102 protein-coding genes and 1 tRNA gene (2 of these 103 cut by a window edge) are annotated in these 113,622 nt (G+C 71.3%); 43 read left to right on the plus strand and 60 right to left on the minus strand.

Annotated features, from left to right (window positions below):
- Nucleotides 1-293: the 5' portion of a uracil-DNA glycosylase gene (locus ACIRC0_RS12960; protein ID WP_403615120.1), read on the minus strand. It extends 409 nt beyond the left edge of the window; the window shows 293 of its 702 coding nt (coding positions 1-293); it begins with the start codon at nucleotides 291-293; the stop codon falls past the left edge of the window.
- A gap of 111 nt (nucleotides 294-404) precedes the next feature.
- Between ACIRC0_RS12960 and ACIRC0_RS12965 the strand changes: the two genes are divergently transcribed.
- Nucleotides 405-1,097, plus strand: a complete 693-nt coding sequence (locus tag ACIRC0_RS12965) for an RNA-binding S4 domain-containing protein (protein WP_403615122.1) — start codon at nucleotides 405-407, stop codon at nucleotides 1,095-1,097.
- 1 nt (nucleotide 1,098) lies between these two features.
- Here the strand turns inward: ACIRC0_RS12965 and ACIRC0_RS12970 are convergent, their stop codons facing one another.
- Together ACIRC0_RS12970 and ACIRC0_RS12975 are read right to left on the minus strand one after the other, a co-directional pair.
- Nucleotides 1,099-1,779 (minus strand): class I SAM-dependent methyltransferase, encoded by a 681-nt coding sequence (locus ACIRC0_RS12970; protein ID WP_403615125.1) that lies wholly within the window; start codon nucleotides 1,777-1,779, stop codon nucleotides 1,099-1,101.
- Nucleotides 1,780-1,874: 95 nt separating this feature from the next.
- Nucleotides 1,875-2,861, minus strand: a complete 987-nt coding sequence (locus ACIRC0_RS12975) for an acyltransferase domain-containing protein (protein WP_403615128.1) — start codon at nucleotides 2,859-2,861, stop codon at nucleotides 1,875-1,877.
- Nucleotides 2,862-2,980: 119 nt separating this feature from the next.
- Between ACIRC0_RS12975 and ACIRC0_RS12980 the strand changes: the two genes are divergently transcribed.
- Nucleotides 2,981-3,247, plus strand: coding sequence for a DUF6343 family protein (locus tag ACIRC0_RS12980; RefSeq protein WP_403615131.1), 267 nt, complete (start codon nucleotides 2,981-2,983; stop codon nucleotides 3,245-3,247).
- A gap of 85 nt (nucleotides 3,248-3,332) precedes the next feature.
- Here the strand turns inward: ACIRC0_RS12980 and ACIRC0_RS12985 are convergent, their stop codons facing one another.
- From ACIRC0_RS12985 to rpsA, 4 genes are all read right to left on the minus strand, one after another.
- On the minus strand, nucleotides 3,333-3,713 hold the full coding sequence (locus tag ACIRC0_RS12985; RefSeq protein ID WP_366027749.1) for a tetratricopeptide repeat protein: 381 nt from the start codon (nucleotides 3,711-3,713) through the stop codon (nucleotides 3,333-3,335).
- Between the two features lie 50 nt (nucleotides 3,714-3,763).
- Complete coding sequence (gene coaE, locus ACIRC0_RS12990; protein ID WP_403615135.1) at nucleotides 3,764-4,372, minus strand: dephospho-CoA kinase; 609 nt, start codon at nucleotides 4,370-4,372, stop codon at nucleotides 3,764-3,766.
- A 70-nt stretch (nucleotides 4,373-4,442) separates the two neighbouring features.
- Entirely contained in the window at nucleotides 4,443-5,381 is a 939-nt protein-coding gene (locus ACIRC0_RS12995) for a PAC2 family protein (protein ID WP_403615138.1), read from the minus strand.
- A 181-nt stretch (nucleotides 5,382-5,562) separates the two neighbouring features.
- The gene (gene rpsA, locus ACIRC0_RS13000; RefSeq protein WP_403615140.1) at nucleotides 5,563-7,053 is read right to left on the minus strand and encodes a 30S ribosomal protein S1; all 1,491 of its coding nucleotides are present in this window, start codon (nucleotides 7,051-7,053) and stop codon (nucleotides 5,563-5,565) included.
- A 344-nt stretch (nucleotides 7,054-7,397) separates the two neighbouring features.
- On the opposite strand from rpsA, the gene ACIRC0_RS13005 reads away from it, so the two are divergent.
- The 3 genes from ACIRC0_RS13005 (at nucleotide 7,398) to hrpB (ending at nucleotide 11,254) form a co-directional block, all read left to right on the plus strand.
- Entirely contained in the window at nucleotides 7,398-8,258 is an 861-nt protein-coding gene (locus tag ACIRC0_RS13005) for a class I SAM-dependent methyltransferase (RefSeq protein ID WP_403615143.1), read from the plus strand.
- Nucleotides 8,259-8,400: 142 nt separating this feature from the next.
- Nucleotides 8,401-8,727: a hypothetical protein gene (locus tag ACIRC0_RS13010; protein ID WP_403615145.1), complete on the plus strand. Its 327-nt coding sequence runs from the start codon at nucleotides 8,401-8,403 to the stop codon at nucleotides 8,725-8,727.
- Nucleotides 8,728-8,752: 25 nt separating this feature from the next.
- Complete coding sequence (gene hrpB, locus ACIRC0_RS13015) at nucleotides 8,753-11,254, plus strand: ATP-dependent helicase HrpB (protein WP_403615147.1); 2,502 nt, start codon at nucleotides 8,753-8,755, stop codon at nucleotides 11,252-11,254.
- Here the strand turns inward: hrpB and ACIRC0_RS13020 are convergent.
- The 3 genes from ACIRC0_RS13020 to ACIRC0_RS13030 all read right to left on the minus strand — a co-directional run bounded on the left by ACIRC0_RS13020 (nucleotide 11,244) and on the right by ACIRC0_RS13030 (nucleotide 14,285).
- Entirely contained in the window at nucleotides 11,244-12,236 is a 993-nt protein-coding gene (locus ACIRC0_RS13020) for a DUF3068 domain-containing protein (protein WP_403615149.1), read from the minus strand. The genes hrpB and ACIRC0_RS13020 overlap by 11 nt on opposite strands.
- A gap of 21 nt (nucleotides 12,237-12,257) precedes the next feature.
- Nucleotides 12,258-12,392, minus strand: coding sequence for an SPW_0924 family protein (locus ACIRC0_RS13025; RefSeq protein WP_403615151.1), 135 nt, complete (start codon nucleotides 12,390-12,392; stop codon nucleotides 12,258-12,260).
- 159 nt (nucleotides 12,393-12,551) lie between these two features.
- A complete protein-coding gene (locus ACIRC0_RS13030; RefSeq protein WP_403615153.1) occupies nucleotides 12,552-14,285 on the minus strand; it encodes a lytic transglycosylase domain-containing protein in 1,734 nt (577 codons plus the stop codon).
- Nucleotides 14,286-14,558: 273 nt separating this feature from the next.
- Between ACIRC0_RS13030 and ACIRC0_RS13035 the strand changes: the two genes are divergently transcribed.
- Nucleotides 14,559-15,413: a DUF4184 family protein gene (locus ACIRC0_RS13035; protein WP_403615155.1), complete on the plus strand. Its 855-nt coding sequence runs from the start codon at nucleotides 14,559-14,561 to the stop codon at nucleotides 15,411-15,413.
- Nucleotides 15,414-15,697: 284 nt separating this feature from the next.
- Here ACIRC0_RS13035 and polA read toward each other — a convergent pair whose 3' ends face one another.
- The gene (gene polA / locus ACIRC0_RS13040) at nucleotides 15,698-18,424 is read right to left on the minus strand and encodes a DNA polymerase I (RefSeq protein ID WP_403615157.1); all 2,727 of its coding nucleotides are present in this window, start codon (nucleotides 18,422-18,424) and stop codon (nucleotides 15,698-15,700) included.
- A 314-nt stretch (nucleotides 18,425-18,738) separates the two neighbouring features.
- Here polA and ACIRC0_RS13045 point away from each other — a divergent pair, with 314 nt between their 5' ends.
- The 7 genes from ACIRC0_RS13045 (at nucleotide 18,739) to ACIRC0_RS13075 (ending at nucleotide 28,553) form a co-directional block, all read left to right on the plus strand.
- On the plus strand, nucleotides 18,739-21,018 hold the full coding sequence (locus ACIRC0_RS13045; protein ID WP_403615159.1) for an FdhF/YdeP family oxidoreductase: 2,280 nt from the start codon (nucleotides 18,739-18,741) through the stop codon (nucleotides 21,016-21,018).
- Between the two features lie 54 nt (nucleotides 21,019-21,072).
- Complete coding sequence (locus ACIRC0_RS13050) at nucleotides 21,073-21,561, plus strand: PaaI family thioesterase (RefSeq protein ID WP_103839648.1); 489 nt, start codon at nucleotides 21,073-21,075, stop codon at nucleotides 21,559-21,561.
- Nucleotides 21,562-22,904: 1,343 nt separating this feature from the next.
- Nucleotides 22,905-24,134 (plus strand): branched-chain amino acid ABC transporter substrate-binding protein, encoded by a 1,230-nt coding sequence (locus ACIRC0_RS13055; RefSeq protein WP_403615162.1) that lies wholly within the window; start codon nucleotides 22,905-22,907, stop codon nucleotides 24,132-24,134.
- Nucleotides 24,135-24,238: 104 nt separating this feature from the next.
- Nucleotides 24,239-25,177, plus strand: a complete 939-nt coding sequence (locus ACIRC0_RS13060) for a branched-chain amino acid ABC transporter permease (protein WP_403615165.1) — start codon at nucleotides 24,239-24,241, stop codon at nucleotides 25,175-25,177.
- A gap of 5 nt (nucleotides 25,178-25,182) precedes the next feature.
- On the plus strand, nucleotides 25,183-26,964 hold the full coding sequence (locus tag ACIRC0_RS13065) for a branched-chain amino acid ABC transporter permease (RefSeq protein WP_403615168.1): 1,782 nt from the start codon (nucleotides 25,183-25,185) through the stop codon (nucleotides 26,962-26,964).
- A 6-nt stretch (nucleotides 26,965-26,970) separates the two neighbouring features.
- Nucleotides 26,971-27,840, plus strand: a complete 870-nt coding sequence (locus ACIRC0_RS13070; protein WP_403615171.1) for an ABC transporter ATP-binding protein — start codon at nucleotides 26,971-26,973, stop codon at nucleotides 27,838-27,840.
- On the plus strand, nucleotides 27,837-28,553 hold the full coding sequence (locus ACIRC0_RS13075) for an ABC transporter ATP-binding protein (RefSeq protein ID WP_403615174.1): 717 nt from the start codon (nucleotides 27,837-27,839) through the stop codon (nucleotides 28,551-28,553). Before ACIRC0_RS13070 ends, ACIRC0_RS13075 begins: the two co-directional genes overlap by 4 nt.
- Before the next feature lie 80 nt (nucleotides 28,554-28,633).
- Here ACIRC0_RS13075 and ACIRC0_RS13080 read toward each other — a convergent pair whose 3' ends face one another.
- Entirely contained in the window at nucleotides 28,634-29,284 is a 651-nt protein-coding gene (locus tag ACIRC0_RS13080; RefSeq protein WP_403615176.1) for an ANTAR domain-containing response regulator, read from the minus strand.
- A gap of 104 nt (nucleotides 29,285-29,388) precedes the next feature.
- Between ACIRC0_RS13080 and ACIRC0_RS13085 the strand changes: the two genes are divergently transcribed.
- Nucleotides 29,389-29,461, plus strand: a tRNA-Leu gene (locus ACIRC0_RS13085).
- A gap of 107 nt (nucleotides 29,462-29,568) precedes the next feature.
- Nucleotides 29,569-30,339 carry a transcriptional regulator gene (locus tag ACIRC0_RS13090; RefSeq protein WP_403615179.1) on the plus strand — a complete coding sequence of 257 codons (771 nt, stop codon included), beginning with the start codon at nucleotides 29,569-29,571 and terminating at the stop codon, nucleotides 30,337-30,339.
- A 4-nt stretch (nucleotides 30,340-30,343) separates the two neighbouring features.
- Here the strand turns inward: ACIRC0_RS13090 and pyk are convergent, their stop codons facing one another.
- Nucleotides 30,344-31,780, minus strand: a complete 1,437-nt coding sequence (gene pyk, locus ACIRC0_RS13095; protein ID WP_403615181.1) for a pyruvate kinase — start codon at nucleotides 31,778-31,780, stop codon at nucleotides 30,344-30,346.
- A 309-nt stretch (nucleotides 31,781-32,089) separates the two neighbouring features.
- Here pyk and ACIRC0_RS13100 point away from each other — a divergent pair, with 309 nt between their 5' ends.
- Nucleotides 32,090-33,886 (plus strand): bifunctional metallophosphatase/5'-nucleotidase, encoded by a 1,797-nt coding sequence (locus ACIRC0_RS13100; RefSeq protein WP_403615183.1) that lies wholly within the window; start codon nucleotides 32,090-32,092, stop codon nucleotides 33,884-33,886.
- Nucleotides 33,887-33,966: 80 nt separating this feature from the next.
- Here ACIRC0_RS13100 and ACIRC0_RS13105 read toward each other — a convergent pair whose 3' ends face one another.
- From ACIRC0_RS13105 to ACIRC0_RS13125, 5 genes are all read right to left on the minus strand, one after another.
- Complete coding sequence (locus tag ACIRC0_RS13105) at nucleotides 33,967-35,376, minus strand: lysine N(6)-hydroxylase/L-ornithine N(5)-oxygenase family protein (RefSeq protein ID WP_403615186.1); 1,410 nt, start codon at nucleotides 35,374-35,376, stop codon at nucleotides 33,967-33,969.
- Nucleotides 35,373-36,764, minus strand: coding sequence for a pyridoxal phosphate-dependent decarboxylase family protein (locus ACIRC0_RS13110; RefSeq protein ID WP_403615188.1), 1,392 nt, complete (start codon nucleotides 36,762-36,764; stop codon nucleotides 35,373-35,375). The genes ACIRC0_RS13105 and ACIRC0_RS13110 overlap by 4 nt, the downstream gene beginning before the upstream one ends.
- 208 nt (nucleotides 36,765-36,972) lie before the next feature.
- The gene (pepN, locus tag ACIRC0_RS13115) at nucleotides 36,973-39,465 is read right to left on the minus strand and encodes an aminopeptidase N (protein ID WP_403615191.1); all 2,493 of its coding nucleotides are present in this window, start codon (nucleotides 39,463-39,465) and stop codon (nucleotides 36,973-36,975) included.
- 56 nt (nucleotides 39,466-39,521) lie between these two features.
- Nucleotides 39,522-40,079: a two-component system response regulator gene (locus ACIRC0_RS13120; protein WP_200416861.1), complete on the minus strand. Its 558-nt coding sequence runs from the start codon at nucleotides 40,077-40,079 to the stop codon at nucleotides 39,522-39,524.
- A gap of 372 nt (nucleotides 40,080-40,451) precedes the next feature.
- Entirely contained in the window at nucleotides 40,452-40,802 is a 351-nt protein-coding gene (locus tag ACIRC0_RS13125; RefSeq protein ID WP_263229385.1) for a chorismate mutase, read from the minus strand.
- 198 nt (nucleotides 40,803-41,000) lie between these two features.
- Here ACIRC0_RS13125 and ACIRC0_RS13130 point away from each other — a divergent pair, with 198 nt between their 5' ends.
- A complete protein-coding gene (locus tag ACIRC0_RS13130; protein WP_403615194.1) occupies nucleotides 41,001-41,897 on the plus strand; it encodes a hypothetical protein in 897 nt (298 codons plus the stop codon).
- A gap of 196 nt (nucleotides 41,898-42,093) precedes the next feature.
- Nucleotides 42,094-42,837 (plus strand): ankyrin repeat domain-containing protein, encoded by a 744-nt coding sequence (locus ACIRC0_RS13135; protein WP_403615196.1) that lies wholly within the window; start codon nucleotides 42,094-42,096, stop codon nucleotides 42,835-42,837.
- 56 nt (nucleotides 42,838-42,893) lie between these two features.
- Here the strand turns inward: ACIRC0_RS13135 and ACIRC0_RS13140 are convergent, their stop codons facing one another.
- Complete coding sequence (locus ACIRC0_RS13140; protein ID WP_403615198.1) at nucleotides 42,894-44,333, minus strand: MFS transporter; 1,440 nt, start codon at nucleotides 44,331-44,333, stop codon at nucleotides 42,894-42,896.
- A 135-nt stretch (nucleotides 44,334-44,468) separates the two neighbouring features.
- Between ACIRC0_RS13140 and ACIRC0_RS13145 the strand changes: the two genes are divergently transcribed.
- Nucleotides 44,469-44,981, plus strand: coding sequence for a MarR family winged helix-turn-helix transcriptional regulator (locus ACIRC0_RS13145; protein ID WP_403615200.1), 513 nt, complete (start codon nucleotides 44,469-44,471; stop codon nucleotides 44,979-44,981).
- Nucleotides 44,982-45,225: 244 nt separating this feature from the next.
- On the opposite strand, the gene ACIRC0_RS13150 is transcribed toward ACIRC0_RS13145, so the two are convergent.
- Nucleotides 45,226-46,140: an SDR family oxidoreductase gene (locus ACIRC0_RS13150; RefSeq protein ID WP_403615203.1), complete on the minus strand. Its 915-nt coding sequence runs from the start codon at nucleotides 46,138-46,140 to the stop codon at nucleotides 45,226-45,228.
- Nucleotides 46,137-46,907 (minus strand): SDR family oxidoreductase, encoded by a 771-nt coding sequence (locus tag ACIRC0_RS13155; RefSeq protein ID WP_403616473.1) that lies wholly within the window; start codon nucleotides 46,905-46,907, stop codon nucleotides 46,137-46,139. The genes ACIRC0_RS13150 and ACIRC0_RS13155 overlap by 4 nt, the downstream gene beginning before the upstream one ends.
- A 92-nt stretch (nucleotides 46,908-46,999) precedes the next feature.
- Here ACIRC0_RS13155 and ACIRC0_RS13160 point away from each other — a divergent pair, with 92 nt between their 5' ends.
- From ACIRC0_RS13160 to ACIRC0_RS13175, 4 genes are read left to right on the plus strand one after another with little or no spacing between them, the layout of a single operon-like run.
- Entirely contained in the window at nucleotides 47,000-47,743 is a 744-nt protein-coding gene (locus tag ACIRC0_RS13160) for an enoyl-CoA hydratase family protein (RefSeq protein WP_403615205.1), read from the plus strand.
- Nucleotides 47,744-48,637 (plus strand): CoA transferase subunit A, encoded by an 894-nt coding sequence (locus ACIRC0_RS13165; protein WP_403615208.1) that lies wholly within the window; start codon nucleotides 47,744-47,746, stop codon nucleotides 48,635-48,637.
- The gene (locus tag ACIRC0_RS13170) at nucleotides 48,634-49,389 is read left to right on the plus strand and encodes a CoA-transferase subunit beta (protein WP_403615210.1); all 756 of its coding nucleotides are present in this window, start codon (nucleotides 48,634-48,636) and stop codon (nucleotides 49,387-49,389) included. The genes ACIRC0_RS13165 and ACIRC0_RS13170 overlap by 4 nt, the downstream gene beginning before the upstream one ends.
- Nucleotides 49,389-50,447 (plus strand): NAD(P)H-dependent flavin oxidoreductase, encoded by a 1,059-nt coding sequence (locus tag ACIRC0_RS13175; protein ID WP_403615213.1) that lies wholly within the window; start codon nucleotides 49,389-49,391, stop codon nucleotides 50,445-50,447. The genes ACIRC0_RS13170 and ACIRC0_RS13175 overlap by 1 nt, the downstream gene beginning before the upstream one ends.
- Here the strand turns inward: ACIRC0_RS13175 and ACIRC0_RS13180 are convergent.
- Genes ACIRC0_RS13180 through ACIRC0_RS13190 form a run of 3 tightly spaced genes read right to left on the minus strand, consistent with a single transcriptional unit; the run spans nucleotide 50,431 to nucleotide 53,102 of the window.
- Nucleotides 50,431-51,588, minus strand: coding sequence for an acetyl-CoA C-acetyltransferase (locus ACIRC0_RS13180; RefSeq protein WP_403615216.1), 1,158 nt, complete (start codon nucleotides 51,586-51,588; stop codon nucleotides 50,431-50,433). The genes ACIRC0_RS13175 and ACIRC0_RS13180 overlap by 17 nt on opposite strands.
- A 42-nt stretch (nucleotides 51,589-51,630) precedes the next feature.
- Nucleotides 51,631-52,275: a TetR/AcrR family transcriptional regulator gene (locus tag ACIRC0_RS13185; protein WP_403615218.1), complete on the minus strand. Its 645-nt coding sequence runs from the start codon at nucleotides 52,273-52,275 to the stop codon at nucleotides 51,631-51,633.
- 41 nt (nucleotides 52,276-52,316) lie between these two features.
- The gene (locus tag ACIRC0_RS13190; RefSeq protein ID WP_403615221.1) at nucleotides 52,317-53,102 is read right to left on the minus strand and encodes an SDR family oxidoreductase; all 786 of its coding nucleotides are present in this window, start codon (nucleotides 53,100-53,102) and stop codon (nucleotides 52,317-52,319) included.
- 68 nt (nucleotides 53,103-53,170) lie between these two features.
- Here ACIRC0_RS13190 and ACIRC0_RS13195 point away from each other — a divergent pair, with 68 nt between their 5' ends.
- A complete protein-coding gene (locus ACIRC0_RS13195; protein ID WP_403615223.1) occupies nucleotides 53,171-54,307 on the plus strand; it encodes an acyl-CoA dehydrogenase family protein in 1,137 nt (378 codons plus the stop codon).
- A gap of 28 nt (nucleotides 54,308-54,335) precedes the next feature.
- Complete coding sequence (locus tag ACIRC0_RS13200; protein ID WP_403615225.1) at nucleotides 54,336-55,280, plus strand: acyl-CoA dehydrogenase family protein; 945 nt, start codon at nucleotides 54,336-54,338, stop codon at nucleotides 55,278-55,280.
- A gap of 7 nt (nucleotides 55,281-55,287) precedes the next feature.
- Here ACIRC0_RS13200 and ACIRC0_RS13205 read toward each other — a convergent pair whose 3' ends face one another.
- From ACIRC0_RS13205 to ACIRC0_RS13220, 4 genes are all read right to left on the minus strand, one after another.
- Nucleotides 55,288-56,010, minus strand: coding sequence for a vWA domain-containing protein (locus ACIRC0_RS13205; protein WP_403615228.1), 723 nt, complete (start codon nucleotides 56,008-56,010; stop codon nucleotides 55,288-55,290).
- Between the two features lie 204 nt (nucleotides 56,011-56,214).
- Nucleotides 56,215-57,678 carry a glutamate synthase subunit beta gene (locus ACIRC0_RS13210; RefSeq protein ID WP_403615231.1) on the minus strand — a complete coding sequence of 488 codons (1,464 nt, stop codon included), beginning with the start codon at nucleotides 57,676-57,678 and terminating at the stop codon, nucleotides 56,215-56,217.
- Nucleotides 57,671-62,266, minus strand: coding sequence for a glutamate synthase large subunit (gene gltB / locus ACIRC0_RS13215; protein ID WP_403616476.1), 4,596 nt, complete (start codon nucleotides 62,264-62,266; stop codon nucleotides 57,671-57,673). Before gltB ends, ACIRC0_RS13210 begins: the two co-directional genes overlap by 8 nt.
- 368 nt (nucleotides 62,267-62,634) lie before the next feature.
- Entirely contained in the window at nucleotides 62,635-63,366 is a 732-nt protein-coding gene (locus ACIRC0_RS13220; protein WP_403615234.1) for a VIT1/CCC1 transporter family protein, read from the minus strand.
- Between the two features lie 254 nt (nucleotides 63,367-63,620).
- Between ACIRC0_RS13220 and ACIRC0_RS13225 the strand changes: the two genes are divergently transcribed.
- The 6 genes from ACIRC0_RS13225 to ACIRC0_RS13250 are packed head-to-tail and all read left to right on the plus strand — an operon-like array spanning nucleotide 63,621 to nucleotide 70,690.
- Nucleotides 63,621-64,907, plus strand: coding sequence for an ADP-ribosylglycohydrolase family protein (locus tag ACIRC0_RS13225; protein ID WP_403615236.1), 1,287 nt, complete (start codon nucleotides 63,621-63,623; stop codon nucleotides 64,905-64,907).
- Nucleotides 64,904-66,025 (plus strand): ADP-ribosylglycohydrolase family protein, encoded by a 1,122-nt coding sequence (locus ACIRC0_RS13230; RefSeq protein ID WP_403615239.1) that lies wholly within the window; start codon nucleotides 64,904-64,906, stop codon nucleotides 66,023-66,025. The genes ACIRC0_RS13225 and ACIRC0_RS13230 overlap by 4 nt, the downstream gene beginning before the upstream one ends.
- Nucleotides 66,026-66,032: 7 nt before the next feature.
- Entirely contained in the window at nucleotides 66,033-67,187 is a 1,155-nt protein-coding gene (locus tag ACIRC0_RS13235) for an ADP-ribosylglycohydrolase family protein (protein ID WP_403615242.1), read from the plus strand.
- A gap of 1 nt (nucleotide 67,188) precedes the next feature.
- The gene (locus tag ACIRC0_RS13240; RefSeq protein ID WP_403615245.1) at nucleotides 67,189-68,679 is read left to right on the plus strand and encodes an ADP-ribosylglycohydrolase family protein; all 1,491 of its coding nucleotides are present in this window, start codon (nucleotides 67,189-67,191) and stop codon (nucleotides 68,677-68,679) included.
- Entirely contained in the window at nucleotides 68,676-69,866 is a 1,191-nt protein-coding gene (locus tag ACIRC0_RS13245; protein WP_403615247.1) for a CaiB/BaiF CoA transferase family protein, read from the plus strand. Before ACIRC0_RS13240 ends, ACIRC0_RS13245 begins: the two co-directional genes overlap by 4 nt.
- The gene (locus ACIRC0_RS13250; protein ID WP_403615250.1) at nucleotides 69,863-70,690 is read left to right on the plus strand and encodes an HpcH/HpaI aldolase/citrate lyase family protein; all 828 of its coding nucleotides are present in this window, start codon (nucleotides 69,863-69,865) and stop codon (nucleotides 70,688-70,690) included. Before ACIRC0_RS13245 ends, ACIRC0_RS13250 begins: the two co-directional genes overlap by 4 nt.
- Before the next feature lie 67 nt (nucleotides 70,691-70,757).
- On the opposite strand, the gene lgt is transcribed toward ACIRC0_RS13250, so the two are convergent.
- From lgt to ACIRC0_RS13295, 9 genes are all read right to left on the minus strand, one after another.
- Nucleotides 70,758-71,741 (minus strand): prolipoprotein diacylglyceryl transferase, encoded by a 984-nt coding sequence (lgt, locus tag ACIRC0_RS13255; protein WP_403615252.1) that lies wholly within the window; start codon nucleotides 71,739-71,741, stop codon nucleotides 70,758-70,760.
- Nucleotides 71,742-71,859: 118 nt separating this feature from the next.
- Nucleotides 71,860-72,636: a DsbA family protein gene (locus ACIRC0_RS13260; protein WP_403615255.1), complete on the minus strand. Its 777-nt coding sequence runs from the start codon at nucleotides 72,634-72,636 to the stop codon at nucleotides 71,860-71,862.
- 84 nt (nucleotides 72,637-72,720) lie between these two features.
- Nucleotides 72,721-73,536, minus strand: a complete 816-nt coding sequence (trpA, locus tag ACIRC0_RS13265) for a tryptophan synthase subunit alpha (RefSeq protein ID WP_403615258.1) — start codon at nucleotides 73,534-73,536, stop codon at nucleotides 72,721-72,723.
- The gene (gene trpB / locus ACIRC0_RS13270) at nucleotides 73,533-74,819 is read right to left on the minus strand and encodes a tryptophan synthase subunit beta (protein ID WP_403615261.1); all 1,287 of its coding nucleotides are present in this window, start codon (nucleotides 74,817-74,819) and stop codon (nucleotides 73,533-73,535) included. The genes trpA and trpB overlap by 4 nt, the downstream gene beginning before the upstream one ends.
- 82 nt (nucleotides 74,820-74,901) lie before the next feature.
- The gene (gene trpM, locus ACIRC0_RS13275) at nucleotides 74,902-75,150 is read right to left on the minus strand and encodes a tryptophan biosynthesis modulator TrpM (RefSeq protein WP_403615264.1); all 249 of its coding nucleotides are present in this window, start codon (nucleotides 75,148-75,150) and stop codon (nucleotides 74,902-74,904) included.
- Between the two features lie 22 nt (nucleotides 75,151-75,172).
- Nucleotides 75,173-75,982 carry an indole-3-glycerol phosphate synthase TrpC gene (gene trpC / locus ACIRC0_RS13280; protein WP_403615266.1) on the minus strand — a complete coding sequence of 270 codons (810 nt, stop codon included), beginning with the start codon at nucleotides 75,980-75,982 and terminating at the stop codon, nucleotides 75,173-75,175.
- 178 nt (nucleotides 75,983-76,160) lie between these two features.
- Entirely contained in the window at nucleotides 76,161-76,619 is a 459-nt protein-coding gene (locus ACIRC0_RS13285) for a DUF2752 domain-containing protein (protein ID WP_403615269.1), read from the minus strand.
- Between the two features lie 94 nt (nucleotides 76,620-76,713).
- Entirely contained in the window at nucleotides 76,714-76,953 is a 240-nt protein-coding gene (locus tag ACIRC0_RS13290; protein ID WP_263229415.1) for an HGxxPAAW family protein, read from the minus strand.
- A gap of 165 nt (nucleotides 76,954-77,118) precedes the next feature.
- Entirely contained in the window at nucleotides 77,119-77,757 is a 639-nt protein-coding gene (locus tag ACIRC0_RS13295) for a TIGR02234 family membrane protein (RefSeq protein WP_403615272.1), read from the minus strand.
- Between the two features lie 259 nt (nucleotides 77,758-78,016).
- Here ACIRC0_RS13295 and ACIRC0_RS13300 point away from each other — a divergent pair, with 259 nt between their 5' ends.
- The gene (locus ACIRC0_RS13300) at nucleotides 78,017-79,234 is read left to right on the plus strand and encodes a peptidase S8 (protein WP_403615275.1); all 1,218 of its coding nucleotides are present in this window, start codon (nucleotides 78,017-78,019) and stop codon (nucleotides 79,232-79,234) included.
- A gap of 3 nt (nucleotides 79,235-79,237) precedes the next feature.
- Here ACIRC0_RS13300 and ACIRC0_RS13305 read toward each other — a convergent pair whose 3' ends face one another.
- Complete coding sequence (locus ACIRC0_RS13305) at nucleotides 79,238-80,755, minus strand: anthranilate synthase component I (protein WP_403615278.1); 1,518 nt, start codon at nucleotides 80,753-80,755, stop codon at nucleotides 79,238-79,240.
- An 11-nt stretch (nucleotides 80,756-80,766) separates the two neighbouring features.
- A complete protein-coding gene (gene hisI, locus ACIRC0_RS13310) occupies nucleotides 80,767-81,168 on the minus strand; it encodes a phosphoribosyl-AMP cyclohydrolase (RefSeq protein WP_403615281.1) in 402 nt (133 codons plus the stop codon).
- Between the two features lie 82 nt (nucleotides 81,169-81,250).
- On the opposite strand from hisI, the gene ACIRC0_RS13315 reads away from it, so the two are divergent.
- Nucleotides 81,251-81,886 (plus strand): TIGR03085 family metal-binding protein, encoded by a 636-nt coding sequence (locus ACIRC0_RS13315; protein ID WP_403615283.1) that lies wholly within the window; start codon nucleotides 81,251-81,253, stop codon nucleotides 81,884-81,886.
- A gap of 9 nt (nucleotides 81,887-81,895) precedes the next feature.
- Here ACIRC0_RS13315 and ACIRC0_RS13320 read toward each other — a convergent pair whose 3' ends face one another.
- The 10 genes from ACIRC0_RS13320 to hisD all read right to left on the minus strand — a co-directional run bounded on the left by ACIRC0_RS13320 (nucleotide 81,896) and on the right by hisD (nucleotide 89,726).
- Nucleotides 81,896-83,152, minus strand: coding sequence for an MFS transporter (locus tag ACIRC0_RS13320; RefSeq protein ID WP_403615286.1), 1,257 nt, complete (start codon nucleotides 83,150-83,152; stop codon nucleotides 81,896-81,898).
- A gap of 14 nt (nucleotides 83,153-83,166) precedes the next feature.
- A complete protein-coding gene (locus ACIRC0_RS13325; protein ID WP_403615289.1) occupies nucleotides 83,167-83,754 on the minus strand; it encodes an ArsR/SmtB family transcription factor in 588 nt (195 codons plus the stop codon).
- Between the two features lie 122 nt (nucleotides 83,755-83,876).
- Nucleotides 83,877-84,647: an imidazole glycerol phosphate synthase subunit HisF gene (gene hisF, locus ACIRC0_RS13330; RefSeq protein ID WP_403615292.1), complete on the minus strand. Its 771-nt coding sequence runs from the start codon at nucleotides 84,645-84,647 to the stop codon at nucleotides 83,877-83,879.
- Nucleotides 84,648-84,672: 25 nt separating this feature from the next.
- A complete protein-coding gene (locus tag ACIRC0_RS13335; protein WP_403615295.1) occupies nucleotides 84,673-85,065 on the minus strand; it encodes a RidA family protein in 393 nt (130 codons plus the stop codon).
- Between the two features lie 16 nt (nucleotides 85,066-85,081).
- Nucleotides 85,082-85,804 (minus strand): bifunctional 1-(5-phosphoribosyl)-5-((5-phosphoribosylamino)methylideneamino)imidazole-4-carboxamide isomerase/phosphoribosylanthranilate isomerase PriA, encoded by a 723-nt coding sequence (gene priA, locus ACIRC0_RS13340; protein ID WP_403615298.1) that lies wholly within the window; start codon nucleotides 85,802-85,804, stop codon nucleotides 85,082-85,084.
- Nucleotides 85,805-85,808: 4 nt separating this feature from the next.
- Nucleotides 85,809-86,480 carry an imidazole glycerol phosphate synthase subunit HisH gene (gene hisH, locus ACIRC0_RS13345; RefSeq protein ID WP_403615301.1) on the minus strand — a complete coding sequence of 224 codons (672 nt, stop codon included), beginning with the start codon at nucleotides 86,478-86,480 and terminating at the stop codon, nucleotides 85,809-85,811.
- A complete protein-coding gene (locus tag ACIRC0_RS13350; RefSeq protein ID WP_366028408.1) occupies nucleotides 86,477-86,641 on the minus strand; it encodes a hypothetical protein in 165 nt (54 codons plus the stop codon). Before ACIRC0_RS13350 ends, hisH begins: the two co-directional genes overlap by 4 nt.
- A 3-nt stretch (nucleotides 86,642-86,644) precedes the next feature.
- Entirely contained in the window at nucleotides 86,645-87,238 is a 594-nt protein-coding gene (hisB, locus tag ACIRC0_RS13355; protein ID WP_100825690.1) for an imidazoleglycerol-phosphate dehydratase HisB, read from the minus strand.
- Nucleotides 87,235-88,404, minus strand: coding sequence for a histidinol-phosphate transaminase (locus ACIRC0_RS13360; protein WP_403615305.1), 1,170 nt, complete (start codon nucleotides 88,402-88,404; stop codon nucleotides 87,235-87,237). The genes hisB and ACIRC0_RS13360 overlap by 4 nt, the downstream gene beginning before the upstream one ends.
- Nucleotides 88,401-89,726: a histidinol dehydrogenase gene (gene hisD / locus ACIRC0_RS13365; RefSeq protein WP_403615307.1), complete on the minus strand. Its 1,326-nt coding sequence runs from the start codon at nucleotides 89,724-89,726 to the stop codon at nucleotides 88,401-88,403. The genes ACIRC0_RS13360 and hisD overlap by 4 nt, the downstream gene beginning before the upstream one ends.
- Nucleotides 89,727-90,035: 309 nt before the next feature.
- Between hisD and ACIRC0_RS13370 the strand changes: the two genes are divergently transcribed.
- The 4 genes from ACIRC0_RS13370 to ybaK all read left to right on the plus strand — a co-directional run bounded on the left by ACIRC0_RS13370 (nucleotide 90,036) and on the right by ybaK (nucleotide 94,166).
- Complete coding sequence (locus ACIRC0_RS13370; RefSeq protein WP_403615309.1) at nucleotides 90,036-91,616, plus strand: oxidoreductase; 1,581 nt, start codon at nucleotides 90,036-90,038, stop codon at nucleotides 91,614-91,616.
- Between the two features lie 153 nt (nucleotides 91,617-91,769).
- Entirely contained in the window at nucleotides 91,770-92,876 is a 1,107-nt protein-coding gene (locus tag ACIRC0_RS13375; protein WP_403615312.1) for a hypothetical protein, read from the plus strand.
- Between the two features lie 11 nt (nucleotides 92,877-92,887).
- On the plus strand, nucleotides 92,888-93,628 hold the full coding sequence (locus ACIRC0_RS13380) for an LON peptidase substrate-binding domain-containing protein (RefSeq protein WP_403615315.1): 741 nt from the start codon (nucleotides 92,888-92,890) through the stop codon (nucleotides 93,626-93,628).
- A 34-nt stretch (nucleotides 93,629-93,662) separates the two neighbouring features.
- Nucleotides 93,663-94,166 (plus strand): Cys-tRNA(Pro) deacylase, encoded by a 504-nt coding sequence (gene ybaK, locus ACIRC0_RS13385; protein WP_403615318.1) that lies wholly within the window; start codon nucleotides 93,663-93,665, stop codon nucleotides 94,164-94,166.
- 273 nt (nucleotides 94,167-94,439) lie between these two features.
- On the opposite strand, the gene ACIRC0_RS13390 is transcribed toward ybaK, so the two are convergent.
- The 4 genes from ACIRC0_RS13390 to ACIRC0_RS13405 all read right to left on the minus strand — a co-directional run bounded on the left by ACIRC0_RS13390 (nucleotide 94,440) and on the right by ACIRC0_RS13405 (nucleotide 98,350).
- On the minus strand, nucleotides 94,440-95,114 hold the full coding sequence (locus tag ACIRC0_RS13390) for an AAA family ATPase (protein ID WP_403615321.1): 675 nt from the start codon (nucleotides 95,112-95,114) through the stop codon (nucleotides 94,440-94,442).
- A 34-nt stretch (nucleotides 95,115-95,148) separates the two neighbouring features.
- Complete coding sequence (locus tag ACIRC0_RS13395) at nucleotides 95,149-95,970, minus strand: ABC transporter permease (protein ID WP_388987613.1); 822 nt, start codon at nucleotides 95,968-95,970, stop codon at nucleotides 95,149-95,151.
- A gap of 82 nt (nucleotides 95,971-96,052) precedes the next feature.
- Nucleotides 96,053-97,024, minus strand: a complete 972-nt coding sequence (locus ACIRC0_RS13400; protein WP_403616479.1) for an ABC transporter ATP-binding protein — start codon at nucleotides 97,022-97,024, stop codon at nucleotides 96,053-96,055.
- 120 nt (nucleotides 97,025-97,144) lie between these two features.
- Complete coding sequence (locus tag ACIRC0_RS13405) at nucleotides 97,145-98,350, minus strand: NYN domain-containing protein (protein ID WP_403615323.1); 1,206 nt, start codon at nucleotides 98,348-98,350, stop codon at nucleotides 97,145-97,147.
- Nucleotides 98,351-98,571: 221 nt separating this feature from the next.
- Here ACIRC0_RS13405 and ACIRC0_RS13410 point away from each other — a divergent pair, with 221 nt between their 5' ends.
- Nucleotides 98,572-98,751, plus strand: a complete 180-nt coding sequence (locus ACIRC0_RS13410; RefSeq protein WP_403615326.1) for a hypothetical protein — start codon at nucleotides 98,572-98,574, stop codon at nucleotides 98,749-98,751.
- A gap of 108 nt (nucleotides 98,752-98,859) precedes the next feature.
- Here the strand turns inward: ACIRC0_RS13410 and dnaE are convergent, their stop codons facing one another.
- A complete protein-coding gene (gene dnaE, locus ACIRC0_RS13415; RefSeq protein ID WP_403615328.1) occupies nucleotides 98,860-102,396 on the minus strand; it encodes a DNA polymerase III subunit alpha in 3,537 nt (1,178 codons plus the stop codon).
- Nucleotides 102,397-102,630: 234 nt separating this feature from the next.
- Here dnaE and ACIRC0_RS13420 point away from each other — a divergent pair, with 234 nt between their 5' ends.
- From ACIRC0_RS13420 to ACIRC0_RS13435, 4 genes are all read left to right on the plus strand, one after another.
- Nucleotides 102,631-103,956, plus strand: coding sequence for a DUF2252 domain-containing protein (locus ACIRC0_RS13420; RefSeq protein ID WP_403615331.1), 1,326 nt, complete (start codon nucleotides 102,631-102,633; stop codon nucleotides 103,954-103,956).
- A gap of 68 nt (nucleotides 103,957-104,024) precedes the next feature.
- Complete coding sequence (locus ACIRC0_RS13425) at nucleotides 104,025-104,711, plus strand: hypothetical protein (RefSeq protein ID WP_403615333.1); 687 nt, start codon at nucleotides 104,025-104,027, stop codon at nucleotides 104,709-104,711.
- Between the two features lie 72 nt (nucleotides 104,712-104,783).
- The gene (locus tag ACIRC0_RS13430) at nucleotides 104,784-105,596 is read left to right on the plus strand and encodes a DsbA family protein (RefSeq protein WP_403615336.1); all 813 of its coding nucleotides are present in this window, start codon (nucleotides 104,784-104,786) and stop codon (nucleotides 105,594-105,596) included.
- Between the two features lie 102 nt (nucleotides 105,597-105,698).
- Nucleotides 105,699-107,360, plus strand: coding sequence for an alkaline phosphatase D family protein (locus ACIRC0_RS13435; RefSeq protein ID WP_403615338.1), 1,662 nt, complete (start codon nucleotides 105,699-105,701; stop codon nucleotides 107,358-107,360).
- 15 nt (nucleotides 107,361-107,375) lie between these two features.
- Here ACIRC0_RS13435 and ACIRC0_RS13440 read toward each other — a convergent pair whose 3' ends face one another.
- On the minus strand, nucleotides 107,376-107,945 hold the full coding sequence (locus ACIRC0_RS13440) for a dienelactone hydrolase family protein (protein WP_366028427.1): 570 nt from the start codon (nucleotides 107,943-107,945) through the stop codon (nucleotides 107,376-107,378).
- 102 nt (nucleotides 107,946-108,047) lie between these two features.
- On the opposite strand from ACIRC0_RS13440, the gene ACIRC0_RS13445 reads away from it, so the two are divergent.
- A complete protein-coding gene (locus tag ACIRC0_RS13445; RefSeq protein ID WP_403615341.1) occupies nucleotides 108,048-109,157 on the plus strand; it encodes a mechanosensitive ion channel family protein in 1,110 nt (369 codons plus the stop codon).
- 12 nt (nucleotides 109,158-109,169) lie between these two features.
- Here ACIRC0_RS13445 and ACIRC0_RS13450 read toward each other — a convergent pair whose 3' ends face one another.
- From ACIRC0_RS13450 to lspA, 5 genes are all read right to left on the minus strand, one after another.
- Complete coding sequence (locus ACIRC0_RS13450; protein WP_403615344.1) at nucleotides 109,170-109,910, minus strand: SDR family NAD(P)-dependent oxidoreductase; 741 nt, start codon at nucleotides 109,908-109,910, stop codon at nucleotides 109,170-109,172.
- A gap of 78 nt (nucleotides 109,911-109,988) precedes the next feature.
- Nucleotides 109,989-111,575 carry a Na+/H+ antiporter gene (locus tag ACIRC0_RS13455; protein WP_403616481.1) on the minus strand — a complete coding sequence of 529 codons (1,587 nt, stop codon included), beginning with the start codon at nucleotides 111,573-111,575 and terminating at the stop codon, nucleotides 109,989-109,991.
- 84 nt (nucleotides 111,576-111,659) lie between these two features.
- Nucleotides 111,660-112,136: a GNAT family N-acetyltransferase gene (locus ACIRC0_RS13460; RefSeq protein WP_403615346.1), complete on the minus strand. Its 477-nt coding sequence runs from the start codon at nucleotides 112,134-112,136 to the stop codon at nucleotides 111,660-111,662.
- The gene (locus ACIRC0_RS13465; RefSeq protein WP_200416922.1) at nucleotides 112,133-113,077 is read right to left on the minus strand and encodes an RluA family pseudouridine synthase; all 945 of its coding nucleotides are present in this window, start codon (nucleotides 113,075-113,077) and stop codon (nucleotides 112,133-112,135) included. Before ACIRC0_RS13465 ends, ACIRC0_RS13460 begins: the two co-directional genes overlap by 4 nt.
- Before the next feature lie 84 nt (nucleotides 113,078-113,161).
- On the minus strand, nucleotides 113,162-113,622 hold the 3' portion of the coding sequence (lspA, locus tag ACIRC0_RS13470; protein ID WP_403615350.1) for a signal peptidase II. It continues 160 nt past the right edge of the window; only the last 461 of its 621 coding nucleotides appear in the window; the start codon falls outside the window, past its right edge; it ends in the stop codon at nucleotides 113,162-113,164.

The raw sequence follows: 113,622 nt of genomic DNA on the forward strand, positions 1-113,622 counted from the left end.
GGCTGCGACGCCAGACCCACGTCGTGCAGCGCCGCGTACAGCACGTCCCCGGACCGGTCTCCGGTGAACATGCGGCCGGTCCGGTTTCCGCCGTGGGCCGCGGGGGCGAGACCGATGACGAGCAGCCGGGCGTCCGGTGGCCCGAAGCCCGGCACCGGCCGCCCCCAGTACGTCCAGTCGGCGAACGCGGCCCGCTTGGTGGCGGCCACCTCCTCGCGCCATGCGACCAGGCGCGGGCAGGCACGGCATCCCGTGATCCGCTCGTCCAGCCGGGCGAGGCTGCTGCTGTCCATACCTCCACGGTAGGGCCGGGCGACGGAGCCCCGGAGCGGCACCCCGCTGCCTGGCTTTCACCGCGGAAACGGCGTCCGGTCCACGGGGCTCGGCGAGCTAAGGTCGGGAGCATGGCTTCTGAAGGTGCGGACCACGAGACGACGGGCGGGACCGAGGGGACCCGCGCGGCTGCGACAGGCCGGAACTCCGGGGTGCGCCCCGGTGACGAGGCGGACCGGCGGGACTCCGGCACGGACGCGGACGTCCGAGCCGCCGACGCCCAGCCCTCCCCGCAGCCGGCGGACGCCGAACCGACCGCCGTGGACCCGAAGACCGCCGCCGCGGTGGCCGCCGCCGAGGCGGCCGGCCCGGGGAACGGCGAGAGCGTCCGCATCGACAGCTGGATCTGGTCCGTACGGCTCGTCAAGACCCGCTCGATCGGCGCCGCCGCCTGCAAGGGCGGGCACGTGCGGGTGAACGGCGAGCGCGTGAAGCCCGCGTACAACGTGCGCATCGGCGACGAGGTGCGCCTCAGGCACGAGGGCCGGGAGCGGGTCGTCGTCGTCAAGCGTCTGATCCGCAAGCGCGTCGGCGCCCAGGTGGCCGTGCAGTGCTACATCGACAACAGCCCGCCCCCGCCGCCCCGCGAGGCGATCGCCCCGGCAGGTGTCCGCGACCGTGGCACGGGCCGGCCCACCAAGCGCGACCGCCGCGAGATCGAACGCCTCCGCGGCCTGGCCTCGGCCGCGGGCGGCGGCTTCGCGAGCGGCCTGGGCACCCAGGGCCGGCCCGGTGGCCGGAGCCGGCCCAAAGGTGGGAGCTGAGCTACCCCGCCCGCACCGCCCTCACCCATATCCGGTCGTCCGTCAGATACCTGTCCACGCGCAGTCCCGCCTCCGCCAGCGCCTCCTCGAACTGCTGTCTGCTCAAGGGCCGGGAGAGGAACGTCTGAGTCCAGGTCGCGTCCGGGAATTCGTACTCCGCGCGCACCGAGTTGACCCCGTCCCCCACCGGCTCCGCGGACACGATCCGTACCGTGAAGCCGCTCGGGTCGACCCGTTCACGTGGCAGGTTCGTGTGGTAGTCCTCGCCCTCCCTCTGGATCAGCACGCACCCGCCGTCGGCCACGTGCCGGGCGCAGGTCCGCAGCAATCGTCTGCGCACCCCGACGTCGCCGGCGTGCACGAGGAACGACGCGAGCAGCACCACGTCGAACGTCTCGCCCAGGTCCAGGACCTCGATCGGGCTGCATATCGTGCGTGCGCCGCGCACCCGCTCGAGCATCTGCGGTGACTCGTCCACCGCGGTGACCGTGAGACCGCGCTCCAGCAGCGGATGGGTCATCCTCCCCACCCCGCTGCCCAGTTCCAGGATGTGCGCCCCCGCCGGTACGGCCGCGGCGACGATGTCCGGCTCGTCCCCGGGCGGTAATCGTGAGTACAGCTCGACGGCACAGCCGTCGGGTGTGATCACGCCGGGGCCCGTGCCCCTGTAACCGGTCCGCATCCTCTGCTCCATGCCCGTCCAACGGGCCGCCGCGAGTGTCCCGTTCCCGGTCCGCCGTCACCCGATGGGGTGAAACGTTCGAAGGTCGAACGGCGTCACAGCGCGAACCAGCCGTGGCCCCCGTACCAGTGCCCGCCCGACCGCAGATGATCCCCCACCGCCCGCTCCACGCTGCTCCGCCGGGGCAGCTCACCGACCGGCAGCTCCGGGTCGCCGAAGACGAAGCCGACCGGTAGACCGTCGTCCGGTGTCGTGTCCTGGTAGGCGAGTTCGAATCGGTTCTGGAAGCGGACGATGTTGGAGTCCGCCGGAAGATACCGCTTGAGCTGGGGATCGAGCAGCCAGGAGTGGCACACGGCGATCTCATGCCGCTCGTCGGGGTAGTGCCGTGCGAAGAATGCCCGCGCCAGCGTCAGGGACCGCTCGCAGGCGGACGGCGACAGCGGGCCGCTGAAGTCGGGTATGTGCAGGCTCAGACAGAGGTCGCCGGGCCCGTGCGCCCGGCCCGCCGCCGCGACGGCCCGACCCGTGCGCTGTCCCAGCCGCGCCCGCTGGAACTGCAGCCGCCCCAGTTGGAACAGCTCCCCATGAAAGTGGAGCGCGATCCACCAGGGGAACAGCAACCCGCCCGTGCCACGGCGTCGGCGGTGCACCGCCATGTGCCGGCCGAGGTCGGCGAGCGTGCGCCGGGACACCTCCTCCGGGATGCCGCGCTCGCGGTGGTACGCCCGCACGTACGGCAGCGCCGCGACGAAGACGTACACGGGGAAGAGCCGTCCGAGCGGCCCCGCCGACGCGGGGAACTGCGGTGGCTCCCAGCCCTTGCCGATCTCCCCCATGTCCCGTACCAGGCGGGCGACGCACCGCTCCAGCAGCGTCGTCGCCTCCGGGTCCTGGCCGAGCCGGGCGCGCTGGGCGACGAGTTCGTTGATGTCCTCGTGGGGCACGGACAGGTCGAGCAGCACGTCGGGCAGCTCGTCCGCGTCGGGCAGGGTGGCCTGGACGCGTGTGTCACCGTCGCTGTCGAGGTGCCTCAGCCACTCGGCGAGCCGCGCGTCCGCCCGCAGCGTTTCCAGCAGCACCGTCGCCTCCCCGCACGGACCCGGTCCCGCTGCTGTTCGCGGACGCCCGGACCCGGTCGCCGTCCCATGGTGAACGTGCACCACGAAGGGTACTGGTGGCTTGAGGAGCAGTGAGAGCGATGCGTACGGGCAGTGAACCGACGACGGCGCGCAGTGCGCTGCGGGCCCGCTTCTGGCTGAGCCTGTGGGGCCTGGTGTGGGCCACCTTCGGCACGGTCGTGTTCGTGCTCCTCGGCCGGCTGGGCTGGGCGGCCGCGTGCGGTGCGCTGTGGCTGGTCGTGGCCGCGGACATGACCGTGATCGTGCGGCACATCCGTCAGGGCCCGCACTGGCAGCCCGGCCGTGATGTCCCGCCGTACCCGCCGCCTGAGCGCCGCGGCCGGTAGCCACTGAGAGGATCCTCTCGGCGGTGCGGTCCGCAGATGCGCGTGCCGGGTCCCGCGAGGCCGAGCTGATCCGGAAGGCAGGCCTTTAGGAGTCGAAGCGTGCCGCCTTCAGGTACTGAGGGTTCGGGTCCAGTGCGGCGGCCAGGCGGAAGTGCCGCTTCGCCTCGTCGGGCCGGGCCTGGCGCTCGTAGGTGCGGGCGAGTGCGAAGTGCGCGTACGCGTTGTCCGGCTCGCGTTCCAGCACGATGCTGAACTCCAGCTCGGCCGGTCGTAGTTGCGCGGCGGCGAAGAAGGCACGCGCGCGAAGCAGCCGGGCGGCGGTGTTCTCGGGGTGGGCGGCGATCACGCCGTCGAGCAGCTTGACCGCGCCCCGCGGGTCCCGTGCGGCGAGGAGTTGTTCCGCGGCGCGGAAGTCGATGACATGCGTTTCCGGAGTGGGTCCGGTGGAATCGCTGGTCTCGGGCACGGCAGAGTCCTTCCCTTGCTGCGCCGGTTCAACGCCCCCGCGGGCCGACGCTATTCCTGTGAACGGTGCGCTCTGCGGACGAGTTCCTCCCATACGTCCCTTACGCGCTGCTTCAGCTGCTCGAGGGGCACATCGTTGTCGATCACGATGTCCGCGACTTCCAGGCGCTTCTGGCGTGGGGCCTGGGCGGCCATACGGGCGCGCGCGTCCTCCTCGGTCATACCGCGCAGGCGGACCAGCCGGTCGAGCTGGGTGGCGGGGCTCGCGTCGACGACGATCACGACGTCGTAGAGCGGGGCCAGCCCGTTCTCGGCGAGGAGGGGGACGTCGTGGACGACCACGGCGTCGTCGGGAGCGGTGGTCTCCAGTTCGCGGGAGCGGGCGCCCACCAAGGGGTGCACGATCGAGTTCAGGACCGCCAGCTTGTCCGGGTCGGCGAAGACGATGGAGCCCAGCCTCGGGCGGTCCAGGCTGCCGTCCGCGGTGAGGATGCACTCGCCGAACGCCTCGACGACCGCCGCGAGCCCGGGGGTGCCCGGAGCGACGACCTCGCGCGCGATGCGGTCCGCGTCGATCAGTACGGCCCCGCACTCCACGAGCAGCCGCGACACCTCGCTCTTGCCGGCGCCGATACCGCCGGTCAGGCCCACCTTCAGCATGCCGGGAAGCTTACGGCCTGCCACTGACGGTACCGATGGCAGGCCGTGGGTCGAGCTCTCCGCCTCGGGCTCAGCTGTCGCCCTCGCGCTCCGCCAGGAAGCGCTCGAATTCCTGTCCGATCTCGTCCGCGGACGGGATCTCCATGGGCTCGGCGAGCATGTTGCCGCGGGTCTCGGCACCCGCGGCGGCGTCGTACTGGTGCTCGAGCCCCTGGACGAGCCGCACCAGGTCCTCGTCACCCTCCCGGATCTGCCGCTCGATCTCCGTCTGCGTGCGGTGCGCGTCGTTGCGCAGGGAGTGCGCGATGCCCGGCAGGACGAGTCCGGTGGCGGCCGTGATGGCCTCCAGGACGGTGAGCGCGGCGTCCGGATACGGGGAGCGGGCGATGTAGTGGGGGACGTGCGCGGCGACGCCCAGGACGTCGTGTCCGGCCTCAGCGAGCCGGTACTCGATCAGGGACTCGGCACTGCCCGGTACCTGCGCCTCCTCGAAGGGGCTGCGGTGGCCGGGTACCAGGTCGGTGCGGTTGCCGTGCGGGGTGAGGCCGACCGGCCGGGTGTGCGGCACGCCCATGGGGATGCCGTGGAAGTTCACGGACAGCCGGACGCCGAGCCGCTCCACGATCTGCCCCACGGCGGCGGCGAACCGCTCCCACTCCACGTCCGGCTCGGGCCCCGACAGCAGCAGGAAGGGCGCTCCGGTGGCGTCCTGCAGGAGGCGCACCTCGATGCTGGGGACCTCGTAGTCGCTCCAGCGGTCGCGCCGGAAGGTGAGCAGGGGACGGCGGGCGCGGTAGTCCACGAGCCGGTCGTGGTCGAAGCGGGCCACGACCTGCTGGGGCAGCGCGTCCAGGAGCCCGTCGACGATCAGGTCGCCGGTCTCGCCCGCGTCGATGTATCCGTCGAAGTGGTAGAGCATGACCAGTCCGGCCGATTCCTGGGCGAGCGCCATGTCGACGACGGCGAGGCCCTTCGGCTCCCATGCGTACAAACCCTGCGGATCAAGCACTGTAGACCGCTCCTCCTCGTGTTCGTACGGCACAACGCGGGGCGGGGCACGGTCATTCCCGGTCCGTGCACCGGCAGTACGGCCGTCACAGCCGACAGTGGCCGGCCCCGGAAACGCGACTGAGGGCCCGCCCCACAGGGGACGGGCCCTCAGTCATCGGCTAACGCCTAGCCGCGAGCGTTCAGCTCTGGCCGCCGGCCAGCTTCTCGCGCAGGGCCGCCAGCGCCTCGTCCGACGCCAGGGCGCCGGAGTTGTCGCCGCCCTCGGAGGAGTACGAACCGCCGGTCGCGGCCGGAGCGGCGGCCTCGCCACCCTCGGCAGCGGCAGCGGCGTCCGCCTCGCGGGACTTGATGACCTGCTGCTGGTGCTGCTCGAAGCGGGTCTGCGCCTCGGCGTACTGGCGCTCCCACTCCTCGCGCTGCTTCTCGTAGCCCGGCAGCCAGTCGTTGGTCTCCGGGTCGAAGCCCTCGGGGTAGATGTAGTTGCCCTGGTCGTCGTAGGACGCGGCCATGCCGTACAGGGTCGGGTCGAACTCGACGGCGGTCGGGTCGGCACCGAAGGACTCGTTGGCCTGCTTCAGGGACAGCGAGATCCGGCGACGCTCGAGGTCGATGTCGATGACCTTGACGAAGATCTCGTCGTTGACCTGGACGACCTGCTCCGGGATCTCCACGTGGCGCTCGGCCAGCTCGGAGATGTGGACCAGACCCTCGATGCCCTCGTCCACGCGGACGAACGCACCGAACGGAACCAGCTTCGTGACCTTGCCGGGCACGACCTGGCCGATCTGGTGGGTGCGGGCGAACTGCTGCCACGGGTCTTCCTGGGTCGCCTTGAGCGACAGGGAGACACGCTCGCGGTCCATGTCGACGTCGAGGACCTCGACGGTGACCTCCTGGCCCACCTCGACGACCTCGGACGGGTGGTCGATGTGCTTCCAGGAGAGCTCAGAGACGTGGACCAGACCGTCGACGCCACCCAGGTCCACGAAGGCACCGAAGTTGACGATCGAGGAGACGACGCCGGACCGGACCTGACCCTTCTGCAGGGTCGTGAGGAAGGTCTGGCGGACCTCGGACTGGGTCTGCTCGAGCCAGGCGCGGCGGGACAGAACCACGTTGTTGCGGTTCTTGTCCAGCTCGATGATCTTGGCCTCGAGCTCCTTGCCGACGTACGGCTGAAGGTCGCGGACGCGGCGCATCTCGACCAGGGAGGCCGGGAGGAAGCCGCGGAGGCCGATGTCGAGGATGAGACCACCCTTGACGACCTCGATGACGGTACCGGTGACGATGCCGTCCTCTTCCTTGATCTTCTCGATGGTGCCCCAGGCACGCTCGTACTGGGCGCGCTTCTTCGAGAGGATCAGGCGGCCTTCCTTGTCCTCCTTCTGGAGGACCAGAGCCTCGATCTCGTCGCCCACGGCGACGACCTCGTTCGGGTCGACGTCGTGCTTGATCGACAGTTCGCGGCTCGGGATGACACCTTCGGTCTTGTAACCGATGTCGAGCAGGACCTCGTCCCGGTCGACCTTCACGATGACGCCGTCGACGATGTCGCCGTCGTTGAAGTACTTGATCGTCTCGTCGATCGCTGCGAGGAACGCTTCCTCGTTACCGATGTCGTTGACCGCTACCTGCGGGGTGGTGGCGGTGGTCTCGGTGCTGCTCGTCATGTGGAAAAGGGCTCCGGTACGGACATTGAAGTCGTAGGTACTGCTCACGCTGGAGCCCGTTTCGCTCTGCAGAAGCCGGACAGCCAAGGAAGCGCCCCACCAGCCAACCGGTGATGGCGCCTCGACAACCGAGGGGACATACAACAGATGCGAGCGCAGCCTGCTACGTCTGAGGTGCGCAGGCCCGCAGCGCAACTTGTAGCATACGGGGGCAGCCGGACAGGGTCAATGCGCGAAGGCGCACACCCGGGGCGGATCGCCGCATTCCCGGCACAAGTCACCGTGCGACACCGGCCGCACCCGGCCGATGCCACGGGACCGTGCAGGCCACAAGACCCTTTTCCGTGACACCGCCGCGTCAGGCTGGACGGAAGAGTACGACGAGGGAGCCCATCATCCAAGAGCCCGAACAGTTCGAACCGGAAGCCACCCGACGCGCGGCGGGTGTCACGGAGAGTTCCCGGGCCAACCGGGGCTGGTGGGACCGGAACGCGGACGAGTACCAGATCGAGCACGGCACGTTCCTCGGCGACGACCGCTTCGTCTGGGGGCCCGAGGGCCTGGACGAGGTCGAGGCCGAGCTCCTCGGCCCGCCCGAGGACCTGAAGGGCAAGGACGTCCTGGAGATCGGTGCCGGCGCGGCACAGTGCTCCCGCTGGCTCGCCGGGCACGGCGCCCGCCCGGTGGCCCTCGACCTCTCCCACCGCCAGCTCCAGCACGCCCTGCGCATCGGCGCCGGCTTCCCCCTGGTGCAGGCGGACGCCTGTGTCCTGCCCTTCCGGGACGCCTCCTTCGACCTGGCGTGCTCGGCGTACGGGGCGCTGCCCTTCGTGGCGGACCCGCGTCTGGTGCTGCGCGAGGTGCACCGGGTGCTGCGCCCCGGCGGCCGTTTCGTGTTCTCGGTGACCCACCCCATCCGCTGGGCGTTCCCGGACGAGCCGGGGCCGGAGGGTCTCGCGGTCTCGGCCTCCTACTTCGACCGCACTCCGTACGTGGAGCAGGACGAGGAGGGCCGGGCGGTGTACGTCGAGCACCACCGCACGCTCGGCGACCGGGTGCGGGACGTCGTGACGTCCGGCTTCCGGCTCGTCGACCTGGTCGAGCCGGAGTGGCCGGCCTGGAACACGTCCGAGTGGGGCGGGTGGTCGCCGCTGCGTGGCGGGCTGATCCCGGGGACGGCGATCTTCGTGTGCGAACGGGGCTGAGGCACTTAGGGAGCGGTTCCGGCCAATCTGCGGGGGTGGCGGCCGTGCGCGTATGCCGGCCGTACCGGCAGGGCACAAACGATGAGTCGACATGTCGCCCTCGAGGTCGCGCTCGGCGGTGCCGGCGGTGGGGGGTACGCGTATGCACGTCTGCCCGGTCTGCCGGCGAGGGGACAGGACCACCCGGCTCCGCACGTACTGGAGGACGCTGTCGCCCGAGGCGCGCGCCGGGGCACCGCACCTCGCGCGGCCCGCACTGGACGAGGAGCGCTGGGCGGCGCCGTTCGGGCTCCTGACCGTGGGTTGCGCCCTGCTCGTGTCGGAGGTGTGGCTGGGGTTCGTCGGGCTGGCCGGCGGGGGCCTGTGGCTGGTGTCCCTGCGCGGCAGCGTCGCGCAGGCGGCGCGGCAGCGGGCCGACTGGCGCCGGCAGCTGTTCTGCCTGCGCTGCCGGCACGTCTTTCTTCCGTGACGCGGCCGCCTGGAACACTGGTGCGGTGATCCGCCACGACGCTCTGGACCGCCTGCCCGTCCGTTCCGCCGTGCCCGCTCTTCGGGCCGCACTGGGCGAGCACGGGACGGCGGTGCTGTGCGCGCCGCCGGGCACCGGCAAGACGACGCTGGTGCCGCTCGCGCTGGCGGGGCTGCTGGGCGGCGGTCCCGCTCGGCGGGTGCTGGTGGCCGAGCCGCGGCGGATCGCGGCGCGCGCGGCGGCCCGGCGGATGGCGTGGCTGCTGGGCGAGAAGACCGGTGAGAGCGTCGGCTACACCGTGCGCGGGGAGCGGGTGGTCGGGCGTCACGCGCGCGTGGAGGTCGTCACGACCGGTGTGCTGTTGCAGCGGCTGCAGCGGGACCAGGAGCTGGCTGGCGTCGACGTGGTCGTGCTCGACGAGGTCCACGAGCGGCACCTGGACGCCGACACGGTCGCCGCCTTCCTGCTCGATGTACGCCAGACGCTGCGGCCGGAGCTGGAGTTGGTGGCTGCCTCCGCGACGACGGACGCGGAGGGCTGGGCACGGCTGCTGGGCGGGGCACCGGTTCTCGAGGCGGAGGGCGTGTCGTACCCCGTGGAGGTGGTGTGGGTACCTCCCGCGCGCCCTGTGCGGCCGCCGCACGGGATGCGGGTGGATCCGGCGCTGCTCACGCATGTGGCGTCGGTGGTGCGGCGGGCGCTGGCCGAGTGCGAGGGGGACGTGCTGTGCTTCCTGCCCGGTGTCGGGGAGATCGCGCGCGTGGCGGGTCATCTGGGGGATCTGGGCGGCACGGAAGTGCTCCAGGTGCACGGGCGGGCGCCGGCGGCCGTGCAGGAGGCCGTGCTGTCGCCGGGCTCGGCACGGCGTGTGGTGCTGGCGACGGCCGTGGCGGAGTCGTCCCTGACCGTGCCGGGGGTGCGGGTGGTCGTCGACTCCGGTCTCGCGCGCGAGCCGCGGGTCGACCATGCGCGGGGGCTGAGCGCGCTGACGACGGTACGGGCCTCGCAGGCGTCGGGTCGGCAGCGGGCGGGCCGGGCGGGGCGTGAGGCGCCGGGCCGGGTGTACCGCTGCTGGTCCGAGGCGGAGGACGCGCGGCTGCCGCGTTTCCCGGCGCCGGAGATCCGGCTGGCCGATCTGACGGCGTTCGCCTTGCAGGCGGCGTCCTGGGGCGACCCGGACGCGTCCGGGCTGGCGCTCCTCGACGCGCCGCCGCCCGGGGCGATGGCGGCGGCGCGGTCGGTGCTGACGGCGATCGGCGCGGTGGACGCGGCGGGACGGGTCACGGAGCGGGGCGTGCGGATGTCCCGGCTGGGACTGCATCCACGGCTGGCGCGGGCGCTGCTCGACGCGGCCCCGCGGGTCGGCGCGGAGCGGGCCGCGGAGGCGGTGGCTCTGCTGAGCGAGGAGCCGCCGCGGGAGTACGGCGACGACCTGGCGGCGGTGTGGCGGGCGGCCCGGCGCGGGGGCGACGCGTACGCGGCGCGTTGGAGGGAGGAGGTGCGCCGGCTGCGGGCCGCGGCGGGCGACGTGCCTGTCGGTACCGCGGAGGTGGGCGACGACCGGGTGGTGGGACTCGTCGCCGCGCTCGCCTTCCCGGAGCGGCTCGCGCGCGCCGACGGCGGCTCCTGCCTCATGGTGAACGGCACCCGCGCCGAACTCAGGGAGGGGTCGGGGCTGCGCGGTGCCCCGTGGCTGGCGGTGGCCGTGGCGGACCGGCCCGTCGGTGCGGGGCACGCGCGCGTGGGGCTCGCCGCCGTGGTCGACGAGGACGTGGCGCGGCGGGCGGCCGGGGCCCTGTACTCCACGGGCGAGGAGGTGCACTGGGCCGACGGGGACGTCGTCGCACGGAGTGTCGAGCGGCTCGGGGCCGTCGAGCTGGCGGCGCGGCCGCTGCGGGACCCGGCACCCGCGCTCGTACGTCGGGCCCTGCTGGAAGGGCTGCGGCAGGAGGGCTTCGGTCTGCTGCGATGGTCCCCTCGGGCCCGTGTGCTGCGGCAGCGCCTCGCCTTTCTGCGACTGCACCTGGGCGAGCCGTGGCCGGACGTCCGCGACGACGCGCTCCACGCGCGCGTGGACGAGTGGCTGGAGCCCGAGCTGAGCCGCGCCCGGCGGCGGGCCGACCTCGCCCGGATCGACGCGGGGCTGGCCCTGGCCCGGCTGCTGCCCTGGTCCACCGGGGAGGCCGCCCGGCTCGACGAACTCGCCCCGGAGCGGATCACCGTGCCGAGCGGGTCCGCGATCGGGATCGACTACGCCGACCCCGAGCGGCCCGTGCTCGCCGTGAAGGTGCAGGAGATGTTCGGGCTGCAGGCCTCGCCCGAGATCGCCGGTGTGCCCGTCGTCGTGCATCTGCTCTCCCCCGCCGGGCGGCCCGCGGCCGTCACCGCCGACCTCGCCTCCTTCTGGCGGGACGGCTACAGGGCCGTACGGGCGGAGTTGCGCGGCCGCTACCCCAAGCACCCCTGGCCGGAGGACCCGGCCACCGCGGAGCCGACCCGGCACACGAACGCGCGACTCAGGCGGTGACCGGCTCGACCTCCACGACCGCGGTGGGCTCCGGGTCGTCCGGACGGCGGCCGCGCGCCTCGAGGTAGAGGGACAGCGACAGCAGGGCGGCGCCGAGGATCAGGAAGCCCCACGGCAGGGAGGACGCCAGCAGCAGGATCAGCAGGCGGTTGTGCTTGACCAGGGCGACCGTCGAGGCGATGTAGTCCTCGCGCATCTTCACATGCCCCGCGAAGACCGTGACCCTGTCACGGCCCCCGAGGAGCGCGCCGCCACGCAACTCCTCTTTGTGGATCTCCTCGCCGTAGACGGGCGCGCCGGTCAGGGGTTCGACCCAGAACTTGCGGACCGTGGTGTACCAGCGGGTCGTGCCGGTCTTCGCCACCGACTCGGGGGTGATGCCCTTGACCGGCATGACCTTGGGGAAGGGGACCTTGGTCCACGGGATCGTCTGTTCGAAGTAATAGACCTTGACGCCCCGGAAGGTCCGCGTGTCCCGGTAGTGGATGGGGCGGGCGACGCGGGCTTGCGCGTCGAAGTACTCGTAGTCCCGCTTCTGGGTCAGGAACGGCCATTTGAACTCGATGCCGTCACGGTGGACGGGGTCGCCGTCGACCGTCTCGCCGGTGGCGTGGACCGGTTCCTGGCTGTGGGCGTCGAAGATGTACCGCTCCGGGATGCGGGAGACCATCGCGCCGTCGGGTCCCTGCACATAGGACAGGCCGTCCCAGACGACCACGTCCCGGCCCGCGTCCTTCTCGATCTTCTCAGCGGCCTCCACGTTCCCTCTGAGGGTCTGCACGATGACGACCTCGGGGACCGTGCGGGACGTCATGGTGCCGTAGTCGAGGAGTGTGGCGTTCTTCGCCTCGAGGACCATGGTCTGGTACTGGTCCGCGGGGACCTTGGCCAGGCGTGGGAAGGCGTACCAGCGCAGCAGTGGGGACAGCGCCGTGAAGAACACGGCGAAGGCGAGCAGGATCAGGCCGGCCTTGCGGCGCATCTCGCGTCCTCCCTGTGCGTGTCACGGATGACTGGGGACCGTCGTCAGCAGTGGTTTCGGGGACGTCGTGCCGGACGGCGAACCCAGCGTCGTCAGGCCGAACGCCAGGACGAACGCCGCGGCCAGGCCGATCGCGGCGGCGATGAGGGCACGCATGCGGGCCTCCCCGGGACGGCAGCCGGAACACGGCAACTGATGGACCGTCAGGTCCGGCACCGTAGCAACGGGCGCGCGAGATGAGAACAGGGCGCACGAAAAGGCGGCGGCGCCCCTCCATGGTGGAGGGGCGCCGCCGTCGTACGTTCCCGGCCGACCTTACGAGCTGGGGCTGGGGCTCGGGCTCGGGCTCGGGCTGGGGGACGCGTCGGGCGCCGCGACCTTCAGCTCGACCATCAGGGTGGCCTCGCCCGCGGTGGTGATGCGGAGCAGGAATGTGCCGGTCGTGTCGTCGGCGTACAGCTTCGGCAGCTTCAGCAGGCCGGCGGCATCGGTCTTGAGGCCCGTGAGGGTGCGTACGGTCTTGCCGCTCGCGTCCTTGAAGTAGGGGCCCTTGTCGTTCTCGGCCGGGTCGTCGGCCGACTTGACGAGGGTCGCCGTGGCCGCGACACCGTCCGCGACGGCGCCCTTGTACGTGGCCTTCACCTCGACCTGGTCCGCGAACTCACCGTTCGGCGTGCAGGTCAGCTCGGTGTCGCTGGTGCGGACGAGGGTGTCGGCCTGGCGTTCGACGACCGTGGCCGAGTAGTCGAGACCGGTGATCGTGCGGCCCACGACCAGGGCGCGGACCGTGAAGCCGCCGGTCTTCTGACCGGCGACGAGCGCGGGCGCGGTGGCCTTGCCCGAGCTGTCGGTGACGACGGCCGCGACGGTCTCCCCGCCGGTGAAGGCGGTGTCCGTGTCACCGATGATCTCGAACCGCACGCGAACCTTCGGCACGGCCTTGCCGGCCTTCGTGACGGCCTTCACCACGACCTTCCGGTCGAAGGTGTCGCCCGTCTTCGCGGAGAGCGTCCCGGTGCCGCTGTCGGCCAGGTGGTCCACCGTGTCGGTCGGGGTGGGAGCGGGCGGCGTCGACGTCGGGGTGGTGGGCTTGCCCGGCGACGGCGGGGTGGGGGTGGGGCTGGTGGTGCCGCCGGCGGGCTTGGAGGTGCCGGGCCTGCTCGTCTTCCTCGGCTTCGGGTCGGGGCTCGCACCGGAGTTCCGGTCGCTGCGGTGCGAGGGCAGGGTGCCGGTGCCGTCCGGGATCGAGTGGGTGCCCTTGCGGTAGTACTCGTACCAGGACAGAACGGTGTTCAGGTAGTCCTGCGAGTTGTTGTAGCTGAGAATCGCGGCGTTCATGTCGGCCTGCACCGACAGGTCACGGTCCGCGCGGCACAGGTAGTGCGCGGCGGCCAGAGCGGCGTCGTAGACGTTGTTGGGGTCCTTGACGCCGTCGCCGTTGCCGTCGCGGCCCGCCCACGCCCAGGTGGACGGGATGAACTGCATGGGCCCGACCGCACGGTCATAGGTGCTGTCGCCGTCGTAGGCGCCGTTGTCGGTGTCCTTGATGCTGGCGAAGCCGTTGCCGTTGAGGACCGGGCCGAGGATCTTCGTGTACGTGGTGCCGTCCGCGTCGACCCGGCCGCCCTCGGCCTGGCCGGACTCCACCTGCCCGATGGCGGCGAGGAGTTGCCACGGCAGATTGCAGCCGGGCTTGGAGCTCTGGAGTTCCGCCGCGGCCTTCTTGTAGGCGTCGAGGACGGTGGCGGGTATGCCGCCCTGCCCTGTGCCGGAAGGGCCCGTGGTGGGCGTGGCGCCGGGGTCGGGCGACTCTGTGGGGCTGTTGAGCGGGGGCAGGTCGGTGTAGTAGCCGCCGTTGCCGGTGGCGGTGTCATCGCCACTCACGTTGCCGGTCGTCTCGGGCGTGGACTGCGCGCCGGTGGCCTGTCTGCCCTGGTCGTCGGTGGTGGCCCCCGGAGCCTGGGATGCCGCCAGAGCCGCGACTGCGGCCGCGGCCACAGCGGTGGTTGCCGCCCCCTTGCGCAGCCTCCTGCCGAAACGCGCCGCCATTGAGTGAACCCCTCCCGTCGACGACCTGGTGTGTGCTGCTCTGTTGTGTCCGTGTGTTCGACCACGCACCCGTGCGCGGCGACCAAGTGACCCTACGACAACTTGCGACGCGCCGACACCGGTTGGTGCCCGGTTTTCACCAGTTGGTCATGTCCGCTTGGCGTGGACGCAGAAGCAGGGTGGGTCGCCTCACCTTTCTCATGCGTCCCTCATACTGGACGTTCGTGATCGCCGGGTGGTTGTGCTCGGTCAACATCTGCGGCGGGAGGCGTCGTGCCGTTCACCCTCAGCCATGCCGCGGCCGTCCTGCCGGCCGTACGCGGGGACGGGTCCGGACGCGGGCGGCTGGTACCCGCCGTTCTTGTCGCGGGATCGTTCGCGCCCGACATGACCTACTTCGCGGCGAGCGTGGTGTCCGGGGGCATGGAGTTCGGTACGGTCACGCACTCCTTCACAGGGGTGTTCACCGTCGATGTGCTCATCGCCTGGGCGCTGGTGGGGTTGTGGCTGGTACTGCGGGAGCCGTTGGTCGCGCTGCTGCCGCCGGCGGCGCAGGGGCGGGTGGCGGCGCTGGTGCGCTGCGGTACACCGCTGCGCAAGGTCTCGTTCCCGCTCATGGCCTGGTGGTACGTCTCCGCGGTGCTGGGTGCGCTGACGCATGTGGTGTGGGACGCGTTCACGCACATCGGCCGGTGGGGGGTACGGCTGTTGCCCTGGCTGACGCGGCCGATGGCGGGCACGCCGCGGTACACGTATCTGCAGTACGGGAGTTCGGCCGTGGCGGCCGTCGTGATCGCCGTGTTCCTGGCGGTCGCGCTGCGGCGGGCGTCCGCCGGTTCGTCGGCGGTGTCGGCGCTGCCGGTGCTGTCGTGGGCGGACCGGTGGCTGGCGGTGGCGGTGATCGGCGGGTGCGCGGCGGCGGGGGCGGTGCAGCGGGCGTCACGGTGGTGGGCCTACTGGGGAACCCACGCGAAACCGTGGGAGGTGATCCCGCCGACGTGCTTCGGCGCGGGCGCGGGCCTCGCGGTGGGGATGGCGCTGTATGTGACGGGCGTCAGGGCCCTGCGGCGCACGGCCGGGGACCGCCGGGGCACCGACCGGGAACCGGCCCGATCGGCGTCACGCTGATCTCCTCGGGGTGACGCGGGTGGCCTGCGCGGACGGGGGTGCCCGCAGGCTGACGACAGCTCTGCCCTCAGACTGCACCCCCACGGATCCCGGCCGAGCCCGCCAGGTCCCGGGCGTCGGGGAAGCCCCGGGCGGGGCCGGCGGGCCGCCTCGGCGGTGGCCGACCGACCCGGCCCGACTCCGCGGTGGCCGACCGGTCCCCGGTCAAGGTCACCCGCCGCTCCCCCGGAGACCGGGGCGACTCCGCTGACGCCCCGAGGCCGATCCCCCCGGCCCGTCGCGGACTAGTGCGCCGCCGACTCCCAGTCCGTCCCGTAGCCCACCGAGACGTCCAGCGGTGCCCGCAGCCGTACCGCTGCCGCCATCTCCCGGCGGACCAGCTCCTCCGTCTGCTGCCGTTCGCCCGGGGCGATCTCCAGCACGATTTCGTCGTGGACCTGGAGAAGCATCCGGGACTTCAGGTCCGCCTCACGCAGCGCCCGGTCCACGTTCAGCATCGCGATCTTGACGATGTCCGCCGCCGTGCCCTGGATCGGCGCGTTCAGCGCCATCCGTTCGGCCATCTCCCGGCGCTGGCGGTTGTCGCTGTTCAGGTCGGGCAGATAGCGGCGGCGGCCGAAGAGCGTCTCGGTGTAGCCCGTCGCCCTCGCCTCGTCCACCACACGGCGCAGATACTCCCGCACTCCGCCGAACCGCTCGAAGTACGTGTCCATCAGCGCCCGCGCCTCGGCCGCCTCGATGTTCAGCTGCTGGGACAGGCCGAACGCCGACAGCCCGTACGCCAGGCCGTACGACATCGCCTTGATCTTGCGCCGCATCTCCGCGTCGACCGCGTCACGGCCGACCCCGAAGACCTGGGAGGCGACCGTGGTGTGCAGGTCCTCCCCGGAGGTGAACGCCTCGATCAGGCCCTCGTCCTCGGACAGGTGGGCCATCACGCGCAGCTCGATCTGGCTGTAGTCCGCGGTCATCAGGGATTCGAAGTCCTCACCGACCACGAACCCCCGGCGGATCGCCCTGCCCTCGTCCGTGCGCACCGGGATGTTCTGCAGGTTCGGGTCCGTCGACGACAGGCGGCCCGTCGCGGCGACCGTCTGGTTGAACGTGGTGTGGATGCGGCCGTCCGTCGCGATCGTCTTGATCAGGCCCTCGACCGTCACCCGCAGCTTCGCCTGCTCCCGGTGGCGCAGCATGATCACCGGCAGTTCGTTGTCCGTCTGGGTCGCCAGCCACGCGAGTGCGTCCGCGTCCGTCGTGTAGCCCGTCTTCGTCTTCTTCGTCTTCGGCAGGCCCAGCTCGCCGAAGAGGACCTCCTGGAGCTGCTTGGGCGAGCCCAGGTTGAACTCGTGCCCCGCCGCCGCGTACGCCTCCTTCACCGCCTGCTGGACGGCGCCCGCGAACATCTGCTCCATGGTCTCCAGATGCGCACGGTCCGCGGCGATGCCGTGCCGCTCCATCCGGGCCAGCAGCGCGGAGGTGGGCAGTTCCATGTCGCGCAGCAGATCCGCCGCGCCGACCTCCCGCAGCTTCTCCTCGAACGCCTGGCCGAGGTCCAGGATCGCCCGGGCCTTGATCATCAGCGCTTCGGCCTCGGCGCCCTCGTCCGTGCCGAAGGCCAGCTGCCCGTCCGCCGTGGCCGCGGGCGCCAGCTCACGGCCCAGGTACTCCAGTGAGAGCGCGTCCAGCGCGAAGGAGCGACGGCCCGGCTTGACCAGGTACGCGGCGAGCGCCGTGTCCATGGTCACGCCCTGAAGGGACCAGCCGTGCTCGGGAAGGACACGCATCGCGCCCTTGGCGTTGTGCAGGACCTTCGGCCTGGCCGGGTCGGCGAGCCACTCCGCGAAGGCCCTCTCGTCGGCCTCGTCCAGCTCCGCCGGGTCGAACCAGGCCGCCGCGCCGTCGGCCGCGGCGAGCGCGATCTCGGCCACCGCGCCGGTGCCCAGCGCCCACGAGTCGACCGTGGCGAGACCCAGGACCTGTGCGCCGTGCTCGGTGAGCCACGGCTTCAGCTCGCCCGCGCCCAGCACCGCCCCGTCCAGCTCGACGCCGTCCGCCACGACCGGGTGTGCTTCGGCCTCCTCGGCCCCCGGGTCGACGGCGAAGAGCCGCTCGCGCAGCGAGGGGTTCCTGATCTCCAGGGTGTCCAGGACCATGGCGACGGCCTTGCGGTCGTAGGCGGCACGCCTGAGGTCGTCGACCGCCTTCGGCAGCTCCACCTGCCGCTCCAGCTCGGTCAGCCGGCGGTTCAGCTTCACCGACTCCAGGTGGTCGCGCAGGTTCTGCCCGGCCTTGCCCTTGACCTCGTCGACGCGCTCGACCAGCTCCGCGAACGAACCGAACTGGTTGATCCACTTCGCCGCCGTCTTCTCACCCACACCCGGGATGCCCGGCAGGTTGTCCGACGGGTCGCCGCGCAGGGCGGCGAAGTCCGGGTACTGCACCGGCGTCAGCCCGTACTTCTCGAACACCTTCTGAGGGGTGAACCGGGTCAGCTCCGAGACGCCCTTCGTCGGGTACAGCACCGTCGTGTGCTCGCTGACCAGCTGGAAGGAGTCGCGATCGCCGGTGACGATCAGCACCTCGAAGCCCGCTGCCTCGGCCTGGGTGGCGAGCGTGGCGATCACGTCGTCCGCCTCGTACCCCTCGACCGCGAAGCGGGCGGCGTGCATGGCGTCCAGCAGCTCGCAGATCAGCTCCACCTGACCCTTGAACTCGTCCGGGGTCTTCGAACGGTTCGCCTTGTACTCGGTGAACTCCTCCGAGCGCCAGGTCTTGCGGGAGACGTCGAACGCCACCGCGAAGTGCGTGGGCGCCTCGTCGCGCAGCGTGTTGGCCAGCATCGACGCGAAACCGTAGATCGCGTTCGTCGGCTGGCCGGTCGCGGTGGTGAAGTTCTCCGCGGGCAGCGCGAAGAACGCGCGGTAGGCCAGGGAGTGCCCATCCATGAGCATCAGCCGGGGACGGTCGCCGCCGGTGGTCTTGTCGGTCTGCTTCGATGCTGTCTCTGCCACGCCCCCGATCCTGCCACGCCCCACTGACACTCGGCCCCCGCCGTGGGCTCCTGCGGCGGCCGGGCGGGGCCACGCGGTGCGCGGGCGGTGCCGCAGCGCCTCGCAGGCCAGGCGCAGGGACCGGCGCCGCCCGTCGCTGCCGAGACTCCCGCACCGTTGCGTCGCTGCCGAGACTCCCGCACCGTTGCCTGTTCCGCAACCATTGCATGATACGGAACTATGACTTCTGTCCTCCCCACACTGCCGTCGTTGTCGGCAGCGCGTGCGAGGATCGGAGTCGTAGTTCACGGGTGCTGGTGAAGGAGAGCGCAGCGATGGCAACGAAGCCGCCCATGGGCGATCCGGTTCAGGACGCGCCGCAGGTCGCCGAGCCCAAGCACGCCGCGGCTGGGCTGCCGGCGATCGGGCACACTCTGCGCATCGCCCAGCAGCAGATGGGCGTGCGCCGCACCGCGCTGACCCTCCTGCGCGTCAACCAGAAGGACGGCTTCGACTGCCCCGGCTGCGCCTGGCCCGAGCCGGACCACCGGCACAAGGCGGAGTTCTGCGAGAACGGCGCGAAGGCGGTGGCGGAAGAGGCCACCCTGCGCCGGGTCACCCCCGAGTTCTTCGCCGCGCACCCGGTGACCGACCTCGCCGGCCGCAGCGGCTACTGGCTGGGCCAGCAGGGGCGGCTGACGCACCCCATGTACCTGCCGGAGGGAGCGGACCACTACGAGCCGGTCACCTGGGAGCGTGCCTTCGACATCATCGCCGAGGAGATGGCCGCCCTCGACTCCCCCGACCAGGCCGTCTTCTACACCTCCGGCCGCACCAGCAACGAGGCCGCGTTCCTCTACCAGCTGTTCGCCCGCGAGCTGGGCACCAACAACCTGCCCGACTGCTCGAACATGTGCCACGAGTCGTCCGGCTCCGCGCTCTCCGAGACGATCGGCATCGGCAAGGGCAGCGTCCTGCTCGAGGACCTCTACAAGGCGGACCTGATCATCGTCGCCGGGCAGAACCCCGGCACGAACCATCCGCGCATGCTCTCCGCCCTGGAGAAGGCCAAGGCGAACGGCGCGCGGATCATCAGCGTCAACCCTCTGCCCGAGGCGGGCCTGGAGCGGTTCAAGAACCCGCAGACGCCCAAGGGCCTCACCGCGGGCGCCGCGCTCACCGATCTGTTCCTGCAGATCCGCATCGGCGGCGACCAGGCCCTCTTCCGCCTCCTGAACAAGCTGATCCTCGACACTGAGGGCGCGGTCGACGAGGAGTTCGTCCGGGACCACACCCACGGCTTCGAGGAGTTCGCGGAGGCCGCCCGCGCCGCCGACTGGGACGAGACGCTCACGGCGACCGGGCTCGCGCGCGAGGAGATCGAGAAGGCCCTGCGGATGGTCCTCGCCTCGCAGCGCACCATCGTCTGCTGGGCGATGGGCCTGACCCAGCACAAGCACTCGGTTCCCACCATCCGCGAGGTGGTCAACTTCCTGCTGCTGCGCGGCAACATCGGCCGCCCCGGCGCGGGCGTGTGCCCGGTGCGCGGTCACTCGAACGTGCAGGGCGACCGCACGATGGGCATCTTCGAACGGCCCGCGCCCGCCTTCCTGGACGCCCTGGAGAAGGAGTTCGAGTTCGCGCCGCCGCGCGAGCACGGCTACGACGTCGTCCGCGCCATCCGCGCCCTGCGGGACGGCGAGGCCAAGGTCTTCTTCGCGATGGGCGGCAACTTCGTGGCCGCCTCCCCCGACACCGAGGTGACGGAAGCCGCCATGCGGCGCGCGCGCCTGTCCGTGCACGTGTCGACGAAGCTGAACCGCTCGCACGCGGTCACCGGCGCGCGCGCCCTGATCCTGCCCACCCTCGGCCGTACCGAGCGCGACCTCCAGGGCAGCGGCGAGCAGTTCGTCACCGTCGAGGACTCCATGGGCATGGTGCACGCCTCCCGCGGCCGTCTGGACCCCGCGAGCCCGCACCTGCTCTCCGAGCCGGCCATCGTGTGCCGCCTCGCCCGCCGGGTGCTCGGCGACGGCAGCAAGGTGCCGTGGGAGGAGTTCGAGAAGGACTACGCGACCATCCGCGACCGCATCGCGCGCGTGATCCCCGGCTTCGAGGACTTCAACGCGCGCGTGGCCCGCCCGGGCGGATTCGCGCTCCCCCACGCCCCCCGCGACGAGCGCCGCTTCCCCACCGCCACCGGCAAGGCCAACTTCACGGCGGCCCCCGTGGAGTACCCGAAGCTGCCCGAGGGCCGGCTCCTGCTGCAGACCCTGCGCTCCCACGACCAGTACAACACCACGATCTACGGCCTCGACGACCGCTACCGGGGGATCAAAAACGGCCGCCGCGTCGTCCTGGTCCACCCCGAGGACGCCCGTGCGCTCGGCGTGGCGGACGGCTCGTACGTCGACCTGGTCAGCGAGTGGAAGGACGGCGTCGAGCGGCGCGCCCCCGGCTTCCGCGTCGTGCACTACCCCACCGCGCGGGGCTGCGCGGCCGCCTACTACCCGGAGACCAACGTGCTGGTCCCGCTGGACGCCACCGCTGATACGAGCAACACCCCCGCGAGCAAGTCCGTGGTGGTCCGCCTGGAACAATCGGCGACCGACTGAGCGTTTGCTCAGCCACAGTCGAGTGACCGATCACCACGAACGGAGCCGTGCCCCATGGGCGAGCAGCACACCGTGAAGTTCCCCCAGGAAGTCGTCGACGAGTACGCCGCGCTCGGCGTCGACCTGCCCGCCCTCTTCTCCGCCGGGCACCTCGGCACGCGGATGGGCGTCCAGATCGTCGAGGCGTCCGCAGAGCGCGTCGTCGGCACCATGCCGGTGGAGGGCAACACCCAGCCGTACGGACTGCTCCACGGCGGCGCCTCCGCCGTCCTCGCCGAGACCCTCGGCTCGGTCGGCGCCATGCTGCACGGCGGCAGCTCCAAGATCGCCGTAGGTGTCGACCTGAACTGCACCCACCACCGCGGGGTGCGCTCGGGCCTGGTCACCGGCGTGGCCACACCGGTCCACCGGGGGCGCTCCACGGCGACGTACGAAATCGTCATCAGCGACGAGAGCGGCAAGCGCGTGTGCACCGCCCGCCTCACCTGTCTGCTGCGCGATGTGCAGCCCGGCGACGAGGCGCACCTGCGCACGGCGGACTGAGCGGCGAAAGCCCGTGGCCCGCACGGCCGTTGCCCTCGGGCACCCGGCGGCCTGGCGTCATGGCATGGGAACGGGAGGAGTCCCCCGGCCGGGGCCGGCGGCGTACGGAGTCTGGCTCGGCCTGGCGCTGCTGACGAGCGCGGTGGCCACCGACTGCGGCAGCTCCTGCTCCGGCGAGGCGAAGGGCACCGAGCACACCGTCTCCACTGCGGCGCCACCGCAGGCCACTCCTCACGAGGTGTTGTGCGCGCGGAACGTCGCCTACGGTCACGCAAGGTACTGGACACCCAGACGTACGGCGACTACCCGTCCATGGGGCTGCATGACGGCCAGTACGAGATCCTCCGGACGGTCGTGGACGCCGCGCGAGCCGAGAAGAGGCGTCAAGGTGCCACAGCGGCCGAGAAGTCGAATCACCGTCACGCCCGCGAGGATTGCGCCGCCTGGCATCGCGCCGGGGGTCCGGGCAAGGGCTCGTGGGGTTGAGCAGCATAGGCCCCGTCGAGGGCACGCGTGCGGGGGACGCGGATCCGCGCGATGCCCCCAGGTCCGTATTGGACCTCTGGCCCGGCTGAACGACCGGCACCGCCATGCGGCTCTCACGGCCGCGGCAGCCGCCGTCCTCCTAGTGGGCGGCGGCTACCTCCGTGCATCCGGCCCCACGAACCACCAGCCCCGGCCCCGGCCCCGCTGCATCCGCCCCCGGTGGCCGTCATCAGCAACCTGCGCACCGCGCCTCCCGGGACGCACCTGCCAGGAGCTTCGGTTCCGAGGTCGCACTGCGCGTACAGTCCGGCCCACCCGTCACCGTGACACGGATGGCCCAGCCCTACGCCGGCCTGTCACTGCCCTCCGAGCCCGCCGTCCCCTTCCGGACGGCGGCAGGATCCTCTGTAACGGATTGTGGGAAAGCATCGGAGAACGCCGGACTCCCTTTCCGGGACGTAACTCTGCGTAATACGCGCGCAATAAAGGCTCATGGCTTCATACCCGGGTCACCGTATGCACAGGACCCGCCAGGAGCCCTGCAAGTCGCCTGCAGCAACCGTTCCGCGTAATCACCAAAACCGCTGAGACACCTGAACGCATCCCGGCAGGTCCTGCACATTCTCACTATGCGGACTGGGCGAATCAGTCCGAATTCCGCTCTTCCGCCCACCCAGCACCGCTCTCCATTACCCGATGTCATAACAAGAGCGTCACAGCCTCGCTCAACCTCTCCTTTACTTCCCCCACACCCGCTTAGAGTCACGGCCAGTCACCGCGCGGTCTGAATGTCAGTTCGGCCCAGCGCTCGACTCGGCCTCTTCCAGGGGGGAGGGCCGCCAGGGAAAGGACTGATCGTGCGTCAACGTTCGCTCATCGCCATCACCGCCGCGCTGGCGGCGGGAGCACTCACCCTCACCGCCTGCGGCTCGCGCGACAGCGGCGACAAGGGCTCGTCCGGTAGCGGCAACACCACCGTCGTGATCGGCGTCGACGCCCCGCTGACCGGTCAGAACTCCGCCACGGGGCTCGGCATCCAGTACGGCGCGCAGATCGCCGTCGACGACGCCAACAAGAACAAGACCGTCCCCGGCGTGACCTTCAAGATCAAGGCCCTGGACGACAAGGCGGTGCCGGCCACCGGTCAGCAGAACGCCTCCCAGCTGGTCGCCGACAAGGACGTCCTCGGCGTCGTCGGCCCCCTGAACTCCGGTGTGGCGACCCAGATGCAGCAGGTCTTCGCCACCGCCAACCTGGTGCAGATCTCCCCGTCCAACACCAACCCCGAGCTGACCATGGGCAAGAACTGGCAGACCAACAAGGTCCGTCCGTTCAAGACGTACTTCCGTACGGCCACCACCGACGCCCTCCAGGGCGCCTACGCGGCGGACTACGCTTACAACGGCGCCAAGAAGAAGAAGGCCTTCGTCGTCGACGACAAGCAGACCTACGGCGCCGGCCTCTCCAAGATCTTCAAGGAGCAGTTCGAGAAGCAGGGCGGCAAGGTCATCGGCACCGACCACGTCAACGTCGGCGACCGTGACTTCTCCACCCTGGTCACCAAGATCAAGAACTCGGGTGCCGACCTGCTCTACTACGGCGGCCAGTACGACGAGTCCGAGGTCCTGACCAAGCAGCTCAAGGACGCCGGAGCCAACATCCCGCTGTTCGGCGGCGACGGCATGTTCACCCCGACCTACATCAAGACGGCCGGCAAGGCCGCCGAGGGCGACCTGGTCACCTCCATCGGCGTCCCGGTCGACACCCTGCCCGCCGCCAAGGACTTCGTGGCCACCTACAAGGCCAAGAAGTACCCCGGCGACTACGGCACCTACGGCTCCTACGCCTACGACGCCGCCACCGCAATCATCAAGGCCGTCGGCCAGGTCGTGAAGGACGGCAAGGTCCCCTCCGACGCGCGCGCCCAGATCGTCGACGCCGTCCAGAAGAGCTCCTTCGACGGCATCTCCGGCAAGATCGCCTTCGACGAGTACGGCGACACCACCAACAAGCAGCTGACCGTCTATCAGGTCCAGAGCGGTGAGTGGAAGTCCGTCAAGAGCGGCACCGCCAACCCCAAGAGCTGACGACCGGAACACCCCGCAACACCCAGGGCCGCGCGGCGCAGACAACCGTCACCGCGCGGCCCGCCTTCTGCCCCTGACTCTCCCCACCACATGGAGGCCATGCGGTGAACACTCTGCCGCAGCAGCTGGCCAACGGGCTGTTCCTCGGCTCGATGTACGGCCTGATCGCCATCGGCTACACGATGGTGTACGGCATCGTCCAGCTCATCAACTTCGCCCACGGCGAGATCTTCATGACCGGAGGCTTCGGTGCCCTCACGGTCTACCTCGCCCTGCCTGACGGCATATCCATGTGGGTAGCCCTGCCGCTGATGCTCCTGGGCGGCGCACTGGTTTCCGTCCTCCTCGCGGTCGGCGCCGAACGCTTCGCCTACCGGCCGCTCCGCGGAGCACCACGCCTCGCGCCCCTCATCACCGCCATCGGCCTCTCTCTCGCCCTGCAGCAGGCGGTCTTCAACTGGTACAAGTACGGCGGCGACGCCAAGTCCGCCCGGGTCTTCCCGCAGCTGCCGTTCGGGCCGTACCACCTCGGCTCGGTCACCATCCAGAGCGGTGACATCTTCCTGATCATCGCCGCTCCCGTGTGCATGGCGATCCTCGCCTTCTTCGTCCGCCTCTCCCGCACCGGCCGCGCCATGCAGGCCACCGCCCAGGACCCGGACACCGCACAGCTGATGGGCATCGACACCAACCGCATCATCGTCATCGCCTTCGCCATCGGCGGCTTCTTCGCCGCGGTCGCCGGCGTCTCCTACGGCCTCAAGTACGGCTCCGTGGCCTACGACATGGGCTTCATCGCCGGTCTCAAGGCCTTCACCGCGGCCGTCCTCGGTGGCATCGGCAACATCTACGGCGCCATGCTCGGCGGCCTCGTCCTCGGCATCGCCGAGGCCATGGCCACCGCCTACATCGCCAATATCCCCGGCATGCAGCAGCTCGGCGGCCAGGGCTGGGCCGCGGTGTGGGCCTTCGTCCTCCTCATCCTCGTACTGCTGTTCAGGCCACAGGGCCTGCTCGGCGAACGCGTCGCGGACAGGGCGTGACCACCATGACCGACACCATCACCAGCACCGCAAGCACGGCCGAGCGCGGACCCGTCCCGCTCCCCCACGCCGCCGCCCGCCTCCTCATCGCCATCGGCGCCGTCGGAACCATCGCCAGCACCTTCCTGAGCTGGACCTGGACCGCCGAGTTTCCCGGCGACCTGACCGTGTACGGCTACCCGGCCGGACTGCAGATCCTTGCTCTCGTGGCCGGCGCCCTCACCCTGCTGTACGCCCTTAACCTGTGGAACGTGCCGGGGCTGCGCTGGCTCAACCCGGCAAACGCGACCTCCCCCGTCCTGCTGACGGCCCTGTCCGCCTTCGCCGTCTGCTGGTTCACAGGCATCGCCATCGCGGTCGACCTCGGCGGCCTGGTCAACCTGGAGCCCGGCGGTTTCGTGGCGATGGCCGCCTCCGCGCTCCCGGTCGTCGGCGCACTCGCGCTGCCCCACCCCGCCCCGGGCACCGGTTTCCGCGGTTACCTCACCAAGCCCGACCAGCCCCGTCCCGGCAAGCTCTCCCCGCTCTCCGAACGGCTCATCATCACCGCGGGCACCGCCGTCGCCCTGATCGCCTTCACCTACGGCATCGGCATCGACAACGACGCGAGCGAGACCTTCATCGGGTTCCTCCTCCTCGTCGTCTTCGCGGCCTGGGGTCTCGTCCACAGCGGACTCGTCGAGACCTACGCGACGATCTCCGCCCGACACAAGGGCTTCGCCGCGGCCCTCGCCTTCGCCGCCGCCGTGATCTTCCCCTTCACCCAGAGCGACGACCACAACGCCAACATCGGCGTGAACATCCTCATCTTCGCCACCGTCGCCCTCGGCCTGAACATCGTCGTCGGCCTCACCGGCCTCCTCGACCTCGGATACGTCGCCTTCCTCGGCGTCGGCGCTTACGCGGCAGCCCTGGTCTCCGGCTCCGAGTACTCCCGGTTCTCGGGCGTGCAGTTCCCCTTCTGGGCCGCCGCCCTCACCGGCATGGCCGCCTCGCTGGTCTTCGGTGTCCTCATCGGCGCGCCCACACTGCGGCTGCGCGGCGACTACCTGGCCATCGTGACCCTCGGCTTCGGTGAGATCTTCCGCATCACCGTCAACAACCTCGACGGCGACTCCGGACCCAACATCACCCGAGGCCCGAACGGAATCACCCAGATTCCCGACCTCAACATCTTCGGGTTCAACCTGGGCGCATCCCACGACATCGCCGGGTTCACCCTGGGCCGGTTCGCCAACTACCTGTTCCTCATGCTCATCGTCACGGCCATCGTCGTGCTCGTCTTCACCCGCGCCGCCGACTCCCGTATCGGCCGCTCCTGGATCGCCATTCGCGAGGACGAAACCGCCGCCACCGCCATGGGCATCAACGGCTTCCGGGTCAAGCTCATCGCCTTCGCGCTCGGCGCCTCCCTCGCGGGTCTCGCCGGCTCGGTCATGGCGCACGTCAACTACAGCGTCAACCCGCAGCCCTACCAGTTCGCCGGCGCCGCCCCGCCCAACTCGGCCTTCCTCCTCGCCGCCGTCGTCCTCGGCGGCATGGGCACCGTCAGCGGTCCGCTGCTCGGCGCGAGCGTGCTCTACCTGGTCCCCGAGAAGCTCCAGTTTCTCCAGAACTACGAGCTGTTCGCCTTCGGCATCGCGCTCATCATCCTGATGCGCTTCCGGCCGGAGGGCATCATCGCCAACCGCCGCCGCCAGCTGGAATTCCACGAGACCGGCCAACTCGACGTACCCGAACAAGCGACGCTGACCGACGAACCGGCCGTCACCAAGGCAGGGGCGTAAGGAACCATGACGACACCTGTACTCGAAGCCCGTGACGTCACGATGCGCTTCGGCGGCCTGACCGCCGTCCGCTCCGTCGACTTCACGGTCAACAGCGGCGAGATCGTCGGTCTCATCGGCCCCAACGGCGCCGGCAAGACCACCTTCTTCAACTGCCTCACGGGCCTGTACGTCCCCACCGAGGGCACGGTCTCGTACAAGGGCACTGTCCTGCCGCCCAAGCCGCACCTGGTGACCCAGGCGGGCATCGCCCGTACGTTCCAGAACATCCGGCTGTTCGCCAACATGACGGTTCTGGAGAACGTCCTCGTCGGCCGCCACACCCGCACCAAGGAAGGCCTCTGGTCGGCCCTGCTGCGCGGCCCCGGCTTCAAGAAGGCCGAGAAGGCCAGCGAGGAACGGGCCATGGAACTCCTGGAGTTCATCGGCCTCGCCCACAAGCGCGACCACCTGGCCCGCAACCTGCCCTACGGCGAGCAGCGCAAGCTGGAGATCGCCCGCGCGATGGCGTCCGAGCCGGGCCTGCTCCTTCTGGACGAGCCGACGGCCGGCATGAACCCCCAGGAGACGCGCGCCACCGAAGACCTGGTCTTCGCCATCCGCGACAAGGGCATCGCCGTCCTCCTCATCGAGCACGACATGCGCTTCGTCTTCAACCTCTGCGACCGTGTCGCTGTCCTGGTCCAGGGCGAGAAACTCGTCGAGGGAACCTCCGACGTCGTCCAGGCCGACGAGCGCGTCGTCGCCGCCTACCTGGGGGAGCCCTTCGAGGGCGAGCCCGGGACGGCCGAGGTCGCGGAGGTCGAGGCCGCCGAGGCCGCAGCACCGGTCGACGCGGAAAGCACCACCAGCACCACCAAGGGAGAGGCCCAGTGACCGCACTGCTCGAGGTCGAGGACCTCAGGGTCGCCTACGGCAAGATCGAAGCCGTCAAGGGCATCTCGTTCAGCGTCGAGGCCGGCCAGGTCGTCACCCTCATCGGCACCAACGGCGCCGGTAAGACGACGACCCTGCGCACGCTCTCCGGCCTGCTGAAGCCCACCTCCGGAAAGATCACCTTCGACGGCAAGCCGCTGACCGGTGTCCCCGCGCACAAGATCGTCGCGCTCGGGCTCGCCCACTCCCCCGAGGGCCGGCACATCTTCCCCCGCCTGACGATCGCGGAGAACCTCCAGCTCGGCGCCTTCCTCCGCAAGGACAAGGACGGCATCGAAAAGGACATCCAGCGCGCCTACGACCTCTTCCCGATCCTCGGAGAACGCAGGAAGCAGGCCGCAGGCACCCTCTCCGGCGGCGAACAGCAGATGCTCGCCATGGGCCGCGCACTGATGTCCCAGCCGAAACTGCTCATGCTCGACGAACCCTCCATGGGCCTCTCGCCGATCATGATGCAGAAGATCATGGCGACGATCGCCGAGCTGAAGTCCCAGGGCACGACCATCCTGCTCGTCGAGCAGAACGCCCAGGCGGCACTGTCCCTGGCCGACCAGGGGCACGTCATGGAGGTCGGCAACATCGTCCTCTCGGGCACGGGCCAGGACCTCCTGCACGACGAATCGGTACGCAAGGCGTACCTCGGCGAGGACTGAGCGCGCGTTTCCGGGCCTACGGAGAGGCCCGCACCCCGTGGCAACGGGATGCGGGCCTCTCCGCTGTACCGACGGGGATGTCAGCCCTTGGCGGCCTTCTTCTCCTCCGCGTCCTGAATGACAGCCTCCGCAACCTGCTGCATCGACATACGGCGATCCATCGACGTCTTCTGAATCCAACGGAACGCAGCCGGCTCCGTCAGCCCGTACTCCGTCTGCAGGATCGACTTCGCCCGATCCACCAGCTTCCGGGTCTCCAGTCGCTGCGAGAGGTCCGCGACCTCCTTCTCCAGCTCCTTCAACTCCGTGAACCGCGAGACAGCCATCTCGATCGCCGGAACGACATCACTCTTGCTGAACGGCTTCACCAGATACGCCATCGCGCCCGCGTCCCGCGCCCGCTCCACCAGATCACGCTGCGAGAACGCCGTCAGCATCAGCACCGGGGCGATACGCTCCTCGGCGATCTTCTCCGCCGCGGAGATGCCATCGAGCTTCGGCATCTTCACGTCCAGAATCACGAGGTCGGGCTTGTGCTCACGGGCCAGCTCGACGGCCCGCTCACCATCGCCGGCCTCACCGACGACGGAGTAGCCCTCCTCCTCGAGCATCTCTTTGAGATCGAGCCGGATGAGCGCCTCGTCCTCGGCGATGACGACACGGGTCGTCAGCGGAGGCACGTGCGACTTGTCGTCGTCGGCAACGGGCTGGGGCGACTCGGGGGCGGTCACTCGGGCTCCTTGTTCCAGGGCAGGCGGGTACTGCTGACAAGAGCCTACCTAGCTGCGGTAAGGTGGGGCACGGCGGGTGACCGCCGACCTTCGTTTTTCAGGAAGCCCCGGTAGTCCAGCGGTAGAGACACGGTGCTCAAACCACCGACAGCGTGGGTTCGAATCCCACCCGGGGCACTTTCCCTTTGATTCCAAGGCGCAGCCTAAAGAGCGGATGTTCCCATTCTCGTGAACATCCGCTTTTTGCTGCGTGTTGAAACGTCCAGTCGCAGAAGAGTGCCCATATGTACGACATGGGTACGCGCAAGCGAGCATTGGCTCTGGTGGCCCAAGGGCGCAGCCTGAACTCGGTGAGCAAAGAGACCGGTGTATCCCGAGCAGCGATCCGGTCATGGCAAGTGCGCCTCGAGCCGCTCGTCCGTTCCGCTCCACGCCCTCGATGCTGCGACATCCCGAGCCCGCCCAGCGAGCCTGTCGCCTACACCTACCTGCTCGGTCTGTACCTCGGAGACGGCTGCGTGAGCCTCCTCAGGAGGGGCGTCTACTGCCTCCGCATCGCCTGCGCCGACGCCTGGCCCGGCCTCATCGACGCCTGCGCCGCAGCCATGCAGGCGGTATGCCCTGCGAACAAGGTCTTCCGGGTCCAACGGCAGGGTTGCCAGTACGTAACCAGTTACAGCAAGCACTGGCCCTGCCTGTTCCCTCAACACGGCCCCGGCAAGAAGCACGAACGCCGCATCACCCTCGACCCCTGGCAGCAGGCCCTCGTCGACGCCCACCCGTGGGAATTCGTCCGCGGCCTCATCCACTCCGACGGCTGCCGCATCACCAACTGGACGACTCGCGTGGTCGGCGGTGAACGCAAGCGCTACGAGTATCCGCGGTACTTCTTCACCAACACGTCGGCCGACATCATCAAGCTCTTCACGGACACTCTCGACAAGGTGGACGTGAAGTGGAAGACACTCAACCAAAGCCGCGCTGCCGTGACCATCTCCATCGCCCGCAAAGCCTCCGTCGCCCTCCTCGACGCCCATGTAGGCCCCAAGTACTGACCGACTACTTCGGGCTGTCGTCCTCGCCGATGTGGTGCACGCGGACCATGTTCGTCGAGCCCGACACCCCGGGCGGCGAGCCTGCCGTGATCACCACCACGTCGCCCTTCCGGCAGCGGCCGTACTTCAGCAGCAGTTCGTCGACCTGGTCGACCATCGCGTCCGTGGAGTCCACGTGCGGGCCCAGGAACGTCTCCACGCCCCAGGTGAGGTTGAGCTGCGAGCGCGTCGCCGGCTCGGGGGTGAAGGCGAGGAGCGGGATCGGGGAGCGGTAGCGGGAGAGGCGGCGGGCGGTGTCGCCGGACTGGGTGAAGGCGATGAGGAATTTCGCGCCGAGGAAGTCGCCGATCTCCGCTGCCGCGCGGGCGACGGCGCCGCCCTGGGTGCGGGGTTTGTTGCTGTCGGTCAGGGGCGGCAGGCCCTTGGCGAGGAGGTCCTCCTCGGCGGCCTCGACGATGCGGGCCATGGTCCTGACCGTTTCGATGGGGTAGTTGCCGACGCTGGTCTCGCCGGAGAGCATGACGGCGTCCGTGCCGTCGATGACGGCGTTCGCGACGTCGCTCGCCTCCGCCCTGGTCGGGCGAGAGTTCTCGATCATCGAGTCGAGCATCTGGGTGGCGACGATGACGGGTTTGGCGTTCCGCTTGGCGAGTTTGATGGCGCGCTTTTGGACGATCGGAACCTGTTCGAGTGGCATTTCGACGCCGAGGTCGCCGCGGGCGACCATGATGCCGTCGAAGGCGGCGACGATGTCGTCGATGTTCTCGACCGCCTGCGGTTTTTCGACTTTGGCGATGACGGGGAGGCGGCGGCTTTCTTCGTCCATGATGCGGTGGACGTCCTTGATGTCCCGGCCGCTGCGCACGAATGAGAGTGCGATGACGTCGAAGCCGGTGCGCAGGGCCCAGCGGAGGTCGTCTTCGTCCTTTTTGGAGAGTGCGGGGACGGAGACGGCGACTCCGGGCAGGTTCAGTCCCTTGTGGTCGGAGACCATGCCACCTTCGACGACGGTGGTGTGGACGCGGGGACCGTCGACGGCGGTGACCTGGAGGCAGACTTTGCCGTCGTCGACGAGGATGCGTTCGCCGGGGGTGACGTCGGTGGCGAGGCCGGCGTAGGTGGTTCCGCAGGCCTGCCGGTCTCCCTCGGCGCCTTCTTCGACGGTGATGGTGAAGGTGTCTCCGCGTTCAAGGAGTACGGGGCCTTCGGTGAAGCGGCCGAGTCGGATCTTCGGGCCCTGAAGGTCGGCGAGGATTCCGACGCTGCGGCCGGTTTCGTCGGCGGCCTTTCGTACGCGTTGGTAGCGCTCCTCGTGTTCGGCGTAGGTGCCGTGGCTGAGGTTGAAGCGGGCGACGTCCATTCCGGCTTCGACCAGTGCCTTGATCTGGTCGTACGAGTGGGTGGCGGGGCCCAGAGTGCAGACGATCTTTGCTCGGCGCATGGTGCGAGCCTATGACTTACCGGCCGGTAGTGAATTGGTCGTGCGTGACTACTCAAGAACCTTTGGGTGAAGCCTTGTTGCCAAGTGTTGAATTGTGCGGCATCCCGCTCCGATGAGCATCCGGGGAAATTGTCGCGGCATATTCACTCGCGTCGGGGCTCCAGATGGAGGGAGACGGCGTCGTCGGGGGCGGCAGCCCCCGCAGGCCGTGGAGGTCATCAGATCGAAACCTGCGGGGTCTGTCGCCGTTGGTCATGTTCGGGTCAGAATCTACGCGCGTCGTTGACCTTTTCCCGAGGAGTTCCAGAGATGCCGTTGAACCGCCGCAAGTTTCTGAGGAGATCCGCTGCGACCGGGGCGGGGGTGGCGCTGGCGGGTGCCGCGGCGGCTCCGGCGGCCGAGGCCGCGCCGGCGGGGAGGGGCCGGAAGCGGTATGCGCTGACCGTGATGGGGACGACGGATCTGCACGGTCACGTCTTCAACTGGGACTACTTCAAGGACGCGGAGTACGCGGACAAGGCGGGCAACGCGCAGGGGCTGGCCCGGATCTCGACGCTGGTGAATCAGGTGCGCGAGGAGAAGGGCCGCTGCAACACGCTGCTGCTGGACGCGGGTGACACGATCCAGGGCACGCCGCTGACGTACTACTACGCGAAGGTGGATCCGATCACCGCCGAGGGCGGCCCGGTGCATCCGATGGCGCGGGCGATGAACGCGATCGGGTACGACGCGGTGGCGCTGGGGAACCACGAGTTCAACTACGGCATCGAGACGTTGCGGAAGTTCGAGGCGCAGTGCGACTTCCCGCTGCTGGGTGCGAACGCGCTGGACGCGAAGACTCAGCGGCCGGCGTTCCCGCCGTACTTCATGAAGACGTACCGTGTGCCGGGCGCTCCGCCGGTGAAGGTCGCGGTGCTCGGTCTGACGAATCCGGGTATCGCGATCTGGGACAAGGCGTATGTGCAGGGCAGGCTGACGTTTCCGGGTCTGGAGGAGCAGGCGGCGAAGTGGGTGCCGAGGCTGCGGTCGATGGGTGCGGATGTGGTCGTGGTGTCGGCGCACTCGGGTGCGTCGGGCACGTCGTCGTACGGTGACCAGGTGCCGTACGTGGAGAACGCGGCCGCGAATGTGGCGCGGCAGGTGCCGGGTATCGACGCGATTCTGGTGGGGCACGCGCATGTGGAGATCCCGGAGCTGAGGGTCACCAATGAGCGGACGGGGAAGACGGTCGTCCTCTCGGAGCCGCTGTGCTACGCGGAGCGTCTCACGCTGTTCGACATCGACTTGGTGTTCGACAAGGGTCGGTGGGAGGTCGAGTCGGTGTCGGCGTCGCTGCGGAACTCGAACACGGTCGCCGACGACCCGAAGATCACCAAGCTGCTGTCGGACGCGCATGCCGCCGTGGTGACGTATGTCAATCAGGTGGTCGGCAAGGCGACGCAGAAGCTGACGACGGTGGAGGCGCGGTACAGGGACGCGCCGATCATCGATCTGATCACCAAGGTGCAGGAGGACGTCGTCAGGGCGGCGCTTGCGGGCACGGAGTTCGCGTCGCTGCCGGTGATCGCGCAGGCGTCGCCGTTCTCGCGGACGTCCGAGATCCCGGCGGGGGATGTGACGATCCGGGATCTGTCGAGTCTGTACGTGTACGACAACACGCTGGTGGCGAAGCTGATGACGGGTGCGCAGCTCCGGGCGTACCTGGAGTACTCGGCGGAGTACTTCGTGCAGACGGCGGCGGACGCGCCGGTCGATGTGGAGAAGTTGACGAACGCGGGCGGTCGGCCGGACTACAACTACGACTACGTCTCGGGTCTGGCGTATGACATCGACATCGCGCGGCCGGCCGGTTCGCGGATCAGGAATCTGTCCTTCAACGGTGCCGCGTTGGACGACGGGCAGCAGTTCGTGCTGGCGGTGAACAACTACCGCGCGAACGGTGGCGGTGCCTTCCCGTATGTGGCGTCGGCCAGGGAGCTGTGGTCGGAGTCGACGGAGATCCGGACCCGGATCGCGGAGTGGGTGACGGCGAAGGGTGTCCTTGATCCGAAGGACTTCGCGTCGGTGGACTGGCGGCTGACGCGGGACGGCACGCCCGTCTTCTGAGGGCCTCTGCGGCTTGAGCAGGTCGGGTGGGCGGCGCCGGCGCGGGGTTTCGTGTCGGCGCCGTCCGGTTTCTCGGTCTTCTACCGTTCGTCGACGAGCGGGGTGAGGATCTGGGGCCGTCGGCTGGGCGGGATACGGTCGGGCTGCTGGAGTCCGAAGGTGGTGAAGGCCGTTCGGCGGGGCAGGGGGTAGGGCTCTTTGCCGGTGAGGGAGTTGAGGATGGTGGCGCTGCGCCAGGCGGCGAGGCCGAGGTCGGGGCTGCCGACGCCGTGGGTGTGGAGTTCGGCGTTCTGGACGTAGACGTGTCCGGTGACGGTGGGGTCGAGGATCATGCGGAAGTGGTCGTCGATGCGGGGGCGGCCGCTCGAGTCGCGGTGCAGGTAGGGGTCGAGCCCGGCGAGGAGGCGGCCGAGGGGGCGTTCGCGGTAGCCGGTGGCGAGGACGACGGCGTCGGTGGTGAGGCGGGAGCGGGTGTCCTGCTGGACGTGTTCGAGGTGGAGTTCGATTCGGGTGGTGCCGACGCGGCCGGCGGTGCGGACGCGGACCGCGGGGGTGAGGACGGTGTCGGGCCAGCCGCCGTGCAGGGTGCGCCGGTAGAGCTCGTCGTGGATGGCGGCGATGGTGCCGGCGTCGATGCCCTTGTGGAGTTGCCATTGGGCGGAGACGAGGCGGTCGCGTACGGGTTCGGAGAGTGCGTGGAAGTAGCGGGTGTAGTCGGGGGTGAAGTGTTCGAGGCCGAGCTTGGAGTACTCCATGGGGGCGAAGGCTTCGGTGCGGCCGATCCAGTGGATCCTCTCGCGGCCGGCGGGGCGGTGGCGCAGCAGGTCGAGGAAGACTTCGGCGCCTGACTGGCCGGAGCCGATGACGGTGATGTGGTCGGCGGCGAGGATCGTGTCGCGGTGCTGGAGGTAGTCGGCGGCGTGGATGACGGGTAGGCCGGGGGCTTTGACGAGGGGTTCGAGGGGTTCGGGCACGTGGGGTTCGGTGCCGACGCCGAGGACGATGTTGCGGGCGTGGGTGCGGCCGAGGGCGTGGGCTTGGCCGCTTGCGTCGAGTTGGGTGTAGTCGACTTCGAAGACGTCGGTGTCGGGGTTCCAGCGGACGGCGTCGATCTGGTGGCCGAAGTGGAGTCCGGGGAGGTTGCCGGCGACCCAGCGGCAGTAGGCGTCGTATTCGGCGCGCTGGATGTGGAAGCGTTCGGCGAAGTAGAAGGGGAAGAGGCGGTCGCGGGTCCTGAGGTAGTTGAGGAAGGACCAGCGGCTGGTGGGGTCAGCGAGGGTCACCAGGTCGGCGAGGAAGGGGACTTGGAGGGTGGCGCCGTCGATGAGGAGGCCGGGGTGCCAGTCGAAGCCGGGGCGTTGTTCGTAGAAGGCGGTGTCGAGTTCGGCGAGGGGGTGGGCGAGGGCGGCGAGGGAGAGGTTGAACGGGCCGATGCCGATGCCGACGAGGTCGCGGGGTGCGTCGGGTTCGTGGTGGGTCGGGGTGGTCATCGGGGCGTGCTTCCTTCCACCAGGTTCAGGAGTGCGGCCAGGTCGCCGGGCCGGGTGTGGGGGTTGAGGAGGGTGGCTTTGAGCCACAGGCGGCCGTCGAGGCGGGCGCGGCCGAGGACGGCGCGGCCGTCGTGCAGGAGGGTGCGGCGGACGGCGGCGACGGTGTCGTCGGACGCTCCGGTGGGCCGGAACAGGACGGTGCTGATGGTGGGCGGGGCGTGCAGTTCGAAGGCGGGGTGGGCGGCCAGGAGGTCGGCGAACTCGTGTGCGAGGGCGCAGACCTCGTCGACGAGGGTGCCGAGTCCGGTGCGGCCGAGTGTCTTGAGGGTGACGGCGATCTTGAGGATGTCGGGGCGCCGGGTGGTGCGCAGGGAGCGTCCGAGGAGGTCGGGCAGGCCGGCGTCGGTGTCGTCGTCGGCGTTGAGGTAGTCGGCGCGGTGGTGCAGGGCGTGCAGGTCGTGGGGGTCGCGGACGGCGAGGAGGCCTGCGGCGACCGGCTGCCAGCCGAGTTTGTGCAGGTCGAGGGTGACGGTGTGGGCGCGTTCCAGGCCGTTGAGGAGGGCGCGGTGGCGGTCGCTGAAGAGGAGTCCGCCTCCGTAGGCGGCGTCGATGTGGAGGCGGGCGCCGTGGGTGGCGCACAGGTCGGCGAGGGCGGGCAGGGGGTCGATGAGGCCGGCGTCGGTGGTGCCTGCGGTGGCGGCCACCAGAACGGGTCCGTGGGGTCCGGTCGGGTCGGTGAGGGCGGCGTGGAGGGCGGCGGGGTCGAGGGTGCCGCGCGGGGTGGGCAGGACGACGGGCTGCGGCAGTGCGAGGAGCCAGGCGGCGCGGGTGAGGGAGTGGTGGGCGTTGGCGCCGCAGACGAGGCGGACGGTGCCGTGGGCTTCGCGGGCGAGGAGGAGGGCGAGCTGGTTGGCTTCGGTGCCGCCGGTGGTGACGAGGGCGGTGGCGGTTTTCGTCTCCGGGGCGCCTGTGTCGGCGTAGACCTCTTGGGCGAGTGCCCGGGTGACGAGGTCTTCGAGTTCGGAGGCTGCCGGGGCCTGGTCCCAGGAGTCGAGGGAGGGGTTGAGGGACGAGGCGGCGAGGTCGGCGGCGGTGGCGACGGCCAGGGGCGGGCAGTGCAGGTGGGCGGCGCACAGCGGGTCGGCGGGGTCGGCGGCGCCCTCGGCGAGGGCGCGCACCAGGGCCCGTACGGCGTCCGGGTCGCCCTTGTCCGGCAGGACGTCGCCGACGGCGTCGCGTACCCGGGCGGCGACCGCGGCGGGGCCGCCGGCGGGCAGGGGGCCGCCGCGCGCTCGTGCGCCCTGGTGCAGGGCGTCGAGGACGGTGGCGAGCAACGGCCGCAGGGCGCTCGGTCCGTCGGGTCCTGAGGCGAGGGGCGGCAAGCTCATGGGATGTCCTCCCGGGGGCGCGCGGCAAGGGTAGTCAAGCCTGGCGGCAAGGGGGTTGGACACGCCCGAAGAGGACAACGATCAGACCTGAATGCAGGTACTGCCCCGGTGAGGAGAGGAACGGGTAAGTGTGGCGGGGGCGGCGTGCGCGGCGCGCGGTCGGCGCCCGGTGGTGGGCCGGGCGCCGGTCGGTGGGGAGGCCGGCCCCTTACGCCTCGCGGATGCGCAACGCCCGGGCGAGGTCGTCGAGTTCGTCGACGAGCTTGCGGCGCAGGGCCGGGGTGGGGTCCGCTTCGCGCAGGCACTGTTCGCCGCGGCGGAGGGTGTCCTCGCTCACGGCGTGGCGGGGGAACGCCCAGCGGCCGGCGGCGGTGGCGATGGCGGGGCCGCGGCGGGCGGCGACGGCGGGCGCGTCGGTCCAGTAGCGGTCGACGTACTCCTCGACGAGGTCGGCCTGCTCGGGCTGCCAGAAGCCCTGGGCTGTGGCGGTGAACAGGTAGTTGGACAGGTCGGCCTGCTCGTCGGTGGTGAACATCGCCTCCCAGGCGCGCCGCTTGGCCTCCTCGTCGGGCAAGGCGGCGCGGCAGCGGGCGGCGCCTTCCTGGCCGGTGGCGCTGGGGTCGCGGGCGAGTTCGTCGGCGATCTTGGCCTCGTCGACGGCGCCGAGGACGGCGAGGCGGCCGAGGATGCGCCAGCGAAGTTCGGGGTCGAGTTCGGGTCCGCCGGGCACGGTTCCGTCGGCGAGCCAGGCGGCGATGGTGTCGGGGTGGGCGGCGGCGTCGATGAAGTGGCGCACCGCGATCAGGCGCAGCCCCGGGTTGTCGCCGTCCTCGGTGCGGCGGATGAGGTCGCGGCACAGTGCGGTGAGGGTGGCGAGGGCGGTGGGCCGTTCGGCTGCCGGCAGGTAGCGGTCGGCGATGTGGCCGGAGGCGAACGCGAGGACGCCGTCGACGATGGCCAGGTCGGTCTCGTGCGGGAGGTGGGTGCGGGCGGTGTTCAGGTAGGTGGTGGCGGGCAGCCGGCCGTCGCGGACGGCGTCGCGCAGGGCGTTCCACACGACGGCGCGGCTGAGCGGCTGGGGCAGCCCGGCCAGAGCGTTCTGGACGGTTTCGAAGGACTCGGGGTCGAAGAGGACCTTGGCGTAGGTGAGGTCGCCGTCGTTGAGCAGGAGCAGGTCGGGGCGCTTGCCGAGGGGCTGGGGCGCGGCCTGCGGGATGTCGAGGTCGAGGCGTTCGCGCAGGGCGAGGGCGCCGGCGTCGGCGATGTGGTGGTCGTAGAGGCCGACGCTGATGCGGTGCGGGCGGCTGCCGTCGTGGTCGACGGTGAGCGTGTAGGTGCCGTCGTCGGCCTGGGTGAGGTGCGGGGTGAGGGTGTCGACGCCGGTGGTGCGCAGCCAGGCGTCGGCCCAGGCGTGCACGTCCCGGTCGGTGGCGCTCGCGAGGGAGTCGATGAAGTCGGCGAGGGCGGCGTTGCCGAAGCGGTGGCGGGCGAAGTGGGTGTTGATGCCGGCGAGGAAGTCCTTCTCGCCGAGCCAGGCCACCAGTTGCCGCAGCGCGGAGGCGCCCTTGGCGTAGGAGATGCCGTCGAAGTTGAGCAGGGCGGAGGCGGTGTCGTCGACCGCTTCGGGGGCGACGGGGTGGGTGGAGGGACGCTGGTCGGCGTCGTATCCCCAGGCCTTGCGGGCGACGCCGAAGTCGGTCCAGGTGTCGGTGAAGCGGGTGGCTTCGGTGAGGGTCTGGTAGCCCATGTACTCGGCGAAGGACTCGTTCAGCCAGATGTCGTCCCACCAGCGCAGGGTGACGAGGTCGCCGAACCACATGTGGGCCATCTCGTGGGCGATGACCATGGCGCGGGTCTGGCGCTGGGTGTCGGTGACGGCGGAGCGGTAGACGAACTCGTCGCGGAAGGTGACGAGGCCGGGGTTCTCCATGGCTCCGGCGTTGAACTCGGGGACGAACGCCTGGTCGTAGGAGTCGAAGGGGTAGGGCTCCTCGAACTTCTCGTGGTAGCGGTCGAAGCACTGGCGGGTGATCTCGAACAGTTCGTCCGCGTCGGCGTCGAGGTGGGGGGCGAGGGAGCGGCGGCAGTGGATGCCGAAGGGCAGCCCGCGGTGTTCGGTGGTGACGGAGTGCCAGGGTCCGGCGGCGACGGCGACCAGGTAGGTGGAGATGAGGGGGGTGGTGGCGGCGCGCCACTGGCCGTCGCCCTCGTGGGTGGTGATGCCGTTGGCGAGGACGCTCCAGCCCTCGGGTGCCTTGACGGTGAGGTTGAAGACGGCCTTGAGGTCGGGCTGGTCGAAGGCGGCGAAGACGCGCTGGACGTCGTCCAGGAACAGCTGGGTGTAGACGTATGTCTCGCCGTCGGTGGGGTCGGTGAAGCGGTGCATGCCCTCGCCGGTTCGGGAGTAGCGCATGACGGCCTCGATGCGCAGTTCGTGCTCGCCGGCGGTGAGGTTCTTCAGTGGCAGCCGGTTCTCGACGAGGGTGGTGGGGTCGAGGGGCTGTCCGTCCAGGGTCGCGGAGCGCAGCTCGGCGGGCTTGAGTTCGACGAAGGTGTCCCCGGCCGTGCGGGCGGTGAAGCCGATGACGGTACGGGAGTCGAAGGTCTCGTCGCCGCCGGTCAGGTCGAGGGAGATCGCGTAGCGGTGGACGTCGAGGAGCCGGGCACGGGTCTGCGCTTCGTCGCGCGTGAGTACGGACATGGGGGACATGCTGCCCGATGCCGCCGAGCGGGCACAGGGGCGGTCCGGTACACGCCCTATGTCCGCCCGTCGTCGCGTGCGCTGGTGGGTGCGCGGGGCGGCTCGGTGGCGTGGTCGTCGCGCTGGCCCGGAAGGCGGGGCTCCGGGTGCGGCAGGGCGCGAGCCGGGGGCGCGGTGCCCTCCTTGAGCCGGGCGCGCAGGGCGCGGACCTCCTGCTCCAGCGTCCGGGAGCGCTGGTGGGCGTTGTAGAGGTAGCGGACCTTGGTGCGCAGGGCCCAGGGGTCGACGGGCTTGGTCACGAGGTCGGCGACACCGAGAGCGAAGGCGGCGGAGGTGAGTTCGGCGTCGATGCCGAAGCCGGTGAGCAGGATGACGGGGATGTGCTGGGTCTGCTCCACCCGCCGCATGTAGCGCACGACGTCGAGACCGCTGACCTTGGGCATGCGCACGTCGAGGAGCAGAAGGCCGACCTGGCCGCGCAGCACTTCCTTGAGTGCGGCGTCGCCGTTGGTCGCGCGGGTCACGCGGTAGCCCAGTGGGGCGAGGGCGCTTTCCAGCGCGTAGAGCGTGTCCACATGGTCGTCGACGATGAGAATCCTGGCATCAGACGGCATGGCCCGAGGTCCCCTCGCTTGGGCAACCAGCTTATGCCGGAACCGTCTTACCGCGCGCACCTTTGACCGGACAAAGAGCCTTTCGGCCGATTCGGAAGCGTACATGCGTCCGACGGGCGTTCGGTCGATCGAGCGTATGTGCGCCGGTCGGTGCGCGGTGGCCGCCCGGGTGGCCGGCTGCCCGCCGGGCGCCCCCGCGGCGGTGCCGCCCCGGGTCCGCGGCCGCTCGGCGGTCGGCGGCCTCCCGGCCGACCGGACCCCCATGCGCCCCCGGCGCGCCACGTGCGGTGAGGTGCGGTGAGGTGTGGAAGGGGCGACGCGGAAGGCGCGGCTCAGGAGGCGTGGCTCAGGAGGCGTGGCCGGCCGCGGGTGTCACTCCGTGGGGGTGTCCGTCGCCGACGTGGCGTCCTCGGCGATGCTCTCGTGGTGGCGGATGACCTCCGCGATGATGAAGTTGAGCAGCTTCTCGGCGAACGCGGGATCGAGTTTCGCGCTCTCGGCCAGCCGGCGCAGCCTAGCGATCTGCGCGGCCTCGCGGGCGGGATCGGCGGGCGGCAGCTGGTGGGCGGCCTTGAGGTGGCCGACCTGCTGGGTGCACTTGAAGCGCTCGGCGAGCATGTGGACGACGGCGGCGTCGATGTTGTCGATGCTGTCGCGCAGCCGGGCCAGTTCGGCGCGCACGGCCGGGTCCACGTCCCCGGTGGTGCTGTGGCGGGTGGTCATGGGCGACCACCCTACGGGGCGCGCCGTTCCTCGATCATCGGCGTCCGAAGTGCGGATCGCTCCCCTCCGCGCGCCTCGCGCACGACCGCCCGCCGAGGGCGCACCACCCCGGTGGCGCGGCGCCGCGTGTACGCTCCGCCGCCGACCGCGAGCCCGCCTACAGTGGAAGCACAGCCGGCGTCTTCAGGGGGTGCGGACGTGGCGAACGGCGGACCGGTCGAGCACGGCTATCCACATCTGGACACGGTGCGGGCGGCCATCACCGCCTTGTACAGGCGGCTCTCGTACGACACCGTCCGCACCTTCGCGACCAGCGTGCTCCCTGCCGACGTCGCCTTCTGCGACCAGGACGACCTGCACCTGGGGGCGCAGCGGGTGGCGCGCGAGCTGGTACGGCACTACCGGCTGCCGGACGCCCGGATGATCGTCAGCTTCCGTGAGATGACACACGCGGCGAACGTCGAACTCGCCGCGGGTCCCGAGTACTTCGTGGAGCTCAACGACCGGTTCCGCACCCATCGCCGGGACATCGGCGCGGCCCTCGCGCACGAGGTGATGCACGTCTATCTGCACCGTCTCGACCTGTCCTTCCCCGGCACGCGTGACAACGAGATCCTCACCGACACGGCGGCGACGTATCTGGGCGCGGGCTGGCTGCTGCTGGACGCCTTCCGCGAGGACGGGGTGTCGTCGCAGAAGCTCGGCTACCTCACCCCGGAGGAGTTCGGCTACGTCCTCGCCAAGCGGGCGCTGGTGTTCGGGGAGGACCCCGCGGTCTGGTTCACCAGCCCGCAGGCGTACACGGCGTACATGAAGGGCATGGCGCAGGCCCGCCGTGACGAGCAGCAGCCGCCGCTGACCGCGGCCGGCTGGGCGGGTCGCCGCCGCTACGCCAGGGACCGCCGGTCGGCCCAGGACCACCTGGCCGTCGGCCCGCACCCGGGCGTCCCATACTCCTTCACCCCGGCCGGCCGCGGCCCGCTGCGCGTATGCTTCCCGTGCCCTACCTGTCACCAGCGGATCCGGGTGCCGGTACGGGGGCGGGTGCGGGCGCGCTGCGGACTGTGCCGCACCGTACTGGAGTGCGACACGTGAGGTCCGGCCGTCGCCCGGAGCGACCGGAACGCCAGGTGTGAGGTGCGGCCGTCGCCCGAGACCACCGGAGCGCCACGTGTCAGGTGCGGCCGTCGCCCGATGCGACCTGTGAGGCGGCTCGGAGGCAGCGCAGAGGTGGCACAGAACACCTCATATGTCTTTGCGTCCGCGGCCCTCTCGGAGCGAGGGTCGAGTCATGAACACGCACGAGCCGCCGGGGCTGTTCGCGGCGGTGTACGCAGGGCACGAGGACGCGGTCCTCCGGCTGCTGCGCACGGGTACGAGCCCCGAGTCGACGGATGAGGAGGGCCAGACGGCCCTGTATCTGGCGGCGGTGAGCGACGCGCCGGGCGTCGCACGGCTGCTGCTGGCGGCAGGCGCCGACCCCGACCGTCTCAGCGCGGGCGCCGACGCTCCCCTGTGCGGCGCCGCCTGCGGGGGCCATACCGAGGTCGTACGGGCGCTGCTGGCGGCCGGGGCGGATCCGGATCTGGAGGAGGGGTACGGATTCCGGGCGCTGACATGGGCCGTGCAACGGGGCCACGCCGAGGTCGTCCGGCAGCTGCTCGCGGCCGGGGCGAACCCGGACCTGCCCGGCCCCGCCGGTGAACCTCCGCTCGTGGCGGCCGCCCGCCGCGGCTCCCCCGCCTGCGTGAGGGCCCTGCTGGACCACGGCGCCCGGGCACGCGGGGAAGCGCTCGCCGAGGCGCGGCGCTGGCTGGCACTGGACGTCGCGGCCGAGCTCCGGGCGGGCCTGGAGGCGGCGTACGGCCCGGGGCACGAGTACGTCACGCGCCGCTGGGAGCAGGAGCCCGGCACGGTGACCGTCGAGGTCGCCCTGGTGCGCGACGGCCGGCCGGCGGCGGGGAACGACCAGCAGACGGGACACCGCCTGATCGTGGAACTGTTGCAGACGGGGCCCGGCGCCCTCACCGGGTGAGGCGCGCAAGCGGGGCGCGGGCCTGATGGCCCCCGCCCCCGAAGCTCCTGTGACGCTCACTCCTCGTGCGCGGCCACCGCCCGCCGGGGCAGTGCCGTGCACAGCGCCGCGCACAGCACGAACACGCCCGTCACCCAGGGCATCGCCCCGGTCAGCGCCCGCGTCGGACCGTGCGAGACGTGCTCGAAGAACACGGTGCCGACCACGGCCGCCCCGAGCGCCCCGCCGAACTGCTGGGCCGTGGAGAAGATGCCGGACGCGGCGCCCGCGAGATCGCCGGGCACGGCGGACAGCACGACGTTGACGAGCGGTACGACCAGCAGGCCCAGCCCGGCGCCGGCGAGCACCAGGCCCGGTACCAGCGGCCAGGCCCCGGTGTGCGTGGCGGGCGCGCCGTGCGCCGCCGCCCACACCAGCCCGAATCCGCCCGCCATGAGCACGGCGCCCGCACCGAGCACCAGCCGCCCGAACCGCACCGCGAGCCCGTCCGCCATCGGCGCGGTCAGGAAGCTGCCGGCCGAGAACGCCACCGTCACCACACCCGCCTGCATCGGCGTGTAGCCCTCGCCGCCCTGGAGCCAGAGCGCGAAGATCAGGAAGAAGCCCTGCATGCCCAGGGAGAACAGGAGTTGTACGAGGAACCCGACGGAGAACGCCGGCAACCGGAACGCCCGCACCGGCAGCAGCGGCACCGTCCCCGCTCCGCGCCGTCGGGCCTCGAGAACGCCGAGCCCGACGACCGCGGCGATGCCGGCGGCGAGGCAGATCCAGCCCCACAACGGCCAGCCGTTGACGCGTCCCTGCACCAGCGGCAGCACGATCGCCACCAGGCCAGCGGCCAGGACCAGGCTGCCGAGGACGTCCGGGCGCCCGGCCGACCGCTCCTTCGTCGAGGGGACGAGCACGAGCCCGGTCGCGAAGGTGGCGACGGCGACGGGGACGTTCACCAGGAACACCGACCGCCAGCCCCAGCCGAACAGATCGGCGTCCGTGAGCACCCCGCCCAGCAGCAGTCCGATCGCGGAGGCGAACCCGGCGACGGCCCCGTACATCCCGAAGGCGGCGCCCCGTTCCCGGCCCTGGAACAGCGTCCGGAACGAGCCGAGGACCTGCGGCAGCAGTACCGCGGCCATGACGCCCTGCACGGCGCGGGCGGCGATCAGCTGACCCGGTGACTGGGCGATCCCGCATCCCAGGCTCGCCAGCCCGAAGCCGGCGGTGCCGAGGAGGAAGAGGCGACGGCGGCCGAACCGGTCACCGAGATGCCCCGAGACGATCAGCGTGGCCGCGAAGCCCAGCAGGTAGGCGGAGACCAGCCACTGCAGGGCGTTCTGCGCGGCATGCAGATCACGGCCGATGGACGGGATGGCGACGTTCACGATCGTCCCGTCGAGCAGGTCCATCAGGGCGGCCACCATCATCACGGCGGCAGCGGCCCAGCGGCGCGGATACGGCTCCGCCGCCGGTGCTGAGGTGGCGGCGAGGGTTGAGGTCATGGTGACTCCTGGCGACGACGGCCGTTGGCTACGGCACGGATTTATTTCGTTCGACCTAACGAAAGACTTGCATCGAAAGGCCGGTGCACGCAAGTCATTAGTTCGCCCGAACGAAATATTTGCTAGCCTGGGGCCATGAACAGCGGTGAGACGGACGGCACGACCGAGGGCGCGGCAGCGGTCGCGGGGGACGACGAGCGGCGGGCCAGGGCGCTCGAGCAGCTCATGACCGTGGGGCGGCAGCACAGCGCTGTCACGGTGATGTTCCATTCGGCGATCGCCGCGAAGCAGGGCCTGAACGCCACGGAGGAGAAGACCCTGGACTTCCTCGAGCGGCGCGGCCCGCTCACCGCGAAGGACCTTGCCGAGTTGACCGGTCTGGCTCCCGCGTCCGTCACGGGGCTCGTCGACCGCCTGGAGGCCAAGGGGTTCGTGCGCAGGGTCAAGCACCCGACGGACAAGCGGCGTGTGCTCGTGGAGCTGAACCAGCGAAAGCTGGGCGAATTGGCCGTGTTCTTCGAGGAGTGGGCGCGGGACATCGTCGACGCGTGCGAGGAGTTCAGCGCGCAGGAGCTGGAGACCGTGGTCCGGTTCCTGGCGGTGATGTCCGAGCGGCAGAGCAAGTTCGTGGCCCGCCTGTCCGAATAGAACGCACGAACCCTCGCCGTCGGCTCCCTGCGCCCCTGACACTCGGCCTCTGTCCGCTGGCCGCCGCCACTCGACTGCCGCCCATCCGGCTTCCGGCTACCTGGCTTCCGACCCCTGGCTTTCGGACGCTGGCCCCTGCCTGGCTTCCGGCCCCTGGCACTCGGACGCTGGCCGGTGCCTGGCTCCCCGCCCCTGACACTCGGACGCTGGCCCCTGCCTGGGTCCCGGGTCCTGGCTCCCTGCTTCAGCCGGCCCCGGCCCCGTACACGGCCCCCGGTGTCTCGGCCTCCGCCAGGAGTTTCAGCGCCGTCTCCCCCGCCTCGGCCGGGGTCCACCGCGCGCCCTTGTCCGCTGTCGGGCCCCGCCGCCAGCCCTCCATGACGCTGATCCGGCCGCCCTCGGCCTCGAAGACCCGTCCGGTGACGCCGGCGCTCACGGCGGACCCCAGCCAGACCACCAGGGGCGAGACGTTCTCCGGGGCCATCGCGTCGAAGCCGGCGGCGGGTGCCGCCATCGTCCCGGCGAACGTCCGCTCGGTCATCCGGGTGCGCGCGGCGGGCGCGATGGCGTTGACCTGCACTCCGTAGCGTTCGAGTTCCGCCGCGGCGACCAGCGTCAGGGCGACGATCCCGGCCTTGGCCGCGCTGTAGTTCCCCTGCCCCACCGAGCCCAGCAGCCCGGCGCCGCTGCTGGTGTTGACGACCCGGGCGCAGGGGGTGCGCCCCGCCTTCGCCTCGGCACGCCAGTGCGCCGCCGCGTGTCTCAGCGGCAGGAAGTGTCCCTTGAGGTGGACGCGCACGACCGCGTCCCATTCGTCCTCGCCGAGATTGACCAGCATCCGGTCGCGCAGGAAGCCGGCGTTGTTGACGAGGGTGTCCAGCCGCCCGTACGTGTCCAGGGCGGCCGCGACCAGGGACGCGGCACCGGCGCTCGTCGCGATGTCACCGCCGTGCGCGACCGCTTCGCCACCGGCCGCGCGGATCTCCTCGACGACCCGCCCGGCCGGACTCTCGGCGCCGGGTGTGCCGTCGAGGCCGACTCCGAGGTCGTTGACGACGACCCTCGCGCCCTCGGTGGCGAACGCGAGGGCGTGGGCGCGTCCGAGACCGCGGCCCGCGCCGGTGACGATCACTACGCGGCTGTCGGCTATACCGGTCACGGCATGCCTCCTGTTCTCGTTTCCGGAACGCCCTCGCCGCCCTTGTTGACGGTCGCCGCGTCGAGGAACGCCGGGCGCTCCCCTCCCCCGTGGACGAGGAGGCTCGCGCCGCTGATGTACGCGGCGGCGTCCGAGGCGAGGAAGACGGCGGCCTCGCCGATGTCGGACGGCTCGGCGAGACGTCCGAGCGGGACGGTGCGGGAGACGGCCGCGATGCCGTCCTCGTCTCCGTAGTGGAGACAGGACTGTTCGGTGCGGACCATCCCGACGACGAGGGTGTTGACCCGCACGTCGGGCGCCCACTCCACGGCCATGGAGCGGGCGAGGCTCTCCAGTCCGGCCTTGGCCGCCCCGTAGGCGGCGCTGCCCGGTGAGGGGCGGCCGCCGCTCACACTGCCAATCATCACGATCGCTCCCCGGGCGCGCCGGAGGTGCTCGTACGCGGCGAGGGAGACGGTCAGGGGTGCGAGGAGGTTGAGTTCGACGACCCGGGTGTGCCGTGCGGGCCCGGCGTCGACGAGGAGCCGGTAAGGGGTGCCGCCCGCGTTGTTGACGAGCACGTCGACTCGGGGCAGCGCGGCGAAGAAGTCGCGTACTGCGTCCGGGTCGCGCACGTCGAGCGGGACGAACTCGGTGCCGGGCAGGGCGGTTTCGGGCGGCCGGCGGGCGCAGACGACGACCTGGGCACCGGCCGCGACGAACGCCCGGGCGATACCGGCCCCCACGCCGCGGGTGCCGCCGGTGACGACGGCCGTACGGCCGCGCAGGTTTTCCACAGGCCCTCCCACCGGCTCGCGGCGACTGCTAGCTTCGAATGCGTACCTAACAAACGTTTGGTGGAAAGGTAGCTGATGTGCCCATGGGTGTCTCCACCTCGTGCCCGGAAAAAGGGGTCGCCGTCGTCACGGTCGACTTCCCGCCGGTGAACGCCCTGCCGGTGGCCGGCTGGTTCGCCCTGGCCGACGCCGTGCGGTCGGCGGGCCGCGACCGGGAGGTTCGCTGCGTCGTGCTGGCCGCGCGAGGGCGCGGTTTCAACGCGGGTGTGGACATCAAGGAGATACAGGCCGAGGGAAGCGGCGCGCTGATCGGGGCCAACCGGGGGTGCTTCGAGGCGTTCGCGGCGGTGTACGAGTGCGAGGTGCCGGTCGTCGCCGCGGTGCAGGGGTTCTGCCTGGGCGGCGGGATAGGGCTCGTCGGCAACGCGGACGCGATCGTGGCGAGCGAGGACGCCGTCTTCGGGCTGCCCGAGCTGGACCGGGGCGCGCTGGGTGCGGCCACGCATCTGGCGCGGCTCGTCCCACCGCATCTGATGCGTGCCCTGTACTACACCGCGCGCACGGTGACGGCGGGCGAGCTGCGCGCGCACGGCTCGGTGTGGCGGGTCGTGCCGCGGGACGGGCTCGGGGCGGCGGCGCTGGAGCTGGCCGGTGAGATCGCCGTCAAGGACGGTGAGCTGCTCCGGCTGGCCAAGGCCGCCCTCAACGGCATCGACCCGGTCGACGTGCGCCGAAGCTACCGCTTCGAGCAGGGCTTCACGTTCGAGGCGAACCTCAGCGGGGTGGCCGGCCGGGTCCGGGACACCTTCGGGAAGGAGGGCGGATAGGTGGGGGATAAGACGATGACCGCCGAGGAGGTCGTGTCCCGGCTGGAGAGCGGCATGACCCTCGGCATGGGGGGCTGGGGCTCGCGCCGTAAGCCGATGGCCCTGGTGCGGGCGCTGCTCCGCTCCGGGATCACCGATCTGACGGTCGTCTCCTACGGCGGTCCGGACGTCGGCATGCTGGCGGCTGCGGGGCGGATCCGGAGACTGGTCGCCGCGTTCACGACGCTCGACTCGATCCCGCTCGAACCGCACTTCCGGGCGGCCCGGGAGAGCGGTGGGCTGGAGCTGGCGGAGGTCGACGAGGCGATGTTCCTGTGGGGGCTGCGCGCGGCGGCGAACCGGCTGCCGTTCCTGCCGGTGCGGGCGGGCGTCGGCTCGGACGTGCTGCGGGTCAACCCCGGCCTGCGGACGGTGACGTCGCCGTACGGGGACGGGTGGCCCTTCACCGGCGACGGCGGGACCGCCTTGCCCGGCCCCCGCGAGGAGTTCGTGGCGATGCCCGCGCTGCGGATGGACGCCGCCCTGGTGCACGTCAACCGTGCCGACCGGCTGGGCAACGGCCAGTACCTGGGCCCTGACCCGTACTTCGACGACCTGTTCTGCGAGGCGGCCGACGCCGCGTACGTCTCGTGCGAGCGGATCGTGGACACCGCGGAGCTGACGAAGGAGGCCGCACCGCAGACCCTGCTGATCAAGCGGCACACCGTGACGGGGGTGGTCGAGGCTCCGAGCGGCGCGCACTTCACGTCCTGCGCACCCGACCACGACCGGGACGAGGCGTTCCAGAGGCACTACGCGACCACGGAGTGGTCCCGGTTCGCCGGGCGGTTCCTCGCCGGGGACGAACACGCCTACCAGTCGGCCGTCCGGGCCTGGCACGAGGAGCGGTCATGAGCGGAGTGAGTCGCGCGGAGTACTGCGTGATCGCGTGCGCCGAGGCCTGGCGCGGCGCAGGTGAGATCCTCGCGAGCCCCATGGGCCCCGTCCCGTCGATCGGGGCGCGGCTGGCGCGGCGGACCTTCTCCCCGGACCTGCTGCTCACCGACGGCGAGGCGATGCTGGTGGGCGCCGACGGCACGGTGGAGGGCTGGTTGCCGTACCGTCAGCATCTGGAGCTGGTGGCCGGCGGCCGGCGGCACGTGATGATGGGCGCGAGCCAGATCGACCGCTTCGGCAACCAGAACATCTCGTGCATCGGGGACTGGGCACAGCCCCGGCGGCAGTTGCTCGGGGTGCGCGGAGCGCCGGTCAACACCCTCAACCATCCGACCAGTTACTGGATACCGCGGCATTCACGGCGGGTGTTCGTCGAGCGGGTCGACATGGTGTGCGGGGTGGGGTACGACCGTGCGGCCCGGCATCCTGCCACCGCCCGCTTCCACCACATCGCGCGCGTCGTGTCCGACCTCGGTGTGTTCGACTTCGACACCCCGGACCGCTCGATGCGGCTGGCCTCGCTGCATCCGGGGGTGACGGTCGCGGAGGTGCGGCAGGCGACGGGCTTCGAGCCGACGGTCCCCGACGACGTTCCGTACACCCGTGAACCGACGCCTGAGGAGCTGCGGTTGATCCGTGAGGTGATCGATCCGGAGGGGATACGGGAGCGCGAGGTGCCCGATCGGATCGGTGAGGGCGGTGGGCGCTGATGGACACCGCGTTCACCCGGCTCGTCGGGGTCCGGCATCCGGTGGTGCAGACGGGCATGGGCTGGGTGGCCGGGCCCCGTCTGGTCTCCGCCGCGGCCGGCGCGGGCGCGCTCGGGATCCTCGGCTCCGCGACCATGACGCTCGACCGGCTGCGGGAGGCGATACGGGAGGTCAGGGCGCGGACGGACGCGCCGTTCGGGGTGAATCTGCGGGCGGACGCCGGGGACGCGGGCGACCGGGTGCGGATCATCGTGGAGGAGGGCGTGCGGGTGGCGTCGTTCGCGCTGGCGCCGTCGGCTGGGCTGATCGCCGAGCTGAAGGCGGCGGGGGTCGTCGTGATCCCGTCCGTGGGAGCGCGGCGGCATGCCGAGAAGGTTGCCTCCTGGGGTGCGGACGCGGTGATCGTGCAGGGTGGCGAGGGCGGCGGTCACACGGGTGAGGTGGCGACGACCGTGCTGCTGCCGCAGGTGGTGGACGCCGTCGACATCCCGGTGGTGGCGGCGGGCGGCTTCCGTGACGGGCGCGGGCTGGTCGCGGCGCTGGCGTACGGGGCGGCGGGCATCGCGATGGGCACGCGGTTCCTGCTGACGTCGGACTCGACGGTGCCCGAGGCGGTGAAGGCGTGCTATTTGGCGGCGTCGGTGCGGGACGTGACGGTGACGACGGCGGTGGACGGGCTGCCGCACCGCATGCTGCGCACGCCGTTCGTGGACTCGCTGGAGCGCGCGGGCCTGGTGCGGGCGCTGCTGCGGGCGGCGTACGGGGCGTCGGCGTTCCGGAGGCTGTCGGGGCTGACGTGGCCGCGGATGATCCGCGACGGCCTCGCCCTGAAGCGTGGCAAGGACCTGAGCTGGGGCCAGGTACTGCTTGCGGCGAACACGCCGGTGCTGCTCAGGGCGGCGATGGTGGAGGGGCGGACGGATCTGGGGGTGATGGCGTCCGGGCAGGTCGCCGGGGTGATCGACGACCTGCCGTCGTGCGCGGAGCTGGTGGAGCGGATCATGACGGAGGCGGAGGAGGTGCTCGGGTCCCTGGGAGGGTTCAGAGCCGTTCGATGATCGTCACGTTGGCCTGGCCGCCGCCCTCGCACATCGTCTGCAGGCCCAGGCGGCCGCCGGTGCGCTCGAGTTCGTTCAGGAGGGTGGTCATCAGCTTTGCTCCGGTGGCGCCCAGGGGGTGGCCGAGGGCGATGGCGCCGCCGTTGACGTTGACCTTCTCCGGGTCTGCGCCGGTCTCCTTCAGCCAGGCGAGGACGACCGGGGCGAACGCCTCGTTGATCTCGACGAGGTCGATGTCGTCGATCGTGAGCCCGGTCTTCTTCAGGGCGTGCGCGGTCGCCGGGATCGGGGCCGTCAGCATGCGGATCGGGTCCTCGCCGCGCACCGAGAGGTGGTGGACCCGGGCGCGCGGGGTCAGCCGGTGTTCCCGTACGGCGCGTTCCGAGGCCAGTAGCAGGGCCGCCGCGCCGTCGGAGACCTGCGAGGAGCAGGCGGCGGTGACGGTGCCGCCCTCCAGGACCGGCTTCAGCTCGGCCATCTTCTCCAGGGAGGTGTCCCGGCGCGGGCCTTCGTCGACCGTGACGTCCCCGTGGGCGACGGTCTCCTTCTCGAAGCGGCCCTCGTCGATGGCGCGCACCGCCCGCCGGTGCGAGCGGAGGGCGTACTCCTCCTGGTCGCGCCGGGTGATGCCCCACTTGGCGGCGATCATCTCAGCGCCGACGAACTGGTTGACGGGTTGGTCGCCGTAGCGGGCCCGCCAGCCCTCGCTGCCCGCGAACGGCCCCTCGGTCAGCCCGAGCGGTTCGGCGGCCTGACGGGAGGCGAAGGCGATCGGGATCTGCGACATGTTCTGCACACCGCCCGCGACGACCAGGTCCTGGGTGCCGGACATGACGGCCTGCGCCGCGAAGTGCACGGCCTGCTGGGAGGAGCCGCACTGCCGGTCGACGGTCACGCCGGGCACCTCCTGCGGCAGCCCGGCGGCCAGCCAGCAGGTGCGGGCGATGTCCCCGGCCTGCGGCCCGACGGTGTCCAGGCAGCCGAAAACGACGTCCTCCACGGCGGCCGGGTCCACGCCCGAGCGCTCCATGAGGGCTTTCAGTACGTGCGCGCCCAGGTCGGCCGGATGGACCCCGCTGAGCCCGCCCCGGCGCCGCCCGACGGGCGTACGGACCGCTTCGACGATGTAGGCCTCGGCCATGGTGGACTCCCTCGCGCAGGACGACGCTTCACATACGGCTGCTCACGTGCTGCTGTGCTCCTGCTGCTGTTCGCGTACGGCGATCCCGTCGAGCACCATCGACAGGTACTGGCGGGCGATCTCCTCCGGGCTGTGCTGTCCACCGGGCCGGTACCAGGAGGCGGCGACCCACACGGTGTCGCGCACGAACCGGTAGGTGAGCCGGACGTCGAGGTCGGCCCGGAAGACCCGGTCGGCGACGCCCCGTTCCAGGGTGGACAGCCACGCCTTCTCGAACTTGCGTTGCGACTCGGCGAGGAACGCGAACCGTTGCTGCGCCGCGAGCTGCTTGGACTCCTTCTGGTAGATCGCGACGGCCGCGCGGTGCCGGTCGATCTCCCGGAAGGACTCGGTGACCAGTGCCTCCAGCGTCTCCCTCGGGCCGAGGCCGGCGTCCAGGACGGTGTCGTAGCCGTCCCACAGCTCGTCCAGGAAGGTGCGCAGGATCTCCTCCAGCATCGACTCCTTGGAGTCGAAGTGGTAGTAGAGGCTGCCCGCGAGCATTCCGGCGTGGTCGGCGATCGTGCGGACGGTGGTGGCGTTGTAGCCCTGCTCGGCGAAGACCTCGGCGGCGGTGTCGAGGAGTTCACGGCGGCGCGCGGGCGCGGCGGGCACCTGGGGCTTCTTGTTGGTCGGCTTGGTCGGCACGGATCCATTGTGATCCCGGGGGCGCGGGTCCATCGCGGGGCCTAGGGATGCCGGCTGCTGACGGCGACGACCTCGCCGGTCATGTACGAGGAGTAGCCGGACGCCAGGAAGACGATCACGTTGGCCACCTCCCACGGCTCGGCGTGCCGTCCGTACGCCTCCCCCGCGGTCAGCTCCTGGAGCAGTTCGGGGGTCGTGACCTTCACCAGGTGCGGATGCAGGGCGAGGCTCGGCGCGACGGCGTTGACCCGCACCCCGTGCGGGGCCGCCTCCATGGCCGCGCACCGGGTCAGGGCCATCACGCCCGCCTTCGCGGCGGCGTAGTGCGCCTGCCCGGCCTGGGCGCGCCAGCCGAGCACCGAGGCGTTGTTGACGATCACGCCGCCGCCGGTCTCCTTCATGGCGCGCAGGGCCGCGCGCAGGCACCGGAAGGTGCCGTTCAGCGTCACGTCCAGCACGCGCGACCACTGCTCGTCGGTCATGTCGACGAGCGCGGCGGTGCCGCCCAGCCCGGCGTTGTTGACGACGATGTCGAGTCGGCCGTGGGCGCGGACGGCGGTGTCGAACAGGGCCCGGACCTGGGTCTCGTCGGTGACGTCGCACGGCAGGGCGGTCACCGAGCCCTCGAACTCCCCGGCCAGCTCCGCCTCGTACTGCTTGAGGCGGCGCACGTGCGCGTCGCTGATCAGGACGCGCGCGCCCTCCTCCAGGAACCGGCGCGCGGTCGCGCCGCCGATCCCCGCACCGGCCGCCGCGGTGATCACGGCGGTGCGCCCTCGCAGCAGTCCGTGACCGGGCACGTACGCCGGGCTCTCGACGCCTGTCATGGGTCCACGCTAACCTACCAAACACTTGTTAGGGAAGATTGGCGAGGAGCGGCGGAAGGACGGAGCGCGTGGACCTGACCCACTCCCCCGCGGACGAGGCGTTCCGCGCCGAGGCGCGGGCCTGGCTGGCGGCGCATGTGCCCGCGGCCCCGCTGCCCTCGCTGGAGACCGAGGAGGGCTTCGCGGCGCACCGGGCGTGGGAGGCGGAACTGGCCGCGGACCGCTGGTCGGTGGTGTCCTGGCCGGCCGCGTACGGCGGACGGGACGCGGGGCTGGTGCGATGGCTGATCTTCGAGGAGGAGTACTACGCGGCGGGCGCACCGGGCCGGGTGAGCCAGAACGGGATCCATCTGCTGGCGCCCACCCTGTTCGACCACGGCACCGAGGAGCAGCGGGCCCGGGTGCTGCCGCCGATGGCGCGCGGGGAGGTGGTCTGGGCGCAGGCGTGGTCGGAGCCGGAGGCCGGTTCGGACCTGGCCTCCCTGCGGTCGAGGGCGGTGCGCACGGACGGCGGCTGGCGCTTGAGCGGACAGAAGACGTGGTCGTCGCGGGCGGCCTTCGCGGATCGGGCGTTCGGGTTGTTCCGCAGCGAACCGGAGGCACCGAAGCACCAGGGGCTGATCTACCTGATGTTCGACCTGTGCGCGCCCGGGGTGACGGTCCGGCCGATCGACCGCCTCGACGGGAAGCCGGCGTTCGCCGAGCTGTTCCTGGACGGGGTGTTCGTGCCCGACGAGGACGTGATCGGCGAGCCGGGCGAGGGCTGGCGGATCGCGATGTCGGCAGCCGACAACGAACGCGGGCTCACCCTCCGCTCCCCCGGCCGCTACCTGGCCGCCGCCGACCGGCTGGTGGAGCTGTGGCGGGAGCGCGGATGCCCGGTGCGGGCACAGGACCGGGTGGCCGACGCGGTGATCGGCGCCCGCGCCTACCAGCTCTTCACGTACGCGGGCGCGTCCCGCTTCCTTCAGGGCGAGCCGCTGGGTCCCGAGTCCAGCATGAACAAGGTGTTCTGGTCGGAGTACGACATCGCGCTGCACGAGACGGCGCTCGATCTGCTGGGCGAGGAGGGCGAATTGGCGGACACCGGCTGGGCGGAGGGGTACGTCTTCTCCCTCGCGGGGCCCCTCTACGCCGGCACGAACGAGATCCAGCGCGACATCATCGCCGAACGCCTTCTCGGTCTGCCGAAGGGCCGCCGATGATGCGCCCGCTCCCGAAAGGCCAAGGCTGATGCGTTTCCTGCTCACCGAGGAACAGCGCGCGTTCGCCCGCTCCTTGGACGCCCTGCTGACCGCTGCCGACACCCCCTCGGTCATTCGGTCCTGGAGTGCCGGTGACCCCACGGCGGGCCGGGCGCTGTGGTCCCGGATCGCGGAGGCGGGCGTCTTCGCGCTGGCGGTCCCGGAGGCGTACGAAGGGGTGGGACCGCTTCCCGTGGAAATCGTGGTGGCCTTCGTGGAGTTGGGGCGGCACGCGGTGCCGGGCCCGCTGGCGGAGACGGTGCTCGCGGCGGCCCTCCTCTCCGGACAGCCAGAACCCGCCGGGCGGCTGCTGCCCCAGCTGGCGTCGGGCAAGGCACTGGCCACGGTGGGCGCACCGTACGCCCTGGACGCGGACACCGCGGACCTCGTCCTCGCCCTCAGGGACGGCCAGGTGTGGCGGGCCCCGGGCGCCCGGGACACTCGCCCGTCCCTGGACCCCGCCCGGCGGCTCTCCACCCCGCTCCCCGGTGGAGAACTGCTCTCCCCCGTCATCCCCCCGGACGCCGTCCTCTGGGCCCGCCTCGCCACCGCGGCCCAGGCGCTCGGCGTAGGACTGGCCCTCCTCGACAGGACCGTCGCCCATGTCGGGCGACGCATCCAGTTCGGTGTCCCCACAGGCTCCTTCCAGGCCGTCAAACACCGTCTGGCCGACGCGAGGATCGCCCTGGAGTTCGCGCGTCCGCTGCTCTTCGGGGCGGCCCTGTCCATGACGCCGGCGGACGTGGCCGCCGCCAAGGTCGCGGCCTGCGAGGCGGCGTACGCGACCGCCCGGACGGCGCTCCAACTGCACGGGGCGATCGGCTACACCGCCGAGTACGACCTGTCCCTGTGGCTGACCAAGGCGCGTGCGCTGCGCTCGGCGTGGGGTGGGCCCGCGCGGTGCCGGGCTGTCGTCCTCGGCGCCCGCGGGTGAGGCAGTGTCATCCGGCCACGATGCCCCGTGCCCGCGCCGCCGCGAGCCACTGCGGGAACTCGCCCACCAGCCGGTCGTACAGTTCGGCGTCGGGCACCGTCCGTGGGTCCGTACCGGCATGGAAGAACCCGGCGTTGTCGACGGCCCGCTTCTGCGGCACCGGCAGCTCGTCGAGCTTGCGCAGGAAGTCGAACTGCTTGCTGCCCGGATCCCCGAACCCGATGAACTGCCAGAACATCGGCAGCTTCGCCGCCTTGCAGAGATGGCGCTCCGCGGCGAACTTGTCGATGGGGCCGCCGTCGGTCTGGAAGACGACCAGGGCGGGGTCCTTCGAGCCGCTGTCGAGGTAGTGGTCGATGACGGCGTCCATGGCGAGGTGGTAGCTGGTCTTGCCCATGTGCCCGAGACCGGCCACGATCCGGTCGATGCGACCCCGGTGGTCGGTCAGGGAGATGTCGGAGACCGCGTCGACGTCGGTGGAGAAGAAGACGACCGGCACGCTTCCGTCGTCGTCGAGGTGCGCGGAGAGCCCCAGCACACGTTCGGCGAGCGCCTGCACGCTGCCGTCCTTGTAGTAGGGCCGCATGGACCCCGAGTAGTCGACCACGAGGTAGACGGCGGCCCGCTGCCCGTCGAGGCCGTGCTTGCGCAGCGAGACCCCGGCGGTCTTGTACAGGCTGACCAGCGCGGGGGCGGTCTGCTCCACCTTGGTCAAACTGATCGCGGCCATGCTGCTCCCCCTCGGTGCGGTGCGGGAACGCCGAGGCTACGCCACGACAGCCGCTCAAAGCGGCGGCGCCTGCCAGGTCGTCCGGTCGGGGACAAGATGGCAGGCGCCGCCTCGGGGGGTCTGGGGGCGAACCCCCAGATATCCCGCCCGTACGCCTTTGTACGGGACGCTGTATGAGTGACCCTCAGGTCACTGTGGGAGCCGTCAGACCGTCAGTGCGCGGTCCGTCGGCCGGATCGGGGCCGGCAGTTCGCTGGCGCCGGTGAGGTAGCGGTCGACGCCGCGGGCGGCCGAGCGGCCCTCGGCGATCGCCCAGACGATCAGCGACTGGCCGCGGCCCGCGTCACCGGCCACGAACACGCCCGGCACGTTCGTCTGGAAGTCGGCGTCGCGCGCGATGTTGCCGCGCTCGTCCAGCGCCAGGCCGAGCTGCTCGACCAGGCCGTTCTGCTGGTCGGTGCCGGTGAAGCCCATGGCGAGGGTGACCAGCTGGGCGGGGATCTTGCGCTCGGTGCCCGGCTTCTGCGTCAGCTTGCCGTCCACGAACTCGACCTCGGCCAGGTGCAGCCACTGCACGTTGCCGTCCTCGTCGCCCTCGAAGTGGGTCGTCGAGGCGGAGTAGATCCGCTCGCCGCCCTCCTCGTGGGCCGAGGTGACCTTGTAGAGGATCGGGAAGGTCGGCCACGGCTGGTTCGTCGGGTGCCGCTCGTCGTTCGGGCGGGGCATGATCTCCAGCTGCGTGACGGAGGCCGCGCCCTGGCGGTGGGCGGTGCCCACGCAGTCCGCGCCCGTGTCGCCGCCGCCGATCACGACCACGTGCTTGCCCTCGGCCGAGATCGGCGGGGTGACGTAGTCGCCCTCCTGGACCTTGTTGGCCAGGGGCAGGTACTCCATCGCCTGGTAGATGCCCTTGAGCTCACGGCCGGGGACCGGGAGGTCGCGGGCGGTGGTGGCGCCCGCGGCGATCACGATCGCGTCGTACCGCTTGCGCAGGTCCGACGCCTTCAGGTCGCGGCCGATCTCGATACCCGTACGGAAGCGGGTGCCCTCCGCGCGCATCTGCTCGATACGGCGGTTGATGTGCCGCTTCTCCATCTTGAACTCGGGGATGCCGTAGCGGAGCAGACCGCCGATGCGGTCCGCGCGCTCGTACACGGCCACCGTGTGGCCGGCCCGGGTCAGCTGCTGGGCGGCGGCGAGACCGGCGGGGCCGGACCCGATCACCGCGACCGTCTTACCCGACAGGCGCTCCGGGGCCTGCGGCTTGACGTCACCGCTGTCCCACGCCTTGTCGATGATCGAGACCTCGACGTTCTTGATGGTGACCGGCGGCTGGTTGATGCCGAGCACGCACGCCGACTCGCACGGAGCGGGGCACAGGCGGCCCGTGAACTCCGGGAAGTTGTTCGTGGCGTGCAGCCGCTCGGAGGCGGCCGTCCAGTCCTCGCGGTAGGCGTAGTCGTTCCACTCGGGGATCAGGTTCCCGAGCGGACAGCCGTTGTGGCAGAACGGGATGCCGCAGTCCATGCACCGGCTGGCCTGCTTGCTGATGATCGGCAGCAGGGAGCCGGGGACGTAGACCTCGTTCCAGTCCCGGACGCGCTCCTCGACGGGGCGGGACTTGGCGACCTCGCGGCCGTGGTTCAGGAAGCCCTTGGGATCAGCCATTGGTCGCCGCCTCCATCATCTTCTCGTGGGTCTCGGTCTCGGAGAGACCGGCTCGCTCGGCGGCGTCCTTGGCGGCGAGCACTGCCTTGTACGTGCTGGGGATGATCTTGCTGAAGCGGGTCACGGCCGTGTCCCACTCGGCGAGGAGCTTCTCGGCCACGGTGGAGCCGGTCTCCTCCTGGTGGCGGCGCACCACGTCGTGCAGCCACTGCTTGTCGGCGTCGTCCAGGGCCTCGACGGCGCCCAGGTTGCCGGCGTTGACGTTGTCGCGGTCCAGGTCGATGACGTACGCGACACCGCCCGACATACCGGCCGCGAAGTTGCGGCCCGTCTCGCCGAGGACGACCGCGTGGCCGCCGGTCATGTACTCGCAGCCGTGGTCGCCCACGCCCTCCGAGACCACCAGCGCACCGGAGTTGCGGACGCAGAACCGCTCACCGACCTTGCCCCGCAGGAAGATCTCGCCGCTGGTCGCGCCGTAGGCGAGGGTGTTGCCCGCGATGACGCTGTACTCGGCGAGGTGGTCGGCCGCGCGGTCCGGGCGGACGATGATCCGCCCGCCGGAGAGGCCCTTGCCGACGTAGTCGTTGGCGTCGCCCTCCAGGCGCAGGGTGACACCGCGCGGCACGAAGGCGCCGAAGGACTGGCCCGCGGAGCCCGTGAAGGTGATGTCGATCGTGTCGTCGGGCAGGCCCGCGCCACCGAACTTCTTCGTCACCTCGTGGCCGAGCATGGTGCCGACCGTGCGGTTGATGTTGCGGATCGCGACCTGGGCGCGCACCGGCTGGGCGTCGGTCTGGGAGTCCGCGTTCAGGGCGTCGGCGGCGAGCTTGATCAGCTCGTTGTCGAGCGCCTTCTCCAGGCCGTGGTCCTGCGCGATCACCTGGTGGCGCACCGCGCCCTCGGGCAGCTCGGGCACGTGGAACAGCGGCTCCAGGTCCAGGCCCTGCGCCTTCCAGTGGTTCACCGCGCGGGTGACGTCCAGGACCTCGGCGTGGCCGACGGCCTCCTCGATGGAGCGGAAGCCCAGCTCGGCCAGCAGCTCGCGGACCTCCTCCGCGATGAACCGGAAGAAGTTCACGACGAACTCGGCCTTGCCGGAGAACCGCTCGCGCAGCACCGGGTTCTGCGTGGCGATGCCGACCGGGCAGGTGTCCAGGTGGCAGACGCGCATCATGACGCAGCCGGAGACGACCAGCGGAGCGGTCGCGAAACCGAACTCCTCGGCGCCGAGCAGCGCGGCGATGACCACGTCACGGCCGGTCTTCAGCTGGCCGTCGGTCTGCACGACGATGCGGTCGCGCAGGCCGTTGAGCAGCAGGGTCTGCTGGGTCTCGGCGAGGCCGAGCTCCCAGGGGCCGCCCGCGTGCTTCAGCGAGGTGAGCGGCGAGGCGCCCGTGCCGCCGTCGTGGCCGGAGATGAGGACGACGTCCGCGTGCGCCTTGGACACACCGGCCGCGACCGTGCCGACGCCGACCTCGGAGACCAGCTTCACGTGGATGCGGGCCTGCGGGTTGGCGTTCTTCAGGTCGTGGATCAGCTGCGCCAGGTCCTCGATGGAGTAGATGTCGTGGTGCGGCGGCGGGGAGATGAGCCCCACGCCCGGCGTCGAGTGCCGGGTCTTGGCCACCCACGGGTACACCTTGTGGCCGGGCAGCTGGCCGCCCTCGCCGGGCTTGGCGCCCTGGGCCATCTTGATCTGGATGTCGTCCGCGTTGACCAGGTACTCGGAGGTCACGCCGAAGCGGCCGGATGCCACCTGCTTGATCGCCGAGCGGCGCGCCGGGTCGTACAGGCGCTCCGGGTCCTCGCCGCCCTCACCGGTATTGGACTTGCCGCCCAGCTGGTTCATGGCGATGGCGAGGGTCTCGTGCGCCTCCTGGGAGATGGAGCCGTACGACATGGCGCCCGTGGAGAACCGCTTGACGATCGACGAGACCGGCTCGACCTCCTCGATCGGGATCGGTCCCCGGTCCGACTTGAAGCCGAACAGGCCGCGCAGCGTCATCAGGCGCTCGGACTGCTCGTTCACGCGGGCCGTGTACTTCTTGAAGATGTCGAAGCGGCCGGTGCGCGTGGAGTGCTGGAGGCGGAAGACCGTCTCCGGGTCGAACAGGTGCGGCTCGCCCTCGCGACGCCACTGGTACTCGCCGCCGATGTCCAGCGCGCGGTGCGCGGGAGCGATGCCGGAGGCCGGGTAGGCCTTGGCGTGACGGGCGGCGACCTCCTGGGCGATGACGTCGATGCCGACGCCGCCGATCTTGGTGGCGGTGCCGTTGAAGTACTTCTCGACGAAGGCCTCGTCCAGGCCGACGGCCTCGAAGACCTGGGCGCCGCGGTAGGAGGCGACCGTCGAGATGCCCATCTTCGACATGACCTTCAGGACGCCCTTGCCGAGGGCGTAGATCAGGTTGCGGATGGCCTTCTCGGGCTCGGCGCCCGGCAGGAACGTCCCTGCGCGGACCAGGTCCTCGACGGACTCCATCGCCAGGTACGGGTTGACGGCGGCGGCGCCGTAGCCGATGAGCAGGGCGACGTGGTGGACCTCGCGGACGTCGCCGGCCTCGACCAGCAGGCCCACCTGGGTGCGCTGCTTGGTGCGGATGAGGTGGTGGTGGACGGCCGCGGTGAGCAGCAGCGACGGGATCGGCGCGTGCTCGGCGTCCGAGTGCCGGTCCGACAGGACGATCAGACGGGCGCCGTTCTCGATGGCGGCGTCGGCCTCGGCGCAGATCTCCTCCAGGCGCGCGGCGAGGGCGTCACCGCCGCCGTGCACCCGGTACAGGCCGGACAGCGTGGCGGCCTTGAAGCCGGGCATGTCGCCGTCGGCGTTGATGTGGATGAGCTTGGCCAGCTCGTCGTTGTCGATCACCGGGAAGGGCAGCACGACGCTGCGGCAGGAGGCCGCGGTCGGGTCGAGCAGGTTGCCCTGCGGGCCCAGCGAGGAGCGCAGCGAGGTGACGAGCTCCTCGCGGATCGCGTCCAGCGGCGGGTTGGTGACCTGCGCGAACAGCTGGGTGAAGTAGTCGAAGAGCAGACGCGGACGCTCGGACAGCGCCGCGATCGGCGAGTCGGTGCCCATGGAGCCGATCGGCTCGGCGCCGGTGTTGGCCATCGGCGCGAGGATGACGCGCAGCTCCTCCTCGGTGTAGCCGAAGGTCTGCTGGCGGCGGGTGACCGAGGCGTGGGTGTGCACGATGTGCTCACGCTCGGGCAGGTCGCTCAGCTCGATCTCGCCGGCCTCCAGCCACTCGGCGTACGGCTGCTCGGCGGCGAGGGCCGCCTTGATCTCGTCGTCCTCGATGATGCGGTGCTCGGCGGTGTCCACGAGGAACATGCGGCCGGGCTGCAGGCGGCCCTTGCGGACGACCTTGGCCGGGTCGATGTCGAGGACGCCGACCTCGGAGGCGAGGACGACGAGGCCGTCGTCGGTGACCCAGTAGCGGCCCGGGCGCAGACCGTTGCGGTCGAGCACGGCGCCGACCTGGGTGCCGTCGGTGAAGGTGACGCAGGCCGGGCCGTCCCAGGGCTCCATCATCGTGGAGTGGTACTGGTAGAAGGCGCGCCGGGCCGGGTCCATGGAGTCGTGGTTCTCCCACGCCTCCGGGATCATCATCAGCACGGAGTGCGACAGGGAGCGGCCACCGAGGTGGAGCAGCTCGAGCACCTCGTCGAAGGAGGCGGAGTCGGACGCGTCAGGGGTGCAGATCGGGAAGATCCGCTCCAGCTTCTCCTGCGGGCCGAACAGGTCGGAGATCAGCTGCGACTCACGGGCGACCATCCAGTTGCGGTTGCCCTTGACCGTGTTGATCTCGCCGTTGTGCGCGACGAAGCGGTACGGGTGGGCGAGCGGCCAGCTCGGGAAGGTGTTCGTGGAGAACCGCGAGTGGACGAGCGCGATGGCCGTGGCGAAGCGGCGGTCGGACAGGTCCGGGAAGAAGGGCTCGAGCTGGCCGGTGGTCAGCATGCCCTTGTACACGATCGTCCGCGCGGACAGCGACGGGAAGTACACGCCGGCCTCGCGCTCGGCGCGCTTGCGCAGCACGAACGCCTTGCGGTCGAGGTCGATGCCCTTGCTCACGCCGTCCGTCACGAACAGCTGGCGGAAGGCGGGCATCGTGGAGCGGGCGGTGGCACCGAGCAGCTCGGGGGCGACCGGGACGTCGCGCCAGCCCAGGACGGTCAGGCCCTCCTCGGCGGCGATCGTGTCGATCGCCGAGGCGGCCTCGGCGGTGCCGTCCTCGGGCAGGAAGGCGATACCGACGGCGTAGGCGCCCGCCTCGGGCAGTTCGAATCCGGCCACCTCGCGGAAGAAGGCGTCGGGGACCTGGGAGAGGATGCCGGCGCCGTCACCCGAGTCGGGCTCGGAGCCGGTGGCACCGCGGTGTTCCAGGTTGCGCAGAACCGTGAGCGCCTGCTCGACCAGCGCATGGCTCGCCTCGCCGGTGAGGGTGGCCACGAAGCCGACGCCACAGGCGTCGTGCTCGTTGCGGGGGTCGTACATACCCTGCGCAGCAGGGCGAGCATCCATGAAGGACCAGTTCTGGCCATTCGCGGAGTGCTGGGACGGCTGGCGCGGCGTACGCATCGGCTCTCCCGTCGTCGTCATGTGGCATATGCAGGTGCCGAGGGACGACGTTGGCCCTCTGCGAAAGGTGCAAAATTTCGTGCAGGTTACATGATGGAGCGGTTCTCGGGAACCGGGATAGGCCGTTCCAACATGCGGACATCGCCGGGGCGTGGCGCGGGTTCCACGCACGGCGATGGAGTGGAGGGGGCACAACCGGACAGATCAGTGTCCGTCGACCCGGGGACGGAGGGCAACATCGCCCACCGTGAGGGGGTGCGGAGCAGGCGTCATTGCCCGCGGCGCTTACGGCTCATGCCCGCTGGTTAAGCACGCGAAACCGTCGAGTAACAACTATTTATGCGGTCCCTCGCATAACTAGCCTGCGCTTATCGTACGGCCGTACCGAACAAAGTGCCCAGGACGTACGTCACACCCGCCGCGGCACCACCGAGGGCGAGCTGCCTGAAGCCGCTGTACCACCAGCTGCGCGCCGTCACCTTGGCCACGACGGCGCCGCACGCGAAGAGTCCGAGGAGCGCGAGAAGGACGGCGGGCCACAGGGCGTGGGCACCGAGCAGGTAGGGCAGGAGGGGCAGCAGGGCGCCGAGCGCGAAGGACCCGAAGCTGGAGACGGCGGCCACCAGCGGGGAGGGCAGGTCGCCCGGGTCGATACCGAGCTCCTCGCGGGCGTGTATCTCCAGGGCCTGCTCGGGGTCGCGGGAGAGCTGCTTGGCGACCTCGCGGGCCAGCGCGGGCTCGACGCCGCGCGCCTCGTACAGCGCCGCCAGCTCCTCCTCCTCGTCCTCCGGGTGCTTCCTCAGCTCCCGCCGCTCGACGTCGAGCTCGGCCTCGACCAGCTCGCGCTGCGAGGCGACGGAGGTGTACTCGCCGGCGGCCATCGAGAAGGCCCCGGCGGCCATACCCGCGAGGCCTGTGATGATGATGGTCTGCTGGCTGACGGACCCGCCGGCGACACCCGTCATCAGGGCCAGGTTGGACACCAGCCCGTCCATCGCGCCGAACACGGCCGGGCGCAGCCAGCCACCGTTGACATCCCGGTGGGTGTGGTTGTCCCGGTGCGCCTCGTGCAGCGTCGCCTCGGTCTCGATGATGGCCATGAGGTCCCCCAGGAAGCTTAGGCAAAGCTAAGTTTGGACACGTTCTATCTTTCGACAACACAGAATCTACGCCTTGAATTTCCGTCCCGCCAGCAAGGAAAGGCTCGGCTAACCTGCACCTTTGCCTCTCCGCGCTCATCCGTGACGATCACTGCTCAGATGCCGGACGGGTGATGCTGAGGCCCGCAAGGCTCTGCGCGACGGTTTCGGGGGGACAGATCGCACAGGGGGCGCCGCGAGAGGAGAGGCACCGTATGGCCATCGCCTGCACTCCCCCCGTACCGGCGCCCGAGGACGCCGCCGGTCCCCGGGAACGGGCGCGGGGCGCGTTGCTCGGCCTCGCCGTCGGGGACGCGCTGGGGGCGCCCGCCGAGAACCTGGAGCCGTCCGGGATCCGGGCCCGCTGGGGCCGCATCACGGGGTTCGTCACCGAGCAGCCGTGCGGCACGGACGACACCGAGTACGCCATCTTCTCCGGGCTGCTGCTGGCCCGGCACGGCTCGGCGCTCACCGTGGCGCATGTGGAGGCGGCCTGGCACGAGTGGATCGCGGACCGGGACGAGGGGCCGTTCCGGGGGGCGGGCTTCAGCGAGCGCGGGACGCTGGAGAACCTGCGCCGGGGCCTTGCCGCCCCCGCCTCCGCGCAGCACCGGCACGCCTGGAGCGACGGGCTCGCCATGCGTGCGGCGCCCTTCGGGGTGTTCGCCGCGGGCCGCCCGGCGGAGGCGGCGCGACTGGTGGCGATCGACGGTTCGGTGAGCCATGAGGGCGAGGGCATCCACGGCGGCCGGGCGGTCGCGGCAGGCGTCGCGGCGGCGATGACCGGAGCGTCGACGAGCGCCGTGGTGGCCTCGGCCCTCGCGGCCGTCCCCGAGGACTCGTGGACGGCCCGCTCGCTGCGCCGCGCGGTCGCCGTGGCCCATCGGGGCGCCCGCGCGGTCCGCTCCGCGGTGGTGATCGACGGCTATCCCTGGACGGACCTCGCGCCCGAGGCGGTCGCCCTGGCGTTCGGCGCGTACGTGGCGGCAGGCGGCGACTTCCGGGAGTCGGTGCTCGCCGCGGTCAACATGGGCCGCGACGCCGACACCACAGCGGCGGTCGCGGGCGCCCTGGCGGGCGCGACCCGCGGTATCGCGGCGATCCCCCGGGAGTGGGCGGCGGCGATCGGCCCGGCACGGGGGCGCTGCCTGCCGTCCGTGGCGGGGCACCACGTCCTGGACGTGGCCGACCTGCTGACGCCGGGGGACGGGGGGAAGCGGGCCGCGGGAGTCCGCGGGGAGAGGATCGCGGCGATCCGAGGGGAGAGGGCCGTTCGGATCGGCGGGGCGGGGGGCGCGCGGGTCCCGGAGACGGGGCCGGCCGTACGGGGCGGCGGATCCGTGCGGCTTGACGGCCAGGGATCCGAAAGCCATGACGGCCACGGATCCGGACGCCATGACGGCCAGGAAGCCGTACGGCGTGACGGCGAGAAAGCCCTACGCCGTGACGTACGTACGCCGCTCGGTGCGGTGCCGTACGGCCGGACCCAGGGGGAGCCGTGAGCGGGCCTCGGCGGGTCGAGGGGCTGCTGCTCGGGCTCGCAGTGGGTGATGCCGCCGGGTGGCCCGCCGCCCGGCACCGGGCCGCACGGATGCCCGAGTGGACCCGGCGGCTGACCCGGGAGCTGGACACCTTCGCCGAGGAGAACGCGACCACCACCCTGCCGGTGCCGATCGCCCTCAACCAGTCGCCGCAACCGCTGCGGCTCGGACCGTCGGACGACGCCGAGTGGGCGGCGTTCACGGCCGAGGCCCTGCTGCGCGCCAAGGACGCCGACGCGCTCGGCGGTCCCGACCGGCAGCCCGGACTACGAGCCGCCATCGACCGGTCCTGGAACGCCCTCGCCACCGAGGTCACCGCCGCGGCCGACCGCGGCCCCGAGGCCGAGTCGGCCCTCATGCCGTTGCGTGCCCGCATCTCCGTCCGCGCGGGCCTCGGCAACCTCGCCACCGGGCTGCGCCCGCCCGCCACCGGTCACGACAACCCGCACTACTTCGACGACGCGGCCTGCGTACGGGCCTGCGTGCTCGCCGTGGCCCACCCGGGCGAGCCCGAATCCGCCGCCGCGCTCGCCGAGTTCGACGCCCGTTACACCCAGGACGGCGACGGGGTGCACGGCGCCCGTGCCATGGCCGCGGCCCTCTCGCTCGCCCTGTCCGGGGCGGCGCTCGACAACTGCGTGCGGGCCGCGCTGGCCGAGCTCCCCGAGTCCACCGAGATCGGCCGCAACGCCCGGCACGCCCTGAAGCTGGCCCACGACGGCGAGGGGGCCTTCCGCGTCGTCCCCCTGCTGGAACACCAGATCGTCGACCACGTCTACAGCTACGGCGTCGCGGCCGCGGAGACCGTCCCGGTCGCCCTCGCCCTCGCGACGGCGGCCCACGGGCGCATCGCGGAGGCGGTGCCCGCCGCCGCCTGCCTGTCGCGGGTGGCCGACTCCGCCCCGGCCCTCACGGGCGCACTCACGGGAGCCCTGGGCGGCGGCGCGGCGATCCCGTCCTCGTGGCGCGACTCCTGCCGCACCCTCGCGGGCTGTGCACTGCCCCACCTGACCGGCACGGACCTCGTACACCTCGCCGAACTCCTGGAGACGACGGAACTGACCGCTACCGGTGGATGATTCGGACATGACGCCCACTCCTGACGAGTCGGTCCCTCTGGACGAACGCATCACCGGCGCCCTGGTCGGCGCAGCCGTCGGCGACGCCCTCGGCGGTCCCGTCGAGGGCCACTCCCCCGAGCAGATCGTCGAACGGCACGGCGGCCGGATCCACGGGATCGTCGGACCCTGGCACGGCGACGCCTGGCGCACGGCCCGCCCCGTCGCCCCGTACCACAAGGGGGACGGCCACGTCACCGACGACACGTTGATGACGCACGCGCTGGTACGGGTGTACGCGGCCGTCCGCGACCACCTCGACGCGTACGCGATCGCCGAGCACCTGGTCCCCGACCTGATGACGAACCCGCGCTGGATCCCGGAGCTGGAGGCGGAGGCACTCCCGCTGCACCGCGTCTTCCTGGCCGAGAAGTGGCTCGTGACACGGCTTCACTACGCCCATGCGGACCCGCGGGAGGCGGGCGTCGGCAACATCGTCAACTGCGGTGCCGCGATGTACATGGCGCCGGTCGGCCTGGTCAACGCGGCCAACCCCGAGGGCGCGTACGCCGAGGCCCTGGACGTGGCGGGCGCGCACCAGTCCTCGTACGGCAGGGAGGCGGCCGGGGTGCTCGCGGCGGCGGTGGCGGCGGCGTGCACGCCGGGCGCGACCTGCGACTCGGTCGTGTCCGCGTGCCTGTCGCTGGCGAAGGACGGAACGCGGGCCGCCATCGAGACGGTCTGCGACGCCGCCTCCCGCTACTCGGACTTCGAGTCGGCGCTCCGTCCGCTGCGGGAGGCGGTGGCGCCGTACGACACCGTCGGCCCCGACTACCGCGCCCCGTCCCTGGGCGCCCGCCGACCGTCCCGGCTGCACGCGATCGAGGAACTCCCGGTGGCGCTCGGCATGGTGGTCGTGGCGCGCGGGGACTACCGTCACGCGGTGCTCGGCTCGGTGAACTACGGCCGGGACTGCGACTCCATCGCGACGATGGCGGGCGCTATCACGGGCGCGCTGGGCTCACAGGTCCCCTCCGACTGGGCGAAGGCGGTCGCGGAGGCGAGCCGCCTCGACCTGCACGCCCCGGCCCGGACGCTCACGGAGGTCACCCGGGAGATCTTCGCCCGGGACGTGCGCCGCCGCCGGTCCCACGAGGCGGCCTTCGCCGCGCTGGGAGGCTGAGGTGCTCCGACTGACCTGGGTCCAGCCGGAGGACCTCCTCGGCCATGAACTCCGCCAGGCGGAACAGGACGGCCGGGAGCCTTCGGCGATCGCGGCGAGATGGCGGGCGGCGGGCGGCCCACCGGCGCCCCTGACCGCCGGCGCGTCACCGGTACCGGCGTCCCCGTACCTGCGCCTGCTGGCAAAGGACCTGCTGGACGAACTGGCCGACCTGCCGAGCTGTTTGGCGGAACACGAACCGACGGACCTGGCCCGGATCAGGGCGCTGTGCCGGAGCCGGCCTGCTCAGGCTGCGGGCAATCGTGCCGCTGAGGCGATGGGGGTCCCCCCTGCTCGAGCGAAGTCGAGAGCTTGGGGGAGGGTCGGCGCTGGGGGCACCCCCTCCGGGGGAGGCACCCTGCAAGCGCCGGCAGGCGAAACCAACCCCCGAGCAACCCCCACCGAGGCGCAACTCGAAGCCGCCTGGCTGGGCAGAGCCGCCGGCTGCCTCCTCGGCAAACCGGTCGAAAAGCTCCCCCTCGACGGCATCCGCCAACTGGCCCGCGCCACTGGCAACTGGCCGTTGAGCACCTGGTTCACGGCCCGCGGACTACCCGCGGACCTGGCCGAGCAGTACCCGTGGAACCGTCGCTCCGCGAAAACCTCCCTCGCCGAGAACATCGACGGCATGCCCGAGGACGACGACCTCAACTACCCCCTGCTGAACCTCCTGTTGCTCGCCCGCCACGGCAAGCACTTCACCACCACCGACGTCGCCCGGCTCTGGCTCGACGAACTCCCCGCCGCCCGCACCTTCACCGCCGAACGCGTCGCCTACCGCAACCTCCTCTCCGGCATCGAGCCCCCACGCACCGCCCGCCACCGCAACCCCTTCCGCGAATGGATCGGCGCCCTCATCCGCGCGGACGTGCACGGCTGGACCAACCCCGGCGACCCGGCCGCCGCGGCCGAACAGGCCCACCGCGACGCCACCCTCACCCACACCGGGAACGGCGTCTACGCGGCGATGTTCACCGCGGCCGCCATCGCCGAGGCGGCCACCGGCGCCCATGACGTCCACCACTGCCTGCGCACCGGTCTCACCGTCGTCCCGCCCGCCTCCCGCCTCGCCCGCGCGGTCCGCCACGCGATCCGACTGGCCCGATCCACACCCGACTTCGACGCGGTGGTCGACGAACTGCACGCCGCCCACCGCGGCTACCACTGGGTCCACGCCATCCCCAACACCGCCCTGATCGCCGCCGCCCTCACCCACGCCGACGGCGACTTCACCGGATCCATCTGCCGTGCGGTGTCCGGGGGGTGGGACACCGATTCGAACGGCGCGACGGCCGGCAGCATCGCCGGACTGCTGGCCGGACACCCCACCGCGCTCCCCGACCGCTGGACCACCCCCCTCAAGAACCGGCTCGCCACGTCCGTCGGCGACTTCAACGGTGTCGGCTTCGACGCCCTTGCCCACCTCACCCACCGGGAGGCCCACCGCTCATGACCGCACCCCTCGCCGGCCTCCGCGTGCTCGACCTCGCGACCCTCTTCGCCGGCCCCCTCGCCGCCACTCTGCTCGGTGACTTCGGCGCCGAGGTCATCAAGGTCGAGCACCCGGCCCGTCCCGACCCCTCCCGCGGCCACGGCCCGACGAAGCACGGCGTGGGGCTGTGGTGGAAACTGCTCGGCCGCAACAAGCGCACGATGACACTCGACCTGTCCAAGCCCGGTGGCCGTGCGACTCTGCTGCGGCTCGCCGCGACCGCCGACGTGATCGTCGAGAACTTCCGCCCGGGCACCCTGGAGAAGTGGGCCCTCGGGTGGGACGAGCTGTCCGCCGCGAACTCCCGTCTCGTGCTCGCCCGGGTGACCGCGTTCGGCCAGTTCGGCCCGTACGCGCACCGCCCCGGCTTCGGCACGCTCGCGGAGGCCATGAGCGGGTTCGCGGCGATCACCGGGGAGCCGGACGGGCCGCCGACGCTCCCACCGTTCGGGCTGGCCGACTCGATCGCGGCGCTGGCGACGGCGTACGCGGTGATGACGGCCCTGGCGGCCCGCGAGCGCACCGGGACGGGCCAGGTGGTGGACATGGCGATCATCGAACCGATCCTCACCGTCCTCGGCCCGCAGCCGATCTGGTTCGACCAGCTGGGCCACGTCCAGGGGCGCACCGGCAACCGCTCCCAGAACAACGCCCCGCGCAACACCTACCGCACCGCGGACGGCGGCTGGGTCGCCGTGTCGGCCTCCGCCACGTCCGTCGCCGAGCGGGTGATGCGCCTGGTCGGCCGCCCCGAGCTGATCGAGGAGCCGTGGTTCGCGACGGGCGAGGAGCGGGCCCGGCACGCGGACGTGCTCGACGAGGCCGTCGGCGGGTGGATCGCCGGCCGCACCCGCGCGGAGGTGCTGAAGGCGTTCGAGGACGCGGAGGCCGCGGTGGCGCCGGTGCAGGACGTGCGGGAGGTGATGACCGACCCGCAGTACGCGGCGCTCGGCACGATCACCACGATCCCGGACGACCCGGAGCTGGGCCGCCTACGGATGCAGAATGTCCTGTTCCGCCTCTCTGCCACGCCCGGCGCGATCCGCTGGGCCGGCCGTCCGCACGGCGCGGACACGCGGGCGGTCCTGACCGAACTGGGTCTGACGGCCCCTGAGATCGCCGCGCTCGAGGCGGAGGGTGCGCTATGACCCCTCTCACCCTGCTGTACGCGCCCGGTGACCGCCCGGAGGTGGTGGGCAAGGCGCTCACCTCCGGGGCGGACGTGGTGCTGGTCGACCTGGAGGACGCGGTCTCCCCGGACCGCAAGGCGTACGCGCGGGCGGCGACGGCGGAACGGCTCGCGGAACGCCCGCCGGTGCCGGTCCATGTCCGGGTGAACGCGCTGGACAGCCCCTGGGGCGAGGCGGACCTCAGGGCGCTCACGGCGCTCGTGGGTCTCACGGGGCTGCGCCTTCCGAAGGTGACGTCGCCCTCGGACGTCGTCCGTGCCGCGCGCCGCGCCGTCCGGGCGGACGGCACGGTCGTCCCCCTCCACGCCCTGCTGGAGACGGCCCTGGGGGTGGAGCGCGCGTTCGCGATCGCGTCGGCGCATCCGGCCGTGCGGGGCATCGCGCTGGGTGAGTCGGACCTCCGCGCCGACCTGGGCGTACGGGAGGACGCGGGGCTCGACTGGTCGCGGGCGCGGGTGGTGGTGGCGGCCCGGGCCGCCGCGCTGCCGCCGCCGGCCCAGTCGATCTACCCGGACACACGGGACCTGGAGGGCCTGGCGGCGTCCTGCGCGCACGGCCGCAGCCTGGGCTTCCTGGGCCGGGCGGCGATCCATCCCCGTCAGCTTCCGGTCATCGAACGCGCCTACGCACCGACCCCGGAGGAGATCACGCGAGCGGAGGAAACCCTCAAGGCAGCCGCCCTGGACCAGGGCGCCCAGGCCCTCCCCGACGGCCGCTTCATCGACACGGCGGTGGTGAGAGAGGCGTACAGAACCCTGTCGTTGGCCCGCCGAAGGCGTTGAGGACCGGACACGCGCCGGGGGCGCCGTATCCAGCGATACGGCGCCCCCGGCAACGCAGGAACGTTCCTCAGCCCTTCTGGGCGGACTCGGCCTCGTCCTGCGACGTCTCCGCGGTCCCCTTGGCCTCCGCTTGCTCCGTGGCCTTGGCAACCGTCTGCTTCTCGTCCTCCGGCTCGGGCTCGCCCTTCTTCTCCGGTTCCCCGGAGTCGGCGTCCCCCTCGGCCTCGCTGCCGGCGGCATCCGGCTCGACCACTGCCTCCCGGCCCGGCCTGACCCGCGACGACACCACCATGTACGTCACGGCCAGCAGGAACACCAGCATCGCGGTCCAGTCGTTCAGCCTGAGGCCCAGGATGTGGTGCGCGTCGTCGACCCGCATGTACTCGATCCAGCCACGGCCCACGCAGTACGCGGCCACGTACAGCGCGAACGCCCGGCCGTGCCCCAGCTTGAAGCGGCGGTCCGCCCAGATCACCAGGAACCCGACCCCGATGCACCACAGCGACTCGTACAGGAACGTCGGGTGGTAGTACCCCGGCACCCGCCCGTCCGTGGAGGAGGTGATGTGCAGCGCCCACGGCAGATCCGTCGGCCGCCCGTACAGCTCCTGGTTGAACCAGTTGCCCCAGCGTCCGATCGCCTGCGCGAAGGCGATCCCGGGTGCGACGGCGTCGGCGTACGAAGGAAGCGTGATCCCCCGGCGACGGCAGCCGATCCACGCGCCGACCGCGCCGAGCGCGATCGCGCCCCAGATACCGAGCCCGCCCTGCCAGACCTTGAAGGCGTCCACCCAGTCGCGGCCCTCGCTGAAGTACAGCTCGTAGTCCGTGATCACGTGGTAGAGCCGCCCACCGACCAGGCCGAACGGCACGGCCCAGACCGCGATGTCGGCCACCGTGCCCGCCCGGCCGCCCCGGGCGATCCAGCGTTTGTTGCCGAGCCACACGGCTACGAAGACACCGATGATGATGCAGAACGCGTAGCCGCGCAGCGGAATGGGGCCGAGGTACAGCACTCCGCGCGAGGGGCTGGGAATGTAGGCAAGTTCCATGGCAGGAACGACGCTACCCTGCCGGACACGCAGCGTGGCAACCCACCCGGCTACGGGTCCATAACGTACGACTCCCCCGGCCTATCGGACACCGGGGGCATCGCGGGGGCCCACGGCCTCAGGACTTGCCGGCGGCCTCCACCATCTGCTTCAGCTTGGCCGGTGTCATCGTGCGGTCCTCGAAGAGGTTCTTTCCGTCGAGGAGCACCGTCGGCGTGCCGGAGAAGCGGGCGCTCTGGAACGCGTCGTTCGACTTCACCACCCAGCTGTCGTGCGTGCCGTCCTTGACGCACTTCTGGAAGGCCGGGCCGTCGAGGCCGCCGACCTTGCCGGACAGCTCGATCAGCTTGGCGTTGTCCGCGTACGTGTCCTGCGTTTCCTTGGGCTGGTTGTCGTACAGCACGTCGTGGTAGCTCGAGAACTTTCCGGCGTCCTGCGCGCACGCCGCCGCGTTGGCCGCGGAGCGGGAGCCGCTGCCGCCCAGGTTTCCGTCGATGAGCGTGACCAGGCGGTACTCGACTTTGAGCCGTCCGGCGTCGACCAGCTGGTGGATCGTGGGGCGGTAGGCGGTCTCGAAGGCCCGGCAGGCCGGGCAGCGGAAGTCCTCCCACACCGTGAGGGTCGACTTGGCGGAGCCCTTGCCGACGGGGATCGCGAGGGCGCCCTTGCCCGTCGCCCCGGAGGGTGCGATGGCGGGGCCGGAGGCGCCGCTCTTGCCGCTCTTGCCGGCGTTCGCCGCCAGGACGCCCACCACCGTCGCCAGTGCCAGGACACAGACGACCGAGGCGCCCACGATCAGCGTGCGGCGGCGCTTGTCCGCCGCCTTCTGCTTCTGTCGCTCGACCGCCAGCCGCTCGCGGGCGTTGCGCTTTCCTTCACGGTTCTTCTCGCTCACATCGGGCAGAACGAACCGGGGAGGCGCAGCGCGCCTCCCCGGCCTCAGGTCCACTCGTTCGAGTGAGCGGTTGCCGCCCTCGGCTCACACGGTGCCGCGGACGCCCTGCGCCAGCTCGCCCGCCAGCGTGCGGACCGCCTCCAGGGCCGCCGCCTCGTCGGGTGCGTCCAGCATCCGCTTCACGAACGCCGAGCCGACGATCACGCCGTCCGCGAAGCCGGCCACCTCGGCGGCCTGGGCCGCGTCGGAGACGCCGAGGCCGACGCAGACCGGCAGGTCGGTGGTGGCGCGGGTGCGCTGGACCAGGTCCTGGGCCTGCGCGCCGACCGTCTCGCGGGTGCCGGTGACGCCCATGAGCGAGGCCGCGTAGACGAAGCCGGAGCCCGCCGCGGTGATCTCGGCCAGCCGTGCGTCCTTGCTGCTGGGCGCGACCACGAAGACCGTGGCGAGTCCGTGCTTCTCGGCGTGCTCCCGCCACAGGGCCGACTCCTGCACGGGTAGGTCCGGCAGGATGCAGCCCGCGCCGCCCGCCTCGGCCAGCTCGGCGGTGAAACGCTCGACGCCGTAGCGGTCGATGGGGTTCCAGTACGTCATCACGAGGACGGGCTTGCCGGTGGCCTCGAAGGCCTCGCGGACCGTGCGCATCACGTCGGCGATCTTCACGCCGCCGCGCAGCGCGATGTCGTCGGCGGTCTGGATGACGGGGCCGTCGAGGACGGGGTCGCTGTGCGGCAGGCCCACCTCGACGACGTCGGCGCCGCCCTCCAGAACCGCCTTGATCGCGGCGATGCCGCCGTCGACCGTCGGGAAGCCGGCCGGCAGATAGGCGATGAGCGCGGACCGGCCCTCCGCCTTGGCGGCGGCGAGGGTGTCCGACAGCAGTTGGATGTTGCCGCTCACTGGGCGTCCCCCTCGATCTCCGCGGCGTCGGTGTCGGCGTCCGCGGCGACGGACGCGTCGGTGTCGTACAGGCCGAAGTACCGGGCGGCGGTGTCCATGTCCTTGTCGCCGCGCCCGGACAGGTTGACGACGATCAGCCCGTCCTCGCCGAGCTCCCTGCCCACCTCCAGGGCACCGGCGAGGGCGTGGGCGCTCTCGATGGCCGGGATGATGCCCTCGGTGCGGGACAGCAGGCGCAGGGCCTGCATGGCGGCGTCGTCGGTGACGGCCCGGTACTCGCCGCGGCCGCTGTCCTTGAGGTAGGAGTGCTCGGGGCCGATGCCCGGGTAGTCGAGGCCCGCGGAGATCGAGTAGGGCTCGGTGATCTGGCCCTCGTCGTCCTGCAGGACGTAGGACCGGGAGCCGTGCAGGATGCCGGGCTCGCCGGCGGTGAGGGTGGCGGCGTGCTCGCCGGTCTCGACCCCGTGTCCGGCGGGCTCGCAGCCGATGAGGCGTACGCCCTCGTCGGGGATGAAGGCGTGGAAGAGGCCGATGGCGTTCGAACCGCCGCCCACGCAGGCGATGGCGGCGTCCGGCAGGCGCCCGGCGCGCTCGAGGAGCTGCCGCCGCGCCTCCACGCCGATCACGCGGTGGAAGTCGCGCACCATGGCCGGGAAGGGGTGGGGGCCTGCGACGGTGCCGAAGAGGTAGTGGGTGTGGTCGACGTTGGCGACCCAGTCGCGGAACGCCTCGTTGATGGCGTCCTTGAGGGTGCGGGAGCCGGACTTCACGGCGATGACCTCGGCGCCGAGCATGCGCATGCGGGCGACGTTGAGGGCCTGCCGCTCGGTGTCGATCTCGCCCATGTAGATGGTGCACTCGAGCCCGAACAGGGCGCAGGCGGTGGCGGTGGCGACGCCGTGCTGGCCGGCGCCGGTCTCCGCGATGACCCGCGTCTTGCCCATCCTCCTGGTGAGGAGGGCCTGCCCGAGCACGTTGTTGATCTTGTGGGAGCCGGTGTGGTTGAGGTCCTCGCGCTTGAGGAACACCCGGGCGCCGCCGGCGTGCCGGGCGAACCGCGGCACCTCGGTGAGGGCGCTGGGCCGGCCGGTGTAGTTCACGAGCAGGTCGTCGAGTTCGCGGGCGAACTCGGGGTCGGCCTTGGCCTTCTCGTACTCGACGGCCACCTCGTCCACGGCGGCGACGAGGGCCTCCGGGATGAACTTGCCGCCGAACGCGCCGAAGTAGCCCTCGGCGCTGGGGACCCGGCCTTCCGGGTCGGGGATGAAGAACTCGCTGGGCATGCGGAAACCTCACGGTGAGTTGTGGATACCAATCGCCGTGGGGGCGGGGCTGATCAGTCGGCCTCGGGCCGCCTGTGGCCGATCAGTCGGCCTCAGGCCGCCTGTGGCTGATCGCGCCGACGCGGCGGAGCCGCAGGTTCGGGAACTGCCCCGCGCCCCTTGCGGGGCGCTGCCATCGCATGCCGTTGACCTGCCCCGGCTCGTCACCGATGACATACCGCACCCGGCGCCCGTGCACCCGGCGTGCGGGCGCGCGGCAGCCGCGGGGGCGGCATCCGCGGGCCAGGCGGGCGTACGGGTCCCTGGTCGTCACGGTGGTCGGAACAGTCATCGGCGCTCACCCTACCGGGACGTCAGCCCCGCCCGTGGCGCAGTGCCGGATGTGCGCCCGCCGCCACCAGGTCGGCGACGGCCGTCTTCGGGTCGCGCCCGGTCACCAGGGACTCGCCGACGAGTACGGCGTCGGCTCCCTCGTTGGCGTACGCGATCAGGTCGTGCGGTCCGCGGACCCCCGACTCGGCGACCTTGACGATCCGGTCGGGGATCTCGGGGGCGATCCGCTCGAACGTGGTGCGGTCCACCTCGAGGGTCTTGAGGTTGCGCGCGTTGACGCCGATGACCTTCGCTCCGGCGTCCACCGCCCGCTCGACCTCGTCCTCGTCGTGCACCTCGACGAGCGGGGTGAGCCCGATGGAGACCGCGCGCTCGATCAGCGACTCCAGGGCCGGCTGGTCGAGGGCGGCGACGATCAGCAGCGCGAGGTCGGCGCCGTACGCCCGGGCCTCCCACAGCTGGTAGGAGGTGACGATGAAGTCCTTGCGCAGCACCGGGATGTCGACCCGGGCCCGGACGGCCTCCAGGTCGGCCAGCGAGCCGCCGAAGCGGCGCTGCTCGGTCAGGACGGAGATGACGGCCGCGCCGCCCGCCTCGTAGTCGGCGGCGAGCCCCGCCGGGTCGGCGATCGCGGCGAGCGCGCCCTTGGACGGGCTGGACCGCTTGACCTCGCAGATCACCTTGACCCCGTCACCGCGCAGGGCGGCGACGCCGTCCTTGGCCGCGGGAGCCTTCGCCGCGCGCTCCTTGAGCTCGTCGAGGCTGACGCGTGCCTGCCGCTCCGCGAGGTCGGCACGGACTCCGTCGATGATCTCGTCGAGCACACTCACGCGAGCGGCCCCCTTCCTGACGGTTGACGATGGGGTGAGGTCCCACCGGGTCGGGCCTCGATCCACCGGGGCCGCCTCGGCGGGCGAAACCGATGGTCACTGCGATGGTATCCGGAGCAGGGCCCAAGCCTCACATCCGGTGGAGGCCGGTCCCATTACCTGGACATTCACAGATCGATCACGGGTGCAGCCAGCCGCCGAACGGCAGGTTCCGGACAACGGTGAAGGCCAGTAGCAGGGCGCCCAGACTCCACAACTGCACCGGGGTGAGGTCGATCCGCAGCGCTCGTCCCCGTACCGCGCGGACCGCCCACACGGCCCACACCACGGCGAAGACCAGAAAGCCGGTGACGGCGAGAGCGTTGTCGTGCAGCGCCGTCACGACGTCCCCGTGCACGAAGGCGTGCGCGCTGCGCAGTCCGCCGCAGCCGGGGCAGTACACGCCGGTGTAGCGCAGCAGCGGACAGACCGGATAGTGGCCGGGTTCGTTGGGGTCCACCGCCCCGACGTAGGCGAAGGCCCCGGCGACGGCGGCGAGGACCCCGGCGGGTACCGCGGTGCGACGGAGCGCGGCTGCGCCGCCGGTGCCGTCGCGGTGCGGGGTCACGCTGGGGGATTCGGCGTTCACCTCACGCATTCTGCCCGCCCGCCGCCGCGGGTGCGCGGGTACGCGAGAGGCGGCTCCGTACGCACCGTGCGGGGCCGCCTGTCGTTCGGAGCCGGGGAAGGCCTCAGTGCTCCGTCGCCTCCGCGGGCTGGTGCGCCGAGTGCGCCTGAGTCTTCGGCTGGCCGAGACCCATCTGGCGCATGATGCCGCCGACGACGCCACCGAGGACGCAGATCGCGATGCCCGCCCAGAAGCCGACCGGCTGGGCCATCACGGTGAAGGCGCCCGAGACGCAGAAACCGATGAAGGCGATGATGACACCGGTCCAGGCGGCCGGGGTGTGACCGTGGCTGCTGCCCGCCATGACTTGCTCCTTGTTGGCTCTATGTGCGTGGGTGAGTCGAAGCTCGGCGCCCATTGTCCCGTACCCGTGCGTATGAGGTGAGCGCGGGGTCGCGCTGTCCGATTCGGGGCTCGGTGCGCCTGTGGGACGCCCGTCCGGCTCACCCGCCGGGGGTGGTGGCGGCGTTCAGGCGCCGGTGGGGTCCTCGCCCCGGTCGAGGGCCTTCCACAGGTCCTCGGGACGGTCGGGGTCGAGGGGCTTCGTCCGGCGCGGACGGGGAGTGCCGTCGCGCTCGTAGCGGCCGGACATCGCGGGCCACAGCCGGCCGTAGCGCAGGGCGAGCAGTCCGGCGAGGAGGAGCAGCGCGCCGCCGGCGGCCGCGATGTACGGCCACGCGGAGTGCGTGAGCGCGGTCGCGGTCGCGGAGGTGTCACCGGCCGCCTGTGCCGCCTTCTCGTCGAGCGCCGAGCTGTCGGAGGCGCCCAGCAGCGCGGCGGCGACGGTGCCGGCGCCGGAGAGCGCGAGCAGCAGGGAGACGAGGAGGCGCCCGGTGCTGCGGACGGCGAAGACGGCGACGAGCGCGGCGAGGCCCACTATGGCGAGGGCCGCGGGGACGCCTGTGACGTCGCTGCCCTTGGCGGTCAGCGAGTAGTCGCCGCCGGCCACCGCCACGGTCCCCGCCGACCAGCTCTGCCGGGTGGAGAGCAGCGCCACGGCGGCGCCGACCGCCCCGCACAGCAGGGCGACGGCGAGGCTGCGCCGGGCGGGCCGGAGGGGTGCGGCGGCCTCGGAACGGGGGTCAGGTACGGCAGTCACGTACTCCACTATCGCCTGAACCCCGGCAGAACCGTCATCCGGGGTCCGTCAACCCATGACCGCGCCATCGTTTTCCCATGGTCATCCCAGTGTCAGTCCATGCGCTCCCCGTCCAAGGCAAAAGAAAGTCACAGCTTCAACGTTCTCCTTGTTGACGTGCCCAGGACATTCATAGGTTCTGCGCGGCCGTCGTACGCACCCACGTCGGCGGCTGTACGGCGCACCCCCCACATGTCTCTCCGGTTCACCCACTCATGGAGGACGTACGTTGCGCAGAACCGTTTCCGTCGGCGCCGTGGCCGCACTGGCCACCGCCGCCCTCGCCCTGGCCGCCCCCGTCGGCCAGGCCGCGTCCACGACATCAGCGGCGCACGGCGTCACCGTCGCGCACTCGTGCGCGGCCCCGACGCAGAAGAACGTCATGGCCTGCAACGCTCTCAAGGTCACCGCGGGCACCCCCAGGTCCGCACACGCGGAGAGCGACCTGACGGCCGCGGCCACCCCCGCCGGCTACGGCCCCGCCTCGCTGCAGGCGGCCTACAAACTGCCCTCGTCGACCGGCGGCTCCGGCCAGACGGTGGCGATCGTCGACGCGTACGACGACCCGAACGCGGAGGCCGACCTCGCCGTCTACCGCTCGCAGTACGGCCTGTCCGCCTGCACCACGGCGAACGGCTGCTTCAAGAAGGTCGACCAGAACGGCGGCACGAGTTACCCGCGCGGCGACTCCGGCTGGGCGGAGGAGATCTCCCTCGACCTCGACATGGTCAGCGCGGCCTGCCCCAACTGCAAGATCCTCCTGGTGGAGGCGAGCTCGGCCACGATGACGAACCTCGGGACGGCCGTGAACACCGCGGTCAGGCTGGGCGCGAAGTTCGTCAGCAACAGCTACGGCGGCAGCGAGTCCTCCAGCGACGCGACGTACGACTCCTCGTACTTCAACCACCCGGGCGTCGCCATCACGGTCTCCTCCGGTGACAACGGCTACGGCGTCGAGTACCCGGCCGCCTCCAAGTACGTGACGGCGGTGGGCGGTACGTCGCTGAGCACCGCGTCCAACTCGCGCGGCTGGACCGACACGGTGTGGAGCGGGGCGGGATCCGGCTGCTCGAAGTACGACGCCAAGCCTGCCTGGCAGAGCGATGGCGGGTGCGCGAACCGCACCGTCGCCGACGTCTCCGCGGTCGCCGACCCGAACACCGGCGTCGCGGTCTACGACAGCTACCGCTCGGCCACCGGATGGATGGTCTTCGGCGGCACCAGCGCCTCCTCGCCGCTGATCGCGGCGACGTACGCGCTGGCGGGCGCCCCGTCCTCCGGCTCCTCTCCGGCGTCCTTCCCCTACGCCCACCCGTCGGCGCTGTACGACGTCACCAGCGGCTCCAACGGCAGCTGCTCCGGCTCGTACCTGTGCACCGGCACCACCGGGTACGACGGGCCCTCGGGCCTCGGTGTCCCGAACGGCACGGCGGCGTTCACGGGCTGACCCTCACGGTGACGTGAGCCTGTTGGCCGTGTGCACCGCGCGGAGGACGGCGGCCGCCTTGTTGCGGCACTCGTTGTCCTCCACCACCGGGTCGGAGTCGGCGACGATGCCGGCTCCGGCCTGCACGTACGCCGTGCCGTCGCGCAGCAGGGCCGTACGGATGGCGATGGCGGTGTCGGAGTCGCCCGCGAAGTCGAGGTAGCCGACGCAGCCGCCGTACAGCCCGCGCCGGGACGGCTCGAGCTCGTCGATGATCTGCATCGCGCGCGGCTTCGGCGCGCCGGAGAGCGTGCCCGCCGGGAAACAGGCGGTGAGCACGTCGAAGGCCGTGCGGCCCGCCGCGACCCGTCCGGTGACCGTCGAGACGATGTGCATCACGTGGGAGTACCGCTCGATCGACATGAAGTCGACGACCTCCACCGAGCCGGGTTCGCACACCCGGCCGAGGTCGTTACGGCCCAGGTCGACGAGCATCAGGTGCTCGGCGCGCTCCTTGGGGTCGGCGAGCAGTTCCTCGGCGAGGGCCTGGTCCTCCTGCGGGGTGGCGCCGCGGTGCCGGGTGCCGGCGATGGGGTGGACCATGGCCCGGCCGTCCTCGACCTTCACCAGCGCCTCCGGGGACGACCCGACGACGTCGAACGCATCTCCGTCCCCGCAGGGGAACCGGAACAGGTACATGTAGGGCGAGGGGTTGGTGGCCCTGAGCACCCGGTAGACGTCCAGCGCGCTCGCGGTGCACGGCGTCTCGAAGCGCTGCGAGGGGACGACCTGGAAGGCCTCGCCCGCGCGGATGCGCTCCTTGATGTCCTCGACCGCGTCCTGGAAGTCCTCGCCGCCCCACCGGGCGGTGTACTCGGGCAGTTCGGAGGGCGGCAGGACGGCCGGGGGCTGGGCGACCGCGCGGGACAGGTCGGCCTCCATGGCGTCGAGGCGGGCCACCGCGTCCGCGTAGGCCTCGTCGACGCCCGTGTCGAGGTCGTTGTGGTTGATCGCGTTGGCGATCAGCAGGACCGAGCCCTCCCAGTGGTCCATGACCGCGAGGTCGCTGGTCAGGAGCATGGTCAGCTCGGGCAGCTTCAGGTCGTCGCGCTCGCCGGGGCCGATCTTCTCCAGGCGGCGCACGATGTCGTACCCCAGATAGCCGACCATGCCGCCGGTGAAGGGCGGCAGGCCCAGGTCGTGGGCAAGGTCGCGGGGTGTGTGCAGGGCCTCGATGGTGGCCCGCAGGGCGGCCAGCGGGTCGCCGTCCGTGGGGACGCCGACCGGCGGGGTGCCGAGCCAGTGGGCCCGGCCGTCGCGCTCGGTCAGGGTTCCGGCCGAGCGGACGCCGACGAAGGAGTAGCGGGACCATTGATATGCGGCGCGGCCGTTCTCCGCGGACTCCAGCAGGAAGGTGCCGGGGCGCTCCGCGGCGAGTTTGCGGTAGAGCGCGACCGGGGTGTCGCCGTCGGCGAGGAGCTTGCGCGTGACCGGGATGACGCGGCGGTCGGTGGCCAGCTTGCGGAACGTCTCGAGGTCCATGGCGGCCGACCTTACTGATCCGCGGACGCCGGGGAGGAGGCGGCGTCCTTGAGCAGCACGTCGGCGTCGAAGCAGGTCCGGTCGCCGGTGTGGCAGGCGGCGCCCACCTGGTCGACCTTGACCAGCACGGTGTCGGCGTCGCAGTCGAGCGCGACCGACTTCACGTGCTGCACATGGCCTGAGGTGTCGCCCTTGACCCAGTACTCCTGGCGGCTGCGCGACCAGTAGGTGCAGCGGCCGGTGGTGAGGGTGCGGTGCAGCGCCTCGTCGTCCATCCAGCCGAGCATGAGCACCTCACCGGTGTCGTACTGCTGGGCGATGGCGGGGAGCAGCCCGTCCGCGCTGCGCTTGAGGCGCGCGGCGATCTCGGGGTTCAGGCCGCTGGGCCTGCTGGGCGAAGGCGTGCTGGTCATGCGGACCATTGTGCCGCGCCGCACCGACATGCCCGGTCACCGTCCGCTGGGCGGACCGGTCCCCCGGTCGTACGCTGACTGCATGTCGACCCATGCCAAGCGTGAACGACTCCTCCTCGCGGACCTGTTGGAGGCCACGGGCCCCGACGCGCCCACGCTGTGCGAGGGCTGGAAGACCCGTGATCTCGCCGCCCATGTCGTGGTGCGCGAACGCCGTCCGGACGCCGCCGGGGGCGCGCTGATCAAGCAGCTCGCGCCGCGCCTGGAGAAGGTGATGGAGGAGTACACCGCGAAGCCGTACGAGGAGCTGATCCAGCTGATCCGCACCGGCCCGCCGCGCTTCTCGCCCTTCTCCCTGAAGCAGATCGACGAGGCGGCCAACACGGTCGAGTTCTACGTCCACACGGAGGACGTGCGCAGGGCGCAGCCCGACTGGACGCCGCGCGAACTGGACCCGGTCTTCCAGGACGCCCTGTGGTCCCGCCTGGAGCGCACGGCCCGCCTGACCGGTCGCGGCGCCCCGACGGGCCTAGTCCTGCGCCGCCCGAACGGCCAGACGGCGGTCGCCCACCGGGGCACCCCGGTGGTGACGGTCACCGGCGAGCCCTCGGAACTGCTGATGTTCGCGCTGGGCCGGCAGCGGGTGGCGGACGTGGAGCTGGACGGCGAGAAGGAGGCGATCACTCAGGTGCGGGAGACGAAGCAGCTGGGGATCTGAGCGGACGGCTCACCGGGGAAGTTCGGCCTGGCGCAGGTCGCGGGCGCCCAGGACGACGACCCCGGCCAGCCCGCAGACCGCCGCGCTGACGACGAACACCGGGCCGGTGCCCCAGGCGCCGATGGCGGCGGCGGACAGCGGCATGCTGAGCGGGGCGAGGCCGAGGCTGACCAGGCTGGAGACGGCGGTGACGCGGCCCAGGTAGGCGGGGGCGGCCTGGGTCTGCAGCAGGGCGCCGCACATGGCGCCGCTGAGTCCGGCGAGGAGGCCGATGAGCAGGGCCACCCCCACGGCCGCCACGGCAGTCGGCACGTAGGCGAGGGCACCGATCGCCACGGATCCCGCGAACGCCGCGTACGCGGTCACGTGCCCCGCGTGGGGCAGCCGCCCGCGCACGGCCAGCAGCAGCGAGGCGGCTCCGGCGCCGGCCCCGAAACCGGCCGCCACCCACCCCAGACCGGAGGCGCCCCAGCCGCGCTCGTCGGCCAGCAGGGTCAGGCCCACGTTGAGCGGTCCGACGAAGCCGAGGTCGCCGAGGGCGATGGCGAGCACCAGCGGGCCGAGCACGCGGTGGCGACGGATGTAACGCAGACCCGCGCGAAGGTCGCGCCAGGCAGTCGCGTCCTCGGCACCGGGGGCGTCGTCCGGTGGCAGCTCCCCTATGCGTACGGAGACCAGCAGGGGCACCGACACGGCGATCAGCAGCCCGGCGAGCCCGAAGGCGGCCGCCTCGCCGCCGACCGCCACCCCGAGGCCACCGAGCGGGGCGCCCGCGACGTACGCCAATCGGTAGGCAAGACCTCGCATACCGTGCACCCGCGCAAGCTGCCTCCGCTCGGTCAAGCGGGCTGGAAGGGCGCCCACGGCGGGGATGAACACCGCGTCCACGGTGCCGAACACCAAGGCCAGCAGGGCGAGCGGCCACAGGCCGGGGGTGGTGACGAACAGCAGGCCCGCCACCGCGAGCACGGCGGCGCAGCGCACGGCGTCGCTGCCGATCACGACGTTCCGGGGCCCGAAACGGTCGGCGACCACTCCCCCGCCCAGCATCAGCAGGGCCCTCGGCAGCGCGCTCACCGCCATGACGACTCCGGCCTGTGAAGGCGTCCCTTCCTGGACAGCCGCCCACGACAGAGCGATGTAGTAGACGCTGTCGCCGACCATGGACGACGTGTAGGCGGCGAGCCAGCGCAGGACGTTGCCGTCGCGGTGGGCGGGGCGCTCGGTGGTGTGTCGGCTGGTGGGTAACGCGGGCGCGGCGCTCAAGGCAGTGGCCTCTCTCAGGGACGGAAGGGGAATCCGTACACGTGCAGCGCGACGTTCTCGCGCCCTTCGGTCTCGCCGGCGGCCGCGCGGGCGCGCGCCTGCTCGTTGTGCTTCCTGATCAGGGCGTCCAGCTCCCGGGAGAGTTCGGCCAGTTCGGAGGCCGTCATGCGCGGCAGGTACTCGGAGTCGATGGCGGCGCTGTTCCACTCGGGGCCCCAGTGGGGTCGTTCGTCGAGGTGGCGGAGGTAGAGCTCGCTGCGCTGCTCGTAGAAGAGCCGGGAGGCCGCGGTGTGCGCGGCCGCCTTCTCCGGAGCGTCCCTGAAGTCCTCCACATGGATGCTGACGCCGTCCGACGCGGGCTGCCACCAACGTTCGCGTCCGTCCTCGCTCTGCGGCTCGGCCTCCTCGATCAGCCCGTGCTCGGCGAGCTTGCGCAGGTGGTAGCTGACCAGCGACACGGCCTCGTCGACCAGCTCCGCGAGTCGTGAGGCGGTGGCCACCCGCTCGAGGTACAGCGCCCGGAAGAGCTTCATCCGCAAGGGATGCGCGAGTGCCTTCAGCGTGCCCACGTCGCTGATCCGGAGGCCTTCCTTGCTTGCCATGCCGCCACGGTAGATACGAAAGGAATGTTGCGCAATAGAAATTGCGCAACATTCCTTTCGCATTCGCTCGTGAAAAACCCCGGCCACCGCACGGCGACCGGGGCTCCAAGCCCAGCGCGGCGTCACCTCACGGGATGCCCCGCCTCCCGCAGCGTCTGCTTCACCTCTGCGATCCGCAGGTCCCCGAAGTGGAACACCGACGCCGCCAGCACCGCGTCCGCGCCCGCCGCGACGGCCGGGGGGAAGTGGGCCAGCGCGCCCGCGCCGCCGGAGGCGATCACCGGGACCGTGACGTGCTTGCGGACGGCCGCGATCATCTCCAGGTCGTAGCCGTCCTTCGTGCCGTCCGCGTCCATCGAGTTCAGCAGGATCTCGCCCGCGCCCAGCTCCGCCGCCCGGTGCGCCCACTCGATCGCGTCGATGCCGGTGCCGCGGCGGCCGCCGTGGGTCGTCACCTCGAAGGAGCCGGAGGAGCCATCGCGGGAAGGGGTGCGGCGCGCGTCCACCGAGAGCACCAGGACCTGGCGGCCGAAGCGCTCCGCGATCTCCCGGATCAGGTCAGGCCGGGCGATGGCCGCCGTGTTGACGCCGACCTTGTCGGCGCCCGCCCGCAGCAGCTTGTCCACGTCCTCGGCCGTCCGCACCCCGCCACCGACGGTCAGCGGGATGAACACCTGCTCGGCGGTGCGGCGCACCACGTCGTACGTCGTCTCCCGGTTGCCCGAGGAGGCGGTGATGTCCAGGAACGTCAGCTCGTCGGCGCCCTCGGCGTCGTACACCTTCGCCATCTCGACGGGGTCGCCCGCGTCGCGCAGGTTCTGGAAGTTGACGCCCTTGACGACCCGGCCGTTGTCCACGTCCAGGCAGGGGATGACTCGGACCGCCAGGGTCATGAATCCACGGCTCCTCTTGCTGCTTCTAGCCTCTGAAGGCTTCCAGTTCCACTTCGACCAGGATGCGCGGGTCGACGAAACCCTCCACCACCAGCAGGGTCGCCACCGGGCGCACCCGGTCGAACAGCTCCTTGTGGGCGCGGCCCACCTCGTCGACGTCCCGCTGATGGGTCAGGAACATCCGGGTCCGGACCACCGACTCCGGGCCGAGACCGAACTCGGCGATCGCCTCCAGCGCGCTGGTGAACGCCACCTTCGCCTGCTCGTACGGGTCGCCCTCCCCGTACAGCACGCTGCCCTTGAAGGACGTCGTGCCGCCCACCAGGACGCGGTCGCCCGCCGCGATGGCGCGCGAGAAACCGAAGGACTCCTCCCAGGGACTTCCGCTCTGCACGCGCCGTACGGCTTCGGACGTCATGACACTGTGTCCTTGTTCAAGACGTTGCCTCCAAGGCCTCTTCCAGGGTGAACGCCTTCGCGTACAGGGCCTTCCCGACGATCGCGCCCTCAACCCCCAACGGGACCAGGTCGGCGATCGCCCGCAGATCGTCCAGCGACGACACGCCGCCGGAGGCGACCACCGGGCGGTCCGTCGCCGCGCAGACGTTGCGCAGCAGCTGGAGGTTCGGGCCCTGCAGCGTGCCGTCCTTGGCGATGTCGGTGACGACGTACCGCGCGCAGCCCTCCTTGTTGAGGCGCTCCAGCGTCTCGTAGAGGTCGCCGCCGTCGCGGGTCCAGCCGCGGCCGCGCAGCGTGGTGCCGCGCACGTCCAGGCCGACCGCGATCTTGTCGCCGTGCTCGGCGATGACCTTGGCGACCCACTCGGGGGTCTCCAGGGCGGCAGTGCCGAGGTTCACGCGCGTGCAGCCGGTGGCCAGGGCGGCGGCCAGGGTGTCGTCGTCGCGGATGCCTCCGGACAGCTCCACCTTGATGTCCATCGCCTTGGTGACCTCGGCGATCAGCGCGCGGTTGTCGCCGGTGCCGAACGCGGCGTCGAGGTCGACCAGGTGCAGCCACTCGGCGCCCGCCCGCTGCCAGGCGAGGGCGGCCTCCAGCGGGGAGCCGTAGGAGGTCTCCGTGCCGGACTCGCCGTGCACGAGGCGGACCGCCTGGCCGTCGCGGACGTCGACGGCGGGGAGGAGTTCGAGCTTGGCCATGTCTCTACAGGGTTCCGATCCAGTTGGTGAGCAGCTGCGCGCCGGCGTCGCCGGACTTCTCGGGGTGGAACTGTGTGGCCCACAGGGAGCCGTTCTCCACGGCCGCCACGAACGGCCTGCCGTGCGTCGACCAGGTCACCTTGGGGGCGCTCATCGCCGGGTTATGCGTCTGAAGCTGCCAGTCGTGGACGGCGTAGGAGTGCACGAAGTAGAACCGCGCGTCCGCGTCCAGCCCGGCGAACAGCTCGGAGTCGGCCGGTGCCTCGACGGTGTTCCAGCCCATGTGGGGCACGACGTCCGCCTGGAGGTGCTCGACCCGGCCGGGCCACTCGGCGAGGCCCTCGGTCTCGACGCCGTGCTCGATGCCGAGGCCGAACAGGATCTGCATGCCGACGCAGATGCCCATCACGGGGCGCCCGCCGGCCAGGCGGCGGTCGATGATCCAGTCGCCGCGCGCCTCCTTCAGCCCCTGCATGCAGGCGGCGAAGGCGCCGACGCCCGGCACCAGCAGGCCGTCGGCGTTCATGGCGCGGTCGAAGTCGCGGGTGATCTCCACGTCGGCGCCCGCGCGGGCGAGGGCGCGCTCGGCGGAGCGGACGTTGCCGAAGCCGTAGTCGAAGACGACGACCTTCTTGGAGGCCTTCGACGTCTTCCGGGAAGTGCTCGGGGTGCTCAATTCCACACCTCCAGACGCATGACGCCCGCGACGAGACACAGTGCCGCGGCGATCGACAGCAGCACGATCAGGCTCGTGGGCATCTTCTGCTTGACGAAGGAGATGATCCCGCCGACGAGGAACAGGCCGACGACGATCAGTGCGGTCGAGGTGCCGTTCATGGCTTACAGCGCGCCCTTCGTGGACGGGAGGATGCCGGCCGCGCGCGGGTCGCGCTCGCTGGCGTAGCGCAGGGCCCGGGCCAGCGCCTTGAACTGGCACTCCACGATGTGGTGGGCGTTGCGTCCGTAGGGCACGTGCACGTGCAGCGCTATCTGCGCCTGGGCGACGAAGGACTCCAGGATGTGCCGGGTCATCGTGGTGTCGTACTCGCCGATCATCGGCGCCATGTTCTCGGGCTCGGTGTGCACGAGGTACGGGCGGCCGGAGAGGTCGACGGTGACCTGGGCGAGGGACTCGTCGAGCGGGACCGTGCAGTTGCCGAAGCGGTAGATCCCCACCTTGTCGCCGAGCGCCTGCTTGAAGGCGGCGCCGAGCGCGAGGGCGGTGTCCTCGATGGTGTGGTGCGAGTCGATGTGCAGATCGCCGTCGGTCTTCACGGTCAGGTCGAACAGACCGTGCCGGCCGAGCTGGTCGAGCATGTGGTCGTAGAAGCCGACGCCGGTGGCGATGTCGGTCTTGCCGGTGCCGTCGAGGTCGATCTCGACGAGGACCGAGGTCTCCTTGGTGGTGCGCTCCACGCGCCCAACGCGGCTCATGCGCTCTGCTCCTTCGGGGGCGTGGGGGTGTCCCCCACAAGACACTGCTTGGGGGTGTGGGGGTGTCCCCCACAAAACACTGCACGTACCGCGTCGAGGAACGCGTCGTTCTCCTCCGGGGTCCCGGCGGTGACCCGCAGCCACCCCGGCACGCCGTTGTCCCGGACCAGGACGCCCCTGTCCAGGATCCTCCGCCAGGCCTCGTGCGCGTCGGGGAAGCGCCCGAACTGCACGAAGTTGGCGTCGGACTCGGTGACCTCGTAGCCGATCGCGCGCAGCTCGGCGACCAGCCGGTCCCGCTCCGACTTCAGCTGCTCGACGTACTTCAGCAGCGTGTCGGTGTGCTCCAGGGCGGCCAGGGCGGTCGCCTGCGTGACCGCCGAGAGGTGGTACGGCAGCCGGACCAGCTGGACGGCGTCCACGACCGCCGGGTGCGCGGCGAGGTAGCCCAGACGCAGGCCGGCGGCGCCGAACGCCTTCGACATGGTGCGCGAGACGACGAGATTCGGCCGACCTTCGAGCAGCGGCAGCAGCGAGGAGCCGTGGCTGAACTCGATGTACGCCTCGTCCACGATCACCATGGAGGGCTTGGCCGTCTGCGCGGCCTCGTACAGGGCGAGGACCGTCTCGGGCGGGACCGCGTTGCCCGTGGGGTTGTTGGGGGTGGTGATGAAGACGACGTCCGGCCGGTGCTCGGCGATCGCCTTCTCGGCGGCGGCGAGGTCGATCGTGAAGTCCTCGTTGCGCGGACCCGAGATCCAGCCGGTGCCCGTCCCGCGCGCGATGAGCGCGTGCATCGAGTACGACGGCTCGAAGCCGATCGCCGTGCGGCCGGGCCCGCCGAAGGTCTGCAGCAGCTGCTGGATGACCTCGTTGGAGCCGTTGGCCGCCCACACGTTCTCGAGGCCGACTTCGTACCCGCCGGTGTTCGTCAGGTACTCGGCCAGCTTCGTGCGCAGTTCGACCGCGTCCCGGTCCGGGTAGCGGTTCAGGCCGCGGGCGGCCTCGCGTACGCGCTCGGTGATCCGTTCGACCAGCGGCTCGGGCAGCGGGTACGGGTTCTCGTTGGTGTTCAGCCGTACGGGCACGTCGAGCTGGGGGGCGCCGTAGGGGGTCTTGCCGCGCAGCTCGTCCCGGACGGGAAGATCGTCGATTCCGAAGCTCACTTGCTCTCAGGCACCTTCCAACCGAACCTTGCCTTGATCGCCGCGCCGTGCGCGGGCAGGTCCTCGGCGTCCGCCAGCGTCACCACGTGGTGCGCGACCTCGGCCAGCGCGTCCCGCGTGTAGTCGACGATGTGGATGCCGCGCAGGAAGGACTGGACGGACAGGCCGGAGGAGTGGCAGGCGCAGCCTCCGGTCGGCAGCACGTGGTTGGAGCCGGCCGCGTAGTCACCGAGGGAGACCGGCGCCCAGGGACCGACGAAGATCGCGCCCGCGTTCCTGACCCGGTCCGCGACCGCGGCGGCGTCGGCGGTCTGGATCTCCAGGTGCTCGGCGCCGTACGCGTCGACGACCCGCAGGCCCTCGTCGATGCCGTCGACCAGCACGACGGCGGACTGCTTGCCGGCCAGCGCCGGGCGGATCCGGTCCTCGATGTGCCTGGTGGCGGCGACCTGCGGCTCGAGCTCCTTCTCCACGGCGTCCGCGAGCTCGACGGAGTCCGTGACGAGGACGGCGGCCGCCAGCGGGTCGTGCTCTGCCTGGCTGATCAGGTCGGAGGCCACGTGCACCGGGTCGGCGGTGGAGTCCGCGAGGATCGCGATCTCGGTGGGGCCGGCCTCGGTGTCGATGCCGATCCTGCCGGTGAAGTAGCGCTTGGCGGCGGCGACCCAGATGTTGCCGGGGCCGGTGACCATGTTCGCGGGCGGGCAGGACTCGGTGCCGTACGCGAACATCGCGACGGCGGTGGCGCCGCCGGCCGCGTACACCTCGTCGACGCCGAGCAGCGCGCAGGCGGCGAGGATCGTCGGGTGCGGCAGGCCGTCGAACTCGGCCTGGGCCGGAGAGGCCAGGGCGATCGACCCGACACCGGCCTCCTGGGCCGGGACCACGTTCATGATCACGGACGACGGGTAGACGGACCGGCCGCCGGGCGCGTACAGACCCACGCGGTCCACCGGCACCCACTTCTCGGTCACCGTGCCGCCGGGCACCACCTGCGTGGCGTGCGTGCTGCGGCGCTGCTCGCGGTGGACGAGACGGGCGCGGCGGACGGACTCCTCCAGGGCCGCGCGCACGGCCGGGTCGATCTGCTCCAGCGCGTCCTTCAGGGCCTGGGCCGGGACCCGGACCGACGTGAGGCGCACTCCGTCGAACTTCTCGGCGAAGTCGATCAGCGCCGCGTCGCCACGATGATGCACGGCTTCGCAGATCGGACGCACCTTCTCCAGTGCGGCCGAAACGTCGAAGTCGGCTCGGGGCAGCAGGTCGCGCAGGGCGGGGCCCTCCGGGAGGGCGTCGCCGCGCAGATCGATTCGGGAGATCACAGCCCCAATTCTCGCAGACGGCACCGACGGGCCGGACGGCCGTATCAATGGCTGATACAGAGCGTGGGCGGGTGGACGGCTCGGTGGCGGGCCGGCCGGCCGCGGACGGCCGGGGACGGATCGGTGGGCGACACGGCGTGTCGCAGCCGGGGCGGAGCGCTCGGTGCGGGGCGCCGGGCGGGGTGGCCGGATTCGATGGGTGGTGGCAGTGGGCGGAAGATCCCCTTCACCTTCCGCGTTCGGGCCCTCACACAGCGGGCATGAACGGTCGTACGAAACCCACGAGTAGCTGGGGAGGAAGGAAGAGCCGTGACCGAGGGTGCCGGCATCCGTGTCGACTACGTGCCGGACGGACTGACCGCCGCGGAGGCCGGAATGTGGCAGGCATTCCGCAACGGCAGCGAGTACGACCTGCGGGACGGGGACCCCGCCGTGGACGATCCGCACGGCGACCGTCCCTGGGGGCCCGAGCGCAGCGTGCGGGCCCGGATCGTGGCCTGGCTGCTCCTCGACGGCCCGCCCGCGCTGGCGGGACGGGTCTCGTCGCTGAAGCTGACCGGCATCCGGATCACGGACACCCTGGATCTCGCGGGCGGCACGGTCGTGCCGTACGTCGAGCTGAACGGCTGCCGGTTCGAGAAGGAGGTCCTGCTGCCGGAGGCCCGTTTCACGACCGTGCGGCTCGTGGACTGCTCGGTGCCGCGTCTGGAGGCGGCGCGTGTGCACACGGAGGGCGACCTGCATCTGGCGCGCTGCCGGTTCCAGGGCGGGGTGCGGCTCACGGACGCGCACATCGGCACCGACCTGATGCTCAACCAGGCCGTCGTCCACCGCGACCGGCGCGGCCGCTCCATCTCCGCGGACGGGCTGACCGTCGGCCAGGACCTGCAGGCCGACATGCTGGAGTCGCACGGGGAGCTGAGCATGCGCAGCGCCAAGGTCGGCGTGTCGCTGAGCCTGCGCGGCGCCCGCCTGACCAACCCGTACACCCGGCTGGCACTGAACGCCCCGCAGCTGACGGTCGAGCGCACCCTGTACCTGACTCCGGCGGGCGTCGGCAATCCGCTGCAGAGCAGTGGCACCACGCCCGCGCGCGGCACCCGGGTGCAGCGATTCGAGTGCCGGGGCGGGATCCGGCTCGACGACGGGCGGTTCGGGGACGCGGTCGACCTGGACCGCGCCCGGTTCGTCCTCGACGACGACCAGGAGTTGTCGCTGCGCCGGGTCCAGACGCCCGAGCTGCGCTTCCTGGGCGACCGGCCCGAGCGGGGCAAGGTGATCCTCTCCGGCGCCCGGATCGTGAACCTGGTGGACCGTTGGACCAGCTGGCCCGGCCTCGGCGACCTGCACATGGGCGGTTTCGCCTACGAGAACCTCGTGCCGCAGGACGCCTTCCCGCTCGCCCGGCGTCTGGAGTGGGTGGCGGCGGCGACCGCCGAGTACAACCCGGAGCCGTACGAACGGCTCGCGGCCGTCCTGCGCAACTCCGGCGAGGACGAGGACGCGCGCGAGGTTCTGCTCGCCAAGCAGCGGCGCCGCCGCGAGACCCTGCCGCTCGCGGCCAAGCTGTGGGGCTACGTACAGGACTGGACGGTCGCCTACGGGTACCGGCCCGGCCGCGCGGCGGTGTGGATGGCGGTGCTGTGGGCGGCGGCGTCGATCGCGTTCTCGCACGCGAGCCATCCGCCGGTCAACAAGGACGGGCATCCGGCGTGGAACCCCTCCCTGTTCGCCCTGGACCTGCTGCTGCCGGTCATCGATCTGGGCCAGGCGGGCCAGTGGCGGCTGAACGGGGCCTGGCAGTGGCTGTCGACGGCTGTGATCCTGCTCGGCTGGATATTGGCCACGACGGTCGCGGCGGGGGCGACGAGGCTCCTGCGACGAAATTGATCCTGTGTGACGGATGGGGCCTGCGCATAGAGGTCCATCAGCGATCAAACGGTTACCTTTTACCTGTTCTTGAACTTTCCGCGTACAACCAAACGCGGGTTACGCATTTGTGCTGGCGCTTCCCCGACCTGCGGCTTTTCAATGGTCGACACCATGGCAATGCTCCGCCCCTTCATCCGTACGCCACGGATGGCTCGCACCTCCTCGCGCCTCGCCGACGGGTTGCCCGCCGACGACGAGGTCCTTCTCGACGCGCCCGACGACCGCCTGGCCCCCGCCCTGGTAGCGGCGGGCCGCGGCGATTACGGTCCGGCGGCCGAACTGCTCGCGGCCACACGTCAGGCCGCCGAGTGGGAGGACCGCGACCGGTACGTGACACGGCTCGGCGCCTTCGCCCGCTCGCGCGACGAATGGCTCACGGACTGGCACGAGGCCGCCCCGCACGATCCGGACGCCGCTTTGGTCAGCGCCCAACTCGCGGTGGCCCGCTGCTGGGAGTCGCCGGCCCGTGTCGAACTCCTGCGCAGGGTCGGCCCCTTGGTCACCGCGGCGACCGAGGGCGATCCCGGGGACCCGGTGCCGTGGCGGGTGGCGCTCGACCACGCGCGCGGCGCGCACGCCAGCCACGCCGAGTACGAGCGGCTGTGGGCCGAGGCCGTACGCCGCTCCCCGCACCACTACGGCTGCCATGTCGCCGCCCTGCAGTACCTGTCGGCCGCGTGCAGCGCCCAGTGGGGAAGGACTCCGCACAGGCCCGGTGACTCGCACTGGGAGTGCTTCGACTTCGCCGAGACCGCCGCACAGGACGCCCCGTCGGACTCCCTGGTGCAGGCGCTGCCCGTGCGCGCCGCGTTCAAGTACCTGACGGAGGGCGACGGAGTGGTCGTGACCCGGGGACGGCTGGACGCGGCGGCCGACCGGGCGATCGCGCTGTCGTCGCGGTTCGCGGCCGCCGACCCGTGGCCCGCGGAGATCCGCAATCTCCTCGTCTTCGTGCTGGTCCGGCTGGAGCGCTGGCAGGACGCGCTCACGCAGTTGCGCATGACCGGCCCGTACGCCACGTCGTTCCCCTGGGACCGGATCTGCGACGACCCGCTGGGCCGTTTCCTGGAGGTGCGGGAGGCGGTGCGACGGGCGGTGGCGTCGCCGGTTCCGCCGCACATGCCCGAGCGGCTTCTGCCGCTCATCCCTCCCCCCGGCAGGCAACTGATCGGGCACCTGAACGACCACACAGGCCACAGGCCCCGCTGCGACCATTAGGCTTTCGGGTCGTGACCACCGTCCGGCTCCCGCTCTTCCCGCTGAACTCGGTGCTGTTCCCGGGGCTCGTGCTCCCGCTGAACATCTTCGAGGAGCGCTACCGCGCCCTGATGCGCGACCTGTTGAAGATCCCCGAGGACGAACCGCGCCGGTTCGCCGTCGTCGCCATCCGCGACGGCCACGAGGTGGCGCCGAGCGCGCCGGGCATGCCGGATCCCACGGCGCTGCCCGAGCGCGGGCCCGCGGCCGGCTTCGGGTCCGACCCCGCCAAGGCGTTCCACGCGGTGGGCTGTATCGCGGACGCGGCGACGATCCGGGAGCGGGCCGACGGCTCGTTCGAGGTGCTGGCGACGGGCACGACCCGCGTCCGTGTGCTCTCGGTGGACACCTCCGGCCCGTATCTGACGGCCGAGCTGGAGGAGCTGCCGGAGGAACAGGGCGACGAGGCGGGCGCGCTGGCCGAGGGGGTGCTGCGGGCGTTCCGGCAGTACCAGAAGCGGCTGGCGGGCGCACGGGAGAGGTCCCTGTCGGCGGGTGCCGACCTGCCGGACGAACCGGCCGTGGTGTCGTACCTGGTGGCCGCCGCGGTGATGTTGGACACGCCGACGAAGCAGCGGCTGCTGCAGGCGCCCGACACCGCCTCCCGCCTGCGCGACGAGCTGAAACTGCTTCGCGCGGAGACGGCCATCATCCGTAACCTGCCGTCGTTGCCGGCGACCGAGCTGACACGGACGCCGACGAGTCTGAACTGACGCACGAACGCTCTGCGGGAACGGGAACGGCCGGATGGCGAAGAAGTCGAAGAAGCAGCAGCAGTCCGGTGGAACACCGGCGACCGTGGCCCTGACGGCGGCCGGCGTGGAGTTCACGGTCCACGCCTACGACCACGACCCGTCCCACCCGTCCTATGGCGAGGAGGCGGCCGAGGCGATGGGGGTCTCCCCCGACCGGGTGTTCAAGACGCTGGTGGCCGACGTGGACGGGGCGCTCGTGGTCGGGGTGGTCCCGGTGGCGGGTTCGCTGGACCTGAAGGCGCTGGCCACGGCGGTGGGCGGCAAGCGGGCGGCGATGGCGGACCCGGTGCTCGCGGAGCGTACGACAGGCTACGTACGCGGCGGCATCTCGCCTCTCGGCCAGCGCAGGAAGCTCCGCACGGTGCTGGACGAGTCGGCGTCCTCGCACACCACGATCTGCGTGTCCGCCGGCCGCCGGGGCCTGGAGGTGGAGCTGTCCCCCGAGGACCTGGCCAAGCTCACGGAAGCGACGCTGGCACCGATCGCCCGCGCCTGACCACTCGACGGACAGCCCGTCCTCGGCTAGTACGGAAATATGTCGAAGAGGACACGCAAGCGCAAATGGCGCATGAAGAAGGGCCACGCCAACCACGGCCACCGGCCGGCGTGACCACCACCCGTCACAGAAAGCGCCGGACGGGCACTCCGAGCCCGTCCGGCGTCCGAGGACCAGGCCGCAGGCCGATGCGGGGGTCCGGGGGCGCAGCCCCAGGGACGGGAAGGCCAGGGGCGGCGGGACGGGACTCCTCCTGCGCGCACCCCCGAGGGGCTACGCCGGCGGCGCGGCCATCCCGTACGGATCCGGATCCCGCGGAGCGAAGAGCGCCGTCAGCCCCAGGTGCACCACCAGCGCCGCCACCGACCACGCCAGCAGCGCGCCCTTGGCGCCGAGCTTCAGCGGGGCGGAGAACGTCACTCCCTTGCCCACGGCCTTGGCGTGCGCGATGACGTTGTGCGGGGGCCCCAGCCAGACCCCCAACCGCCACGCGAGGAGCGAACCCAGCAGTCCGCCCACACAGAGGGCCACCACCAGCGGCACCCCGCCCCGCTTGCGCACCAGGAAGACGACCAGCGCACTGAGCACACCGAAGCCGGCCGCGAGCAGCGTGAACGTCCCGTCCACCCCGATCGCCTGTTCCCCCTCGGTGTCCTTCAGATAGACGACCCAGTTGTTGTCGACCTTGTCCCCCACCAGCGGCACATGCGGCGCCAACCACCACCACAGCACCCCGAGCAGCGCCCCGGCGAGCGCGACGCCCACCGTGATCACGGCCGCCTCGCGCAGCTCGGTCTTCATGCCGGGCCCGTCCGCCCCGTAGACGGCCGTGGCACCGTGCGGGGCCGGCCCGATCCCCACAGGCTCGGACACGGCGCGCCACGCCTCGTGCGAAGAGTGCGGGGACTGTTCATGCGGCGGCGGAGGCGGAGTCAACGGAGCGGTCACCTTCACATCCTGCCAGGCGTGTCTGTCAGCCGCGTCACCGGACGGCCGCCCGGCGGTATGCCCAGGTCGCCATGGCCAGCGAGGCCACCCCGACGGCGGCGCACACGCCCAGGTCGCCGAGGACGAACGCCCAGTCCGGATGCCCGCCGAAGGTCCGCGCAAACGCCTCCACCCCGTACGTCGACGGCAGCAGGTCGCGCGCGACCTGAATGGCCTCCGGCATCCGGTGCGCCGGCAGCACGCCCAGCAACAGCGCCGCCGACATGCCCAACTGCCCGAGCAGCGTGGCCAGTTCCGGCCGCGGCGCGAGCAGGCCGAGCGCGGCGCCGAGCCCGGACAGCGCGGCACCGGCCAGTGGGATCACCGCCGCGAGAACCCACAGGTGGGCGAGCGGCAGTCCGAACAGCACGCACCCGAAGACGGCGGTCACCAGGGTCCCGGGCACGGTGAAGGAGGCGTAGGCCGCCGCGGCGCCCAGCACCACCGCCGCGGCCGGCACCGGCAGCGTGGCGTAGTGGTCGAGCCCGCCGCTGCCGCGCAGCTGGCCGAAGTACTGGGCGAGCAGGTTCAGACCGACGTACGCGACCACGAGCACGGACGATCCGGCGACCACGGACCACGCGTCGCTCCCGCCGCCGCTCACCACCCCGCGCATCATGATCATGATGCCGATCGACTGGAAGGTCGCCACGAACAGCAGCGGGATCCGCGCGACCCGCGCCCTGGACAGCTGGGCCCGGTACACGGCGGCCATCGACGGCCACAGCCGCGCCCGCGGTCCGAGGGCGGCGCCGTCCACGGCACCGTCGTCCGTCGCCCGGGCGCCGGGCAGAACCCCGGCGGGTACGACACTCACCTCGCGCTGCTCCTCTTCGTTTTCCCCAAGGTCCCCGTGGGGCTCCCCCCAGAGCTCCATACGGACACGACGGCCCCCGCGCTCATGCCTTCACCAGCCCTTGGCCGCTGCCGCCGAGCGTCAGGTAGACGTCCTCCAGGCTGGGCGTGGCCAGTGTGAAGTCGTCGAGGGCGGCGAAGGCGGCGCCCCCGGTGACGGTGGCGACGGCCGCGCGCGCCTCCTCGGGGGCCATCCGCAGCGACCAGCGGCGCCCGGACTCCACGGCGCGGGTGCGCAGCGCGGCGACCTCGGGCACCTCCAGGGGCGCCCGCTCGCGCCACACGAGTTCGACGCGGACCTCCCCGGCGACGCGCTCCTTGAGCCCGGCCGGGGTGTCGCAGGCGATGATCCGGCCCCGGTCGAGGACGGCGACCCGGTCGAGGACGGTCTCCGCCTCGATGACGTTGTGGGTGACCAGCAGGACGGTCGTCCCGCGCTCGGCCCGCCGCCGGTCCACGGCGCCCCACACGGCGCGGCGGGCGACCGGGTCCATGCCGGTGGTCGGCTCGTCGAGCACCAGCAGCGGTCGCTCCCCCATCAGCGCGGCGGCGAAGCAGGCGAGCCGGCGCTGGCCGCCGGAGAGCTTCTTCAGCGGCCTGGAGGCGATCGGTGCGAGCCCGAGTTCGTCGAGGACGGCGTCCCGCTCCTCGCGGGCGTGCCGCAGGTCGAGCCCGCGCAGCCGTCCGGTGGTCTCGGCGGCGAGCGAGACGGTCAGCTCGTCGAGGGCGGTGGACTCCTGGCCGAGGTAGGCGAGGATGCGGGCGGCCCGTTCGGGGTGGCGCACGATGTCGTGCCCGAGGATCTCGACGCTGCCGCTGTCGGGCCGCATCAGTCCGGTCAACTGGCGTACCAGGGTGGACTTGCCGGCGCCGTTCGGTCCGAGCAGTCCGAAGATCTCGCCGCGCCGGATGTCCAGCCGTACGTCGTCGGTGGCCCGCACCTCGGGCGTCCCGGGCGTGCCGCGCCGCCCCCGTACCGCCGGATAGGTTTTGGTCAGCCCGCGCACGGCGCACACGACGTCGTCACTGTGCCGTGGTGCCGTTGCGCTGCGCTTGCTCACAAAGGACGAGGGTAAGGGGTACCGCCCGCCGAGCGGTTCCCGGGGCCCGCCGAGACCGCGGTCCGAAGCGGTGTGTCAATCGCCGGCGGGCGCCTCCGCCGCCGTGCGCTGGTCGATCTCCCGCCAGAAGCCCGCGCGGATCGCGTACCGGTCGTGTTCGTCGATCTGGTCGTCCTTGTGGGCGAGCAGGCCGAAGCGGGCCGCGTACCGCAGCAGCTCACCGTCGATGCGGTGCGGCACCCGCGGGTACATGCTCGACAGTTTCTGCAGGTGGGAGGCGTCGGCCAGGCGGGAGATCCACCGCCGGGCGAAGACCTGCCCCACCTCGTAGGGGTCGCCGCCGACCGTGGTGATGTCCTCCTCCCGGTCGGCCCACCGCTGCTCCGCGGTCGTCAGCTGCGCCAGTGTGGGCAGCGAGGCGGCATCGGGCGACTCGGCCGCGACGGGCCGGTCCACCCAGCCCTTGTCGGACGACCAGCGAAGCGTCGCCCCGGCGGGCTGCTGCGCGGTCTGCGGCGACCGCAGCGCCGCGAGGTCCTTCGGGGTCGGGACGCCCTTGGTGACCGGCAACCGCTCCTGGGCGCCGTTCTGCGACGCGGCCGCCGGGACGTGTTCCGGCTCGGCGGCGGGCCGCTCCGTGGCAGCCGTGAGCGCCGACTCGGGCAGCGGCGCCGACAGGATCGCGGCGATCTCCGGCCGGGGCGCGGGCGGCGGCGCGCACACCCCGCCCAGCTCCTTGGGCCGCACGGCCTGGGTGATCCACGCCCGGTCGAGCACGCGTCGCTCGTCGGCCTCGGCGACCAGGTCCTCGGACTGGTTGTAGTCGCCGTCCGCGGCCTGCACGGCCCACAGGTGCACGGCGACCCCGTGCTCCTTGGCGGCCATCATGCCCGGCAGCAGGTCCCCGTCGCCGGTGACGAGCACGACGTCCGAGCACGCGCGGTTGCGGGCCAGCTCGGTCAGCTCGGCGTGCATCGCGGCGTCGACGCCCTTCTGCGCCCACCGCCCGTCGCTGCGGGTCAGCGCGCCGAGGCGCACGGTCACCCGGGGCATCACGCGCAGCCGGCGGTGCTCCGGCTGCGGTACGCGGTCGGGAGCGCCGTCGAACCAGTAGATGCGCAGCAGTGGCCGTCCGGTGTCGGCCTCGGCACGCTCCCGCAGTCCCTGGATGAGGGCGGCGTGGTCGACGGTGATCCGGGACCGCGAGGGCTCCCCGGCGAGGAGGCTGGCGGCAGCCCCGAGCAGATACCCGGCGTCCACCAGGACGATGCAGCGGTCCACGCGATCCACCCTCTTTCCGGGAGGTTTGCTTCGGGCTTGCTTCGAGTCTGCCCGACGGCGGAGAGGTTAACGGCCGGAACTCGATCTTCGGCGTGGCGTATCCGGGGGACGGGGGCGCGAAGGACTGCGTCACGCAGGGTAATTGTCCGACATGCGGTTGATGTCAGGCTATGTGAATCTGGTCCCGGCCCTGGCCCCTAGTCCCCACAGGAGGCACCACCATGGCCAAGAACAAGAACCGCAAGCAGGCCGGCCCGCAGAACCGCTCGCCGAAGGGCGAGCAGGCGCAGGAGCACACCCAGCGGCCCACGGCGGAGGCGCACACGTCTCCGATGGCGCAGACCCCGGGCAGCCCGGCGGATGTTACCCGTAAGAAGCAGAAGAACTTCGGCCACAACTGACGCCTGCACGAGGGCTGATGCCGAGGCCCGCGCGCGAGGGCCGACGCAGAAAAGAGGGGCGCACCCGTTCTCGGGTGCGCCCCTTGTCTGCTGAGTCACTCCGGGTGATCAGCCCGCCAGGCAGGACGGGCCGAGAAGGACCTTAAGGTCGCCGTAGAGGGCGGGGTCCGGCTTGACCCGATGGCGGTCCAGGCGCAGGACCGTCGTCTTGCGCGGCCCCTGGAGCTTGATCCGCACCTCGCTGTCGCCCTTGTGCTGGCTGAGGATCTCGCCGAGGCGGCTCACCATCGGCGGGGTGACCTTCACGGCCGGGATGGTGAGCACCACCGGGGCGTTGGTGCCCGCGTTCGACAGGTCCGGAACCATCAGTTCCATCGCGACCAGCCGGGGCACGTCCTCCCGCTTGTCGAGGCGGCCCTTGACGAACACCACGGCGTCCTCGACGAGTTGGGTGGACACCAGCTGGTAGGTCGCCGGGAAGAACATGCACTCGATGGAGCCGGCGAGGTCCTCGACCGTGGCGATCGCCCACGCGTTGCCCTGCTTGGTCATCTTGCGCTGCAGGCCGGAGATGATGCCGCCGATGGTGACGACCGCGCCGTCCGCGTGCTCGCCGCCGGTGAGCTGGGCGATGCCCGCGTCCGCCTTGTCGGACAGCACGTGCTCCAGGCCGAAGAGCGGGTGGTCGGAGACGTACAGACCGAGCATCTCCCGCTCCTGGGCGAGCAGATAGGTCTTGTCCCACTCCTCGTCGGTGAAGGTGACGTCGAGGCCGAAGCCGGGCTCGCTGCTCTCCTCCTCCATGCCGCCGAAGAGGTCGAACTGCCCCTCGGCCTCCTTGCGCTTGACCGCGACCACGTTGTCGATCATCGGTTCGTACTGCGCCATCAGGCCCTTGCGGGTGTGGCCCAGGGAGTCGAAGGCGCCGGCCTTGATGAGCGATTCCGTCGTCCGCTTGTTGCAGACGACCGCCTCGACCTTGTCCAGGTAGTCCGGGAAGGACGCGTACTTCCCCTTGGCCTTGCGGCAGCGGATGATCGACTCGACGACGTTCGAACCCACGTTGCGCACGGCGGAGAGGCCGAAGAGGATCACGTCGTCGCCCTGCGCGGCGAAGTTCGACTCGGACTCGTTGACGTTCGGCGGCAGCACCCGGATGCCCATGCGACGGCACTCGTTCAGGTAGACGGCCGACTTGTCCTTGTCGTCCTTCACCGAGGTGAGGAGCGCGGCCATGTACTCGGCCGGGTGGTTCGCCTTCAGGTACGCGGTCCAGTAGGAGACCAGGCCGTACGCGGCCGAGTGGGCCTTGTTGAACGCGTAGCCGGCGAACGGGACCAGCACGTCCCACAGCGCCTGGATCGCCTCGTCGCTGTAGCCGTTCTTGCGGGCGCCCGACTGGAAGATGACGAAGTTCTTCTCCAGCTCCTCCGGCTTCTTCTTGCCCATCACGCGGCGGAGGATGTCGGCCTCGCCGAGCGAGTAGCCGGCGATGATCTGGGCGGCCTTCTGCACCTGCTCCTGGTAGACGATCAGGCCGTAGGTGACGTCCAGGACCTCCTTGAGCGGCTCCTCCAGCTCGGGGTGGATCGGCGTGATCTCCTGCTGCCCGTTCTTGCGCAGCGCGTAGTTCGTGTGGGAGTTCATGCCCATCGGGCCCGGCCGGTACAGGGCCGACACGGCGGAGATGTCTTCGAAGTTGTCGGGCTTCATCAGCCGCAGCAGCGAGCGCATGGGGCCGCCGTCGAACTGGAAGACGCCGAGGGTGTCGCCGCGCTGGAGCAGCTCGAAGGTCTTGGGGTCGTCGAGCGGGAGGCTCAGGAGATCGATGTCGATCCCCTTGTTCGCCTTCACCATCTTGACGGCGTCGTCCATGATCGTGAGGTTGCGCAGGCCCAGGAAGTCCATCTTCAGCAGGCCGAGCGACTCACAGCTCGGGTAGTCCCACTGGGTGATGGTCACGCCGTCGGTGTGCCTCACCCAGACCGGGACGTGCTCGGTGATGGTCTCGCTGGACATGATCACGCCGGCCGCGTGCACGCCCATCTGCCGCACCAGGCCCTCCACACCGCGTGCGGTGTCGATGACCTTCTTCACGTCCGGCTCGTTCTCGTACATCGACCGGACCTCGCCCGCCTCCGAGTAGCGGGGGTGGCTGGGGTCGGTGATGCCGGACAGCGGGATGCCCTTGCCGAGGACGTCGGCGGGCATGGCCTTGGTGATGCGGTCGCCCATCGCGTACGGGTAGCCGAGCACGCGCGCCGAGTCCTTGATCGCGTTCTTGGCCTTGATGGTGCCGTAGGTGCCGATCATGGCGACCTTGTCGGCGCCGTACTTCTCCGTCACGTACCGGATCACCTCGACGCGCCGGCGCTCGTCGAAGTCGATGTCGACATCGGGCATCGAGATGCGCTCGGGGTTGAGGAACCGCTCGAAGATCAGGCCGTGCGGGATCGGGTCGAGGTCGGTGATGCCGAGGGCGTAGGCGACGATCGAACCCGCGGCCGAGCCACGGCCGGGGCCCACCGCGATGCCGTTCTTCTTGGCCCACATGATGAAGTCGGCGACCACGAGGAAGTAGCCCGGGAACCCCATCTGGATGATGACGTCCATCTCGTACTCGGCCTGCTTCATGCGGTCCTCGGGGATGCCGCCCGGGAAGCGGCGCTCCATGCCGCGGCGGACCTCCTCCTGGAACCAGGTGACCTCGGTGTACCCCTCGGGGATGTCGAACTTGGGCATGAGGTCGCGCTTGACGAACATGCCCTCGGTGTCGACCATCTCCGCGATCAGCCGGGTGTTCTCGCAGCCCTCCTGCCAGGCGTCCGAGGAGTCGATGGCGTACATCTCCTCCGTGGACTTCAGGTAGTAGCCGGTGCCGTCGAACTTGAAGCGGTCCGGGTCGGAGAGGTTCTTGCCGGTCTGGATGCACAGCAGGGCGTCGTGGGCGCCGGCCTCGTGCGCGTACGTGTAGTGCGAGTCGTTGGTGACCAGCGGCGGGATGCCGAGCTTCCTGCCGATCTCCAGCAGGCCGTCACGGACCCGGCGCTCGATCTCGATGCCGTGGTCCATCAGCTCCAGGAAGTACTTGTCCTTGCCGAAGATGTCCTGGTAGTCGGCGGCCGCCTTCAGGGCCTCGTCGAAGTGGCCGAGGCGCAGCCGGGTCTGCACCTCGCCGGAGGGGCATCCGGTGGAGGCCACGATCCCCTCGGACCACTGGGCGATGGTCTCCTTGTCCATGCGGGGCCACTTCTGCAGCCAGCCCTCGGCGTACGCGTCGGAGGACAGGCGGAAGAGGTTGTGCAGGCCGGTCCTGTTCACCGCCCACATCGTCTTGTGGGTGTAACCACCGGAACCGGAGACGTCGTCCCTCTTCTGGTGCGGCTGGCCCCAGAGGATCTTGCGCTTGTTGCGCCGGGACTCGGGGGCGACGTACGCCTCGATGCCGATGATGGGGGTGATTCCGGCCTTCTTCGCGGAGTGGAAGAAGTCGTACGCCCCATGGAGGTTGCCGTGGTCGGACATGGCGATGTGGGTCATGCCCATCTCGTTGCACGCGTTGAACATGTCCTTCAGCCGCGCGGCACCGTCCAGCAGCGAGTACTGGGTGTGGACGTGCAGGTGCGTGAACGGCGGCTTTGACACGGTTCGAGCCTCCAGGGCAAACATTACGTCGACGGTGTCCCCCGGTCGCGGACAGTCTGGGGGACAGCGTCGAAGTCTATGCCTCGGCACTGACACCCGGAGGCGTCCGGCGCGTACCTTCATGCGGAGAAAACGTGGGCACTCCCCCACACCGCCGGACGTTGGCGTGAGGGAACACCCGCGGAGGATCGACCCCAAACGTCACGCACCACCCGTACCAGGAGGCACCCAGCGATGTCGGTTCCGCAGCTCAGCGCCGAGCAACGCGGTGAGGAGATCCTCGCCGTCTTCGACACCGCCTTCGGCGAGCTGCTCGCCGCCGACCCGGCCGCGTTCCGCGTGAAGTTCCGCAAGATGGCGGCCTCCGCGTTCGCGTTCTACCGGGGCACGGCCTGCCTCTTCTACCACGACCTGGACGCGGACAAGCGCGGCGGCCCGTACCTGGACGACCGCACCTCGCGGGTGTGGATCCACGGCGACCTGCACGCCGAGAACTTCGGCACCTACATGGACTCCACGGGCCGCCTGATCTTCAATGTGAACGATTTCGACGAGGCGTACGTCGGCCCCTTCACCTGGGACCTGAAGCGCTTCGCCGCCTCCATGGCGCTGATCGGCTACGCGAAGGCGCTCAGCGACGACCAGATCACCGAGTTGGTCCGCATCTACGCCGCGGCCTACCGTGAGCGCGTCCACGCCCTGGCCACCGGCGCCAAGAGCGACGAGGTGCCGCCCTTCACCCTGGACACCGCCCAGGGCCCGCTGCTGGACGCGCTGCGCGACGCCCGCTCGCTCACCCGCTTCGGGCTGCTGGACTCCATGACCGAGATCCGCGACTTCGAGCGCCGCTTCGCGCCGGGTGGCGGCTCCATCGAGCTGGACGCCGCCACCCGCTACAAGGTGCTCGCGGCCTTCGACGGCTACCTGGAGACGCTGCCGGAGACGTCCCTGGCCCGCCCGGACTCCTACCGCGTGAAGGACGTCGTCGGCCGCCGCGGCATCGGTATCGGCTCGGCCGGCCTGCCGTCGTACAACATCCTCCTGGAGGGCCACAGCGACGCCCTGGAGAACGACGTCGTGATCTACATCAAGCAGGCCCAGACCCCGGCCGTCTCCCGGCACATCACGGACCCCGTGATCCGCGAGTACTTCCAGCACGAGGGCCACCGCACGGTGATCTCCCAGCGCGCCCTGCAGGCGCACGCCGACCCGTGGCTGGGCTGGACCGAGCTGGACGGCGCGGGCCAGCTGGTCGCCGAGGTGTCGCCGTACGCGGTGGACCTGGACTGGGGCGACATCGACGACCCGGAGGAGATCGCCTCGGTCGTCGCCGACCTGGGCCGCGCCACGGCCGCCATGCACGCGGCGGCGGACGACCAGTCCGGCGAGTCCCTGGTGCCCTTCTCCACCGAGCGGGCCATCGACGCGGCGATCGCCGCCGACGAGGACGGCTTCGGGGATCTGCTGGTGGACTTCGCCCACACCTACGGGGCACGCGCGCGTGCGGACCACCAGATCTTCGTGGACCTGTTCCGCAACGGCCGGATCCCAGGTCTGTGACCGAAGGGCCGGGTACGGCGATCCTTTAGTGCTCCCTTACGGGAGCACGTGACACACTCTCCTCTGCTATGGACATATCAGGGACCCACCTCAGAGCCGTACGCGCGGCGCTGTTCACGGCACTGGTCGTGACACTCAGCACCGCGTCGCACGTGCTGCTGTCCGAGGTCCCCCTGCCGATGGGGACGGTGGCCGCCATAGCCGCCGCCGTCTTCGTCGTGGCGTACGCGCTGGCGGGCCGTGAGCGCGGCTTCGGGAAGATCGCCGCCCTGCTGGTGCCGCTGGAGCTGACCGCGGACACGGTGTTCACCACCGGCCAGCACGCCTGCTACGGCAGGGCGGGCGGCCCGGTCACCGGCCCGCTGCGCTCGGTGGGCCTGGACCTGCTGTGCAGCGGTGGCAGCGTGGGCACCCCGCTCAGCCGGGTCACCGGCACCGGCAGCGACCGGATCGCGGGGCTCCTGGCGCACGCCGACCCGGAGACCGCCTGGCTGCTGCTCGCCGCCCATGTGAGCGTGGGGCTGCTGGCCGCCGCCTGGCTGCGCCGCGGCGAGCGGGCGCTGGCCCAGCTGCTCGGCGCGGTGGCCGCGACCACGTTCCGGCCGCTGCTGCTCGCGGTCGCCGCGGTGACGGTACGGCTCGCTCCGGTGCGTCGGGCCCCGCGCCCGGCGCCCCGGATCACCGCCCTGCGCACCCGCCTCTTCGTGCACTCCCTGGGACGGCGTGGACCGCCGTGCTCGGTCGCCCTGGTCTGAGCGACACCCCGAGCACCCCAGTCCCCACCCTTACCCCGCGCACGACGATGCGCGTCCCCGAGGAGATCACCCATGAGCAAGCGGAACAGCCAGGCGGCGAAGACGGCGGCCCGTGAGCGGCTGCGCATCGAGCGCGAGCGGCAGGCCAAGCGCGACAAGGTCAAGCGGCAGCTGATCGTCGCCGGTTCGGTCGTCGCCGTGCTCGCCGTCGCCGGCGGCGTCGGCTACGCCGTCGTGCAGAACAACAAGCCCAGCCACTGGGAGGCCGCGAAGAACGAGAAGCTCGTCGCGCCGGCCAACACCTCCGGCACGAACGGCACCACCGTCGTGATCGGCAAGAGCAGCGCCAAGAAGACCCTGGTCATGTACGAGGACCCGCGCTGCCCGATCTGCGCCCAGTTCGAGCAGACGGTCGGCTCGACCGTCAAGAAGGACGTCGACGAGGGCAAGTTCAAGATCCAGTACGTCGGTGCCTCGTTCATCGACACCAACACCCAGGGCGAGGGCTCCAAGAACGCCCTGAGCGCCATGGGAGCCGCACTGAACGTCAGCCCTGAGGCGTTCCTCGAGTACAAGAGCGCGCTCTACTCGGCGAAGTGGCACCCGGAGGAGACCGAGGACAAGTTCAAGGACGACAGCTACCTGATCAAGGTCGCGAACACCGTCCCCGCCCTGAAGGACAACGCGGCGTTCCAGAAGGCCGTGAAGGACGGCACCTACGACAAGTGGGCGCTGGACATGTCCGACGTCTTCAACAAGAGCGGGGTGCAGGGCACGCCGACCCTGAAGATGGACGGCAAGACGATCACCGGGTCCGACGGCAAGAACGCCCCGATGACGGTGCCCGAGTTCAACGCGGCGATCGACAACGCGCTCAAGTCCTGACCGGTCCCCCGGGCCGGCCTGAGCGGTCGGGCGGAGAAAGAGCGGGCGAACTTTGCGTGTTCGCCCGCTCTTTGCGCGTACCGGTCAGTAGTCTGCTCGGCCGTGACCAGTCGACACAGATCATCCGAGAGCGTCAACTCCCTTTCCCCGCGCCGCCGTACGGTCGTCAAGGCCGCGGCGGCGACGGCCGTTCTGGGCGCCCCGTTCGCCGCCGCCCTTCCCGCCCGGGCCGCCGCCGACACCCCGGCCTTCCTGCACGGCGTGGCCTCCGGTGACCCGCTGCCCGACGGCGTCCTGCTGTGGACCCGGGTGACACCCACCGCGGAGGCGACGCCCGGCTCCGGGCTCGGTCCCGACACCGAGGTGGCCTGGGTGCTCGCCAAGGACAAGGCGTTCACAGCGATCGTCGCCAAGGGGTCCGTCACCGCGACCGCCGCCTCCGACCACACCGTGAAGGCCGACGTCCGAGGGCTGGAGCCGGCCACCGACTACTGGTTCCGCTTCTCCGCGGGCGGCACCGACTCCCCCGTCGCCCGCACCCGCACCGCGCCGGCCGCCGACGCCGCCGTGTCCGGGCTGCGCTTCGGCGTGGTCTCCTGCGCCAACTGGGAGGCCGGCTACTTCGCGGCGTACCGGCATCTGGCCGCCCGGGGCGATTTGGACGCATGGCTGCACCTGGGCGACTACATCTACGAGTACAAGACGGGCGAGTACGCGGCCCGTGGCACGGTCGTGCGCCCGCACGCCCCGGCGAACGAGATCATCACGCTGTCCGACTACCGGATCCGGCACGCGAAGTACAAGACGGACCCCGACCTGCAGGCCCTGCACGCGAAGGCGCCGGTCATCGCGATCTGGGACGACCACGAGTTCGCCGACAACGCGTGGTCGGGCGGCGCGGTCAACCACACCGAGGGCGCCGAGGGCACCTGGACGGCCCGCAAGGCGGCGGCGAAGCAGGCGTACTTCGAGTGGATGCCGGTCCGCCCGGCCGTCGAGGGCACGACCTACCGCCGGCTGCGCTTCGGCAAGCTGGCCGACCTCTCCCTGCTCGACCTGCGTTCCTTCCGCTCGCAGCAGGCGTCCACGGGCAGCGGTTCCGTCGACGACCCGGACCGCACGCTCACGGGCCGCGCCCAACTCGACTGGCTCAAGGCGGGATTGAAGACGTCCGACACCACCTGGCGGCTGGTCGGCAACTCGGTGATGATCGCGCCGTTCGTCATCGGCTCGCTCTCCGCGGACCTGCTCAAGCCGCTGGCCAAGCTGCTGGGGCTGCCGCAGGAGGGCCTCGCCGTCAACACCGACCAGTGGGACGGCTACACCGACGACCGCCGTGAACTGCTCGCGCATCTGCGGGCCAACGCGATCCGGAACACCGTGTTCCTGACCGGCGACATCCACATGGCCTGGGCCAACGACGTCCCCGTCGACGCGGGCACCTACCCGCTGTCGGCCTCCGCCGCCACCGAGTTCGTGGTCACCTCGGTCACCTCCGACAACCTCGACGACATCGTCAAGGTCCCCGAGGGCACCGTCTCGGCGGTGGCCGCGCCGGTCATCCGAGCGGCCAACCGGCACGTCCACTGGGTGGACACCGACCGCCACGGCTACGGCGTGCTGGACATCACCGCCGAGCGCGCGCAGATGGACTACTACGTCCTGTCCGACCGTACGAACGCGAGCGCCACCTCGTCCTGGGCGCGGTCGTACCGCACGCGCAGCGGCACACAGAAGGTCGAGCGGACGTACGACCCGGTGTAGGCCGCCGCGAGCCCGCTACAGGCTGTCGAGGAAGCCGAGCGCCACCCGCCAGGTGGCCTCGGCCGCCTCCTCGTCGTAGTCCGGCAGGTCCGGGTCGGTGTACAGGTGGCCCGCGCCCGCGTACCGGTAGATCTCCACGTCCGCGCCCGCTCTGCCCATCTGCAGGTACCAGGCGCTGAGCCAGTCGTCCGTCTCGAACGGGTCCGGCTCCGCGACATGCAGCTGGACCGGCAGGGCGTCCACCGAGGCGCCCGGCGCGATGTCCGAGGTGCCGTGCAGCAGCAGGAGTCCGCGCGCCTTGTGGTCGCCGAGCGCCAGGGTCTGCCCGATGGACGCGCCGAGCGAGAACCCGGAGTACACGAGCCCCCGCTCGGAGTAGGGCGCGGCGGCCAGGACGGCCCGCTTGAGCAGCTCTTCCTTCCCGATCTCGTCCTTGAAGGCCATGCCCTCCTCGACCGTCTCGAAGGTGCGGCCGTCGAACAGGTCGGGAGTCCACACCTCGTGCCCGGCGGCGCGGAGCCGGTCGGCCGCGGCCCGCACGGCCGGCCGCAGCCCGTACGTCGAGTGGAAGAGCATGATGTTCATGAGCCCATGGTGCCAGCCGGGACCGACAACGCCGTGCGCTGCGCCGCGGCGGGTGTTCTTGGCCACAGGTTCACGCCGCGCCCCACTGGTTACGTTCCAAGGATGGAGAACGTACTGCGCCCGGTGATCGTCGTCGGCGGCACGGTCGGACTCACCCTGCTCATCGGGTGGGGCACGGACGTCCTGCTGCGCAAGGCGAACGCCCGGCACCCCGAGACGCCCCTGTGGGGTCTGCTGCGCCGCGGCCGCATCCCCTACCAGCTCGTGCTTTGCGTGGCCCTGCTGAGGGGCTCCTACGACCAGGCCAAGGTCCTGCAGGCGCATCAGGTCGGCATCGGCCGGACGCTCACCCTGGTGCTGATCGGTTCCGCTGCCTGGCTGGTGATCCGCATCGCGGGGGCCATAGTCGAGACGACGTACAGCCGCTACGCCCGCGCCCACCACGACCCGGCCCGGGTCCGGCGCGTGCGCACCCAGGTCACGCTGATCATGCGGGTGGTGTACGCCACCGTCGGGGTGGTGGCGGCCGGCGCGATGCTGCTGACGTTCCCGGCGATGCGCGCGGCCGGCGCCTCGCTGCTGGCCTCGGCCGGCATCCTCGGCATCGTGGCCGGTGTCGCCGCGCAGTCCACGCTCTCAAACCTCTTCGCCGGGCTGCAGATCGCGTTCGGCGACATGGTGCGGCTCGGCGACACGGTGGTCGTGGACGGCGAGTGGGGCACGGTCGAGGAGATCACGCTGACGTTCCTCACCGTGCGCACCTGGGACGAGCGGCGGATCACCATGCCGGTGTCGTACTTCACCTCCAAGCCCTTCGAGAACTGGTCGCGCGGCAGCGCCCAGATGACCGGCATCGTCTATTTCCACGTCGACCACACCGCGCCCGTGGACGCGATGCGCGACAAGCTGCGCGACATCCTGCGCCACTGCCCGGCATGGGACGGCCGCGCCTACGGCCTCCAGGTCACCGACTCGACGCCCAACACCATGCAGGTGCGGGCGCTGGTGACCGCGAAGGACGCGGACGACATATGGACGGCCCGGGTCACGGTGCGCGAGGAGCTCATCCGCTGGCTGGCCGAGGAGCATCCCTACGCGCTGCCGAGGGTGAACACGGCGGGCGCCGTACCTCCGCCCGGCTGGAACGGTCAATCCTCGCGCGACGGACAGTTCCTCAAGGCGTACGAACAGCAGCGGGCGGGCCGGAGCTGATCCCCGCCCGCGTCAGCGACCGCGTTCCGCACCGCCGTTGACCTGGATCACCTGCGCGGTGATGTGGCGGGCGCCGGGGGACGCCAGCCAGTGCAGGGTCGCGGCGACGTCGCCGGGCGTGGCGGCACGGCCGATCGACGTCTCCGCGATGAGCCGGTCGCGCCGCGCCGGGTCCATCGCCTCGCCGAAGAACTCGGTGTCCTCGACGTAGCCGGGCGCGACCACGTTCACCGTGATGCCGCGCGGCCCGAGCTCCCGGGCCAGATCGAAGGCGTACGGGTGCAGGGCGGCCTTGGAGGCGGCGTACGCGCCGCTGCCGGAGCCGCGGTAGGCGGCGATGGAGCTGAGGAACAGCACCCGGCCGCCGGGTGAGGCGAGCCGGTCGCGCAGTGCCTCGGTGAGCAGGGCCGCGGTCAGCACGTTCAGCCGGAAGTTCACGGTCCAGGTGTGCGCGACGGTTTCGAGCGGATCTTCGATGTCGGCCTTGGGCTCCAGGAGCCCGCTGCCGCCCGCGCTGTTGACGAGGACGTCCACGGTGCCCAGCTCGTCGGCCACGAACCGGGCGACGCCGCGCACGGCGTGCGGGTCGCTCAGATCGGCCGCGTAGGTGAGCGCCCCGGGCACGTCGGCCTTCTCCAGCACCTCCGCCCGGCGTCCGAGGAGCAGTACCCGGTCCCCGTCCGCCGCGAAGGCCCGCGCCGCCGCGAGCCCGATCCCCGTGCCACCGCCACTGATCACCACGTTGCGCGTCATGATGCGATCGTACAAAGGCCGCTTCCGGTGAGGCGATTGCTCTTCCGGGCGGGTCGCGGGACGGTCCGCACGAGCGTGTCAGCGCAGACTGCGGACGTCCAGGTGGCGCAGCACCCGGTCGACGATCTCCGGGTCGGCACCCGGTTCGCTGCGTGCCGCCAGCACCTCGTGGCGTGCCGCGCTCAGCATCTCCCCGTGGATCCTGCGCACCCTCTTGATGCGCCGGGCCCGCTGCTCGTGCGCCTCCCGCCGCTCCTCGTCCCCGAGGTCGGGGCTGATGCGGGCGCCGATGTCGAAGGCCCGCCGCAGCAGCTGCTCGGACAGCTCGTCCGGCAGCTCCTCGACCTGCTCGATCTCCTTCAGCCTGCGCTTCGCCGCCTTGGCCGCGCGGACCGCCAGCGCGTGCTCGAACTCCTTTTCGCTCTCCGTGTCGGCCCGCACGTTCAGCTTCCGCACCAGCCACGGCAGCGTGAGCCCCTGGAGCACGAGCGTGGCGATGATCACCCCGAAGGCGATGAAGACGATCTCGTCCCGGCCGGGGAAGGGCGATCCGTCGTCCATGGTCAGCGGAATGGCCAGGGCCAGCGCCACCGACGCCACGCCCCGCATCCCCGACCACCACATGACGACGGTCTCCCGCCAGGACACCGGGATTTCCTCGTCGTAGTCCCGTTTGGCGTGCAGCCGCTTGGTCAGCCAGGTCGCGGGCAGCAGCCACGCGAGGCGGACGAACACCACGACGGCCACGATCGCGGCGGCCCAGCCGAGCATCTCGCCCCACCGCCCGGACGCGGTCTGGATCGCGTGGTGCAGTTCCAGCCCGATGAGCCCGAACGCGATCCCGGTGACCAGGGTGTCCACGACGTCCCAGAACGTGTGCCCGGCGAGCCGCATCAACACATCGTCCGGATCGGCGGCGTACTCGGCCAGGAACAGTGCGGTGACCAGCACGGACAGCACACCCGAGCCGTGCAGCTCCTCGGCCAGGACGTACGAGGCGTACGGCACGAGGAGCGTCAGCCCGATCTGCAGGGTGGCGTCGCCGAGCAGGTCGAGCAGCTTGTTGGCGGCCCAGCCGAGGGCGAGCCCGACGGCGAGGGCGACGACCGCGGAGAGCGCCAGTTCGAGCAGGGCGTGCGGCAGCGAGAACGTTCCGCTGACGGCGGCGGCGATCGCGACGTGGTAAAGCACGATCGCCGTCACGTCGTTGAACAGGCCCTCGCCCTCCAGGATCGACACCAGGCGGCGGGGCAGCCCTAGCTGTCCCGCGACGGCGGTCGCCGCGACCGGGTCGGGCGGCGCGACCAGGGCGCCGAGCGCCACCGCCGCGGCGACCGGGAGCCCCGGCACGACCTCGTGGGCGACGGCGGCCACGCACACGGTGGTGACGAACACCAGCGCGACGGCCAGCAGGAAGATGGGGCGCTTGTTGGCCGCGAACTGCCGCCACGAGGTGCGGCGCACCGCCGCGTACAGCAACGGCGGCAGCAGCGCGGGCAGGATCAGCCCGGGCGGGATGCTGACGTTGGGCACGAAGTCGAGCAGGGCGAGCACGATCCCGAGCAGGGTCATCAGCACCGGCGCCGGCAGCCGGAGCCGGTCCCCGACCGGGACGCTCACCACGGCCCCGAGCAACAGCAGCAGGAACAGGGCCAGTTGGTCCACGGTGAGCGCTCCGGGAAGTTCGACGTTCACACAGCAGGTCTCAAGCCTGCCATGCCACCCTTCTCACCCGTTTTTCCGGCTTCACTACAGAGAGCGCCGCATCGATCGGTGCGGTATCCCCGCGTCGGGGAACTCCGGCCCGTACGCCGCGTAGCCCAGCCGCTCGTAGAAGCCCAGCGCTTGGGTCTGCGCGTGCAGGTCCACCGCCGTCAGACCACGCGCGCGTGCCGCGTCCTCGATGGCCCGCACAAGCGCGGCGCCGACGCCAAGGCCGCGGGCCTCCCGCGTCACCGCCAGCCGCCCGAGCGAGCCCACGGACGCGTCGCCGCCGTTCTTGGCGGCGGCCGCCTCCCCGTGCAGCAGCCGACCCGTTCCGAGCGGCACTCCGTCCTCCCGGACGGCCAGGACGTGCACGGCAGTGGCGTCATAGGCGTCGTACTCGATGTCCTCGGGCACACCCTGCTCGCCGACGAAGACCTCCTTGCGGACCGCGAAGCACGCCTCGCGGTCGGCGGGTTCCTCGGCGATCCGCACGACGTACCCGGCGTTCCCGGCGCTCATGCCCAGCTCTCCTCGCGCACCTTGTCCAGCGCCTTCTGCAGGTCGGCGGGGTAGGCGCTCTCGAACTCCACCCACTGCCCGTCCCCCGGGTGCTCGAAGCCGAGGCGCACGGCGTGCAGCCACTGGCGGGTCAGGCCGAGCCGTTTGGCGAGCGTCGGGTCCGCGCCGTACGTCAGGTCGCCGACGCACGGGTGCCGGTGGGCGGCCATGTGGACGCGGATCTGGTGGGTGCGCCCCGTCTCCAGCTTGACGTCGAGCAGGGACGCCGAGCGGAAGGCCTCGAGCAGGTCGTAGTGCGTGACGGAGGGCTTGCCGTCGGCCGTGACCGCCCACTTGTAGTCGTGGGTGGGGTGGCGGCCGATGGGTGCGTCGATGGTGCCGCTGGTCGGGTCGGGGTGGCCCTGGACGAGCGTGTGGTAGCGCTTGTCGACCGTGCGCTCCTTGAACTGGCGCTTGAGCGACGTGTACGCGTACTCCGACTTGGCCACCACCATCAGGCCGGACGTGCCGACGTCGAGACGGTGGACGATGCCCTGGCGCTCGGCGGCGCCGGAGGTGGAGATCCGGTAGCCGGCCGCCGCCAGGCCGCCGATCACGGTCGGGCCGGTCCAGCCGGGGCTGGGGTGCGCGGCGACGCCGATCGGCTTGACGATCACGACCACGTCCTCGTCGTCGTGCACGATCTCCATGCCCTCGACCGGCTCGGCCACCACCTGCACCGGCGCGGGCGCCTGCGGCATCTCGACCTCGAGCCAGGCGCCGCCGCGCACCCGCTCCGACTTGCCGACCACGGCGCCGTCGACCTGCACCTTGCCCGCCGCGGCCAGCTCCGCGGCTTTGGTGCGGGAGAAGCCGAACATGCGGGAGATGGCGGCGTCGACGCGCTCGCCCTCCAGGCCGTCGGGCACGGGCAGGGTACGGATCTCGGGAAGCGTGCTCACCCGTCGAGTATGCCGGACGGGCCCCCCGGCCCCGAGAGCAGCCTGTGGACAGCGGCCTCCGCCCTTGTGGACAGCCCCGCGATCTCAGTCCTTGTGGACGGTGCCGTCCGGGTCGAGCCCGCGGAAGGACAGCAGCACGATGAGGATGCCGCCGCAGACGATCGCCGAGTCGGCCAGGTTGAAGACGGCGAAGTGCTTGGGCGCGATGAAGTCGACGACCGCGCCCTCGAACACGCCCGGCGAGCGGAAGATCCGGTCGGTGAGGTTGCCGAGCGCGCCGCCGAGCAGCAGACCGAGGGCGATCGCCCAGGGCAGGCTGTAGAGCTTGCGGGCGAGCCGGGCGATCACCACGATCACCGCGGCCGCGATCACCGTGAAGATCACGGTGAAGGCCTCACCGAAGCCGAAGGCCGCACCCGGGTTGCGGATCGCCTCGAACTTCAGCCAGTCCCCGATGATCTCGATCGGCTCGTGGTGCTCCAGCTTCGCGACCACGATGAGCTTGCTGATCAGGTCGAGGGTGTAAGCGAAGGCGGCGACCGCGA

This window comes from Streptomyces sp. NPDC093984 (assembly GCF_044764595.1).
GTDB classification, from domain to species: domain Bacteria; phylum Actinomycetota; class Actinomycetes; order Streptomycetales; family Streptomycetaceae; genus Streptomyces; species Streptomyces cynarae.

Bases quoted from the DNA above. Each gene is read 5' to 3' on its own strand.
- ACIRC0_RS13290 (WP_263229415.1), bottom strand. From the start codon at position 76,953: ATGGCGGGCAGCAGCCACGGTCACACCCCGGCCGCCTGGACCGGTGTC.
- ACIRC0_RS13315 (WP_403615283.1), top strand. From the start codon at position 81,251: ATGTCGACCCATGCCAAGCGTGAACGACTCCTCCTCGCGGACCTGTTG.
- ACIRC0_RS13145 (WP_403615200.1), top strand. From the start codon at position 44,469: ATGAACAGCGGTGAGACGGACGGCACGACCGAGGGCGCGGCAGCGGTC.
- ACIRC0_RS13225 (WP_403615236.1), top strand. From the start codon at position 63,621: ATGGCCATCGCCTGCACTCCCCCCGTACCGGCGCCCGAGGACGCCGCC.
- ybaK (WP_403615318.1), top strand. From the start codon at position 93,663: ATGGCGAAGAAGTCGAAGAAGCAGCAGCAGTCCGGTGGAACACCGGCG.
- ACIRC0_RS13020 (WP_403615149.1), bottom strand. From the start codon at position 12,236: ATGCGCCGCAAGGCCGGCCTGATCCTGCTCGCCTTCGCCGTGTTCTTC.
- rpsA (WP_403615140.1), bottom strand. From the start codon at position 7,053: ATGACGAGCAGCACCGAGACCACCGCCACCACCCCGCAGGTAGCGGTC.
- ACIRC0_RS13430 (WP_403615336.1), top strand. From the start codon at position 104,784: ATGAGCAAGCGGAACAGCCAGGCGGCGAAGACGGCGGCCCGTGAGCGG.
- hisB (WP_100825690.1), bottom strand. From the start codon at position 87,238: ATGAGCCGCGTTGGGCGCGTGGAGCGCACCACCAAGGAGACCTCGGTC.
- ACIRC0_RS13210 (WP_403615231.1), bottom strand. From the start codon at position 57,678: ATGGCTGATCCCAAGGGCTTCCTGAACCACGGCCGCGAGGTCGCCAAG.
- ACIRC0_RS12970 (WP_403615125.1), bottom strand. From the start codon at position 1,779: ATGCGGACCGGTTACAGGGGCACGGGCCCCGGCGTGATCACACCCGAC.
- ACIRC0_RS13375 (WP_403615312.1), top strand. From the start codon at position 91,770: ATGGCAATGCTCCGCCCCTTCATCCGTACGCCACGGATGGCTCGCACC.
- ACIRC0_RS13100 (WP_403615183.1), top strand. From the start codon at position 32,090: ATGCCGTTGAACCGCCGCAAGTTTCTGAGGAGATCCGCTGCGACCGGG.
- hisI (WP_403615281.1), bottom strand. From the start codon at position 81,168: ATGACCAGCACGCCTTCGCCCAGCAGGCCCAGCGGCCTGAACCCCGAG.
- ACIRC0_RS13420 (WP_403615331.1), top strand. From the start codon at position 102,631: ATGTCGGTTCCGCAGCTCAGCGCCGAGCAACGCGGTGAGGAGATCCTC.
- ACIRC0_RS13065 (WP_403615168.1), top strand. From the start codon at position 25,183: ATGACCGACACCATCACCAGCACCGCAAGCACGGCCGAGCGCGGACCC.
- ACIRC0_RS13140 (WP_403615198.1), bottom strand. From the start codon at position 44,333: ATGACCTCAACCCTCGCCGCCACCTCAGCACCGGCGGCGGAGCCGTAT.
- ACIRC0_RS13180 (WP_403615216.1), bottom strand. From the start codon at position 51,588: ATGGCCGAGGCCTACATCGTCGAAGCGGTCCGTACGCCCGTCGGGCGG.
- ACIRC0_RS13125 (WP_263229385.1), bottom strand. From the start codon at position 40,802: ATGACCACCCGCCACAGCACCACCGGGGACGTGGACCCGGCCGTGCGC.
- ACIRC0_RS13350 (WP_366028408.1), bottom strand. From the start codon at position 86,641: ATGAACGGCACCTCGACCGCACTGATCGTCGTCGGCCTGTTCCTCGTC.
- ACIRC0_RS13030 (WP_403615153.1), bottom strand. From the start codon at position 14,285: ATGGCGGCGCGTTTCGGCAGGAGGCTGCGCAAGGGGGCGGCAACCACC.
- ACIRC0_RS13175 (WP_403615213.1), top strand. From the start codon at position 49,389: ATGGACACCGCGTTCACCCGGCTCGTCGGGGTCCGGCATCCGGTGGTG.
- pepN (WP_403615191.1), bottom strand. From the start codon at position 39,465: ATGTCCGTACTCACGCGCGACGAAGCGCAGACCCGTGCCCGGCTCCTC.
- gltB (WP_403616476.1), bottom strand. From the start codon at position 62,266: ATGCGTACGCCGCGCCAGCCGTCCCAGCACTCCGCGAATGGCCAGAAC.
- ACIRC0_RS13205 (WP_403615228.1), bottom strand. From the start codon at position 56,010: ATGGCCGCGATCAGTTTGACCAAGGTGGAGCAGACCGCCCCCGCGCTG.
- ACIRC0_RS13200 (WP_403615225.1), top strand. From the start codon at position 54,336: ATGCGTTTCCTGCTCACCGAGGAACAGCGCGCGTTCGCCCGCTCCTTG.
- ACIRC0_RS13445 (WP_403615341.1), top strand. From the start codon at position 108,048: ATGGAGAACGTACTGCGCCCGGTGATCGTCGTCGGCGGCACGGTCGGA.
- ACIRC0_RS13410 (WP_403615326.1), top strand. From the start codon at position 98,572: ATGGCCAAGAACAAGAACCGCAAGCAGGCCGGCCCGCAGAACCGCTCG.
- ACIRC0_RS13170 (WP_403615210.1), top strand. From the start codon at position 48,634: ATGAGCGGAGTGAGTCGCGCGGAGTACTGCGTGATCGCGTGCGCCGAG.
- ACIRC0_RS13025 (WP_403615151.1), bottom strand. From the start codon at position 12,392: ATGCGTGCCCTCATCGCCGCCGCGATCGGCCTGGCCGCGGCGTTCGTC.
- ACIRC0_RS13285 (WP_403615269.1), bottom strand. From the start codon at position 76,619: ATGCGTGAGGTGAACGCCGAATCCCCCAGCGTGACCCCGCACCGCGAC.
- ACIRC0_RS13235 (WP_403615242.1), top strand. From the start codon at position 66,033: ATGACGCCCACTCCTGACGAGTCGGTCCCTCTGGACGAACGCATCACC.
- ACIRC0_RS13220 (WP_403615234.1), bottom strand. From the start codon at position 63,366: ATGGCCATCATCGAGACCGAGGCGACGCTGCACGAGGCGCACCGGGAC.
- trpB (WP_403615261.1), bottom strand. From the start codon at position 74,819: ATGCCCAGCGAGTTCTTCATCCCCGACCCGGAAGGCCGGGTCCCCAGC.
- ACIRC0_RS13305 (WP_403615278.1), bottom strand. From the start codon at position 80,755: ATGGACCTCGAGACGTTCCGCAAGCTGGCCACCGACCGCCGCGTCATC.
- ACIRC0_RS13460 (WP_403615346.1), bottom strand. From the start codon at position 112,136: ATGAGCGCCGGGAACGCCGGGTACGTCGTGCGGATCGCCGAGGAACCC.
- ACIRC0_RS13425 (WP_403615333.1), top strand. From the start codon at position 104,025: ATGGACATATCAGGGACCCACCTCAGAGCCGTACGCGCGGCGCTGTTC.
- trpM (WP_403615264.1), bottom strand. From the start codon at position 75,150: ATGACTGTTCCGACCACCGTGACGACCAGGGACCCGTACGCCCGCCTG.
- ACIRC0_RS13045 (WP_403615159.1), top strand. From the start codon at position 18,739: ATGGCAACGAAGCCGCCCATGGGCGATCCGGTTCAGGACGCGCCGCAG.
- ACIRC0_RS13450 (WP_403615344.1), bottom strand. From the start codon at position 109,910: ATGACGCGCAACGTGGTGATCAGTGGCGGTGGCACGGGGATCGGGCTC.
- hisF (WP_403615292.1), bottom strand. From the start codon at position 84,647: ATGACCCTGGCGGTCCGAGTCATCCCCTGCCTGGACGTGGACAACGGC.
- ACIRC0_RS13190 (WP_403615221.1), bottom strand. From the start codon at position 53,102: ATGACAGGCGTCGAGAGCCCGGCGTACGTGCCCGGTCACGGACTGCTG.
- ACIRC0_RS13120 (WP_200416861.1), bottom strand. From the start codon at position 40,079: ATGCCGTCTGATGCCAGGATTCTCATCGTCGACGACCATGTGGACACG.
- ACIRC0_RS13325 (WP_403615289.1), bottom strand. From the start codon at position 83,754: ATGGCAAGCAAGGAAGGCCTCCGGATCAGCGACGTGGGCACGCTGAAG.
- pyk (WP_403615181.1), bottom strand. From the start codon at position 31,780: ATGCGCCGAGCAAAGATCGTCTGCACTCTGGGCCCCGCCACCCACTCG.
- coaE (WP_403615135.1), bottom strand. From the start codon at position 4,372: ATGCTGAAGGTGGGCCTGACCGGCGGTATCGGCGCCGGCAAGAGCGAG.
- ACIRC0_RS13050 (WP_103839648.1), top strand. From the start codon at position 21,073: ATGGGCGAGCAGCACACCGTGAAGTTCCCCCAGGAAGTCGTCGACGAG.
- ACIRC0_RS13440 (WP_366028427.1), bottom strand. From the start codon at position 107,945: ATGAACATCATGCTCTTCCACTCGACGTACGGGCTGCGGCCGGCCGTG.
- ACIRC0_RS13070 (WP_403615171.1), top strand. From the start codon at position 26,971: ATGACGACACCTGTACTCGAAGCCCGTGACGTCACGATGCGCTTCGGC.
- ACIRC0_RS13110 (WP_403615188.1), bottom strand. From the start codon at position 36,764: ATGAGCTTGCCGCCCCTCGCCTCAGGACCCGACGGACCGAGCGCCCTG.
- ACIRC0_RS13245 (WP_403615247.1), top strand. From the start codon at position 68,676: ATGACCGCACCCCTCGCCGGCCTCCGCGTGCTCGACCTCGCGACCCTC.
- lgt (WP_403615252.1), bottom strand. From the start codon at position 71,741: ATGGAACTTGCCTACATTCCCAGCCCCTCGCGCGGAGTGCTGTACCTC.
- ACIRC0_RS13010 (WP_403615145.1), top strand. From the start codon at position 8,401: ATGCACGTCTGCCCGGTCTGCCGGCGAGGGGACAGGACCACCCGGCTC.
- ACIRC0_RS12965 (WP_403615122.1), top strand. From the start codon at position 405: ATGGCTTCTGAAGGTGCGGACCACGAGACGACGGGCGGGACCGAGGGG.
- ACIRC0_RS13105 (WP_403615186.1), bottom strand. From the start codon at position 35,376: ATGACCACCCCGACCCACCACGAACCCGACGCACCCCGCGACCTCGTC.
- priA (WP_403615298.1), bottom strand. From the start codon at position 85,804: ATGGCCAAGCTCGAACTCCTCCCCGCCGTCGACGTCCGCGACGGCCAG.
- ACIRC0_RS13090 (WP_403615179.1), top strand. From the start codon at position 29,569: ATGTACGACATGGGTACGCGCAAGCGAGCATTGGCTCTGGTGGCCCAA.
- ACIRC0_RS13160 (WP_403615205.1), top strand. From the start codon at position 47,000: ATGGGTGTCTCCACCTCGTGCCCGGAAAAAGGGGTCGCCGTCGTCACG.
- ACIRC0_RS12980 (WP_403615131.1), top strand. From the start codon at position 2,981: ATGCGTACGGGCAGTGAACCGACGACGGCGCGCAGTGCGCTGCGGGCC.
- ACIRC0_RS13250 (WP_403615250.1), top strand. From the start codon at position 69,863: ATGACCCCTCTCACCCTGCTGTACGCGCCCGGTGACCGCCCGGAGGTG.
- ACIRC0_RS13135 (WP_403615196.1), top strand. From the start codon at position 42,094: ATGAACACGCACGAGCCGCCGGGGCTGTTCGCGGCGGTGTACGCAGGG.
- ACIRC0_RS13335 (WP_403615295.1), bottom strand. From the start codon at position 85,065: ATGACGTCCGAAGCCGTACGGCGCGTGCAGAGCGGAAGTCCCTGGGAG.